This is a genomic window from uncultured Tateyamaria sp., assembly GCF_947503045.1.
In the GTDB taxonomy this organism is placed as follows: Bacteria; Pseudomonadota; Alphaproteobacteria; order Rhodobacterales; family Rhodobacteraceae; genus Tateyamaria.
In genome coordinates this window covers 583,049-693,938 of the sequence record NZ_CANNCF010000002.1, presented here as the reverse complement: position 1 = coordinate 693,938, position 110,890 = coordinate 583,049, and the positions used below count along the sequence as shown (strand labels likewise).

The following is a 110,890-nucleotide window of genomic DNA, read 5'->3' as shown; positions in this document are numbered from 1 at the left end:
GGCAGGGATATGGAAGATTTCCTTGCGCGCTTCGACTTCTTCGATCACCCCGGCCAGCTGCTTGCAGGGCACGGTGGTGACAAAGGAGACGTCGTTCGCGACAAGATCATCCGCGATCTTCTTGTCGATGTTCATGGGGGGGTTTCGCCTTTCTATGTGTGCCCGGGATCCGGGCCAGTGTCGCTGGTTAGGGTTTTGATCTGTGAACGTGGACGGCGCAGGGGGCATGGCGCACCACCCGTGCCGCGGTCGAGCCGAGGAAATAATCGCTGAGTCCGGGCTTGTGCGAGCCGATGACGATGCAGTCGACGTCGTGGGTTGCCGCGTAGTCGATGATGGCACGGGCCGAATGGCCTTCGACCAGCGCGCCGGTGACGTCCGGAAACGTGGCCAGCTTGGCCTCCATATCAACCCGCGCCTTTTCGAACCCGGCGGCCATTGTGTTTTCATCGAGATAGGCGCGCACGGTACCTTCGGGCGCCTCGTGGACGTGCAGGGCAACCACTTCGCCGCCCTCGTTGAGCAAGGTGCGGGCGATACCGAGGGTCTGCGCGGACACATCGTGATCAAGGGCCATTGCGACCAGAACTTTGTTATACATGGGTGTTCTCCATATTGTCTGGTTCCGGCCTCACGCCCATGGGTCCAGAACGATTTTCGGGGCGGCAACTGTGCCTGCGCGCAGGTCGGCAAAGGCCTGGGCTCCGTCGTCCAGCGGGCGATGCTGGACCCAGTCCAGAGGGCCAAGATGACCCTCAAAGATGGCCTGCGCCGTATCGCGGAAATCCTGCGCAGTATAGGTATAGGTGCCGATCAGCGTGATCTCTTGCAAGGTCATGCGCCGGATGTCGAGCCCGCCGGTGTCTTCGCCCAGTCCGACATGGGCAATCACCCCACCCGGTGCCGCGAGGGCCGAGGCGATGGCGCGGGTGGCAGCATAGCCCACGGCATCGATGACAACCGGAAACTGCCCGTCCGCCGTTTCGACGGCATTTTGGGCGCAGTGATCGATCAGGAATGCCCGTCGCGCCGCGTTGGGTTCTGCGATTGTAACATCCTGCACATCCATCGCCTTCAGCGCCAGGGCCGCCGCAAGCCCGATAGCCCCGCCGCCAATGACCAGCGCGCGGGAGTCCATGCCTGGGTGCAGTGCCCCCAACGCCAGTCGAGCAGCGTGCCAGCTGACGGCCAGCGGTTCGGCCAGTGCCGCAATGCTCAGCGGCACAGCATCCGGTACCTCGACCAGATTGCGGTCAGGCATGGCGATATACTGGGCAAAGGCCCCCTCGCGCGGTTGCATCGAGATGATCTGGCGGTTGGGGCACAGGTTTTCCCGGCCCGCAAGGCAAGCGGCGCAGGTCATGCAATGAACCAGCGGATTGACCGTGACCCGCGCACCGTCGCACGGCCCGCCGGTGATCACCCCTGCCGCCTCGTGGCCGAGGATCAGCGGCGCAGGCCTGCGCGCATCATGGCCCAGAAACGCATGCATGTCCGATCCGCAAATGCCGACCGCTTCCACCTTGATCAGGTGTTCGCCCGTCTGGGGCGTCGGGTCTGGCACATCGCGAATGCTGAGTGTCTCGACCCCTTCATAAACCAGTGCTTTCATTTTGCGGTGAACCCCCCGTCGACCATCAGGATCTGCCCCGTCACGTAGGCCGACGCATCCGAACACAGGAACAGGACCGGCCCGTCCATGTCCGCCAGCGTTCCGTTGCGGTTCAGACAGGTCTGTGCGGCATTGCGTGCGGCACGGTCCGGGTCGGAAAATACTGCTTGAGTTAATTCGGTCGGGAAAAAGCCCGGGCCGATGGCGTTGGCGGTGATCCCGTCACGCGACCAGGCCTCGGCCATGGCGCGGGTCAACTGGGCGATGCCGCCCTTGGTCGCGCCATAGGCGATCCCACCCGGAAAGGCCCGCGTGGTCTGGAGCGAGGCGAAATTCACGATCCGCCCCCAGCCCTTGGCCTTCATCGCAGGCACCAGGGCTTGTGCCAGGAAGAACGGGGCCGACAGGTTCAGCGCCAGCGTCTGGTCCCAGCCTTTGGGGGTCACATCATCGGCGGCCTCGCGCGTGTTGATGCCTGCCGCGTGGATCACGATGTCCGGCGCGCCGAACGGGGCCGAAATGGCGGCGATCGTTGCGGGCAATGCGTCGCGGTCTGCCACATCAGCAGTGACAGCTGCGGCATTCTCGCCGATCTCATCCGTAAGCGATTGCAGCGCCTCGGCCCGGCGGGCCACGCCGATCACCTTTGCCCCTGCCGCTGCCAGCACCATAGCTGCACGGCGACCAAGGCCGGAACTGGCCCCGGTCACACATGCCACGCGGCCTGTCAGATCAAACAGGTGGCGCGGGTCATCCATCGGCGGACAGGTCGAAGTTTTCGCTGGGGAAGTATTTGGCCAGACGCACATCCGCGGCGCGGGCGTGGCCCTCCATCCCTTCCAGCCGCGAAATACGTGCTGTTGCCTCGGCCACGGCCTTGGACCCGTCGCGGGTGGCGCGCTGCCATGTGACGATCTTCATGTATTTGTGCACGCTCAGGCCGCCGGTATAGGACGCAGCCCCCGATGTGGGCAGCACGTGGTTGGTGCCGGTCGCCTTGTCGCCATAGGACACAGTGGTTTCCTCGCCCAGGAACAAGGAGCCGTAGCAGGTCAGGTTGTTCAGCCACCAGTCGAGGTCGGCGGCTTGCACGGTCAAGTGCTCGGGCGCGTATTCATCCGAACAGGCGGCCATGTCGGCGCGGTCCTTGCACACGATGACTTCGGCATAGTCGCGCCATGCAGCAAAGGCATTCTCCCGGTTCAATTCAGGCAAATCGTCGATCAGGCCAGGGACCATGTCCATGACCTTGACGGCCAGATCGCGATCATCCGTGACCAGCCAGACGGGCGAGTTATAGCCATGCTCGGCCTGGCTCACGAGGTCGGTGGCGACGATGTGGGCGTCTGCATCCTTGTCGGCAAGGATCAGGCTGTCGGTCGGGCCCGCGATCATGTCGATGCCGACGCGGCCAAAGAGAATGCGCTTGGCTTCGGCGACAAACTGGTTGCCGGGGCCGACGAGGATGTTGGCGCGCGGCAGGCCGAACAAGCCGTAGGTCATGGCCGCGACACCCTGCACACCACCCATGGCAAGGATGTTGTGTGCGCCACAGATATGGGCCGCATAAACGATGGCCGGGGCGACGCCGACATCCGGGCGGGGCGGCGAACAGGCAGTGATGCTTTGGCAGCCCGCGACGCTTGCGGTTGTCACGGTCATGATGGCGCTGGCGATGTGGCTGTACCGCCCACCGGGCACATAGCAGCCCGCGGCGTCCACCGGGATCACCTTTTGACCGGCGATAAAACCGGGGGTGATTTCCATCTCCACATCCGTGGTTGTGCCCTTCTGCAACTCGGCAAAGCGGCGCACGTTGTCATGGGCAAAGCGGATGTCAGCCTTGAGCTTTTCCGGGACCAGCGCGCAGGCGGCGTCAATCTCGTCCTGGGTCATCAGGATGTTGCCCTCGTAGCGGTCGAACTTCTGCGCATATTCGCGCGCCTTCGCGTCGCCGCCCGCCTCGATGTCGGCAAGGATGGTCTTGACCGTTTCGTGGACTTCTGACGCATCCGACTTGGCGGTCAGCGTTGCTTTTTTCAGGTATTCACGTGTCATGATCTGAGGATCCTAGTCATAAGTGTCTGGCGGGCGCTTGGCCGCAGGTGCTGGCATCTGAATGGGTCGGCGCGCGGGTTTCGAACAGGCAATCGGCAAAAGCTAAATCACGTTACGCACGGTTCAGACCGCCCTTTGCGGCCGGGGTTCCGCTGGTGCGGGACCGCAGGCGAATGCATCGGTGTGCCCTGAACTCAGCACGATTCGTGGCTCACATTAGGCTCTTCTGGATGCAAAATGCAAGCGCTTACATTTTATGCGCGACATTTCCTTTTTTTGGAATATGATGTTCAGGAAACGTGAATATCTGAGCACTGGTGAACAATGTCCGACGGGAAAACCATTCCCACACTCGACGATGTGGCGCGCGCGGCTGGTGTCTCTACGGCCACCGTGTCGCGCTGCCTCAACACGCCGGACCGGGTGGTCGAAAAGACGCGCACCAAAGTTCTCGCCGTTGTCGAAGCCCTTGGATACACACCAAATTTCGGCGCCCGCGCGATGGCGGCGAAACGGACATACACCATTGGCGCGATCATCCCGACCATGGAAAACGCGATCTTTGCGCGCGGCTTGCAAGCCTTTCAGGAGGCGCTGCATGCGCGGGGCTACACCCTTCTCGTGTCCAGCACCGGCTATCAGGCTGAGGTCGAGGCCGAACAGATTCGCGCCCTCGTGGCGCGCGGCGCTGATGGCCTATTGTTGATTGGCCGTGCGCGTGATCCGTCGATCTATGCGTTTCTGCGCAACCGCTCGGTGGCGACGTTAATTGCATGGACGTTCGAGGCGGGCAGCCAACAGCCCGCCGTCGGTTTTGACAATCACGCGGCGATGAAGGCGTTGGCCAGCGCGGTCATAGACCAGGGCCATAGGCGGATCGGCCTGATATCGGGAACCCTGGACGGGAACGACCGCGCTACCGCGCGGCATGCCGGTATTCGGGATGCGCTGACGGAACATGGGCTGGATCCCGACGACTTACCGGTCATCGAAACGTCCTATGAGGTCGAAAATGGCGGGGCCGCCTTTGAGACGCTGATGCAGCGCACGCCTCGGCCCACTGCCATCATGTGCGGCAATGATGTGCTGGCTGTTGGTGCAATGAAGCGGGCGCGGGACATGGGGCTGCGCGTGCCCGAGGACGTGTCGATCACCGGGTTTGACGACATCGAACTGGCGCGGATCGTGACCCCGGAACTGACAACCATGCGCGTGCCACATCAGGAAATGGGACGCCGCGCCGCCGAAGAGCTGGTGAACTTGCTCGAAGGGACAAGCCCCGGTGCAGTCATCGAATTGGACTGCGCACTTAAATTGCGCGGCTCACTCGGCCCGCCCCCGTCCTGAACCCGCGTCAGGGGCTATTCGGGCGGCTTATCAGCCTCGTTCTTCTTGTCACGTTCCCGCCCGCTGGTCATCATGTCGCTGACACGAAACGCGGCCGGGGTGCCGATGCGGGTACGGGTGCGCAGCACGGGCGTGTTGCTCGAATTGCCACCCTTGCTTTCGCGGATCACGATGAAGATGCCGGATGCGATGATGATCGCAGCACCTATCCCGGTATAAAGATCGAGGCTTTCGCCAAAAAAGATGAAGCCATAAACCGTGGCCCACAGGATCTGCGAGTATTGCATCGGGGCTACGATGGCCGCCTCGCCCGTCTGATAGGCCGAGATGATGACGCGCCCACCCACCCAGGCAAAAACCGAAATAACGGCGAGATAGCCCAGATGCTCAATCGGCATCGGTTTGTAGACAAAGGGCAGCATCGCCCCCATCACAACGAAATTGGCCACCATCGGATAGAGCATCACGACGACGGGCCGTTCTTCTCCGCCGATCTTGCGCAACACAATCGAGGCAAAGGCCCCCGTGCACGCCGCCAGCAGGGCTGCCGCATGACCAAGGCCCAGTTCGGTGCCGCCGGGGCGCAGCACAACAATCACCCCGATCAAGCCAACCAACACCGCCAGCCAGCGTTGCAGCCGCACGGTTTCACCCAGGATCGGGATCGACAGCACGGTGATGATCAAAGGGGTGGCAAACAGGATCGCGTAGGTCTGTGTCAGCGGCAGGTTGGAAAACGCATAAAACGCGGCAAAGCCAGTGATCACCGCGGCCACCGTGCGCAGACCGATCCACCACGGGTGCACCGGCAGCAAGGTCGCGGCTGCGCGTTCGCGCATCAGGTTGATCGTGGCGAGCGGAAAGCTCAGCAAGACGCTGAAAAACACCAACTGGATTGGGGAATAGGTTGCACCAAGGGTTTTGATGAACACGTCATGGGTCGCGTACACCCCGAAGGCGATCAAGGACAGCAGCGCGCCTTTGACATTGGAAGACATCGTCGCCGACCTCGTTCATGGTTGCGCTGTTCTCATAACTTTTGCCATGCGGGAATGTCCATGCGCTTGGCCGGACATTCCGTTTTGTTTTCCCGTGCGTCGGGTTGCGGGCTTAAATGGCAAGCGCGCCGCGCCCAAAGATGAACTGCCAGCGGCTGCCATCGGACATGGTGACAAATCCGGACCCCGCGGTTTCAGACTGAAAGAACGCGGTGCCGACGCCGCGCAGGCCGGTGTTGCAGACCACCGGAAAACTGACCGTCGAGATGTCGGCGAACTTGTCATATGTGCCGGTGCAGACGGCATTGCCATTGGTCGCCTGAAAACTGCCGCCATACAGAAATGTGTTGGTGGCCGCGCCGCGAAAGACCATGCCATTTTCGCCAATGACGGTGACAGGATAGGCAGTGTCGCATGCGCTGATGGCCAGCAAACTGGTGCCAACAACGGCGGCGCGAATGGAAAATCTGTTCATCTTTAATACCTTACTCGTTTCAACTGCCTCCGATCTGGGGACCGGGCACAGGGCCGACAAGTACGGTATTCCCGCCCTTACATTCGGCGTCGGGCGTGCAGTTCAGCACCGCCCGCGCGCCGATGCAGTGCGTCAGAGGCTGGCGTCGAGGGCCGCGAGGATGACGTCGCCCATTTCGGACGTGGACAGCGGCGTGCCGCCTTCGGGACCCATCAGATCGCCTGTGCGTGCGCCGTCGGCCAGCACCTTTTCGATCGCCCCTTCAAGGCGCGCGGCCTCGTCGCCCTGATCAAAGGAATAGCGCAGCGCCATGGCAAAGCTGAGTATGCAGGCAATCGGGTTGGCCTTGCCCTGACCGGCAATGTCCGGGGCAGAGCCATGCACGGGTTCATACATCGCCCGCGCGCGACCGTTCTCCATCGGCGCACCAAGGCTGGCCGAGGGCAACATCCCAAGCGAGCCGGTCAGCATCGCGGCACAATCCGACAGGATGTCACCGAACAGGTTGTCCGTGACGATCACATCGAACTGCTTGGGCGCGCGCACCAGTTGCATCGCGCCGTTGTCGGCATACATGTGCGACAGCTCGACTTCGGGATAGTCCTTGCCCACGCGCGTGACGACCTCGCGCCACAGGATGCCGCTTTCCATCACGTTGGCCTTTTCCATGCTGCACAGCTTTTTGCTGCGCTTCATGGCCAGCTCGAACGCCGAGCGGGCGGCCCGTTCAATCTCGCCCTCGGTATAGCGTTGGGTGTTGATGCCCACGCGTTCGTTGCCTTCCTCGAAGATGCCGCGCGGTTCGCCGAAATAGACACCAGAAGTCAGCTCGCGCACGATCATGATGTCGAGACCCGCAACGATGTCTTTTTTCAGGGACGAGAAATCCGCCAGCGCGTCAAAGCATTGCGCCGGGCGCAGGTTGGAGAACAGGTCCATCTCTTTGCGCAGGCGCAACAGGCCGCGTTCAGGCTTCAGGCTGAAATCCAGATCATCGTATTTCGGACCACCCACGGCGCCCAGCAAAACGGCGTCCACCTCGAGGGCCTTGGCCATCGTGTCGTCATGCAGCGGCGTGCCGTGCGCGTCATAGGCCGCACCGCCCACCAGATCGGTGGAGATGTCAAAAGGCAGATCGCGCTTGGCACCGAACCAGTCAATCACGCGGACAACCTGATCCATGACTTCGGGGCCGATACCGTCACCGGGCAGGATCAAAAGCGAGGGGTTGGACATGTGTGAACTCCGTGAAATCGACGTTTGGCTTCGACTACGCGGGCTGGCGCGCAGGGTCAATAAGGCGGAGTTCAATAAGACAGGTCGACCCAGACGAGGTGATGGCGGCTGGCCGCTGCCACGGTGTTGGCCAGCGGGTCATCCGGTTCGGGCCACAGCACGCCGCTGTCAATCACCTGCCAATGGGTGGAGGGCAGCACGTAGTCCACGCGCAAGTTACCTGGCACCGGGTCATCCCAATCTGCCGTGTCGGTGCCGGATGCGCCTTGCGGAGCGACATCCTGCAGCATGGGTGAAGCGAGCAGGTTGGTGATCGCCGACTTGATCCCCGACCCATCCACGGGGTCGAGATTTGCATCGCCCGCTATCACGAACGCACCTTGAGGGGCCATGCCGACCGTCTCGTCCAGCACGTGAAGCCAGAGCATGATTTCGTCATGGTTGCGCTTGCCATTGCGGTCTTCGGGGCCATCAAAGACCGGAGGGCTGGCGTGAAAGGTCAGCACATCGAACCGGCCCGCAGGCCCGATGATCGGCACAATCCAATGGCCGGTGGTGGACAGGCGCTGGGCGGCCTGCGCCTCGGCACTTGGGAACGGTGCGCCATTGACCGTTGGCAGCAGGGCGTCGGGAATGTCTTGCCACAGCAGGGCCGACAGATCCTGCACATTGGCCGTGTCGATGGGCAAACGAGACAGGATCGCCATTCCGCCTTGCCCCGAGAACCGCCCATAACCCTGCGCATCACGCGGGCCACCCAACAACCCGTCGCCGTCCATGTCCAGACCAGTGGGCATGCCGGTGTTTGGGCGCAGCGCAAAAGCGTGGGGGTAGCCAGCCAACTCGGCTAGACGGGTCAACGCCTCGCCCGTCAGATCATAGTCAATGCCCTGCAAGGCCAGCACATCCGCATCTGCAGTGGCGATAACCTCCAGAACGGCGGTGATCTGTTCGTCTTCGCCACGGGCCAGATCCCGAAGGAACAGGCCGGGCCCGTCACGCTGAAGCTCAGTGTTGTAGGTGGCGACACGCAGGGTCTGCGCAAAAGCGCCCGTGCCTGCAATCAGGCACAGGCAAAAGGCAATCAGGCCACCTGCAAATCGGTGTCCGCTGTGGCGTAGGCGCGCTTGCGCTGGTCGCGGATCATCTCCGCGATCCGCTGCAATGCGATGCCGCGCATGATCATGCTGGCAGGAAGGAAGGCCCATGCGCTCATTGTCCAGATCAGGGTTTGCGGGTTCTCCAGCGAGATCGGGTTTATCAGATCAGCCGCCAGTTTGACCACCGCGGGGATAGCAAAGGGCAGCAAAAAGCCCAGCACGATGTTGATGCGGGCATCGCGGCTGAGACGCTGCAACACATCACCGCCCGTGGTCGGATCAAACAGGGGCAGGTTCACCCACACGTTGAACGCGCCTTTGCGCGATGGCCAACCCAGAATGCGGACCAGCACGAGGAAGGCCGCCATCGCCGTCAGCGAAGTGAGGTAGGACAGACCCGCCGCGGTGCGCACGGATTGAACGACGTCATAGTCGGCTCCGGCGGGCAGGGTCAGGACAACCATGCGGACGGGCGAATAGGGGAAATCGATGCTGTTGCCTACAATTGTGCCGACGGAGGTCAGCGCGTTTGTGGTCAGCGTGGGGTCGGTTTTGCCTTTGCAGATCAGGCTGAGAACGAGGACCGTCACGAACAGCGCGATGAACCGCAGGCGGTTGAACGGGGCCGCATCACGGAATTCGACAATGCTGGGACTGGCGGAATTGTATTCGACGAATGTCAGGAACGCCGCCAAAAGTGCAACCAATACAGTGGCTTGAGACGAGTCAATCGAGATGCCCGGCAGAATCAATGCCGGCAAGGCAATCATCAAAGCCATCATCACGCCGCGTATCGCGGCACCATACAGTCGTGCTATCACGTTTCGATCCCTTCAAACTGGCCAGCCGCGATACGTTGCCGCGTGCTTGTTCCAACTTGATCCCACCGGGTCTGGCGGGTTGCCTCATTGTTGCCCCATTTGTGCCTTGATTGACCCGGTCGCTCAAGTGTTGGGTTTACTGAAACGTAACTGCTGGGGCAATTTGAGGGAGGGGGTGGTGCCTTTGTGCATCATTTGTAAGGCGGCTTTTAGGCAAGGCCCAAGATGTTGTGTTTGGGCCTTGAAGGACGCATAGCGCCTTAACGTTTTCTACCGCAGGTTGGTTAACTGTGGCTCATACCCAGGGCCGGGCCTGCGCCGCCTGCGTCTCGAAACTCTGGATGCTATCGGCTTTGGCCATGGTCAGGCCAATATCGTCCAGCCCCTCGATCAGGCAGTGCTTTTTGAACGCATCCACCTCAAAGCTGAACACCTCTCCATCGGAGGTGGTCACTGTCTGCGCTGCAAGGTCGACGGTCATGCGGGCGTTGGCACCCTTCTCGGCATCTTTCATCAGCACGTCGACCGCTTCGGCGGGCAGGGCGATGGGCAGAATGCCGTTCTTGAAGCAGTTGTTGTAAAAGATGTCCGCAAAGGAGGTCGAGATCACGCAGCGGATGCCGAAATCCTTGATCGCCCAGGGCGCATGTTCGCGCGACGACCCGCAGCCGAAATTGTCGCCCGCCACGAGGATCTCTGCATTGCGATAGGCGTCCTGGTTCAGAACGAAGTCGGGGATTTCATTGCCCTGCCGGTCAAAGCGCATTTCGTCAAACAGGTTCACGCCAAGGCCGGACCGTTTGATCGTCTTCAGGAACTGCTTGGGGATGATCATATCAGTGTCGATATTGACCAGCGGCATGGGGGCCGCGATGCCCGTCAGTGTGGTGAACTTGTCCATTACATCATCTCCCGTACATCGGTGAGTTTGCCGGTGATGGCCGCCGCTGCCGCCATACCGGGCGACACCAGATGGGTGCGCCCTTTATATCCCTGCCGTCCTTCAAAGTTGCGGTTGGAGGTCGACACGCAGCGTTCCCCCTCGCTCAGCTGGTCGGGGTTCATTGCAAGGCACATGGAACAGCCTGCAAGGCGCCACTCGAACCCGGCTTCCTTGAAGATGTCGGCCAGCCCCTCTTCTTCGGCTTGCGCGCGCACGAGGCCCGAGCCGGGGACGATCATGGCGCGTTTGACCTTGATCTTTTTGCCTTTCAGGATCGCGGCCGCGGCGCGCAAATCTTCAATCCGGCCATTGGTGCAGGACCCGATAAAGACGGTGTCGATTTCGATGTCGCTCAGCGGTGTGCCCGGAGTCAGGCCCATATAGTCAAGGCTACGTTGTGCTGAGTCCACCTTGCCGCCGGTAAAGTCGCTGGCCGCAGGCACCTTGGCCGTGATGGGCAACACGTCCTCGGGCGAGGTGCCCCATGTGACGACGGGTGCGATGTCTTCACCGCGGATGGTGACCACCTTGTCCCAATGCGCGTCGTCGTCGGAATAGAGGGTCTTCCACCATGCAATCGCCGCTTCCCACTGTGCGCCCTTGGGGGCGTGGGGACGGCCCTTGCAGTATTCAAATGTCTTTTCATCCGGCGCGATCAGGCCCGCGCGTGCGCCGCCTTCGATGGCCATGTTGCAGACGGTCATGCGCCCTTCCATCGACAGATCACGGATCGCTTCGCCGCAATACTCGATGACATAGCCCGTGCCACCGGCGGTGCCGGTCTCACCAATCACCGACAGAGTGATGTCCTTGGCCGTGACGCCGAGGGCGAGCTTGCCGGTGATCTCGACCTTCATGTTCTTGCCCTTGCGCTGGATCAGCGTCTGGGTGGCCAGCACGTGTTCGACCTCGGACGTGCCGATGCCGTGCGCCAGCGCGCCGAATGCACCGTGGGTCGCGGTATGAGAATCGCCGCAGACCACGGTCATACCGGGCAGGGTCCAGCCCTGTTCGGGGCCGACGATGTGCACGATGCCCTGACGGACATCCGAGACCGGGTAATAGTGGATGCCGAAATCCTTGGCGTTCTTGTCGAGGGCTTCGACCTGAATGCGGCTGTCTTCGGTCATGGTGGCCGCGTTTGCGCGGTCCAGCGTTGTGGGCACATTGTGGTCCGGCACGGCGATGGTCTTGTCGGGTGCGCGCACGGTGCGGTTGGTCATGCGCAGCCCTTCAAAGGCCTGCGGGCTGGTCACCTCGTGGACCAGATGGCGGTCGATATAAAGAAGGCAGGTGCCGTCTTCGGCCTCGTGGGCGACATGGGCATCCCAGATTTTGTCATAAAGCGTCTTGGGGGACATATGGTCCTCTCCCTTTGATTGGCGGTGTTTGAATGGATGACGGGCGGGCGCGCCTATAGGCGTGCAAGCACCGTGTGTGTCGCCCCGAAAAAGCGTTCGCGCAAGCGCGCGCGGTCATCCATGTCAAAGAGGCGGTTCATATCCCCGCTGTTAACGGGATTCCGCTAACCAATCAAGCAAGCGCGTGCTGCCATAATGCACCTCACGCCAGTGGCGCTTGTGGGCGACGTGAGGCACGTGGCGCCGTGGGGTGTTTCGGGGTCACGTGGGGTGGCGTGCCGCCGTCTGATGGCAGAATGGACACAAACAGCGCCGCCCACCACATCACCCCCGTCACCAGCAGGCTGGGCAGGGCCGTCAGGATTGCGACGTTGCGGGACAAGGGCTCGGCCAGGTTCATGTTGATCACGGCCATGAATCCCAGCACCAGCGCCACAATGAAGACCGCCGACGCAGCACACATCGACCCAAATCCGCTGAGGAAACCGCTGGGCGCGCGCAGGAACCCAGGCTGCCAGTGCGGTTTGCACAGCACAAGCGCGACGCCCAGACCGATCAGGATCACCACAAGTGACCGCAGAAAGACACCGTTCAGCGCAAAGATCGGCATCGTGAACAGCGCCAAGCCTACAAGCAGCATCATGTAGCTGCCCTGAACACGCAGGGCCAAGCGGTACGTGGCGCGGATAAATCGGTGCATTGGCGTCTCGTCCTCATCAAGCGGGGGGTCCTGACTGGCAGCGAACTGGGCGTAAATTGTGGCTGGCTTGGGGTCATTTTCCGGTGTCCGGGACGCTCTTGCCTCTCGCCCCCGGCCCATGCGACCGTGCGCAAAACAGCGAGGCGCAATGGCCAACCACACAACGACGACGGGCAGCAACGAAATTGCGGATGCTTTGAATTCCGCAGCCGAGGCCGCGGTCACCGGGTCCACCGATGACGGCGTGACCCTTGTCCAATCCATCCTGGCGCTGTTCGCCACCTTGTGGTCCGAGGTCGAGGGCCTGCTGATGTCGCTGATCCGGCCATGGGTCGGGTATCAGCTGCTGATCGTGTTGCTGGTCTTTGTGCTGGCCCACCTGATGCGACGCTGGCTGGGGCCACCGATCCGGGCGTGGATGGGCACGCGTGAAGGCTGGCCAAAATGGCGCATGCGGGTTCTGGTTGTCGTGCATCAGCGCCTGCGGGCGATCTTTTTCGTTATCCTGATCTGGATCGTGGTGCTGATCATGCGCGAGGTCACGTGGCCCTCGCGGTCCTATATTGTGGCCCTCGTGGCCACGCTGGGCTTTGCCTGGTTGTCGGTTGTGTTCGCAACCCGGCTGATCCGATCGATGTTCCTGCGGCGCATGGTGCGGTTTGGGGCGATTGCCTATGTCACGCTCTATATTCTTGGCGTTCTGGACCATGCCGCCGAAATCCTTGATGCGGCGGCGATCTCTCTGGGTGGTATGCGCCTGTCGCTGTTGCTGGTTGTGCAGGGCATCGTGGTCATCGGTGTGCTGTTGACGCTGGCGCGGTTTGTGACATCGACCACTTCGGCGCGGGTCGCCACCAACGAAGACATCTCTCCGTCCATGCGGGTGTTGATCGTGAAGGTCGTTCAGATCGTGTTTTACACACTGGCTTTCTTTGTCGGGGTGCGAGCGCTGGGCATTGATCTGACCGGGCTTGCCGTCCTGTCGGGCGCCATCGGTGTCGGCCTCGGCTTTGGCCTGCAGAAGGTGGTGTCCAACCTCGTGTCGGGTGTGATCATCCTGCTGGACAAGTCGATCAAGCCCGGTGACGTGATTTCGCTGGGCGACACGTTTGGCTGGATCCAGACACTGGGCGCGCGCTATGCCTCGGTGGTCACGCGGGATGGCCGCGAATACCTGATCCCGAACGAGGACCTGATCACCGGACAGGTGGTGAACTGGTCGCATTCGGATGAATTCGTGCGGCTCGATATCTATTTCGGCACCGCCTATGACGACGACCCGCACACTGTGCGCAAACTGGCGATCGAGGCTGCGGGCGGGGTCGAACGGGTGCTGACCAGCCGACCCCCCGTCTGCCATATCGTCGGATTTGGCGACAGTTCGGTGGACTATATCCTGCGCTTCTGGATCACGGACCCGACCGGCGGGCTGACCAATATCCGCGGGCGGGTCTATCTGGCGCTGTGGGACACGTTCAAGGAAAACAACATCTCGATCCCGTTCCCGCAGCGCGAAGTGCGCGTGCTGAACAAGGATGTTCCGAACACTGCACTCGACTAGATCACGCTGCCACCCAAACAGGCAGGCAGGGCGACACAACGCCACCCGGTGCGGCATTCATTGAAATGTCACCTCTGCGTTGTTACCATAAAGGTGTCCCAGCGCCGGGGACGTGGTCGGCGCACTGAAAAGGAGGACGATGTCCTGTCAATTTCTGCAGAAGCGGTGCGCGCCGCTGATGGGGCTGCGGCCATGATCGCCACAGCCAAAACGCAAGCCACAAGCGAATTGCTCCTGGCGGCTGTTCTTTCCTCTCTCTCCGATGACAAGGCCGAAGACGTTGTGCAGATCGATCTGCGCGGCAAGACCGAGATTGGTGACTACATGGTCATCTGCTCGGGCCGTTCGACACGTCAGGTGTCAGCCATGTCGGAAAAGCTGGTCGAACGGTTGAAAGGTGAATTCGGCGTCAATGCCCGGACCGAAGGCAAGGGCACGGGCGACTGGGTGCTGATCGATACGGGCGATGTGATCGTCCATATCTTCCGTCCCGAAGTGCGCGAGTTCTATCAGTTGGAGAAGATGTGGCAGCCCACGGCTGCCAACTGATCGCACTCTGATGCGTGTTCATATCTGTGCTGTGGGCCGCCTGCGCGGCGGGCCCGAGGCCGAGTTGATTTCAGACTACACCACCCGCTTTGACAGAACGGGCCGGGCACTGGGCCTTGGCCCGCTTTCCATCATCGAGGTCGAGGACCGCAAGGGCGGCGGCATGGGGGCAGAAGCCGACCTGCTGCGCCGCGCCTTGCCCAAGGGGACGGTGATCTGTTGTCTGGACGAACGCGGACGGGTCGAGACTTCGCCTGCCTTTGCCAAGCGGCTGGCGTCGTGGCGCGACACGGGACGCAGCGATGTGGCCTTTGTCATCGGCGGGGCGGACGGGATCGACCCGGGCCTGCGGGCCGAAGCGGACCATTTGCTGTCCTTCGGGGCGATGGTCTGGCCGCACATGTTGGTGCGGGTGATGCTGAGCGAACAGCTTTATCGCGCTGCATCGATTCTGGCCGGATCGCCCTATCACCGCGCGTGATTCAGAGGCCGCCTTGCGGCGACGTCATGTTTTAGGGGGCTTTGCCCCCGTCCCTCGGACTCCCCCATGGTATTTCCGGTCAGAAGAAACACTCTTCTGTTCGATCTTCTCTGATTTGGAAAAATCCCGGGGGTGAGGCGCGCAGCGCCGAGGGGGCTGGCCCCCGTCCGCAACCGCAATCAGCGCAGATCGACGATTGTCGTGCCTGCGTTCCAGCCTGCAGGCAGATCGCGCGCCTGCACTTGCACCTGCGTGGTGCCGGAGGGGATCTTCACCCCATCAAGACTACGGGTGAAGGGTTGTTCGTTTTCGTGGGGGTGGAACAGCACCCGCATGCCCAGCTCGTTTCCGTCCATGTCCAGCACACGCCAGCCATCGGCATAGTGATCCCATCCGGTGTCGGGGTGCAGGATCGTCACATCGAACCGGTAGGTTTCCGGCGCCGTGCGCGTGACGGTGACGTTTTCGATCACCGGCTCCTCGGCGAGGACGGGGGTGGCGACAAGCAGGGCGGCAAGAACAAGGTGTTTCATGGGCGCATCATAGATCAGGCTGCGGGTTGTTGTCCCATCACGTCTGTGTGCCCAGCAGAATGGTGCGCGACTTGGATGCAAATTCGCGCCGCCAGATGACCCCAAGCGTGAACAAAGTGGCCGCAACCAGTGGCACGGGTCCGGCCAACCAGGCGGCACAGGTCAGCCCGAAATAGACAGAGCGCAGGCCCCGGTTGAACGACCGGGCAGCGGCGATGTTCACCTCTGCCGCCTGCATCGCGCGGGGTTCGCACAGTGGGTCCGTGACCTCGTTGGGCACCGCCGCCATCACAACTGCCGCATAGCCAAACAGCCGGTTGGCCCAGACGAATTTCAGAAAGGCATTGGACAGGAACAGCGCCAACACAACAAGTTTGACTTCCCAGACAAAGGCAGGTGCGTCCATGAGGGTCAGCTCATTTGCGATGCTTGTCACCCGCTCGGCATTGCCGATCACGGCAAGCGTCCCGCCAATGGCAATCACCGAGGTCGAGGCGAAAAAGGCGGTGCCCTGCCGCAGGCTTGCCACCACCTGTGCGTCGAAAATGCGCGGTTCCCGAGTGATCATCTGGCGCATCCACTCGCGCCGGTATCCTGCCATGATCTGCGAGGTGGACGGGTGCCGCGCGGTGGCATGTTCGATCCGCCAGCCAATCAGTAGCCACATGACCACCAAAAGCCCGAGGGCGACTCCATCCAGCGAGGAAAACAGCGAAATACGTTCAAGCCAAGTCATGGCTGCGCTCTTACACCGCAACAAATCAGATTGCATCCTGTCAAAATTGGTCATATTATTTTACCAATCCTGAAGGAGGCGCCCATGGAAATGCCCGTTCCCGATCCGGCGATACTCGCCCGCAAAGCCCGCGTGGTCGAAAGACTGCGCGAGGTGTTGCCCCGCGATGCGGTGATCGACGACCCCATGGAAACCCGCGCCTATGAGTGCGACGCGCTGACCGCCTATCGCTGTCCGCCGATGGTAGCAGTGCTGCCGTCCACCACCGCCGAAGTGTCTGATGTTTTGCGCATTTGTCACGAGATCGGGGTGCCCGTGGTGCCGCGCGGGTCGGGCACGTCGCTGGCCGGGGGCGCGTTGCCCACAGCCGATTGTGTGATCCTTGGTGTGGCGCGCATGAACGAGGTTCTCGAAACCGATTATGACAACCGCTGCGTCCGCGTGCAGACGGGCCGGACCAACCTGTCTGTCACGGGTGCCGTCGAATCGGATGGGTTTTTCTATGCCCCAGATCCCTCAAGCCAGCTTGCCTGTGCCATTGCGGGCAATATCGCAATGAATTCGGGCGGGGCGCATTGCCTGAAATACGGCGTGACCACCAACAACCTGATGGGCGTGACCCTTGTGCAGATGGACGGCACCGTGGTCGAGATTGGCGGCGCACATCTCGATTCCGGCGGGCTGGACCTCTTGGGTCTGATTTGCGGTTCCGAAGGTCAGTTGGGCGTGGTGACCGAGGCCACATTGCGCATTCTGCACAAACCCGAGGGTGCGCGGCCCGTGCTCATGGGCTTTGACAGTGCCGAAATTGCCGGGGCTTGCGTGGGTGATATCATCAAGGCAGGCGTTCTGCCTGTCGCGATCGAGTTCATGGACCGCATGCTGATCGAGGTTTGCGAGGATTTCGCCAAGGCGGATTACCCGCTGTGCGAGGCGCTGCTGATCGTCGAGGTCGAAGGATCGGAGGCCGAGATCAACGACCAGCTCGCCCTGATCACCGAGATCGCGAAACGCCACAATCCGGTTGCCCTGCGCGAAAGCGCCAGCGCTGAGGAATCCGCCCGTATCTGGGCAGGGCGCAAGGCGGCGTTTTCGGCCATAGGCCGAGTGAGTGACTACATGTGTCTGGACGGGACGATTCCGGTGTCCGAGCTGCCGTATGTGTTGCGCCGCATCGGCGAGATGTCCAAGGAATATGGCCTGCCCGTGGGCAATGTCTTTCACGCAGGCGACGGCAACATGCACCCGCTGATCTGCTACGATGCGAACAAGCCCGGCGATCTGGAAATCTGTGAAGAATTCGGCGCCGAGGTGCTGAAACTCTGTGTCGAAGTCGGAGGGTGCCTCACCGGTGAACACGGCGTGGGCATCGAAAAGCGTGATCTGATGACCCATCAATATGCCCCGAACGATCTGGAGGCGCAGATGGTGATCAAGGACGTGTTTGACGCCAAATGGCTGCTGAACCCCGCCAAAGTGTTCCCGCTGGCGGTGTCCGAGGCCCGCCGTGGCACAGCAATTGCCGCCGAATAGGGGGCCAGCCCCCTCGGCCTTCGGCCTCACCCCCGGGATTTTTTGGAATCAGAGAAGATGACCACATTGAAAACGGAATCAGACGTGGCAGAGGCAGTGCTGGCGGCAAAGGGCCCCTTGGCCGTGCGCGGCGGCGGCACGCGCAGTGTGGGGCGGCCTGTGGTCGGGGATGTGCTGGATGTGTCCGGTCTGTCGGGCGTCACGCTGTATGAACCGGGCGCGCTGACCATAGTGGCACAGGCGGGCACGCCCGTGACCGAGATCGAAATGACTCTGGCGAAGGAAAACCAGCGTCTGGCCTTTGAACCCTATGATCTAAAAGGTCTTTTGGGCACCAAGGGCAAGTCAACCATTGGCGGGGTCATCGCCACCAATGCAAGCGGGCCGCGCCGCATACAGGCGGGGGCGGCGCGGGATTTTGCGCTGGGTGTGCGGTTTGTCGACGGGGCCGGGAATATCATCAAGAACGGTGGCCGCGTCATGAAGAATGTGACGGGCTATGATCTGGTCAAGCTGATGGCCGGATCCTGGGGCACGCTTGGCGTATTGACCGAAGTGAGCCTTAAAGTACTGCCCGCTGTTGAGGCGACAACCACGCTGGTCATCACGGATCGCGACCCCGGGCAGGCGGTGGCGGCGATGAGTGCGGCGCTCGGTTCCCCTTTCGAGGTGTCCGGGGCGGCGTGGATCGACGGCGCTGTTTGGTTGCGGCTCGAAGGGTTTGCGAGCTCGGTCGATTACCGCGCCAAGGCGCTGGGCGACCTGTTGATCCGCCACGGGGACATCACCCACGATGACGGCGCAGACTGGGGCCGGGTGCGCGATGGCGCCCCGATGACGGCGAGCAGCACGGTCTGGCGCATTTCCGTCAAACCCAGCGACGGGCCAGCCGTGATCGCGGCCCTGCCCGAGGGCAGTCAGGCGATGATGGACTGGGGCGGTGGTCTGGTCTGGGCCGGGTGCGACACGGCGGATGCAGCGACACATGCCGCGGTCCAGTCCCGCGTCGCGGCCCTTGGCGGCCATGCGACCCTGATCAAGGCGCCCGAGGCCCTGCGCGCCGCCGTTCCGGTGTTCCAGCCCGAAGCGGCAGGGGTTGCGGCGCTGAGTGCCGCGCTGCGGGCGCGCTTTGATCCGCGCGGTATCCTCAATCCGGGTCTGATGGCGGCATGATGCTGCTGGTCCTTTTCACAATGGCCTTTGTGCTGGGACCGGGCCTGTTCCTGATCCTGTTGCATTATGACTTCGGGCGGGGGCCACTGGCGTTGGTCGCTTCACTGTTGGTCGTGGCCAGCTTTGTGCTGCGCAGCGAGGCGGGGCTGACCCTCGCCCTTGAGCCGGTGCCGGTGTTTCTAAGCATCGCCGCGATTTGGATCGCATGGGTCCTCGTGCTGGTTCTGGTCGTGCGCGCATGGCGCAGCGCCCACCCAACGGCTGCCGCACAGCGTTGGAGTCGGGCAATCGGTGCAATGGGCACAACCGTGCCGTGGTTCGGCTTTGCCGCCGCTCAAATGATGGTGAAATAGATGCAGACGACCTTTACCCCCGAGCAGCTCAAGGACCCCGCGATCGAGCGCAGCAATGAAATCCTGCGCAACTGTGTGCATTGCGGCTTCTGCACGGCAACTTGCCCGACATATCAAGTGCTTGGAGACGAGCTGGATTCTCCGCGCGGGCGCATTTACCTGATCAAGGACATGCTGGAAAACGACCGTAAACCGGATAAAAAGGTGGTCAAGCATATCGACCGCTGCCTCAGCTGTCTGGCCTGCATGACAACCTGTCCGTCCGGTGTGCATTACATGCATCTGGTGGACCATGCCCGCGAATATATCGAAGACAATTACAAACGGCCTCTAGTGGATCGCTGGTTGCGCTGGGTGCTGGCGCAGATCCTGCCCTATCCGATGCGCTTTCGCGTCGCCTTGCTGGGCGCCAAAATTGGGCGGCCCTTCGCAGCGCTGATGCCGGATGCGCGGTTGCGCGCGATGCTGGAGATGGCCCCCAAACACATCCCGCCTGTGTCCCGCAACGATGATCCGCAAAGCTTTGCACCCAAGGCAGAGAAAAAGATGCGCGTGGCGCTGATGACGGGCTGTGCGCAAAAGGCGCTGAATACGGACATCAATGACGCCACCATTCGCCTGCTGACCCGGCTCGGGTGCGAGGTGGTTGTGGCCGAGGGTGCTGGCTGTTGCGGGGCGCTGACCCATCACATGGGCAAGACGGCGGAAAGCCACGGCACCGCAGCCAGGAATATCACCGCGTGGGCGCGCGAAATGGATGGCGACGGGCTGGATGCCATTGTGATCAACACGTCCGGCTGCGGCACGACGGTCAAGGATTACGGCCACATGTTCCGCAATGAACCGCTGGCGGCGGATGCGGCCCGCGTGTCTGCTATCGCAATGGACGTCAGTGAGGTGCTGATGAAACTCAACCTGCCCGGGGGCGCGCCGCAGGACATGACCATAGCCTACCATGCGGCCTGTTCGCTGCAACACGGGCAGCAGATCAAGACCTATCCCAAGGACCTGCTGAAAAAGGCGGGCTACACCGTGGTCGAACCCTCCGACAGCCATCTATGTTGCGGATCGGCAGGCACCTACAACCTGATGCAGCCCGAGATTTCCGGGCAGCTGAAAGAACGCAAAGTGCGCACGCTGATGGCCAAGAATCCGGACATCATTGCGGCTGGCAACATCGGCTGCATGATGCAGATCGGGTCAGCCGCCGGGGTGCCGGTGGTGCACACGGTCGAACTGCTGGATTGGGCCAGCGGCGGGCCGCGCCCTCCGGCTCTGGATCGCAGCAATTCGGATGTGCCAATTTTGCGTTAATTCCGCTGCATGCCCTAATTCTGCCCGGTTTGCCGCCTATTACCCGCGTATAACACCCGAGTACGAAGTAGGTATTTTATGCGCCGATGGATGGCCCTTTCGATCATGACCCTGGTCGTGACGACAACCGCGTTGGCGCAGGATTCGCAACTACGCAGGTTGTCCACGGGCGATGACGCCAAAGAGTGGGAAGCGGTCGGGCGGTTGAACATTGGCGGCACCGGATTCTGCACGGGTGCGCTGATTGCCCCGAACATGGTGCTGACAGCGGCGCATTGCCTCTTTGACAAGCAAACGGGCGTGCGGATTGATCACGGCGAGGTTGAATTTCTGGCCGGTTGGCGCAACGGGCGCGCATCGGCGTACCGATCGATCAAGCAAGCCGTGGTGCACCCGGACTATATCTACGCTCCCAACGTCAACAGCGGCGGCGTGGGCAACGATCTGGCCCTGCTTCAGCTTGATCGCCCGATCCGCAATGGCAAAATCGAACCTTTCATGACCGAGGCCAAACCCGAGCGCGGGGACAAGGTGGCCGTGGTCAGCTATGGGACGGGCCGCTCCGAAGAGCCCTCTCTGCAAGAGCTGTGCAGCGTACTGGCCTTGCAGCAGGGCATGCTGGTGACCTCGTGCACGGTTGATTCGGGCAGCTCGGGTGCTCCTATTTTCATGGTCCAGGACGGAAAGGTGCAGATCGTGTCGATCGTGTCCGCCAAGGCCGAGGTCGAAGGGCAGGCCGTGTCGCTGGGGACCTCGCTCGGGGCGCCCCTGGCACAGTTGCAGGCCGAAATGGTGGCCCAGCAGGACCAGCTTGACCGACGCCTTGGGGCAGGCGTGCGTCAGGACACCGGCGCAAAGTTCTTGAAACCATGAGATGGCTAGCGATCCTTTTCTGCCTGATGATGGGCAGCTCCGGGGCGGCCCAGACCACATCCTTGCGCACGCTGGATACCGACTATTCCGCCGCCAGCTGGAAGGCTGTGGGCCGCATCGACTTTGGACACGGTGCGTTCTGTTCCGGCACGCTGATCGCACCGGACCTTGTGCTGACGGCCGCGCACTGCCTGTACCAGCCCGGGTCAAACCGGCTGTGGCCGACAAATGTGATCCGGTTCCGCGCGGGCCTGCGGGACGGCGCTGCAGCGGCAACACGGGTGGCCAAGGCTGCCGCGGCCCATTCAAAATTCGATCCCGTCGGCCCGCTGACGGCCATCAATGTGGCGCATGATGTGGCTCTGATCCAATTGGGTGAACCGATCTCGACCTTTGATGTGCCGCCTTTCTACATCCACAACGACCGCATTGCGCCGGGCCCGGTCAGCGTCGTGTCCTATGGCCGCGACCGGGCGGACGCGCAATCGCGGCAAAAGCAGTGCCAGATGCTGGTGCAGCTGGGTGATGCGATGGTGTTTGACTGCGATGTGACCTTTGGCTCGTCCGGGTCGCCTGTGTTTTCGCATCTCAACGGGCGCGGACGGATCATGGCGGTGATTTCCGGCATGATGGAGATTGACGGGCAGAAACGCTCGGTCGGGATGGCACTGCCCGAACGCGTGACCGAGCTGAAATCCCAACTGCGCCTGCAGGTCGCGCCACCAACCGCGCGGGTCAAGCGCATCACCGTGGGTGGTGGCACGCGCACCGGCACCGGTGCCAAATTTGTCCGCCCCTAGGGGTCTTGAACGCGCAAAAATCCTTACCACATATTCCTCATCGGATGCTCGAACGGGGTCCGACCATAGCAACCCTGCGGGTCTGTCCAAAATGGAAGGCCCGCCTGTCATCGCTCAAGTGAGGATAACAATGCGTACATATGATTTTGCACCGCTTTACCGCGCAACCGTTGGTTTTGACCAGATTGCGGACCTGATGGACCGGGTCGTCGCATCCGAGACAAACGCCAACACCTACCCGCCCTACAACATCGAAAAGACCGACGATGATACCTATCGTATCTCGGTTGCCGTGGCCGGATTTTCCGACGCGGACCTGAATGTCGAGGTCAAGGAAAAGAACCTGATCGTCTCGGCCAAGAAAGTGGATGAGGACAAGAAAACCTATCTGCACCGCGGCATCGCGACCCGCGCGTTCGAGCGCCGGTTCCATCTGGCCGACCACATCGTGGTGACCGGAGCCTCCCATGTGGATGGCATGCTGCACATCGATCTGGTCAAGGAAGTGCCAGAAGCGCTGAAACCGCGCCGGATCGAGATCGCGGGTCAGAAAAAAGCGATTGAAACGGACGTCGTGGACGCCAAAGCCGTCAACTGATCCATCTGAACCAAACGGAGCCGGACGCGCTGACGCGCGCCCGGCACATCATGTTTCAGGGGGCTTTGCCCCCGTCCTTCGGACTCCCCCATGGTATTTCTTGTCAGAAGAAGCACAGGGTCCGAAAACTTCTCTGATTTGGAAAAATCCCGGGGGTGTGGCGCGCAGCGCCGAGGGGGCTGGCCCCCTGATCTGGCTGCGTCCTGCTTACCCAACAGCCACCCGTGGTCGCCCCGCTGCTTCGACCGTCAGCGTCGCCTCGACAAACACCTCGCGCGCTTCGGCCTGTGCTGTGCGGATGTCGCGACTGACCCGAATGTCGATCTCTTCGGCGCCCGCGGCCTGTGCGGCTGTCAACGCCGTGTTGCGCAGCGCTTCTTCGAGCCGCGCGAGGGCCGGGTCCGCACTTGCGAAATCCTCTGGACCGCTGTCCAGGTGCACCCGGAACCGCCCTTCACTGGGTGAAGTCACGGTGCCGCTGTGGCGCATTGTAACGCGACCCACCACCGCGCCAATTGCATTGGCCACGCCCGCGTCCTCGGGCAGGATCATCTCCGTGCCCAGCATCTCGCCCACAGCCGGATAGTACGTTGCCGCCGAGGCCCCAAGGCCAACTACGGGCACGGCAAGGCCGCTGTTGATGCGCAACGCGCCGGTGTGCCCCCCCAGACCCTTTTGCACCAGAACATGCGTCGCGAGCCCCTCGTCCAGCCCATCCTCGGCCAATGCGGCCTGCAAGAGGGCAATCCCGGTCTGGTGGCCTAACCGGTCCACGATCATCTGCGCCATCTGTGCGGGATCACTGGCCAGCACTTCACCCGCCCCTGTGCGCCGGCGTCCAAAAAGCAGGCAGGCCATGCGCGCGGCCTCGGCATTCCATGCGTCAAGCTGCCCAAGCACATGGCAGGCGTCGGACGGCGTCAGCGCCGAAACCTGCACCAGCCCCCGCGTCACAAGGCGCTTGAGCGCGCCCAGCTCCATCCGCGTGCGCAATGCAGCACCAAGCGGCTGCACCTGACCGCCGATCCGGGCCAGCAAATCAGTCTCGCGTGGACCCAGCCCACCGGCATGCACCCCTTTGACCGCGCGCACAAAGCGGCCATCGTGATCCCCGGGTGTTGTGCTGCGCAACTGGGCCTCCAAGGCAGGCAGCACCACATCCGGCGCCTCGACAGCCAGCAGGGACACCGGGACCACGCGGCGCGGGCCAAGGGTCACGCCGCCGCGCAGGCCCTCGCTGACGAAGTGGACTTCGCTGTCACCCCCAAGGCCCGTCGTGCGCATCGCAACCGCCTCGACCATCGTGCGGTGGGTGCCAACGCGCGCACCGTCAGGGTCAATGGCGGGCCGCCCGCCTTTCAGCATCGCCACATCCGTGGTTGTGCCACCGATGTCACTCACCAGCGCGGTGTCCGCGCCTGTCAGCCAGCGCGCGCCCACGATCGAGGCGGCAGGCCCGCTCAGGATAGTCTCGATTGGACGCATGCGGGCCTGCGCTGAGGACATCAGCGCCCCGTCGCCGCGCACCACCATCATGGGTGCCTCGACCCCGATGGCGCGCAATTCGGCCTCGGCCCGCCCGATCAGCGCGTCGATCATGCCAATCAGACGCGCATTCAGAACCGCCGTCAGTGCCCGTTTCGGCCCGCCCAGCTTGGCCGAAAGCTGATGACTTGCGGACACAGGCACGCCGGTCACCTCGCGTACCAGTTCGGCCACACGCTGTTCATGAGCCGGGTTGCGGGTCGCGAACTGGGCAGCCACGGCAAACCCGCTGACATCTGCCATATGCGTCTCTAAAAAGGCCAAAAGTGCCGGTTCATCCAGCGCCACCGCCTCCGAACCATCGTGATGATGCCCGCCGGCAAGCACGCAGACCGGATCGCCCGCGAGGCCCTCGGCTAGCCCCTGCGTCTCAAGGTCCTTTGCGCGAAAGCCGACATAGATCAGCGCCACGCGCCCGCCCTGGCCCTCGACCAGCGCGTTGGTGGCGAGGGTCGTGGACAGCGACGCCATGCCAACCTCCGAGGCCGCAATGCCCGACGTCGCCAGCACCGCGCGCACCGCCTCGCCGACACCGATGGCCAGATCGTGGCGCGTTGTCAGGGCCTTGGCGCGGGCCAGCACCACCTCTTCGTCGCGCAACAACACCGCGTCGGTGTAGGTTCCGCCGGTATCGACGCCCAACAAAATCGCCATGTTCGCCCCCTACGTCTCGCCTCTCAACCGGGCCACGGCCCAGCGTGCCGCATCTGCAACCGCCTCATCCGCGTCATTGAACAGGCCTTGCGCCAGCTGAATCAGACCCGTATCGCCCGAATTCCCGATGGCATAAAGCACATTACGTACAAACCGGTCCCGCCCGATCCGTTTGACCGGCGAGCCGGAAAAGCGGGCGCGAAAGGCGGCATCATCGAGCTGTACCAATTCGGCCAATGGCGGGGCACCAACAGCCCCGAGGTAACGCAGATCGGACGCGGCCACGGCGAACTTGTTCCACGGACAGACGGCCAGACAATCGTCACAGCCATAGATGCGATTGCCGAGTGCCGCGCGCAGGTCGACATCCACCGGGCCCTTGTGTTCGATGGTCAGGTAGGAAATGCAGCGCCGCGCATCGAGGCGATAGGGGGCGGGAAAAGCATCCGTCGGGCACACGTCCAGACAGGCGCGGCAGGACCCGCAATGATCCGGTTCGGCAGCATCTGCCTCCAACTCCAACGTCGTAAAAACAGAGCCTAAAAAGGCCCAATTGCCCCATTCCCGGCTCACCAGATTGGTATGTTTGCCCTGCCAGCCCAGACCCGCCGCCTGGCCCAACGCTTTCTCCGGCACGGGTGCGGTGTCGACAAACACCTTCACTTCGCCACCGGCCTCCTCGATGAGCCAACGGGCCAATCGCTTCAGCCGCTTTTTCACGATGTCATGGTAATCGCGCCCCTGGGCATAGACCGACACGGCCCCCAGATCAGGGCGCTGTAACACGGCCAGCGGGTCATGCTCCGGCGCATAGCTTTCGGCCAGCATCAAAACCGATCGGGCCTCGGGCCACAACGCTGAGGGATCAGCGCGCCAATGCATCCGATCGGCCATCCAACCCATCTGCCCGTGATACCCGGCCGCGACAAAGGCGTCCAAGCGCGCGGCCACCTGCGGCACTGCATCCGGACGACAGATGCGGGCCATCACAAACCCCTCTGCCAGAGCCTGCGCGACGACACGCTCTTTCAGGGTCTGACTTCTCTGTTTCAAAAAAATCCCGGGGGTCCGGGGGCAGGCCCCCGGTCCGTCATCCGCCTCTAGAAATCCAGATCATTGTAGTGCTTCGGCGGCGGGAACCCCGACACCTGGTCGGCAAGGATCGAACGGAAGGCCGGGCGGGACTTGATCTTGGCGTACCAGTCCTTGACCACCTCGCAGCGGTTCCAGTCCACGTCCGAGATATAATCCAGCGACGACAGATGCGCGGCGGCGGCAAAATCTGCCAGCGTCATCACGTCGCCCGCCAGCCAGCGGCGATGATCCAGCAGCCACGCCATGTAGTCGAGGTGATACTTGATCGCCTTGGCGCCATCCTTGACGTTGCGACTGTCCGGAAATCCCTGCCCCATCACCTTCTTGTTGACCCGCTCATAAAGCAGCTTCGAGGTCACCTCGTTGTGAAACTTGTCATCGAACCAACCGACCAGTCGGCGGACTTCCAGCCGTTCTTCGGGGCCTTTCGGCATCAGGGACGGCTCGGGGCGGGTTTCCTCAATGTATTCGCAGATGGCGGCACTTTCGCTCATCATCACACCGTCAAGGCGCAGCACGGGCACTTTGGCGGCGGGGTTGCGACGCAGGAAATCGGGCTCGGCCTCCCAGTAGCGCTCTTCGACCAGTTCCACCTCGATCTTCTTTTCGGCCAGAGACAGGCGCACCTTGCGGCAGAACGGAGACAGAGGAACGTGAAACAGTCGGGCCATGATCAATCCGAGGCAAGTATTGGTCTGGCATCCATGCACCTAAGGCGCAACATTTTCAACTCTGGAAACAACGGGCACGGCCATCCGCGCGGATCGTGGCCGCTCCGTCCAGGATCTGACTGGCCCGTTTTCGCACGTAATTCGAGGGTTTTCCGGCCGACCGCCCCTTGGGATCCGGCAGGATCGCGGCAAGGCGGGCCGCCTGCACGTTGCTAAGCGACGCGGCATCCACACCGAAATAGTGTTGCGCGGCGGCCTCGATGCCAAACACGCCCTCATCGAATTCGGCCACGTTCAGATAGACTTCAAGAATGCGTTTCTTGGACCACAAGGCCTCGACCAGCGGGGTCATGCCGGCCTCCATCACTTTGCGCAGCCACGACCGGCCATGCCAGAGATAGACGTTCTTGACGACCTGCTGGCTGATGGTGGAGGCACCACGCCCGCCACCCTCGTCAATGGCATTGCGGATAGCGGTGACATCGAGCCCCCAATGCAGGCAGAAATTGGCATCCTCGGCGGCCACAGCCGCGCGCGGCATGATCGGGGCAATCTGTTCGATATCAACCCAAGTCCTCTCGACCCCGCCCAAACGGCGCGATTCCTGCAGCATGTAAAAGGTCGTCGGCGGGTTCAGCAGCCCCCACAACAGGGTCACGGCCACAGCCAGCAGAAACACCACAGCCACGAGCCGCAGCGTCCAGCGCATAAGCCAGCGTTTCAGGTTCAGGGGCCGCTTCTTTGCGGTTTTCTTTTTTGAGGCACTGCTCTTTTTGGCCATGACGCAGCTATAACTCTGCACGCGGCCCAAGGGAATCCTCAAAAACCGGTCCGTTTGGCCCGTTCACCGTCAAAAGGAACAGGCACGCCCGATCGGCGACCCGAAACCTAACAGATGTCGGAAAAATGGTGAGCCGTGCAGGGTTCGAACCTGCGACCCGCTGATTAAAAGTCAGCTGCTCTACCAACTGAGCTAACGGCCCCACTAGGCGGCCTATCTAGAAAGGGCGGGCAGCCGGGTCAAGCCGATTCTCGGCTGTTTTTCTGCGACATACTGGATTCCCCAAAGGCACGGCGTTATATGCGCGCCATGCATGAACCTGTGACCTCCGGTTGGCCCTTCATGAAGATGCACGGGCTGGGCAATGACTTTGTCGTTGTGGACGCGCGCACGCGGCCCGTGACGCTGTCCGAAAACCTGGTGCAGGCATTGGCGGATCGGCATCGCGGGGTGGGGTTTGATCAGCTGGCCGTCATCACCGAAGGCGACGATCTGACGATCACATTCTACAACGCCGATGGGTCCCATTCGTCGGCCTGCGGCAACGCCACACGCTGTATTGCGGCGCGCGAAATGGGGCTGAACGGGGCGGACGCCCTCAGCATCGCCATCACCGGGCGGGGCACCCTGCAGGCTGTGCGCAGCGCGGACGGGGTCACGGCCGTCAACATGGGCCACCCGCTGCTCGACTGGCAGGGCATCCCACTGGCCCGCGATGTGGACACGCTGGCCCTGCCCATCGACGGTACACCTGTGGGCACCGGCATGGGCAATCCGCACTGCACCTTCTTTGTCGAGGATGTCGCTTCCATCGATCTGGCCGCGCGCGGGCCCGAGATCGAACACCACCCGCTGTTTCCCGAACGCACCAATGTGCAATTTGCCCAACTGCTTGGGCCCGACCACATCCGTATGCGCGTCTGGGAGCGGGGCACAGGCATCACACTGGCCTCCGGCTCGTCTTCCTGCGCCGTGGCTGTCGCCGCAGCGCGCAAGGGTCTGACAGGGCGCACAGTCCGTATCGATCTTGATGGCGGCACGCTCGACATCGACTGGCGCGAGGACGGCGTCTGGATGTCCGGTCCCACGGCCCATGTTTTTGACGGCGTCCTGACCCCCAGCTTTCTGCAGTCGCTATGAGCGCACCCGTCTTTTCCAACCACGGCTGCCGCCTCAACGCCTACGAGACCAAGGCGATGGAGGAACTGGCCGCAGGCGCCGGGCTTGGCAACGCCGTGGTGGTCAACACCTGTGCCGTGACGGCCGAGGCGGTGCGCAAGGCCCGCCAGGACATCCGCAAGCTGCGCCGCACCCATCCTGATGCCCGCCTGATCGTCACGGGCTGCGCGGCCCAGACCGAACCCGACACATTTGCCGCCATGGACGAGGTGGACGTGGTTATCGGCAACACCGAAAAGATGCAGGCCAGCACTTGGGAGGGCCTTGCAGGCGATTTCGGCACCGAGCCGGTGCAGGTCGACGACATCATGTCTGTCACCGAAACCGCAGGGCACCTGATCGACGGTTTCGGCACCCGCAGCCGGGCTTACGTGCAGGTCCAGAATGGTTGCGATCACCGCTGCACCTTCTGCATCATTCCCTTCGGGCGGGGCAATTCCCGCTCGGTCCCGGCGGGCGTTGTGGTGGACCAGATCAAACGGCTGGTGGATCGCGGCTTTAACGAGGTGGTGCTGACCGGGGTCGATCTGACCTCATGGGGCGCCGATCTGCCCTCTGAACCGCGCCTCGGCGATCTGGTGACGCGCATCCTCAAACTGGTGCCTGACCTGCCGCGCCTGCGGATCAGCTCGATCGATTCGATCGAGGTGGACGAGGCGCTTATGGGCGCCATTACGACCGAACAGCGCCTCATGCCGCACCTCCACCTGTCGCTGCAACACGGGGACAACCTGATCCTCAAACGGATGAAGCGGCGGCACGGGCGCGATGACGCCATCCGCTTTGCGCAAGAAGCGCGGCGCCTGCGGCCCGATATGACTTTTGGCGCAGACATCATCGCAGGCTTCCCCACCGAGACCGAGGCGCATTTCGAGCAGTCCCTCGCGCTGGTCAAGGACTGCGACCTGACCTGGCTGCATGTGTTCCCCTACTCCCCCCGTCCGGGCACGCCAGCGGCGCGCATGCCGCAGGTGAACGGCACAGCGATCAAGGAACGGGCCGCACGGCTGCGCGCAGCCGGGGCCGCACAGGTGGCATCGCACCTGAACGCACAAGTGGGCAAAACCCACCGCGTGCTGATGGAAAACCCGACCATGGGCCGCACCGAACAGTTCACCGAAGTGCACTTTGATCAGCCACAGCCTGAGGGCCAGATCGTGACCGCGCAGATCACATCCCACACTGACACCCAGCTCACCGCCTGAGCCCGGGCGCACCACAGGTACGCCTTACCCCCTGCTTCTCTGTTTCAAAAAAATCCCGGGGACGCGCGCATGTGCGGGGGCAGAGCCCCTCTGACACCAGCCACCCATTCCAACCGGCACGTAAGGCGCAGGTGTCCTGCGCCCGGTCCAAAAGAAAAAGCCCCACCAAAAGGCAGGGCTTCATCCCGATCCACAAACAGATCGCTTACTTCTTGTAGCGCGCCTTGACCGGCGCCCAGATGCGCTTGTTGGTCAGGTACAGCAGCACCGACAGGATGGTCAGGAACACCACGCCGACAAAACCAGCCTGCTTGCGAGCGACCAGCTTGGGCTCGGCGGTCCACATCAGAAAGGCCGACACGTCTTCGGACAGATGGTGCAGGTCGGTGGCATGGCCATCGGCAAACTCGAGATCATCGCCATAAAGGGGCGGGGCCATCGCGATCCAGCCACCGGGGAAGATGGTGTTTTCGTAAAGAACCGCACCGGCTTCTTCCTTTTCCTCGCCGGTATACCCGGTGAGCAGGGCAGTGATATATTCCGGACCACCAATACCGTTCATCAACTGGTTGATGCCCAGACCGTAGGGACCGTGGAACCCGGCACGGGCCTTGGCCATCAGGCTCAGATCCGGCGCGTTTTCCAGATTGGAGGCGGGAAAGTGATCGCTTGGCGTGGCCGTGCGGAAATCGTCCAGCTCGGGGTCAAAGACCTCGTAGAACTCCGCATAGGCACGCACCTGATCCTCGGGCAGTGCAGGGCCACCCTCGTCACCCAGCGTGCGCAGGGGAACGAATTTCAGACCGTGACAGGCGGCACAGATCTCGGTGTAGATCTGCAACCCACGCTGCAACTGGTTCTGATCATAGGACCCGAACGGACCGTCAAAGGAAAAGTCGACGTTTTCCACGTGACCGGTGGCTTCGCCGGCGGCGAAGGCGCTGGTGGCCAGCATGACCGCCGCCACCGCACTTGCTGCAAGTGTCTTGAACATGTGCAGTCTCTCCTTATTCCGCTGGCTGTGTCGATGGGGCCTTGCCCGCATCGCCACCACCATAATGTGCGGCAAAGTCTTCTTCGATGGTCGCAGGCTGCGCTTCCGGTTTCTCGATCACGCCAAGCAGCGGCAGGATCACGAGGAAGTAGGCAAACCAGTAGGCAGAGGCGATCAGCGAAATCGTGTTGAACGGCTCTTCGGCAGGCATCGCGCCAACCCACATCAGGACAAAGAAGTCCACGACCAGCAGCCAGAACCACCATTTCAGCATGGGGCGATAGCGGCCCGAACGGACGGACGATGTGTCAAGCCACGGCGCCAGCGCCATCGCCACAATCGCCCCGAACATCGCAACCACACCAAAGAACTTGGCGTCCACGATGCCCCCGGTCAGGAACCCGGCAATCTGCACAACCCAGACCTCATCCGTGAAGGCACGCAGGATCGCGTAGAACGGCAGGAAGTACCATTCCGGAACAATGTGCGCAGGTGTGGCAAGCGCGTTGGCCTCGATGTAGTTGTCCGGGTGGCCCAGATAGTTCGGCATGTAGCCGACAATCGCAAAGAACACGACCAGGATCACGGCCAGCGCAAACAGGTCCTTGATCACGAAATAGGGCCAGAAAGGCAGCGTGTCTTTCTCTGCCTCTTCCTTCGATCCACGGCGCACCTCAACCCCGGTGGGGTTGTTGTTGCCGGTGGTGTGGAAGGCCCAGATATGCAGGACGACAAGACCCGCAATGACGAAAGGCAGCAGGTAATGCAGGCTGAAGAAGCGGTTCAGCGTGGCGTTGTCCACGGCAGGCCCGCCCAGCAACCAGGTCTGCAGCGCCTCACCCACAAAGGGGATCGCGCCGAACAGGCCGGTGATCACGGTGGCGCCCCAGAACGACATCTGACCCCATGGCAGCACGTAGCCCATAAAGGCGGTGCCCATCATCAGCACGTAAATCAGCATGCCGATGATCCATGTGATCTCGCGTGGGGCCTTGTAGGACCCGTAATAGAGACCGCGGAAGATGTGCGCATACACAGCGACAAAGAACAGCGAGGCGCCGTTCATGTGCAGGTAGCGCAGCATGGCGCCGCCATTCACGTTGCGCATGATGTGCTCAACCGAAGAGAAGGCGTAATCTACATGTGGCGTGTAGTGCATCACCAGAACGATGCCGGTGATGATCTGCAGCGCCAGACAGAAGGTCAGAACGATACCCCAGATCCACATCCAGTTCAGGTTTTTCGGCGTCGGGATCATCAGCGTGTCATAAAGCAGGCCAACAATCGGCAACCGCTTGGCCAGACCTTTTTCCCAAGGGGCCTTCGGTTCGTAATGGTCGTGAGGAATTCCACCCATGGTCGTTTTCTCCCTTAACCGAGTTTGATCGTGGTTTCGTCCACGAATTCAGCGACAGGCACTGGCAGGTTGCGCGGCGCGGGCCCGCGGCGAATGCGGCCCGATGTGTCATAGTGCGACCCGTGGCAGGGGCAGAACCAGCCGCCAAAATCGCCCGCATCACCCAGTGGCACGCAGCCAAGGTGCGTACAGACGCCGATCATCACCAGCCACTCACCGGATTCGTCGAGCGAACGGTTTTCGTCCGAAGCGTCCGCGCCGTTGGGTGCGTTGGCGTTTTCCGATCCCTGATCCGGCAGGTCTTCGAGTGCGACGTCGCGCGCGGCGGCAATCTCTTCTTCGGTCCGGCGGCGGATGAACACGGGCTTGCCCAGCCATTTGACGGTCAGTTGTGTACCCGGTTCAACGCTGCTGACGTCAACCCGGATCGAGGACAGGGCCAGCACGTCCGCAGACGGGTTCATCTGATTGACCAGTGGCCAGACTGCGGCACCAGCCACAACAACACCTGCACCGCCTGTGGCGTAGTACAGGAAATCGCGGCGGTCGCCGTCGTGTTCTTCTTCTGCGTGGGACACGGGGACTTCTCCAGTTTCCAAGCGACCCCGAAGGGCCAATGACATAGGCGGGTCACGCGCGCGGCGTCACCAATGTTGACGTGCTATCTAGCGCCGTCCGGACCCCGCGTCCAGCGTGCAATCTGCCACACGTGGTCGCAGGGGGGTTGATTAACCCCTTGTTAAGACTCGAAAGACCGCGCGCTGCGTTAACCACGGGAACGGTGCACAACCGGTGCACAGGGTGTGCACAGGTCGTGCACGCATCGAATACACGCCATTTGCCTTGTTTTTATGGCATTAACCTATCGATTCGCCGCATTGGCGGATTTTGGGTCGCAAGTGTTGCGCCGCGCCGCCCGTTCAGGGGGCGGTGGCCGTCATCGAGGCGCGCGCGGCAAAGCCTTCGTACCACCCCGCCAGCGCCTCGCGCCCCTGTCGCCAGTTGCGCGCCTCGTGCCGGAAATCAAGGTATCCCAGCGCGCAGCCGACCGCGATATGGCCGGCCCCCACAGGCCCCGACAGATGGCTCATCCAGCGGGTGTTGAGCGCGTCCAATCCGCGCTCGACCTTGGCCCATTGCGCCTCGATCCACGCTTGAGACACCTGCGCTTCATCACGCAGCCGGATCTCGTAGACCATCGACACAGCGCTATCCATCATCCCGTCGCCCGTGGCCTCCAGCGTCAGCGTCTCCCACCGCCGACTGCCGGTCGGGTACATGCCGCCCTTGTAGAGGTCATCCAGATAGGCCGTGATCACCCGACTATCGTACAGCGTCACGCCCTCGGGCCGCTCCAGCGCAGGCAGGCGCGCCAGCGGGTTGGCGGCCATCAGGCTGGTGTCGGAGTCCAGCGCGGTGGAGTGTACCGTGGCCAGTTCAACAGCCTCTGCCTTGCCCAATTCATGAAGCAAAACAACGACTTTGCGCACAAAGGGCGAGGCGGGTGAGTGATAAAGCTTCATGGTGATTTCCTTTCAGGTTTATGTCATGGCGCGGCACGCAGCACCCCTCATTTTGCCCCACGCATCAGCGCAGCCAGAATGCGGGTCTCCATGCCCATGCCATAGGCGTCCATGTGATCAGCGGCCCGCAGGCGCACGGTGTCGGGCTTATTCTGGTTCAGCTTCCATGTGCCGTCCACGCCTTCGATCTTCATCCGGCAGGGCACGATCTGGCGCATCATCTTGTCCAGCACCTCGGGCGTCATCTTGTCGGTTTTCCACGGGCGTTTGGGCTCCAGCTGATCCTCGAAATGCTTGGACTGACGGTCCAGCAGATCGCGCATCTCGCCCTGATCACGCAGCTCAAGAGTGCCGGTCAGATGCACGGCCACATAGTTCCACGTGGGCACTTGATCGGGCACCTCGTACCAGTCGGGCGACACGTACCCATCCGCCCCGCTCACCGCGATGCGGGCCTGCAACGGCTCTTTCAACGCCCGCGCAATCGGATTCGAGCGCACCAGATGAAGGTTCAGCCAGCCACCGTCCTCATCGATCAGAAACGGCACATGCGCCATCACCGGCCCCGCCGCGCCATTCACCGCCAGAATGCCGAACGCGCGCGCACGGGCAAAGGCGAGGTTCGCCTGATCCGTTTCTGTGTGAAATACCGGGTTGGGGTGCATCTTGAGGTCCAATCTACGTCGCGTCCCTCTTGCCTTGGCAGGTCCAAGTTGGCAACCTGATCCTGTTCTTAGGGCGGGGCGAAATTCCCCACCGGCGGTATATGGGCGGTTGATCCATGAGCCCGCGAGCGCACGCGCCCTTCTCGCGAAGGACGTTTGGTCAAGCAGATCAGGTGAGATGCCTGAGCCGACGGTCACAGTCCGGATGAAAGAGAACGTGCAGGGCCCCGCCAGCGATGGCGCGTCGCTGTGCGCAATCGCCTTGGGTGTGAAGTGTCTGAACCTAAAGGAGATTTGCTATGACACACACCCGCTTCGCATTCGTAAAAGCCTGCTGGCACGCGGATATTGTGGATCGTGCCTATGACGGCTTCACCGAATTGATCCTGCCGGGGCAGGTCGACGCCTATGACGTGCCCGGCGCTTTCGAGATGCCGCTGATGGCCCAGACCCTGGCCGAGTCGGGGCGCTACGACGCCGTCATCTGTGCCGCCCTTGTGGTGGACGGCGGTATCTACCGCCACGACTTTGTCGCCGCCGCAGTGGTGGACGGGCTGATGCAGGTGGGCCTGAAAACCGGGGTGCCGGTGCTGTCCGTCTCACTGACCCCGCACCAGTTTCAGGACACCGATCATCACAAGAGCATCTACGCCGACCACTTCGTGATCAAGGGGCGCGAGGCGGCGCAGGCGGCCTTGGGCATTCTGGACGCGCGGCGCGCGGTGCGCTCAGCGGCCTAGATAGGCGCGCAGAGCGGGGGGCGGGTTGTCCATGATCTCTGAGACCGGGCGAGGCGCTTCGACCTGCCCTGCATCAACAAAGATCACCTGATCCGCCGCCCGCTCTGCGTCTTCGGGCGCATGGGTGATCATCAGCACCGTGGCACCGGTATCACGCGCTACGGTGCTGGTCAGATCCAGCATCTCGCCGCGCAAGGCGGGCCCAAGGGCGGCAAAGGGTTCGTCCAGCAATAACAGGGGCTTGCCCTGCACCAGAACCCGAGCAAGAGCCGCGCGGCTTTGCTGGCCGCCCGATACGTCACCGGGTTTGCGATCTCCGAACGCGGCCAGCCCGACGCTGTCCAACGCGGCCGCAACCTTGCCCTGTTCGTCATTGTTCAGCCGCAGGGACGGGCGCAGGCCCAGCCCCACATTCTGCGCCAGCGTCATGTGCGGAAACAGGTTGCCGTCCTGAAACAGCATCGCGATCCCGCGCTGATCGGGGGCAGCGGTGCTGACGTCCTGGCCATCCACCATGATGCTGCCCGTGCTTGGGATATAGCCTCCGAGCGCATTGAGCAGCGTCGACTTCCCCGCACCCGATGGCCCGATGACCGCAACCCGCTGGCCCTTGGCCACGTCAAATGTCGCGTGCAACTCGAACACGCCTTGGGCGATCTGCAGATCTCTAACCGTCAACATGTCGTCGCCCCCACGCATCGCACGCCCAGAACATCCCGAGCGCGAGGCCCAGCAGCAACAGCGCCGCCCCCGCTGCCGCGTCCGTGCGGTAACTGCCCATCAGCCGGTACATCTGCAAGGGCAGCGTCGCGCGGTCACCATCGGCAAACAGCGCCACAACCCCCAGATCACCCACCGACAAGGCCGCCGCCAGCCCGGCAGCAAAGCCCAAGGGCGCGCGCACCCGCGGCAGCACCACGATCTGCCACAGGGCAAGGCCCGACAGGCCAAGGCTCGCGCTCAGCCGACCGTAGTCGGTGATCACCTGCCGCATCGCAGGCATCAGGATGCGCACCGCAAAGGGCAGTGCCATCATCGCATTGACCAGCGCCGTGACCACCAGCGCAAGTTGCACGGGGGAGGCAAAGGGGTTGATCAGGATAAACCACCCGGTGCCGATCATCAGGGGCGAGGCGGCAAGTCCGATGAGGGTCAGTGCCTCGGCCCCGCCGCGCTGCGTCTGCGCCAGCCAGATCGAGATCGGCAGCGCCAGCATGACCAGCACGCAGGTGCACAGAGTCGCCACCCACAGCGACGTCCATGCCGCGTGCCAGACCAGCACGGGCATCTGGGCAAGGCCCATCACGCCCGAAACAGCAATTGCCCCCAACGGCACCAGCAGAAACAGGGACGCCAACCCGATCCAGAGCGTATCCAGCGCGCGCAAGCCCGCCCCTTGCGCATCCCAGCGCTGCACGGGTCGGTCGCGTCCCATCTGCACCGCGATCGGGGGCAGAATCCACAGGGCCAGCACTGCCGCCGACCCGGCCACGACCAGTTGCAACAGGCTCAATACCGCAGCCCGGCCTAGGTCGAATTCAAAGCGAAAGGCCTGGTAGATCGCCAGTTCAATCGTGGTCGCACGCGGGCCACCGCCCAGAGTCAGGGCGACCGCGAAACTGGTGAGGCATATGACAAAGATCAGCGCGAAAGCCCCCGGCACCACCTGCCGCAGCACGGGCCATTCCAGCGTCCGAAATGTGACGGAAGGGGGCAGACCCAACTGACCGGCCAGACGGAATTGCTCGGCCGGGATTGATTGCCAACCCTGCAGGATCAGGCGTGTGGCCAGCGGCATGTTGAAAAAGACGTGGGCGAGGACAACGCCGGTCAGCCCGTAGATCGACAGGGGCGGCAGGCCCAGCAGGCCAAGGCCCTGACTGACCCACCCGGCGCGGCCAAACACAACCAAAAGGCCCATGACAGCCACGATGACAGGCAGGATAAAGGGTGCGCCCAGCAGTGTGACGAGCAACTGGCGCCCCGCAAACCGCCGCCGCGCCAAAGCACGGGCGACGGGGATGGCAAAGACGACGCTGAACAGCGCGGACAGGAACGATTGCCAGACCGTAAACCGCAGCGCCGCCCAATCGGCCACGCCAAAGCTGACGGGCCATTGCGCGCGCGAGGCCACGGCGGCCAGCGCGAGCAGGATCAGTGAAAACACTGCGCCCGCCGCGACCGGCCCCGTGACCCTGCAGGTGTTTATTGGCTGAGTGTGGCGCGCCATGTCTCGATGGCCTCCGCCTGAACCTCTGCCGCTTCGGTCTCGGAATAGAACAGTACCTTTTCAGGTAGCGGCAGTTGCGCCCAGCCTTCGGGCCATTGCGCCTCGGGCAGGGCCGAGGGCAGGGACCAGTTCGCGGTCGGGATCAGCGTCTGGAAATCCGTGCTCATCACGTAATCCATAAAGGCATCTGCCAGTTCAGGCTGATCCGTTGCGGCGACCTTGCCCACGGTTTCGGCCATGAAATAGTGCCCCTCGGGGAAGATCGCAGCTTTCTTGGTAAAGTCCTCTTCGGCGAACATGTGATAGGCAGGGGAGGTGGTGTAGCTCAGCACCATATCGGCCTCACCATCGGTGAAAAGGCCATAGCTCGCGGACCAGTCCTTGGTCACAGTCAGGATCTTTGGGGCGAGTTTAGCCCAGGCCGCGTCCGCCTCGTCGCCGTAGACCGCCTGCACCCAAAGCACGAGTGCAAGGCCCGAGATCGAGGTGCGCGGGTCCTGAATGACGATCTTGATGTCATCATCCATGGCCAGCAGGTCGGCAAAGCTGGTAGGGGCCGCGTCGATGCGGGTTTCGTCATAGATAAAGGCGGTGTGCCCGTAGTTGAACGGCAGGAACGTGTCGTCATCCCATGCGATGGGCAGGGTCAGGGCGCTGTTGTCCTGCCCGTGCGGGGCAAAGAGGCCTGTGGCCCGCGCCTTGGCGGTGACATCGGTGGTCAACCCGATCACCACGTCGGCCTTGGTCCGCTCACCTTCGAGCAGCAGGCGGGGCATCAGATCGCCGGTGGAAAACTGCAGATCGCAGTCGCAGATTTCCTCGAAACCCGCTTCGATCTTGGGACCGGGGCCCCATTCGGACGTAAAGTAGTCGCCCGCATAGACGGTCAGAACGGGCGTTTCGGCCCATGCCGCGGTGGCGCAAAGCGCGGCGGCGGTTGTCATCAGATACTTCATCGCATCCTCCAAATAAGAGAAGGCGGCGGGATAAGGGTGTTGGGATGATCCAAACCTTCCCTCCGCCGGTGTTAACCGGTTCAGGTTCAACGGGTTCGCATCATTGCATCTCAGCTGTTTCCAGCACCCCGAGGTACGGCAGAACCTAGGGCGCGGGCGCAGCGCGGACAAGTGGAAATTGCACGCCGTCGGACCGGGCCGTTTTGCCTTTGGTCAGGGGATCAATGCAAAACACCCGCCGGGTGCTCCGGCGGGTGTTCTGAAATCAAGTGAAGTGCTTGATCAGGATGTGCGGCGGCGCCGTGCCAAAGCACCCAGTCCGATCAGGCCAGCGGCCAGCAAGGGCAGGCTCGCGGGCAGCGGAACGGCAGAAATTTGACCGGTAAAGATCAGATCCTGACCGACATCATTCAGTCCGCATCCGGCACCGCTCAAGTTTTCGCAGTCATGATTGGCAAAACCGGTGCGATTGGTTGACCCAGCGCCAAACAGGAACCAGCGGAATGTGACATCGCTGTTGAGCGTGCCAAGCGACGACAGGTCGACGGTAAAGTCAGTCACCTGACCGGCAGAGAATGCATCAGAATCGATATCAGTCGCAAAACCGTCCAGGCTGGAGCGCAGAACAAATCCGGACGTGCCAGACTGGTTTTCGAGTGAAAAGCTGACGTCGTTCAGGCTGAACGCGGACCCGGTCGTTCCGATGGTCGCCTCGTAGTATTTCCCCGTGTCGAGGGTGAGCCCCCAGCCGGTGTGATAAAAGTGGTTGGTGAACACGCTCGGACCACCGGTCACGCCGACAGCCGTCAGGTCAGTTGCAGTCCATCCCGCTTGGGTCGTCGATGCAACACTCGCTTGTCCAGCGGTTAAGAAGCTGAGTTCGTATTCGACAACTGACGCCGAAGCTGAGGCACCGACCATCGACGCAATAGAAACAATGATAGCCGCACCAAATGATTGTAGTTTTTTCATTAATAATTTCCCTTTTCCCTACGCAGCGGACGTTAATCATTTGTGTATGATCTGTCTACTTATTCATGACTTTCGGGAGTGTTCAGGCACCTGCGGCAGCAGCTTAATTGCCGGGCAAACATCTTTCCTCTCTCGATCATTCCCGATAACACCACCGTCGCAACAGGAGACAGTGAATGCTCAACACCTTCGGACATCTCTTTCGCGTCACCACATGGGGCGAAAGCCACGGGCCCGCCTTGGGTGCGACGGTGGATGGCTGCCCTCCGGGTGTGGCCGTGGACGAGGGCATGCTTCAGCACTGGCTCGACAAGCGTAAACCGGGGCAGAACAAGTACACCACGCAGCGCCGCGAGGCGGATGCCGTGCGCATCCTGTCGGGTGTGTTCGAAGGGGTGACCACCGGCACGCCGATCCAGCTTATGATCGAGAATACGGATCAGCGGTCCAAGGATTACGGCGACATCGCCGAGAAATTCCGCCCCGGCCATGCTGACATCACCTATTGGCAGAAATACGGCATTCGGGATTATCGCGGCGGGGGGCGGTCTTCGGCGCGCGAAACGGCCGCCCGTGTGGCAGCAGGCGGGTTGGCCCGCGCGGCCCTTGCCAAGCTGGTGCCGGAGATCGAGATCAAGGGCTACATGACCCGCATGGGCGCGCACGAGATCGACCGCGCCGCCTTTGACTGGGACCAGATCGACCAGAACCCGTTTTGGGTTCCCGACGCGGGCGCAGCCGAGACATGGGCCGACTATCTGGACGGATTGCGCAAATCAGGCAGCAGCGTCGGCGCCGTGATCGAAGTGGTTGCACGTAATGTGCCTGTGGGCCTTGGCGCGCCGATCTATGCCAAGCTGGATACGGATCTGGCGGCGGGCATGATGTCCATCAACGCTGTCAAAGGGGTCGAGATCGGCGAAGGTATGTCTGCGGCGATGTTGACGGGCGAGTTGAACGCGGACGAGATCACCATGGGCTCGGACGGGCCGGAATACACGTCCAACCACGCGGGCGGTATCCTTGGCGGCATCTCGACCGGGCAGGACATCGTGGTCCGCTTTGCCGTCAAGCCGACCTCAAGCATCCTGCAAACGCGGCGGACCATCACCAAGTCCGGCGAAGAGACCGAGATCATCACCAAAGGTCGTCACGATCCCTGCGTCGGCATTCGCGCAGTACCGGTGGGCGAGGCGATGATGGCGTGCGTGATCCTCGATCACCTGCTGCTGGATCGCGGTCAGACCGGCGGCGTGCGCGGACCCATCGGCTAGGCCAGCATTACCCCGACCGAGCGCACCGCGTTGCGCAGCGTTTTACTGTCGATCCGGGCGCGAGCCATGGTGCGCAGCCCCACATATTGGGAAATAAGCATATCGGCCAATGCGCTGCGTTCGCTGTCGGGCAAGTCGCGATGGCGGGGCGAGGCGTTCAATGCGTCGTCCATGGCATCCCGCATCGCGCCCAGCCCTTGGGACACAACGGCGGCAATTTCGTCGTCATACATGCTGGGTCCGGCGGCCGCGGTACACAGCAAACATCCGCGGCGGTCCCCCTCCGTCACGGCGCGGTAAGAATTGGTAAACACTGTCAGAATACGATCAGCACCGTTCGGGATCGAAGAATCAAGCATCAGCGCAACCGCCGACGCCACTGCTTTTCCCTCGTAATGTTCGAGGACTTTCAGAAAAAGTGTCTTCTTGTCGGTAAACGCTTTGTAAAGACTTCCGCGCGTCAGACCCATGCCATCCAGCAGATCGGGCAGGGACGCACCCTCGTATCCATGGGTCCAAAAGACCTGCATTGCCTTTTCGATGGCTTGATCGGTGTCAAAGGTACGGGGTCGGCCCATGATGATGTCTCCACTTGCTTGCCCTCTCATATAGTATTTGGAACTGCATAGTCCATAACTCACAAAAGCGTGTATTGTACCGCTTGGTTCCAAACGGTAGATGATGTCCATCGAAACACAAAACCACAAAGGGACCTTCACAATGTTCAAGACGCTCAAAACACTTCTGGCCGTCACACTCGCCGGCATCATCTCGTTCTCTGCCATCAGCGCCGAAGCTGGCCCCGTGGCATCCGGCACGTTCACAGGCGCCTCTGATCACATCACCACGGGCGGTGTCGAAGTGGTCAAGAATGACGACGGCAGCCACACCATCATCCTTGCCGATGACTTCAGCCTTGATGGCGCACCCGATCCCCGCGTCGGGCTGGGCAAAGACGGCTTTTACGACGGCAACACCGACTCCGGTAATCTTCAGGCGCTGACAGGCGGCCAGTCCTTTGTCATCCCGGCCGGTGTGGACGTATCGTCCTTTAACGAAGTCTACATTTGGTGCGAGAAGTTCAGCGTGCCGCTGGGTGTCGCCAAATTGAACTGACGCCTTGCCAAGGCAGTCATAACATTCCATGGGTCGGGGGACATGCTAGCGCCCTCGACCCAGAACAAACCCGGCACCGCCATCGCCCTCAAGCTGATGGCGGTGTTTTTGTTCATGGTAATGGCCGCCATGATCAAGGAGGCGACGCAATCCGTGCCTGCCGGGCAGGCCGTGTTCTTCCGTTCCCTCTTTGCCATGCCGATTATCTTGGGCTGGATCTGGCAACGTGGCGACCTGCGCGAAGCCCTGATTCCCGTGAACCTGATGGGCCATATCTGGCGCGGCCTGTTTGGCACAACGGCGATGGCGCTGACCTTTGCCGGTCTTGGGCTGCTGCCCCTGCCCGAAGTGACAGCCATCGGCTATGCGACCCCTATGTTCACGGTGATCCTTGCCGCGGTGATGCTGGGTGAAACCGTGCGCCTGTTTCGCATCAGCGCCGTTGCGCTGGGCCTTGTCGGTGTGATGATCGTGATCTGGCCGCGTCTGAGCGTGGATGCCGAAACGCTGGGCGCTGCTGGGACAGCCGGTGCGTTGATGGTGTTGGGGGCCTCGATCCTGCGCGCGCTGGTGCAGATCCATATCCGCACCCTGGTGAAGACCGAACATACAGCCGCCATCGTGTTCTACTTTTCGCTGACGGCGACGCTGCTTAGCCTGCTGAGCCTGCCCTTTGGCTGGATCGTTCCCTCGACCACGGACGTCATTCTGCTGGTCTGTGCCGGTCTGGTGGGCGGGGTCGCGCAGATCCTAGTCACGTCCAGCTACCGCTTTGCCGGAGCATCGATGCTGGCCCCCTTCGACTATGCGTCACTGATCTTTGCGGCGATCATCGGCTACTTCATCTTTGCCGAGGTGCCGACCTTGAACATGGTGGCCGGTGCCGCCCTCGTCGTGCTGGGCGGTGTGCTGATCATCTGGCGTGAGCGCCAACTGGGGCTGGAGCGGCGCAAGGCCCGGTCCGTGACGGACCCGAAGGGTTAGGGGCGATGACAGGCCGACGCCTCGATCACCAGACCATCGGGGCCAAAGCGCAGGGTTTCGGCGGCCAGAACATCGTGCTGGTTGCGGTAAGTGATCACCAGCATACCGTGCCCGTGCAGCACGTCGACCACCACGAATGACAGGCCGGGTTGCGCGGCGAGGGCCTTGGCCCAATAGGCGCGCAAGGCCGCTTTGCCGTTCAACTCTCCGGTGCCGACCAGTCGCATCGCTTTATGCGAGCAAAAGGTGACGCCGTCGGAATAGTGGGCGAGGATGCGGTCAAGGTCGTGGGAGTTCCATGCGGCCTCCCACGCCTCGGCAAAGGCGTCAAAGTCCACGGGGCCTAGCTGCGCACCAGCTGTTCATAGCTTTCGGCAATCTCGCGGGTGATCGATCCGACCTCGAAATTGTAGTCGGCAATCTGGCCCACGGGGGTCACTTCGGCGGCGGTGCCGGTCAGCCAGCACTGCTCGAACCCTTCCAGTTCTTCGGGCATGATGACCCGCTCGTGCACCTTGATCTGCCGATCTTTAAGCATGCCGATGACGGTCTGGCGTGTGAGGCCATTCAGGAACACGTCGGCCTTGGGGGTATGCACCTCGCCGTCCTTAACGAAAAAGATGTTGGCGCCGGTGCATTCAGCCACATAGCCGCGATAATCCATGAACAGCGCGTCCGAACAGCCTTTGGCCTCGGCGGCGTGTTTGGAGGTGGTGCAGATCATGTAAAGGCCTGCGGCCTTGGCGTGCACGGGGATGGTTTCCGGGCTGGGGCGCTTCCACTTGGCGATGTCGATCTTGGCGCCCTTCATCTTGGCGTCGCCATAGTAGCTGCCCCATTCCCAGGCCGCGATGGCCAGATGGACCGGGTTGCGGGCAGAGGAGACACCCATGTCTTCGCCCGCACCGCGCCAGGCAACGGCGCGCACATAGGCGTCCGTGAGGCCCTGGGCAGTCAGCACCTCCTGCTTGGCGGCTTCGATCTCGTCCACGGTATAGGGGATCTGGAAGTCCAGTTCTCCGGCCGAAAAGTGCAGACGCTCGGAGTGTTTGCGGCTGAGGAAGATTTTGCCGTTATAGGCCCGCTCGCCCTCAAACACGGAACTGGCATAGTGCATGGCATGGCTGAGGATGTGGACATTGGCACTGCGCCAATCGACCATCTGGCCGTCCATCCAGATTTTCCCGTCACGATCATCATATGCTGCCATGTCAGCCTCCTGTTTCCGAAAATTGCGCAAATAAGTCCGAAACGGACACAAAGTTGCGCAAAACCTGCGATTCGATATCGCTTCGCTCTTGGAATGTCAACAAGGCTGACTTAAACTGCCCGCAAAACGATCACAAAACCAATGGGGACAGAATGGCCGACGGACGCCCAAGTGCCGCGATCAGCGGGGAAAACCTGCTGTTCCTGACGGACGAACAATTGCGTCAGGGGATCGAGGCGATGTTCTTTGCCTATCGGGGTTTTACCGCCGATCCTGATCGCATTCTTGCCGACATGGCCTATGGGCGCGCCCATCACCGCGCCATCCACTTCATCAACCGCGCGCCGGGCACGACGGTCAACAATCTGCTCAACATTCTGGGGGTCACGAAACAGTCACTGAACCGGGTGCTGCGCACGCTGATTTCAGATGGACTGGTGGAAAGCCGGGTGGGCCGCGTCGACAAGCGCGAGCGGCACTTGTACCTCACGGATGAGGGCCGCACCCTCGAAGGGCGCCTGTCGGATGCGCAACGCGCCCGGATGCGCGCGGCCTTCCGCGATGCGGGCCCCGAAGCTGTGGCGGGTTTCCGTCAGGTGCTGGAGGCGATGATGGACAGCGAAATGCAACGCGCCTACACACGTCTGAAGGAGAGCGGCGCATGACCACATTTGATGCCCATCTGCTGATCGTGGATGACGACGAACGTATCAGGACACTTTTGCAGAAGTTCCTGATGCGGAACGGGTTTCTGGTGACCTCTGCGCGCAGCGCTGAACATGCGCGCCGCATTTTGGCGGGTCTCGATTTCGATATGATCGTGCTGGATGTGATGATGCCGGGCGAGGACGGGCTGAGCCTGTGTCGTGCCCTGCGCGAGACCCATGCCACGCCCATCCTGCTGCTGACCGCCAAGGGCGATACCGAAAACCGGATCGAAGGGCTGGAGGCGGGTGCCGACGACTACCTGCCCAAACCGTTCGAGCCGAAGGAACTCTTGTTGCGCATCAACGCGATTCTGCGCCGCGTGCCCGAGATTGACGAGGCCGAGGCCACGCCCAAGATCCTGTCCCTCGGCCCAATCCGCTATGACATGGAGCGCGGCGAGTTGTGGCAGGGCCCGGACCTCATTCGGCTCACTGCCACCGAGATGCAATTGATGAAGATTTTCTCGGCCACGCCGGGCGAGGCCATCACCCGCGCCAAGCTGGTCGAGGATCTGGGCCGCGATCGTGGTCAGGCGCAGGAACGCGCAGTGGACGTGCAGATCACCCGGCTCAGGCGCAAGATCGAGGCCGACCCCAAGCAACCTCGCTATCTGCAAACGGTACGCGGTGCCGGGTACATGCTGGCACCCGACTGAGATGTCGAGTTTGCATATTTTTGGAACAATGAAGCGATGACCACTGCGCTTCTTACCCACGCCGATGGTCTGTTGCACGTCAACCCGCCGGGCATGCCAGAACAGGTGGCGCGGTTGGCCTATATCCAGCGTGCGCTTGCGGATTTGGACCTTTTGCGCGTCGACCCACCCCTGGCAGAGGATGCGTCCATCGCTCTTTGCCATCCGCAGAACTACATTGACACTGTGCGCTCCAAGATACCTGCGGACGGCTATGCCGGGCTTGACCGGGAAACCGATGCTGAAACCTTCCTGTGCCCGACCTCTGAAAACGCGATCTGGCGTGCGGCAGGTGGGGCGGTCAAGGCGGTGGACATGGTTCTGGATGGTGCCGCCCGGAACGCCTTTGTCGCGATGCGCCCGCCGGGGCACCATGCCGAACAAGATCTGCCCATGGGGTTTTGCATCTTTGGCAATGTGGCCATAGCGGCCAAACATGCGCTTGAGGTGCGCGGCTTGTCCCGTGTCGCGGTTGTCGATTTCGACGTACATCACGGCAATGGAACGCAGGCCCTGTTGCAGGATGATCCGCGTGCGCTGGTCATCACGTCCCAGCAGATGCCGCTGTGGCCCGGGACGGGCGCGGCGTCGGACCGTGGCCCGCACGGCACAGTGCTCAATATCCCGCTTGCCCCCCATACTGACGGCCATCACGCCATCGCCGAATATGAGCGGCTGGTTGTGCCTGCGCTGATCAAACACCACCCCGAACTGATCCTGATCTCGGCTGGTTTTGACGCCCATCAGGACGACCCGCTCGCACAGCTCAACTGGACGGCAGACACCTATGCAGACCTCACCGACCTGATCACACAAACTGCACAAACCCTGTGCGAGGGCCGGGTGGTATCAGTTTTGGAAGGCGGCTATGATCTGGATGCGCTCGCCTCATGTGCCCGCGCCCATGTTCAATCGCTGATAAAGGCCGCCACATGACTGATCGCCCCGTAGACGAAATGAGCTTTGAAGAGGCGATGGCCGAACTGGAACAGGTGTTGGGCCAGCTGGAACGGGGTGACGTGGCGCTGGATGCTTCGATCACACTTTATGAACGCGGGGCGGCGCTCAAGGCGCGCTGCGAGACCAAGCTGAAAGAGGCCGAGGAAAAGGTGGCTGCCATCACGCTGGATGGCGACGGCAATCCCACGGGTCTCAAGCCGGTCAGCGACCTCTGAACGTGTTCCACGACCGTCTGAAAGAAGCAGGCCGTGCCATTCAGGCGCAGTTTGATGCCGTTCTTGGCGACATGGGCGATCTGCCCGTGATCCATGCGATGGCGCATGCGACCCTTGGCGGCAAACGCCTGCGCGGGTTCATGGTGCTGGAAAGCGCGCGGCTGCATGGGATCGACCCGGATCGGGCGATCTGGCCAGCGTGCGGAATCGAGGCGTTGCATGCCTATTCGCTGGTCCATGACGATCTGCCGTGCATGGATGATGACGACCTGCGCCGGGGTGCGCCCACCGTCCATGTCAAATGGGATGAAGCGACGGCCGTACTGGCGGGTGACGCTCTGCAGACGTTGGCCTTTGAACTGGTGACGGCGCCACAAGTGGGCAGTGGTGAGGTGCGCGCTGATCTCGCGCTGTCTCTGGCCCGCGCTTCGGGCGCGCAAGGCATGGTGATGGGTCAGGCCCTTGATATTGCGGCCGAGACGGCCACCACCCCGCTGACTTTGAGTGAAATCACCGCCCTGCAACGCGGCAAGACCGGGGCGCTGATTGAATGGGCCGCCGCCGCCGGTGCGCGCATGGCTGAAGCCGACCTTGTCCCTTTGCAGGCCTATGCCCGCGCGCTGGGACTCGCCTTTCAGATCGCTGACGATGTGCTCGATGTGACCAGTGATGCGGCCACGCTCGGCAAGGCCACGGGCAAGGATGCGGACGCAGGCAAGGCCACGTTTGTCTCCCTTCTGGGGTTGGACGAGGCGATACGCCGCGCCGATGCGCTGGTGACTGAGGCCTGTGATGCATTAAGTGTGTATCAGGGAAAAGCAGACATATTGCGGGATGCCGCCCGCTTTGTCGTGACCCGCAAGACGTGAAAGACGGATATGACTGACGCCCCAAAGACCCCGCTGTTGGATACGGTTCAGCGCCCTGCCGACCTTAAACGGTTCTCGGATACGCAACTGCGCCAGATCGCAGATGAGGTGCGGGCCGAGACGGTCTCGGCGGTGTCGGTCACCGGTGGGCATCTGGGCGCGGGTCTGGGTGTGGTGGAACTGACCGTCGCCTTGCACGCGGTGTTTGACACGCCCCGGGACAAGCTGATCTGGGACGTAGGCCACCAATGCTATCCGCATAAGATCCTCACCGAACGGCGCGACCGTATCCGCACCCTGCGGATGAAGGATGGCCTGAGCGGATTCACCAAGCGATCCGAGTCGCCCTATGACCCGTTTGGAGCGGCCCATTCCTCGACCTCGATCAGTGCCGCCCTCGGTTTTGCCGTGGCGCGTGATCTGGGCGGCACGCCGCCCGAGGGCACCGGCGATGCGATTGCGGTGATTGGCGACGGGTCGATGAGTGCGGGCATGGCCTATGAGGCGATGAACAACGCAGGCCACCTCGGCAAGCGCCTGATAGTGATCCTCAACGACAACGAGATGTCGATTGCGCCGCCCGTGGGCGCGATGTCATCGTACCTGTCGCGCCTTTATGCGCAGAACCCGTTCCACGATCTCAAGGCGGCAGCCAAAGGTGCCGTCAGCATGCTGCCCGAACCGTTCCGCGAGGGTGCGAAACGGGCCAAGGAGATGCTCAAGGGCATGGCCGTGGGCGGTACATTGTTCGAGGAATTGGGCTTCAGCTATCTCGGTCCCATAGACGGGCATGATATGGACCAGCTGCTGCCGGTTCTGCGCACCGTCAAGACACGCGCGACCGGGCCGATCCTGATCCACGTGCTGACCAAAAAGGGCAAAGGCTACGCGCCTGCTGAAACTGCCCGCGACAAGGGTCACGCGACGGCAAAATTCGACGTGGTGACCGGCGCGCAAAAGAAATCACCCAGCAACGCGCCCAGCTATACTTCGGTGTTCGCGCAACACCTGATCAAAGAGGCGCAGGCCGATGACAAGGTATGTGCAGTGACTGCGGCGATGCCGGATGGCACGGGCCTCAACCTCTTTGCCGAACGCTATCCCAGCCGCTGTTTCGACGTGGGTATCGCCGAACAGCACGGGGTCACCTTTTCCGCGGCCTTGGCGGCTGGCGGGATGAAACCGTTCTGCGCAATCTATTCGACCTTTTTACAGCGCGGCTACGACCAGGTGGTGCATGATGTGGCGATCCAGCGTTTGCCCGTCCGATTCGCCATAGATCGGGCAGGCCTCGTCGGGGCCGATGGTGCGACCCATGCAGGTGCGTTCGACGTCGCCTACCTTGCCAACCTGCCGGGCTTTGTAGTGATGGCTGCGGCGGACGAAGCCGAATTGGCGCATATGGTTGCGACGGCTGCGGCCCATGACGATGGCCCCATCGCATTCCGTTTTCCGCGTGGCGAGGGGACGGGGGTCGAGATGCCCGAACGCGGCACGCCGCTTGAGATCGGCAAGGGCCGCATGATCCGCGAAGGCACAGGGGTTGCCCTGCTCAGCTTTGGCACGCGGCTTGCCGAAGTCGAAAAAGCCGCCGAAAATCTGGGCGCCAAGGGGATCACGCCGACTGTGGCCGATGCGCGCTTTGCCAAGCCGCTGGACCGCGATCTGATCCTCGATCTGGCCGAACGGCATGACGCCCTGATCACCATCGAGGAAGGGGCCGTGGGCGGCTTTGGCAGCCATGTGGCGCAGCTCTTGGCAGAGGAGGGCGTGTTTGATCGCGGCCTCAGATACCGCTCTATGGTGTTTCCCGACACATTTATCGATCAGGCGAGCCCCGCGGATATGTATGCCGTTGCAGGCATGAACGCCGAACAGATTGAAGCCAAAGTGCTGAGTGTGCTCGGCGTGGCGTCATTGGGCGAGGCACGCGCCTGAGGCTTGCACGACCGGCGCGCTTGCGCCAACCTGCGGGGATGAGCATCCACAGCCGTCCTGTTCTGTACTACCGCTGGACCGTGTTTCTTTTGGCTGCGGGCTATTGCCTCTACCAGATGCTGTTCGGGTCTTGGACTGGCCCCGGCGGCCCGTTCCGCTACCTCACCATCTGGGCACTGTTCCTGTCGTTTTATGCGGCCAGCCGGATGCTGGCCCGGACCGAGCGGCGGATCACCCGCGCACACGAGGTGACCGCCATGTCAACCGCTGTGCTGAACGTGATGGTCGTGTTTCTCTATTGGCGGCTCTATCTGACGGACCCCGCCTTGGTGAACAATGGTGGTCCGATCATCTGGTGGCTGGAATACTACCTGCACGGGTTGGGCCCCGCGCTGCAGATCATTGACGCGTTGTTCATCGGGGCAGTGTTTCGCCGTGTCTGGCGGGCGATTTTTCCCCTGATGGCGATCATCGGCGCCTATGTGGCATGGGCCGAGTTGTTTGTGCAGCGTTTCAACGAACGCCCGGTCGGATCGGTCACCAGCGGGTTGCCGTATCCGTTCCTGAACAACCTCGAACTGCCCGAACGGGCTATGTTTTATGTGGTCAATGCGGGCACAGCGCTTGGCCTGCTGGTTGTGTTTGGTCTGCTTGGCGCCGTGATCTACCGGGCCACAGGGCAACGGCAATCTGCCTGATACGCTCGCGTTCCGGTCCTAGCCTGTTTCCTGCGCCAAAAGTGCAGCCAACCCTTCCCGATACGTGGGATAGAGCAGGTCCACCCCCAATTCGTCCCTGATCCGGTCGTTTTTGACCCGTTTGCTTTCGGCATAGAAACTGCGTGCCATGGGTGTCATGTCGGCGGTTTCAAAATCCACCGCTGGAGGCAGCGGCAGGCCAAGCAGGTCGGCAGCATGACCTATCACGTCCTGCGGCGGCGCGGGGTCGTTGTCGCACACGTTATAGATCGCGCCCGGATTGGGCCGAGCAATCGACGCAGCAACCACCTGTGCGATGTCATCGACATGGATGCGGGAAAACACCTGACCCTTCTTGATGATCCGGCGCGCCGTGCCGCCGCGCACCTTGGCAAACGGGCCACGGCCGTGGCCGTAGATTCCTGCGAGGCGAAAGATGTGCAGGGGCAGGTCTGGGATCGCAGCCCATGCGGCTTCGGCCTCGACCCGCCATTGCCCGCGTCTGGTCGCCGGGGTCAGGGCTGCAGTTTCGTCCACCCACCCCCCCCGGTGATCGCCGTAAACGCCGGTCGTCGACAGATACCCGGCCCATTCGAATCCACCGGCATGATCCGCAATCAGATCGCCGACCTCGCGCAAGACAGGATCACCATCGGCGTCCGGTCCGGCCGAGATCAGCAGGTGCGTGGCCTGCGCCAGCGCTTCCTTCATATCGCTGCCGGGAAAGATCAGCGGCTCGACCCCAGTGGCCGCCAGGGCCTCAGCCTTGTCAGCGCTGCGCGTGGTGCCGATGATGCGCCAGCCTTGCGGCAACAGCAGCTTGCTCAGCGCGCGGGCCGAAAATCCATGTCCGAAGGAAAGCAATGTCTTAGTCATGCCCAATAGGTGACAATTGCGCGCGCGCGCGGCAAGCCCCTTGCCAATCCGTGCGCCACTTTACCTAAATGCGGGATGAGCGAAACGCCCGACCTCGACCGCGCCTATGCGCTGGAAACGCCCGCGGATTCCGTGCAGCTTTATGCCGACTGGGCGGAGAGTTACGATCACAGCTTTGCCCAAGCCAGCGGCTATATCCTGCATCTCGAAGTCGCGCGCCATTTTGCGCTGATGGGTGGGTTTGGCCCCGTTCTGGACGTCGGCGCCGGGACAGGATTGTGCGGGCAGGCGCTGGCCGCGCGCGGGATCGGCCCCGTGGATGGCACCGACATCTCGCCCCAGATGCTGGCCGAGGCCCGCACGAAGGGCACCTATCGCCACCTGTTCGAGGGCAACCTGCTGGAGGGTCTGACCATTCCAGTCGCGCTTTATCAGGGCGCTGTCAGTTCAGGGACCTTCACCCATGGTCATGTGGGCCCCGCAGGTATCGACACCGTGCTGGATATGGTGCGGCCCGGTGGCTGGATCGTGTTGTCAGTAAACGCCCAGCATTTTCAGGCCGCAGGCTTTGCCGCCAAGATGGACGAAAGTGCAGGGCGCATCACCGATCTCAGCCAGACCGAAGTGGCCATCTATGCGCCCGACTCCACTGGTCCCCATGCGCAGGACACCGCGCTGCTTTTGGCGTTCCGCAAGGCCTAGGTGTACATCTGCGTCTTGCGCGCCCGGGCCTCTTCGGTCGCTTGGCCAGTGCCGTCGTGATAGCTGCCAAACCAGCGATCCCACGGCATTTCCACGGTGCCGTAATTGCACTCGAAATAGCGGTGATGCAGCTGGTGAAAGAAAACGCCCATACGCATCTGCTTGTTGTCCTTGACCACCAGATCCTCGAAACCCGAATGCGAGAACACGGGGTGCGTGGACTGCACATAGCCGTGGAACATCACGTGCAATGGGTGGGTGGGCACTACCAGATGGATCGCGAAATTTGTATAGAACAACAGATGCTCGACCGGGTGCATGGCGATGCCGGACCATGGACCGATATTGACGTTACGGTGATGCAGGCTGTGCGCAAGCTTGTAGAGCGGCGGCCAATGCAGGGCCCGGTGAATCCAGTAGAAATGAAAGCTCGACCAGATCGGGATCAGCACGAAGGCGGCGACAAACCAGACCGGGTTGTCCGGAAACAGCAGCACGGGCGCATAGCCGTTGGCCATCATCCAGAACACACCGATCTGGGCAAGGGTCCAGAGGGTGATGCCGCTGGCGATGTGCCAGAACATGTTGTCCAGCACCTGATTGTTGAAGGTGAAGCTGCCATTCCTGCGGTTCTGATCCCGTGGATCGAACTTGGTCGCATCGCCCTGACCTTTCTTGGTGATCAACCAGTGGTGCAGCGCCCCTGCGATCAGGCATTGCGGCACCAGATTGGCGAGCCACACCCTGATCATCCAACCGGGCTGAACGGTCTGCATCGCCTCGAGCGGCGGTAGTATCAGGAAATACGCACCGAAGGCCAGCAGCAGGCACAGTGTTGTGGTCGAGATTTCGAACCAGAAGGCCGCATACCATTTGAGGATCGCGACCGGCCTTGGCGGCCACAGGAACAGCGGGTTCTGGGCGATGGGCGTCGGCGGGCGGTGGTTCCAGCGCCCGGCTTCCTTGGCTTCGGCGTCAGCTGGCATAGTTCGACCCCTCCTCATCCAGAATGGATTTCAACTCGGCCAGGTGCCGTTCGTCCTGTTCCGGATAGTCCTCGATTTCCTGAGCGGTCTTTTCCGCTATGTCATCCGGGATCACCCGCAAGGGTTTGCCGGTCTGCAGGGCCAGAACGTATGTCTGGCAGGCCCGTTCGAAATAGAACATCCGGTTGAACGTGTCGGCCACCGTGTCGCCCAGCACCATGATGCCGTGATTGCCCATGACCATCACCTTTTTCTTCGGGTCATCGAACAGTTTCGCGCAGCGTTCGCCCTCTTCCTCAAAGGCCAGACCGCCATAGCTGTCATCCACCACAACCCGGTTGAAGAACATGCAGCCGTTCTGGTCCACAGGCGGCAGGGTGCTGTCCGCGAGCGCGGCGAGGGCAGTTGCGTACGGCGAATGCACATGCATCGCACAGCGCGCGTGGGCGCAGAATTTGTGCATTCCCCCGTGTAGCCCCCACGCGGTTGGGTCAGGTGCGTCGGGCCCTTCCATGCTGGTGGGATCATTGGCATCGACCACGATCAGGTCGGACGCCTTGATGCGGGAAAAGTGCATCTGGTTGGGGTTCATCAGGAACCGGGTGCCGTCCTCATTGATCGACAGGGAAAAGTGGTTCGCCACCGCCTCGTGCATGTTCAGGCGCACGGTCCAGCGGAACGCCGCGGCAAGGTCCACCCGCTCCTGCCAGTGGTCCATGTTCGGGCGGAGGTCGGTGACGGTCATGGTGCGGGCTCCCTTTGTGTTGGGGCAAAGGGTGCAGGACACCCCCGGTCGCGATCAACCCCAAAGGATGTTCTGATTGCGACATCGGAGAGGGGCGGGTGTATTGCATTTCCGGCATTGGGTCGGGACAACCTTATCAGACGTAGGGTCAACAAGGTTTTCGCGGTACCGTGATTTGTGCCCGGATCGGAATCAAGCCGAAGGCGCTGATCCATCGCCAGTCCGCCCGACCGGGCTGGCGATTTGGCTGGTCTTGGTGCGACAGGCCAGCCGAGAGATATCCTCGATCCATAAACCGCCCGGGAAACAGCGTATCTTCGCCATCCCGCGGACTGGCAATGGATCGGCTCCCGCACCCATCCCTGTATCAATGACAAATTTCACACTCGCGCTCAGTCACTCTTTGCCCGCGAGGGCACCCAAGCATAGCCATTCTCGCACAGGATATAGGCCTCGCGCAGGCCGTGCGGCTTGTCCGTCGGTTCTTGCAGGATCGTGCCACCATGGGCCTCGGTACGCGCCACGGCCTCTTCGGGGTCCGTGTCATAAAGCCGGATTTCGATGCCTCCGCCGCGCGGCGGGTTTTCGGGCAGCAGGCTCAGCAGCGGGTTCGAATGATAGGTGCCATCGCTGTGCAGTTGAAACACCTGATCCCCGTAAGACATGATCGCGAAATCGGCCGTGGGCTGATGCGCGGTCATTCCGAACACGCCCTGCAAAAAGGCGACCTCGGCCCCGACATCCCGCACCAGCAGGTTAAGGCCAATGCCACGCAACCCCCGCCCGAATTCGTCCGCGTCTATGCTGTCATAATCCATGCAATCAGCCTCGCGTTGCCTATCCGCAAGGTCAACCGAAATGGGCAAAGAAATGAAGCTTTGACGACATCACGTCAGGCCCCCTTGCGCCTGACGTGAATTCTTGATCCAACGGGACATGGAACATGACCTTTCCCAAACCCCCTTTCCTAGCTGGCCAGACGTTGCCTCTGACCTTGTAGACGTGGCCGCAGGACGCAGTCCGGCTGACACTGTGATCCGTGGTGGCATCTGGGTGAACGTCCACACCCGCGAGGCGCTGCCGGGCCATGACATTGCCATCCGGCACGGGCGCATTGCCTGTGTTGTGCCGGACGCCAGCTATTGCACCGGACCTGAGACGCAATTGATCGAGGCCAATGGGCGCTACATGGTGCCGGGCCTCTGTGACGGTCACATGCATATAGAATCGGGCATGCTTACCCCGGCCGAATTCGCCGCCGCCGTTATCCCCCATGGCACGACATCCATGTTTACCGACCCCCATGAGATCGCCAATGTGCTGGGTCTCAAGGGTGTGCGGTTGATGCATGACGAGGCGCTGATGCAACCCGTGAACATCTGGACGCAGATGCCGTCCTGCGCGCCCTCGGCGCCGGGGATGGAGACGACCGGATACGAGATTTCAGCCGAGGATGTGGCTGAAGCCATGGCTTGGCCCGGTATCATCGGTCTTGGCGAAATGATGAATTTTCCCGGAATGGCGGCGGGCGACCCGCAAATGCTGGCCGAAGTCGCCGCGACCCAACGCGCTGGCAAGACGGTGGGCGGGCACTATGCCTCGCCCGATCTCGGCCCCGGCTTTGCTGCCTATGTGGCCGGTGGGCCAGCGGATGATCACGAGGGCACGGTCGAGGCAGACGCCATTGCGCGAATGCGTCAGGGCATGCGGTCGATGATCCGACTGGGCTCGGCCTGGTATGACGTGGAAACGCAGATCACGGCGATCACGGAAAAGGGCCTCGATCCGCGCAACATGATCCTGTGCACGGACGATTGCCATTCGGGCACATTGGTGAACGAGGGGCACATGAACCGCGTGGTGCGTCATGCCATCGCTTGCGGGTGTGATCCGTTGATCGCGCTGCAGATGGCGACGATCAACACGGCCACCCATTTCGGGCTGGAGCGCGAGATCGGTTCGCTGACCCCGGGGCGTCGGGCGGATGTGATCCTGACCTCTGATCTGGCAACTCTGCCAATTGAGCAAGTGATTGCGCGCGGCAAGACCGTCGCCATGGACGGCGCCTTGACCGTGACCTGCCCGCATCTCGATTGGCCTGAGACTGCGCGCCAGACAGTGCACATGGGCGCGGACAAGACGGCAGCAGATTTCGAAATCAAAGCGCCCGAAGGGCGAAACTCTGTCACCGCCAACGTGATCGGTGTTGTCGAAAACCAAGCCCCGACCAGGGCATTGAAACGCGACATGCCGGTCAGTGATGGCAAGGTTGAACCCCACGGCGACACCTGCCAGATCGCACTGGTCGAACGGCACCGCGCGACCGGTGGCGTGACCAATGCACTGGTGGCGGGGTTCAACTATCAGGGTCAGATGGCCATGGCTTCGACCGTGGCCCATGACAGCCATCACATGATTGTCGTCGGCACGGATCGTGACCAGATGGCGCTGGCCGCCAACCGACTGGCCGAAGTGGGTGGCGGCATTACGATCTGGCGTAATGGAGAAGAGCTTGCACTGGTCGAATTGCCCATTGCGGGTCTGATGTCCGACAGCCCGGCCCGCGAGGTCGCAGCATCGGCCGACAAAATGGTGCAGGCCATGGTCGACTGCGGCTGCACACTGAACAACGCCTACATGCAACATTCGCTTCTGGCGCTGGTTGTCATCCCCGAATTGCGCATCTCTGACCTTGGTTTGGTCGATGTGCGCAGCTTTGAATTCATTCCAATACTTGAGCCAACAACATGAAAACGCTTTCTCCGGGCACACATGCCCATACCGAATTCCACGATGCCAGGGCCGCGGTCGCGCATCTCAAGGTACTTTATGATCAGGCGGTCAAGTTCCTGTGCGACCAGTTCATGGACGCCATGCAGGACGGCCCGCCCGAGGGGCGCATCCGCGCCTTTTATCCCGAGATCCGCTTCACCACGACGACCTATTCCCGGGTCGACACACGGCTGAGCTTTGGCCATGTGCCCAATCCGGGCACCTATGCCACTACGGTGACGCGCCCCGATCTGTTCGAGAACTACCTGGTCCAGCAGATTGGCCTGTTGATCACCAACCACGACCAACCGGTCGAAATAGGCTATTCCAACACGCCGATGCCTGTGCATTTCGCTGTGGCCAATGACCCGGACATTTCGGTGCCGCAACAGGGGGCAGCCTCGTTTTCCATGCGCGATGTGTTTGACGTGCCGGACCTGTCCAACACCAACGACGATATCGTCAACGGAACCTACGAGCCTGTGGACGGGATCGCCCCGCTGGCCCCCTTTACCGCGCAGCGCATCGACTATTCGCTGGCCCGACTGGCACACTACACGGCGACTGCGCCGCATCACTTCCAGAATCACGTGCTGTTTACCAACTACCAGTTCTATGTCTCGGAGTTCGAGGCCTATGCCCGCACCCAACTGGACGATCCGGACAGCGGGTATACGTCGTTTGTCTCGACCGGGAACGAGGAAATCACCAGCGGGGATCAGCCCCTTGCAGACAGCCCCAAGACACCGCAAATGCCGACCTATCACCTCAAGCGGGCGGACGGGTCGGGCATCACGCTGGTCAATATCGGGGTCGGTCCGTCCAACGCCAAAACTGCCACGGACCACATTGCGGTTCTGCGCCCACATGCATGGCTGATGGTTGGTCACTGCGCGGGACTGCGCAACTCTCAGGCGCTGGGCGATTTCGTGCTGGCCCACGGCTATCTGCGCGAGGATCACGTGCTGGACAACGACCTGCCGCCATGGGTGCCGATCCCGGCGCTAGCCGAAATTCAGATCGCGCTGGAAGAAGCCGTGGCCAGAGTGACCGAGCTCAAGGGTTATGACCTCAAGCGCATCATGCGCACCGGCACCGTCGCCACCCATGACGACCGCAACTGGGAACTGCGCGACCAGCACGGCCCGGTGCAGCGCCTGTCCCAATCGCGCGCCATCGCGCTGGATATGGAAAGCGCCACCATCGCCGCCAACGGCTATCGATTCCGGGTGCCCTATGGGACGCTTTTGTGCGTTTCGGACAAGCCGCTGCACGGCGAATTGAAGCTTCCGGGCATGGCCTCGAATTTCTACAAAGAGCAGGTTGCACGGCATTTGATGATCGGAATCCGGGCGATGGAGCAGTTGCGCGAAATGCCTCTGGAACGCATTCATAGCCGCAAATTGCGCGCCTTTGACGAGACGGCCTTCCTGTAAAGCACTTTGCGTTCTGCATGAATCACAAGGCGCTGCCTGTCCCTTTGGTCGAACGCGCCTTGCGATTTCGGGTCTCGGATCAAACGCAAAGTGCCGAAATGGGCTGAAAACCGCAAAAAACAGCGGTTTTTCCCTTGCAAGAGGCCACTATTCGTTGTGTTTTCCCACAACATACCGTTACAAAACGGGTAGGAGGCCCTAATTCTCGGGCAGACGAAGGAGACCAGAAAATGGCAAAACCAATGACCAAAACCCAACTCGTCGCCGCACTGGCCGATGATATGGGCACTGACAAGAAATCTGCAGGCGCAGCGCTGGACGCAATCTGCGGCCTGATCACCAAGGAAGTATCCGGCGGCGGTGCCGTCACGCTTCCCGGTGTTGGCAAGATCTATTGCCGCGAGCGCCCCGAGCGCATGGTGCGCAACCCTGCCACCGGTGAGCAGTTCAAGAAAGACGCAGACAAGGTCGTCAAGATGACCATCGCCAAGGCGCTGAAAGACAGCGTGAACGGCTAAGTCTGCAGTAAGACCAATGCAAAGGGTCGCCTTGAGGCGGCCCTTTTTCTTTGCGCGTGGGGCATAGTCCCAGGATCAGCCGTCATAGACCGTGGCCGCATCCCCCAGGTAATTGTCCCACGCAAACCAGTACGAGATGTGCCCCGCCACCCGCGGCAATCGCGACCCATCCGGGCCGATCAGGGCGCTTTCGGTCACGCGCCATTCGGCCCCGTCCTGATCCTTGATCCGACCTGCGGTTGGCGTAAACTTGCGCGTACCACGTTCATAGGCCCGTACACTCCGCGTCTCGGCATCACCAACCAGCAATAGCGGTGTGTCGGTGATCGCGTCATTGATCAGGGGCGTCTTGGCAAATGCGTCCAGCGGCCAGGCTCGCGCCGCCCCGAATTGCCGGATGGCAAAGACATAGTCTTTTTGCGCGTGGTCCTGCTGGTCCACCTGCGCCGGGAACATCAAATCCGGTGAGCCGAAGTAGTCGTTGTAGACCACACCCGACCCATAGTTGCGCCGATGCCCGGTGTTCAGCGACAGCACCCGCGTTGTGGGATTTGAGGCCTTCCAGCTGTCCCAAGTGGTGATGACCACGGGGCGTTGTTTCAGCGCGATCCCACTGTCGACCAGTGGTCCGATCACGGGCCTGCCGGTGTACTGGTTCCACAGCGAATTGGTGCCCCGGTCAAACATCAGCTTGTTGGAGCGATAGAGAAACCCGGACGAGCCAAAGATCAGCGGTTTGCTTTGCCCTGCAAGCTGCGTTTCAAACAGGATGCCCGACCCGCACAAGGTACAATAGGCCAGCGCGACCGGGACACCGCCGATCACCTCGTTGAACATCTCGTGCCAGCCCATGATGCGCAGCGGATAGGCCCGTGCGTCCCCATTTATCGTCACGCCAAAGACCAGATCGTCGCCGCGCAGATACTCTGCCGCCTCTGCCGCGATCAGGTCCGGGTTGTCGAGAGAAGGGATACCGTCCTTGACCACGCCGCCCCAGGTGACCTCCTCCAGCCGGATGCGGGTGCGGTCAGGGGTGATGTGTTCGGGGCGCAGGAACTGGTCAAACTCCGGGTCCAGCCGCAGGTACATCTCGCGCGCAAAGGCAGGGTAGGAGGAATGGGGAGCAATCTGTGGGCGCGCCTCTTGCCAGAGCATCCAGTCAAACCAGTCGGTGCCGTGATCCTCACCGGTCAGATTGGCCAGCACTTCGGCAATCCGCTTGGAACGCGCCCGCGAGAACCTGAGCGACAGCAGCAAACCAGCCACCATGTCGGGATCGCCACGTGCCTCGATATAGGACATCGCGGCGCGGAATTCCGACGAGGTTCCAAAGACGGCGGCGCGCTGCGCCTCTTCGGGTGTGAGGTCCTGCCCCATGGCCGCGTGGGGCAGCGCTGCACCGGACAGAGCGAGGCCAGCGAACCTGCGACGACTGAGTTTCATGGGACACCTCCGCATTGCTTGCGCGCAATGTGCACGTCATGTCGATCACGTGCACCCAAAAGGGTTGTGATCGTGGCGGCTTGCATCCACCGGCCATATCTCAGAATGTCCGCGCAAAGGGGCAGAACCATGGATTTTCGCGCATTGTTGATGGGGCTGGCTTTTGCCCTTATCTGGTCCTCGGCCTTTACGTCGGCGCGGATCATCGTGGCGGATGCCTCGCCGCTGGCGTCACTTGCGTTGCGGTTTTTCCTGTCCGGTCTGATTGGCGTCGCCATTGCGCGGATGCTGGGCCAGTCCTGGCGTCTGACACGGGATCAATGGCGTGCCACGATTGTATTCGGTATCTGCCAGAACGCGATGTATCTCGGCCTCAATTTCTACGCGATGCAAACGGTCGAGGCGTCCCTGGCCTCGATCATCGCATCCCTTATGCCGCTGATGGTCGCCTTTGCCGGGTGGGTCGTGTTCCGCGACCGCTTGCCCGCCCTTGGCATAGTCGGTCTGATCCTTGGCATCGGCGGTGTTGCCCTGATCATGTCCGCGCGGATGGAGGCCGGGGTCGATATGTACGGTGTCGCCTTGTGTTTGATAGGCGCGATGGCGTTGACGGTGGCGACCCTGTCGATGCGCGCCATGTCTGCCGGAGGGAACCTGATGATGGTCGTGGGCCTGCAGATGTTTGTAGGCTCCGCCGTGCTTGCCATTGCCTCGGCACTCACCGAAACGATCCGGGTGGATGTGACGCCGGAACTGATGGCTGCCTTCGCATATACCGTGCTCGTGCCGGGTCTGCTGGCCACATGGATCTGGTTTGCACTGGTGGCGCGGATCGGGGCGACCAAGGCGGCCACCTTTCACTTTCTCAACCCGTTCTTTGGTGTGGCGATTGCGGCCCTTCTGCTGGGCGAGAGGTTGGGCACCCGTGATGTGATCGGTGTTGCCATCATCGCGGCCGGAATTCTTGCGGTGCAATTGTCACGACAGCGCAAAACCTGACGGCGGCCTCTTGCGCTACAGGGTCGCCCCAATATTCTGCCCGTAAAATGTGATTTTGATTGAAAGCGCCGTCATGCACCGCCGTTCCTTTTTATTGTCTTCCGCTGCCGCATGTGTCCCGTCACTCGCATTCGCCTACCCGGCCGAGGTGTTTTCCCCCGCCGTCTGGCGCGACCTGCGCCAATCGGACCGCGTGGTCATCCTGAACTACCGCGCAAGCTGGTCGCTGACCTGTCAGATCAAGGCTGACCTCATCGCTGAGGCGATTGCTGAAAACCCGGCCTATGGGCAGCTGACTTTTGTGGATGTGGACTGGGATACGTTTGGTCAGTCGCAACTGACCGAACGGCTCAAGGTCACGCGCCGCTCGACCTTGCTGGTGATGAAGAACGGAAAAGAGATCGCCCGACTTGAGAATGCGCCCTATGCCCGTCAGGTCCGCGCCCTGCTGGACACGGCACTTGCCGCATGATGGCCTCGGGTGATCGCGCAAATCGGGCTGCGCGGCAACTTGGTTAAGCGCCGGGCAATAAATACGCGATACAGCAGCATGAGGCCTGCACTGGCGTGAACGTGCGTGCCTCATGTCGACACCCACGGAACGCGGCGGCGAGGACCGGATGAAGCTACTATTTGTGCACCAGAACATGCCCGGCCAGTACCGCGAGTTGGTGCAATGGCTGGCCGCGCAAGGCGGGCACGAGATCGTGTTTCTGACGCAGCGATTGAAAGCGCCAAAGATCGAAGGGGTGCGCACTGTCGTCTACAAACCGCACCACAAGGCGACTGACAACGCCTATGGTCTCTCCAAAACGTGGGAAACCGCGGCTGGCAACGGATTTGGCGCGGTCACGGCCTTGGCCAAGCTTATGGCCGATGGATTTACCCCGGACATCGTCATCGGCCATGTCGGTTGGGGCGAGATGAGCTTTTTCCGTGAGGTGCTGCCTGACACGCCGATGATCGGGTTTTTCGAGTATTTCTATTCCGTGCGCGGCGGTCCCGTCGGGTTCGACCCGGACGAAGCGGTCAGCGATCACGCGCCCTACATCATGCACGGCAACAATGTCGTGCCGCTCGTCAATATTGAGGCTGTCGATCTGGGGCACAGCCCGACTTTCTGGCAACGGGATCGCTTTCCCGCCAGTTTTCACGACAAGATCTACGTTTGTCATGATGGCATCCGCACCGACAAGTTACGGCCTGATCCAAAGGCCAGTGTGACTCTGGGCCGGATCGGGCGTCCGCTGACGGCGAGGGACGAAATCGTGACCTACATGGCCCGCAATCTGGAAACCACACGCGGGTTTCACCAGTTCATGCGCGCCCTTCCTGCCATTCAAAAGGCCCGGCCTGACGCCCGCATTCTGGTCATCGGTGGCAACGAGGCCTCTTACGGCGGCAAATCCAAGCACCCCGGCGGTCTGCGCGGCGAGATGGAGGCCGAGGTCGGGCATTTGCTCGATTGGGACCGGCTGCATTTCCTAGGGCAGGTGCCGTACAAGAACTATCAGCAGATCATCCAGATCAGCTCTTGCCACATCTATCTCACCAAACCGTTTGTATTGTCGTGGTCGCTGCTCGAGGCGATGTCGATGCAGGCCACGATTGTCGCCAGCGACGTGGCCCCCGTGCGCGAGGCGATGACCCATGGCGAAACCGGCCTGCTGGTCGATTTCTTTGATGCGGATGCGCTGGCGGCACAGGTGATTGACGTCCTTGCCCGTCCTGCCGAGTTTGCCCATCTGGGTCCCGCAGCCCGCGATCATGTCGTCGCCCATTACGATTTTCTGGATGTGTGCCTGCCCGAACATATCCGCCAGATCAACGCGCTGGTGCCCGAAGACCTTCGGATCGCGGTGCCTTAGGCCGTGGATATCGTTGTCCTTGGGGCGGGCGGCAAGTTGGGGCAACTGTTGCGCCCCCTGTTTCCGCGCCCCGCGCGCTGGGTGAACCGGACAGAGGTCGACATCCGCGACCGCGACGCCCTGCGCGCATGTCTGAGCGGCGCGGATGCGGTGATCTGCATGGCCGGTATCACGAACACCAATGCTGAGCCGATGGACGGGAACACCGACCTCGCCTTGCGCACGCTTGATGCGGCGCGCGACGTCGGCGCCGGGCATGTCCTTCTGTTTTCGAGCGCTGCTGTATATGGGCGCCAGCCCGGGTCGTTGTCAGAGGATGGCACGGTTGCGCCCTTGTCCGATTACGGCGCCACCAAACTCGCGATGGAGCATGCCGCAGCCGCCCATGCCCATCCAAACACATCGCTGCGACTGGGCAACGTGGCGGGGGCGGATGCTATTCTCGGCGACTGGCGTCCGGGCTTTGCGCTTGATCAACTGCCCGATGGGACCACCCCGCAGCGCAGTTACATCGGACCGCACGCATTGGCGCGGACTCTCGCGACGCTTGCCGGTGCCACGTCCCTGCCGCCTGTGCTGAATGTCGCCGCGCCGGGCTGTGTGCAGATGGGAGAGGTGCTGGACCGGGCAGGGCTTGCCTGGACACCTCGGCCTGCGACGCCCAGCACGATACCAATTGTTAACCTTGATACCACTCGGCTGCAGGGATTCACCAAAATTAAGCCTTGGGAGGGTACGCCAGAAGGCATCGTTGAGGACTGGCAAAACAGGCTGATTTGAATGACTTGGTACAAGCGAACTCTGGACGTGGTTTTCGCGGCTGCGCTGATGGTGCTGTTGGCACCGGTGATGGCCTATATCGCCTGGTTGATCTGGCGCACGCAGGACGGTCCGGTGTTTTACGTGGCCGAGCGGATGAAAACGCCGACCCAAAGTTTTGGCTTGTGGAAGTTTCGCACCATGCGCGGTGCGCCATCTGACACCGGCGTATCCGGCGGACACAAAAGGGCGCGGATCACACCACTCGGGGCACGCCTGCGCGCCACGCGTCTCGATGAATTGCCGCAGCTGTGGAATATTCTCAAGGGCGACATTAGTTTTGTCGGACCCCGTCCGCCGTTGCGCGAATATGTCGAACGGTTTCCTGATCTTTACGCACGGGTTCTCAGGTCGCGTCCCGGCGTGACCGGGCTTGCCACTCTGCGGTTTCACAAACACGAAGCGCACCTTTTGTCCCGCTGCCGCACCGCCGAGGAAACGGATGCCGTCTACGCGCGTATCTGCGTCCCGCGCAAAGCCCGGATCGATCTGATCTATCAACGCCACCAGACAATTGCCTATGACTTCCGGTTGGGGCTGGAAACTGCGGCGATGGTGTTTGGCGGCGCGGGCAGAGCGCGCCCGTCGCGCGGCCACAATCGCCCAGTTGCACGACAAATGGCGGCCAGTTTAACGCGACCTTAAACCTCCGTGCGCAATGGTCAGAATGCGATTCAGACAAACGGTTTCGCGCACTGAAAACACGGCATTGATGCCGCATCACTTGGCCCAACGGTCATGATGCTCCGCAGAAGAGGGCGCGATGACAGGTCTGCCAAAATCTTCGTCCCGTTCCCATCTGTCGTCGATGGCTGCTCACACGTTGGCAGTTCCCGCAGCGGCGTTTCTAACCATCAGCTTATACTCAGGCAGCGCGACAGAGTTGGGGCTTTCGCTGGCGTATCTTCCGCTCCTCATATGCGCGGCAGGGATCTTGTCACATCTGCTTGGCAAGTTTTGTGACTTGCTTGGCTGGGCAGATGGTTCGTCAACGTTCCAGACATGCATTTTGTCCTTCGCACTGACCTTTGCATCCGTTGCTGTCCTGGCCTTGGGTGGCGTACATATCCCGATCGATTTTCTGATCATTTTCGGCATGTCTCTCTTTGTCTGCGCCAGCATTTTGTGTTCAGCCCTTTCGCTCGGAACAGACGCCCATGACCCCAAAGAGAATGCGTGGTCGGCTGGCTCCGCACACAAAAAACCCATTCACCTGCAGACACCACCAAAACTGGATCCGGTCAGCAAGATGCGGCCAGACGGTGATAGTATAACGTTGGATACCAGCGGTCTTTTGGGTCGGGACGAGATCAAGACGTGCCAGGGCCTCGCCGCAAAAGCCTATGCAGATCGGGTCGTTTTGATCTCCGGCGCAGGCGGGTCAATCGGGTCAGAGTTGGTGCGGCAGGTGCTGGCCTGCCGACCGCGCAAGATCGTGCTTTATGAACTCAATGAAACCGCACTCTACCAGATACACCAATCGATGCTTCTTGCCGCTGCAGGCACAAATATCGAAATTGTGCCATTGCTTGGTTCGGTCGCGGATGAGCACAAGGTGCGGCGAACATTGCACGCGCATCAGGTTCAGGTGGTCCTTCATGCCGCGGCTTACAAACATGTGCCGCTGGTGGAGCTGAACCCCCTTGCCGGACTGTCCAACAACGTTCTGGCCACTCAGACATTGGTGACAGAGGCGGTGGCGGCCGGTGTGGAACGCTTTGTGCTGATATCCTCGGACAAGGCTGTGCGGCCGATCAACGTCATGGGCGCGTCCAAGCGGCTTTGCGAATTGATCGTGCAAGACATCGCGCGCCGGTTGGAGGGAAAGGGCGGCCCTGTCTTTGCGATTGTCAGATTCGGTAACGTTCTGGGGTCTTCCGGCTCTGTCCTGCCCCTATTTCAGGATCAGGTCCGCAAAGGCGGTCCCGTGACCGTAACGCATCCAGACGTGTGCCGTTTTTTCATGACAGTGCAGGAGGCGGTCAACCTTGTTCTGCACGCCGGATCCCTTGCGCGCGGCGGCGAAGTCTTTGTTCTTGATATGGGACGCCCCGTGCGGATTGAAACGCTTGCGCGCCAGGTCATTCACAGTGCCGGTTTGAGTGTGCGCGACGCTGACAATCCGACGGGTGACGTTGAAATCAAGTTCATCGGTCTGCGTTGCGGAGAAAAGATGCGCGAGGAACTGACCCTGAACGGAAGGCGTTCCCCGACACCGCACCCCAGGATTTTCACAGCCATCGAGGACGGGTTGAGCGAGTTTGAGGTGGCCGCCGCATTGCGGGCGCTGCGCCAGGCGCTGGCGGATGATGACGAGGCTGATGCGCGGGCCAATGCGTGCCGGTGGGTGCAGGGCTTTGGCGACTTGGCTGATGGATCGGCAAGAAAGACATCGCGGCCATTTATGCGCCAAGATACAAAAGGTCTCTTGGTCAAGACCGACCACTCAAGTCGGGTGGAAGCGGGTCGCCAGTGACAGCATTGCCCCGACACAAAGCGCACGAAACCGGACATTGGCGAACCGTGTTCGCTCTTTTGCGATGCCTTGTTTTCGTTGTGGCGATCAACTGTATTGGTATCATGGCAAATGCCCAACCGCAGACCGATGCGTCGAGGGATGTCACCACATCAGCGCCCACGTTGAATTTTTACGGTGTGCCCGGCCTGATCGACATGCCGGGAGGTGAGGCGCTCCCCGACGGTCAGGTCGCGATCGGGGTTTCCAGTTTTGCCGGGCAAACGCGAACGAATTTCACCTTTCAGTTTTCCCCCCGGATATCTGTGACATTCCGTTATGTCGGCATTCAGGATTGGAATTCAGACGGATTTGGGACTTATCGCGACCGCAGCTTTGACTTTCGCTATCTCTTGATCAGGGAGGGGCGCATAGCGCCTGCACTCACCATCGGTCTGCAGGACTTTGCCGGGACCGGTATCTATGCCGGTGAATACGTTGTCGCAACAAAGACGTTCAAACGGCCCCTCCGTCTGCGTGGGCAAGTGAAAGTGACCGCAGGACTTGGCTGGGGACGGCTCGGGTCGGTTGGGTCCGTGGGATCGCCGTTTGGCGCGGCGCGCCCGCAATTCGAGCCCGGTGACCCGGGCGGTGAACCAGCAACGGATCAATGGTTTCGAGGTCCGGTATCGCCCTTCGGAGGCGTTGAATGGCAGGTCAATGAACGATTTGGCCTAAAGGTGGAATATGCCACCGATGCCTATCTGCCGGAAACATCGCGCCGCGTTTTTGCGCGGTCCTCACGCTTTAACTTCGGGCTCGAATATCAGGCCCGCAAGAATGTTCGGCTCGGTGCCTATTGGATTTACGGCTCCGAAATTGGCGTGAACTTACAACTGCAATTCAACCCAAAAACACCGGCGACCCCGTACCGGTTGGCAGGTCCGCGCCCGATTATCGTGCGCCCGGACCGGCTGGCCAATCCGGCCGCATATGATGGTGGCTGGATTGCTGCGCAAAATGCACCGGTTGTCATTCGCGATGCAATCGGACCCGAGCTTGCGACGGATGGAATCAAGCTGCACAGCATCTCGTTCAGCGCAACCCGCGCAGAGGCCCGTGTGTCCAGCGAACGGTTCGACAATTTTGCTATTGTGACTGGGCGCACCGCGCGCACCATGGCGCGGATTCTGCCGCCATCAGTCGAGACGTTTGATATCGTTCTGATCAACAATGATCTGGCTCTTTCAAAGGTGACATTATCGCGCCGCGATCTCGAAACGCTTGAGTTCCAACCAAATGCCAGCCAATTGCTGTTGTCGCGCACTGTGATCTCGGACGCACCTCTGCGACCGACAGGCGTGACCTCTCAGGTCGATAGTCTGTATCCGCATTTCAGCTGGGCTGTCGGACCCTACATTCGACCAAGTTTCTTTGACCCAGACGAACCGGTCCGCGCGGATGTCGGCATTTCTGCGATCGCACGTTTTCGGTTTGCGCCGGGTTGGCAGGTGCTGGGCGAACTGCGCCACCGGGTTGCGGGCACGATCGAGAACGGGTCCAGAGTGTCTGACTCGGTCTTGCCGCGCGTGCGCACCGACGCGTTGCTTTATGTGCGGGCTGCTGACACGACACTCGAACGATTGGTGTTGTCCAAGCAATGGAAGCCGGGCAAAAACACCTATGCCCGCATCAGTGTCGGTTATCTCGAACAGATGTTCGGCGGCGTATCTGCCGAGCTGTTGTGGAAACCTGCCACCCGTCCTCTCGCGGTCGGGGTTGAGTTAAATTACGTCAAGCAGCGCGACTTTGATCAACGGTTTGGCTTTCGCGACTACGAGGTCGCGACGGGCCATTTGTCCGCCTATTACGATCTCGGGAACGGGTATCACGGGCAACTTGATGTGGGGCGCTATCTTGCAGGGGACGTTGGCGTGACGGTGTCATTGGAGCGGCAGTTTGCCAATGGGTGGCGTATTGGTGGCTTCTTCACGCTGACGGATGTCTCTTCGCAAGAGTTTGGCGAGGGGTCGTTTGACAAGGGGATCACCGTTTCGATCCCGCTCAGTTGGTTCAGTGGCCGACCGTCTCGCCAGTCGATAAGTTCGACCATTCGGCCGGTGCAGCGCGATGGCGGTGCGCGATTGAATGTGTCGGACCGTCTCTACGACCAGATACGCAACGGACATTTGACGGATCTGAACAATAACTGGGGGAGGGTATGGCAATGATCCGGGCGGTGTGGATGACAGTTTTGGCCGCTGTTTTTGGCGTTGCTGCCTGCACGGATGGTCGCGATGCGGATTTTTCCCGGTCAACCGAGTCTCCCAGTATTGTTGATCGATTGTCCGGCCGCCATGCCAAACCCGAGACGCCGCCTGCTTTGACTCCAGAGCTGATAGCGGGGCTGACGTCGCCGGCCCTTGAAGTCACGCTCGAGCGATCCGGGACGCGTGCAATCCTGTCGCCCTATTCCGACCGCCCGGATCACGGGCAAGGGATCGTGCGCGTGTGGCGTAGTTCCGATGACTCGCAAATTGTGCTGAGGGACGGAGTATTGATCTCGACGCGGGGGTTGGGCAACGATTTGGGATCGACGCAGGCTCAGAACATGCTCGCTGCAATTCGCGCGCGGGCACCGAAACCCTTTCGGCACGAACTCTATGTTGTGACTGGCGTGAACGGAACGCAGCGCATCGATCTGGCCTGCGAAATGCGGATGGTTGGTGTCGAGCAGATCGAGATCGCGAAACAGCTGATCGATACAGCACGTTTGCGTGCCAATTGTCGGCATGGCGCGGAGTTGATCACCTATGATTTCTGGGTTGACCCCGGCGGCACAACGATCTGGCAGTCGCGGCAGTGGGCTGGACCGTCCTTGGGGTATATCCATACGCGACTTTTGAAAAGCTAGGGGCAAACCGCCCCAATACGCGTTAACCAGTTGTTCAGACTTTTGGCCCGTCAGATTGCGTTTTCATCAAATCTGACATAAATATTCCTTTGTAATTCAAAGGAGCCAAAAGCATGAAAAAGACACTGCATACTGTTTCCGTCGCTGCTTTGGCAGCCGCATTTTCGACCGCCGCATTCGCGCAGGAAATCCCGTTGAACATCTTCGTCACCGGCAGCACCGGCGGTGAATTGACACAAGGTCAGACGAGCGGATCGTTGAGTGCGACGACTTCGACAACCGCGTCCATGGCGAGTGCTGCCACAAAAATGGTTGTTTCGACGGCGTCCAGCACATCGACCAACTGAATTCTGGTTTTAGTACGCAATTGGTATTTTAGCGGCCTGCCTTTGAGCAGGCCTTTTTTCTTTGATGGCAACGGACAGTAATAGTCGACCCGGCCCGAAAGGTTCGGGCGCCGTCGTCAGAGTCTGACGATGTGCTTCGAAAAAGCGCCAAGGCTATAAACGACCCGGAACCCGAATCCAGTTCAAAACCAGTCAACCGATTGCAAAGCAGCTTTGGTGAACGGACAGCGCAAGCGTCGTCACCCGGACATGATGCCTACCGCGCCGACAACGCATCCGTTACCGCGCGCCGGATCTCTGCGGACATCGGCGACGTTCGTGACCCCCATGTGGCGATCACATCCCCGTCAGAGGCGAACAGTATTTTGTTGAAATTCCATCGCGGCACAAACCCGGTTTCGGCCTTTACCGCACGGTAGAGCGGATGCGCGCCTACCCCCTTTATCCGGGTGATGTCGGTCATCGGCAGGTCCAGTCCAAACGTCATCTCGCAGAACTCTTTGACCTCGGCAGCGCTGCCCAATTCCTGGCGAAAATCATCCGAGGGTACGGCCAGCACGATCAGTCCATCTGCGCGATATGTGTCGAAAAGTGCCTGCAATTCCTCGTACTGGCCGGTGTATGCGCATTGAGATGCCGTGTTGACGACCAGCACGGGGCGCCCATTCCAATCGGACACGTTCAAATGCCCACCATCAATGGAGGGAAAGGACACATCCGGAAGGTCGGCAGATGCAATCCCGGCCATGCAGATGGCCAGCAAGGCAGCGGCGTGTCGAAGCATCGGAACCTCTTTTGTAAAACTTACCCTTTGATCTAGTTCAGAGCGGCCCCCTGTCACCCTCTTTCATTTGTCGACAAATGCACCAAATATGGATCAGACCCCGAACAGTTCACGGGAAAGGCGAACATGACCCAATACACCAAGAACCCAGACGTCATCGCGACATTGTCGCCCGAAGAATTCTATGTGACCCAGCAAAGCGGGACGGAGCGCCCCGGCACGGGCAAGTTGCTCAACAACAAGGAGCCCGGGATTTATGTGGACATCGTCTCGGGAGAGCCGCTATTCGCCTCGTCCGACAAATACGAATCCGGGTGCGGCTGGCCGTCGTTTACAAAGCCGATTGAACCGGCCCATGTCGAAGAATTGCGGGATGCATCGCTGGGCATGATCCGCACCGAGGTCCGCTCGAAACATGGAGACAGCCATCTGGGCCACGTGTTCGAGGATGGGCCGCGCGACCGTGGAGGCTTGCGCTATTGCATCAATTCGGCATCGCTGCGGTTTGTTCACCGCGACGATATGGAGGCCGAAGGCTATGGCAATTATCTGGATCAGGTGGAGGATGTAGCATGAATGACGCGCGCGCAGTGCTGGCGGGTGGATGTTTCTGGGGTATGCAGGACTTGATCCGCAAGAAACCCGGGATCAAGGCGACCCGCGTTGGATACACCGGTGGAGACGTGCCGAATGCTACCTATCGCAACCATGGCACGCATGCCGAGGGGATAGAGATCATCTATGATCCGGCCGTGACCTCGTTTCGCGAGCTGCTGGAGTTCTTCTTTCAGATCCACGACCCGACGACGCCCAATCAGCAGGGCAACGACCGGGGTCCCAGCTATCGCTCGGCGATCTACTATGTGGATGACGAGCAGAAACAGATTGCGCTGGATACCATCGCGGATGTGGATGCCTCCGGTCTGTGGCCGGGCAAGGTCGTGACCGAAGTGGAGCCTGCGGGCGATTTCTGGGAAGCGGAGCCGGAGCATCAGGATTATCTTGAGCGGATTCCGAACGGCTATACCTGCCATTTCGTGCGCCCCGGCTGGGTCCTGCCCCGGCGCGCCGCAGAATAGAAAACACGGGCAAAGCGCCCGTGTCCCAGCGTGGGACACTTTTCAAGTGCCCCACACTAAACGATTTTTCGGGTTAACAGAGTATTAAACGCTCATGCAGACGTATTTCATCTCGAGATAATCCTCGATCCCGTGATGCGATCCTTCGCGGCCCAGGCCGGACTGTTTGACCCCGCCAAAAGGTGCCACCTCGGTAGAGATCAGGCCGGTGTTCACGCCCACGATGCCGTATTCCAGCGCTTCGGCGACCTTGTACACGCGGGACAGATCCTTGGCGTAGAAATAGGAGGCGAGGCCAAAGATCGTGTCATTGGCCATGGCGATCACGTCATCCTCGTTCTCGAATTTGAACAGTGGCGCGAGCGGGCCAAAGGTTTCTTCCTGCGCCACGGCCATATCTTGCGTCACGCCGGTGACGATGGTGGGGGGCAGGAAGTTGCCGTCAAGCCCGTCTGCTCCGGGGCCCATCAGCACCTTGGCCCCTTTTGAGGTCGCGTCCTGAATGTGCTCGATCACCTTGGCCCCGGCGTCGGGGTTGATGAGCGGGCCAAGGTCCACGCCTGCCTCAAGACCGTCGCCAACTTTCATCTGGCCCACACGTTTGGCCAGCTTTTCGGCAAATGCGTCATAGACGCCGGCCTGCACGTAAATCCGGTTGGCGCAAACACAGGTCTGGCCATTGTTGCGGAACTTGCACAGGATCGCGCCTTCGACTGCCGCATCAAGATCGGCGTCGTCAAAAACGATGAACGGCGCGTTGCCGCCCAGCTCCATCGAGCATTTCATGACCTGATCGGCGGCCTGTTTCATCAGGATGCGGCCCACCTCGGTTGACCCTGTAAAGGTCAGTTTGCGCACGGCGGGGTTTTCGCAGAATTCCTTGCCGATGGCGGAGGACGAGGAGGATGGCACAACGCTGAACACGCCTGCGGGGATACCCGCCCGTTCGGCGAGCACGCCCATGACGATGGCCGACAGCGGCGTTTCCTTGGCCGGACGCGCGACGAAAGAACAGCCTGCAGCGAGTGCCGGGCCTGCCTTGCGGGTGATCATCGCGTTGGGAAAGTTCCATGGTGTGATCGAGGCGGCGACCCCGACGGGCTGTTTCATCACCATGATCCGCTTGTCGCGCTGGTGGCCCGGGATCGTTTCGCCATAGATGCGCTTGGCCTCTTCGCCAAAGAATTCGATGAAAGAGGCGCCATAGCCCACCTCGCCCTTGGCCTCGGCCAGCGGTTTGCCCTGTTCAGCGGTGAGGATGGTGCCCAGATCGTCCTGGTTGGCCATCATCAAATCGAACCACTTGCGCATGACGGCGGCGCGTTCCTTGCCGGTCCACTTGGCCCATTCCTTTTGGGCGGCTTCGGCGGCGGCGATGGCCTCGGCCACCTGCGCGCGGCTGAGGTCGGCCACTTCGGCGATCACATCGCCGCGGGCGGGGTTGGTCACATCAAAGGTGCCGTTTTCGCCGTCGATCCACGCGCCGTTCACAAAGCCACGCGTTTCCAGCAGGGTCGGGTCCTTCAGCAGGGATTTCAGGTCAGTCGTTTGGTCAAGCATGATCGCCTCCGTTCGAGTCTGGTGCATCTCTTTCAACACGGGCTAGGATTGTCCAGTTCCAAAGCCGGGAGAGACCATGCCAGATCTGGACGATGCATATGCCAATAGCGCCTATATTGAAGGCGCTGACGCCTATCTTACACGTTGGTCGGCTGCCGCTGCGCAGTTTCGTGACAGCCTTGGCGCGCGGGCGGAATTGGACCTGCCCTATGGTCCGTCCGACCGTATGGCGCTGGACCGGTTTTTGCCCGAAGGCACGGCCAAGGGCACTTTGGTCTTTGTCCATGGCGGCTATTGGCTGAAGTTTGATCGTTCGTTCTGGTCCCATTTTGCCGCTGGTGCGCTGGCGCGGGGCTGGGCGGTGGTCATGCCGTCTTATGATCTGTGCCCGACCGTGCGGATCGCCGGGATCACGCAGCAAATTGCCCAGGCGGTGATGCAGGTGGCAGAGGACTCGAGCGGCCTGATCAGCCTTGCCGGGCATTCCGCAGGCGGGCACCTTGTTGCGCGGATGCTGGCGCCGGGCATGTTGCCCGACGCCTTGCGCGACAGGTTGAGCCATGTGGTTCCGATTTCACCTGTGTCCGATCTGGAACCGCTGTTGCGCACCAGCATGAACGCCAATTTCGGGATGGATGCGGCCATGGCACGAGCCGAAAGCCCGATCCATCAGCCCGCACCCGAGGTGCCTGTTACCGTGTGGGTGGGCGGCGCTGAGCGTCCTGCGTTCCTTGAACAAGCGCGTGCCTTGGCAGAGGCGTTGACCTGCGATCATGTCGTTGTGCCGGGTGAGCATCATTTCAACGTGATCGATGCGTTGTGCGATCCGGGCAGTGACCTGATACGCCGCTTGACGACGCCGCGCTGATCGGCAACATCTCGTCCCGGGCCGCAGGCGATGGCGTCGCTTGCAAAATCAGCGCCCAGACGTCCTGCACGCCGGGACCTTTCTGAAAAGGAGGGTCAGGCATGACCACTCGCCCCGCATTCTTTCGCTTTCACAATGGTGAAAAAGCGCCCCTGCCGTTTGAGGCTGCCGAATATGACGCCCGTATCGCCGAATTGCGCGACCGGATGGAGGCGTCAGGCGCCACCGCTGCCGTTCTCACCTCGATGCACAATGTCGCCTATTACTCGGGTTTTCTCTATTGCGCGTTTGGTCGCCCTTATGCCTGCGTCGTGACCGAAGACGCCTGCGTGACGATCAGCGCTGGCATTGATGCCGGCCAGCCGTGGCGCCGCTGTCACGGTGACAACATCACCTATACCGACTGGCAGCGCGACAATTTCTGGCGTGCGGTGCGCGAGGTAACGGGTGAGGGGGCGGTGATCGGCGTTGAATCCGATCATTTGACGCTGTTGCAGCAGGGCAAGCTGGAGGATTTCCTGAAACCTGTCGCCACGGTGGATCTGTATGACACCACGATGCGTCAACGTATGCACAAGTCCGAGGCCGAGATCGCCCTGATCCGTCATGGCGCGCAGGTGGCCGATGTGGGTGGCTATGCCATTCGCGATGCGATCAAGGTTGGTGTGCGCGAGATTGACGTGGCCATGGCGGGCCGTGACGCGATGGAGATGGAGATCGCCAAGCGTTTTCCTGATGCTGAATATCGCGACACGTGGGTGTGGTTTCAGTCGGGTCTGAACACTGACGGAGCGCATAATCCTGTGACCGCGCGGGCGTTGGAACGGGGCGATATCCTGTCGCTGAACACCTTTCCGATGATTTCGGGCTATTACACGGCGCTGGAACGCACGCTGTTTGTTGTGACCGTGGATGCGGCGTCGCTGACGCTGTGGGAGGCGAATGTGGGTGCGCATGAGCTGGGCATGTCCCTGCTGAAGCCCGGCGTGAGTTGCGCCGATGTCACCCACGGCGTCAACGCGTTCTTTGCCGAGCGGGACCTTTTGCAATATCGCAGCTTTGGTTACGGCCATTCATTCGGCGTGCTGTCGCATTATTACGGGCGCGAGGCGGGGCTGGAGTTGCGCGAGGATATCGACACGGTGTTGGAGCCCGGGATGGTCATCTCGATGGAGCCGATGCTGACCATTCCGGACGGTCAACCGGGTGCGGGCGGGTACCGCGAGCACGACATTCTCGTGATCACTGAGGATGGCGCGGAAAACATCACCGGGTTTCCTTACGGGCCTGAGCACAACGTGGTTGGTTAAAGGAAAGGGCCGCCATTGCGGCGGCCCTTTTGAGACTTCAGGGCATGTCCTTGCGGTCGCCCACATAGTCTTCGAGCAGTTTTTCGTTGCGCGCCTCTTCGATTCGGTTGATCCGGTCGATACGCTGCTGGTTGTCGAACCGGTATTTGACAAAATTCACGAGGCTGAGCGTCAGCATCAAGATACCGATGCCCCAAAAGCCCTTGGTCGATAGCGGGACGTCAGTCGACAGGTACAGCGACAGTCCCAGCAGGGCGTAGGCCGCAGCCACCCCGGCCAGATTGAACATCATGATCAGCGTGTTGTCGGGTTTCTCATTCAGCATTTCCATATCTCCTTAAATCGTTCTTTTGGCCCGGCTTATTTGCTCAGGCGATCCAATACTTCGCGTGCCGTGACCTTGGTTGCGTTACCAAATCCGGCGCCGGCCATCCTGTCTTCCAGGTTGCTGTGATCAAGGCCTGCGTTGATGTCCGCCAGGATCTGGGCCTGTTCCAGAGGGTCGTCCTTGCCCATCACGCGGTTGATCAGATCCTGCGCCTCGTCTGCTGCGGATATCCCTTGCAGTGTCGAGTGCAAACCGGCCTGCATCTTCTGTTCGCGGCGGATCGCCTTGGCCTGTAATGCGCCCTGTTTCAGGTCGATGACCCGGCGATGACCCTTTTCGACCGAAGCCCGCAGACGCGTGGCCTGACTTTCGAGGCGGTCGATTGTGTTCTGGCGGATCAGGCTTTCGTTTTCCATTTCTGCAATCGCAGTGGCGGCCTCGTTCGCCAATTCGTCACGGCCAGCGGCCAAAGCTTCTTTGGCGCGTTCCGTCAAAGACGCGATGCGTCCTTGCAGCATGTCCAGTAGTTTCTGTTCGGACCGGGTCCGTTGGATCAGGCTGGCCAGCGTGGCCTTGGCGGCCTGCACCTGCGCTTCGGTTTCGCGGATTTTCTGGTCGATCAGCTCGATCGCATAGACATCGCGCAAATGGTCTTCGGCGCGGGCATTGGCGCCAGCAAAAAGCGTTCGGAATGTAGATAACACAATTTCTCTCCTTCATGAACATCGTTCACGAATGGAGTTAGGTGACGTGTGAACGTCGTTCAAGATGCTTTGTGAACATTGTTCAAATTTATTTGTTCCCGGTTGCAGACTGCAGGATCAACGCAATCATTCTGTGGATCTGGTCTTGGGGTACGCCGCTAATGCGGTTCTCAAGCCCGAGCATCACAATGCCATGTACTGACGAAAACAGGGCCCGAGTCATCAATCCGACGTCTTGAGGCTCCATATCTGGAAAGCATTCTTGGACCGGCCCGTCGATGTGGCTGAACAAGCGCCCCAACTCGGCCAGATACCATTCCGGCACTTCCATATCGGTGGACATTCTCAACTCAAACAGTGCGCGCCAGAGGTTGGGGTGGTGTGTTGCGTAATCCAGATAGGCATAGGACATCACGATCAGCCGATCGGTCGCGGAAAGGTCACTTTTGTCGGCGAGCGCGGCTGCGACCTGTCTGCCCAAATTGCCAAATGTGCGCCCGTTGACCGCGATGATGAGCTCTTCGAGATCGCCAAACACGTTGTAGATCGCGCCCACCGAACACTCTGCTGCCTTGGCCAAAGACCGGGCCTTGACCGCAGCTAGACCGTCGGCTTCGATCTGGCCTTCGGCGATGTTCACCAGTGTTTCGCGCAAAGCGTTGCGTCGGTCTTTGGACTTGTTGGCCATGGTGCGCCCCTGAATGAACCCTGTTCATGTGTTACCGGGGTGACGCGGGCACGAACAGCCCTGCTTGGCGCTTTCTTTCCCTGAACGGTTTTGCCAAAGTCAGTGAGAATAGTTTGGTTTTGCTGATGTAAATCCAAGTAACATTGACTATATTGGTGTCAACACATTGATAGATGGGAGAAATAGATGGCAAATTTCGAAAGCCAGGTGAAAGAATCTCAGGCCCAGGTGGCTGAAGCGCAGTCCAAGATTGCAGAGCTGACCAGCCGGATCGAGGTCGCGCGCGCAAAGATGAAGTCTGGTGACGACATTGCCCTAGATATCGAAAACGCCACCCTTGATGAGGTGCATGCCCACACCGACGTGATGAATGCCAACATCGCCGAGTTGATCATGGGGCTGGATGATGTGACCTCTGCCTTCTCGAAGGACTTTGACGAGATGCGCAACAAGACGGGTATGGAAAGCCTGATTGGCATCTTTTCCCGCGCCAAAGCGGAATCCATGCGTCAGGAACGTGTGCGCAGCGCATCCATCGACGACAAGCTGCAGGACCTCATTTCGAAATCCGATGTCATCGTGCAGCTGCTCGAAGGGCAGCTTGCCATGCTTGAGGAACAGAAGGTCAAGGTTGAGGGTAATCTGACCGAAACGCTCGACGAACGTGAAATGACGGTTGGTGAACTGTCAGCCCTGCAATCCGACATTCAGGCGATGGACCCGCAGATCATCACGCTGGAGAACAAGATCGCCTCGGAAACCGACGCCGCCAAGCGCACGGCGCTTGAGACGGAGCTGGCTGATCTCAACAGCAAATACAATCAGATGGTGCAGGACGAACAGGTCAAGGTTGCCAAATCCCAGACGTTGGAGCGCTATATCGAAAAGGGCAAAACCTGGATCGATTCACTGCAGAACCAGGCGGCGACGCAGATGGTGCTGATCAACAAGCTGCAGACCGACACCAAGCAGCGCGTGGTGCTCTATGATGCGCTGACCAAGTCGTTGAAGACGGCGCAGCAGCAGGACGTGGCCCACCGTATCAACGAAATTGGCGTGAAGACCGACCAGGAGGCGCAGACCGCCATGGCCGGGATTGGTGCCGCCACCAACAAGAAGATGGCCGACATGCTGGAGGCGCACGAGGATCACATGGTGTTCGCCCGTGACGTGCTGGAACAGAAGGCGAAGGCGGACGAACGCTTTGCCCGCCGGTTTGCGCAGATCGTGGAGAAGCACGACAGCAATGCGTATGGGGGTTAAGCGATGAAACTCGGTCTCGCAGCCATCGCAGTGTCCATCCTTAGCCTCATTGCTACGATTGCCTTTGGTGCGCCGCTTTGGGTGAACGCGGTCGGGTTCTTTTGCGGGATTGCGGGGCTGTATCTGCTCAGCCGGGGGCGCAAAAACGGGTGAAGATGCTAAGTAAATATGAGGGGCGGGAACTGACCCGGAAACGGATTGGAGCGATTGCGGTCGCGGTTATCGCAGTCCAAGCAATCTTTCTTTTGTATGGGATTTTTCTGTCAGAGAACAAAGCATCATTGATTGATCCAGTGACGACCTGGGAAGAAGGCTTGGCCATCGCCTTTGCTATAGCTTGGGCGCTTGGAGTGTTTCCGCTGTCTTACTTTGTTTTTGGCTGGATTGGTGTCGGTATGCGGATCACGTTTGAGTCCATGATATTGACAGCGAAGTTCGAATCTCAGCCGCTGGAGTATCGCGGAATGGCGCGCTATCCGGTAGTGTTTGACTGGCTGTTCCCGGGCCTCAAATGACCAACATAGAAATCATCGGTCTCACTGACCTGTTCGCCTCGCGCCGCTATTTCAAAAAGTTCGAGACGATCACCTCACATCTGGGCCGCGTCGCTGGCGTGATGGAGGCCGAGGGTGATCTCAATCGGGACGAGGTCAACATCCTCACCCGATACATCACCGAGCTGACTTTCACCTTTCGCGCGCTCAGCCAGAAATACCTGCTGGTCGGGCGCGATACGGGCCGCTTTTTCGGCAGCCTTGCGATCGATGCGATTGAATCCGGGTTCCCGGCGGCCGAAGAGATTATCACCATGGCCTCTGATGCCCAGCAGGCCGAGCGCCATCTGGCGGGCATGCCCTCTGCCGAAGAGCTGAAAAAGCAGATGGTTGAGGTCATCGTGGGCGAGCGCACACCGCCGACCAAGTTGCAATTCGCGCTGTCCCAGCGGCTCTATTACGAAGAGTTGCTGCGCGGGCAGTTGTTCTGGCCCCGTAATGATCCGCAGATCGTCTGGACGGGCAACAAAAGCGAACAGCGCCGCACCTTCCGCATCCATTGGGCGGTCTATGACAGCCAGGTGAACCTGCCGATCATCTACATGATGGAGGTTGAGGATACAGGATCGACGGCCCTGCCCAAGGACCAGCGTCGTTGGCCCGAAGCGCAGGCACATCTGATGGCGCAGGCACTCGGTGGATTGAAGCTTGTCACCATCGCCAAGGGGTTCGACGAGGATTTCGATGACCTGCATCCGAAACGTCTGCGCCGGTTCCATGTCGGCCCGATGTATTCTTCGGCCTTCACCAAGCAATCCGGCCCTATCAGTCAGGTGCTTGAGGCCGCGCGTGCGCCCGAGGGGCAGGATTGGGCGCTGGTCTGGACCGAAGAGGATCTGCACTCCGAACGCGTGATGACCGAACGCGCGGGCTGGTTTTCAACCGTGGAGCGCGAAGTGTTCGCGCTTGATCCCTTTGCCGGGCGCGGGGCCGAAACCGGAACCACGCGGATGGAGCGATCCATCGTGCTGCCCCAGCGCCCGTTTCAGGCCCTGCAGGAACTGAACCCGCCCGGGTTCGGGTCGGTGCGCAAGTTCGTGGTCAGCCCGGCGGGCCGGGTATTGAGGTACTGATGGCGCGTAAGGCAGCAAAGGGCGGCTTTCTCGCCTATCTCAAACGGCGCAGGCAGGATCACTATGCCTACGGCACCGTTTGGTTGGCCATGGCCCTGATCTGGCTGTTGTTTCCGGGCCTGGTCGAACGGGGTGAGCGCTACAGCTCCTCGGTCAGATTCATTGTCGTGGCGGGACTGCCGATGTGGATCGCCATCAATTACATCGTCTATCGCGGCTGGTTGGGTGGCCGGAAAGGAAAAAAGAAATGAGCCAGACATCCGACCAGATGGAACTTCGCGAATCCGAAATCGTGGCGCACTACCCGATGGCGCTGGCCATGTTGCAGGGGTTCGATCACGCTCCGCGCATCGGCAAGGGTGCTGAGGCGCCGCAGGCCGAACGTTCAAGCGGGATTGGGACGCGTCGTCGGTTCCGCACCACCACGCCCGGTCTGGTCACGCGGCGCACCACGCCTACTGGCGCTGTGCAACTGCTTGCCACTATCGAGGGGGCCGATGACGATGATGCGCTGATGTCGCCGGTGCAGGCGACCGCGCTCAACGCGCTGCGCCGGGCCATTTCGATTGCGCTGGCGGTGGCCGAAAACTATGCGGGCGTGTCGGGTCTGGGTGACCTCAAGCGCGCCAACCTCGAAGGGGCGTTGCCTGCCGCGCGCAAAACCGAGTTCGCCGAGTTGCTGGGCGCCGAGGCCCTGATCACGCTTTATGTTTTTGGCAATGCCACGGCCTACCTGCTGTCCGCGCACCAGACCGAAGTCACCGTCGAAGTCGGTGAGGTCGAAGAGGTGCTGACCGACAATGGCCAGACCGCCCTGCACGGCGCCCTTTGGGAGCTTGATCAGGACATTGCCGCCCATGCTGCAGATGACACCCATCTGGTCGCCACGATCACTGCCTATGCCGAGGCACTGATGGAAAAGGTTGCCTTGCGCGCCGCCAATGCCCCGCGTCTTGCGCCGTTTGCCCAAGCCAGTTGGCGCGTCGAGGCCGATGATTTCACGGTGCAGGGGTTCAGCCCGGCGCATAAGGCGAAATCCTCTACACTCACCATGACCTTCAAGAAACCGCATGAGGTCGTGGGCAACCACATTGCCAAATATCAGGCGATGAAGCTGGCCAAGATGCTGATGGCCTATGATTTCGATCGTCGCCTGAACCCCTTTGCCGAACTCGGCGGGTTCATCTTTACCTTCATGGGCGACGGCAAGCCCGGGACCGGCAAGACGACTCTGATCCAGATGATGGCCGGGCTGCTCAATGACTACTGTCAGGTGGCGGGCTATCCGTTTCGCTATCAGAACCTTTCCACCGACAATATCGACAGCTATCAGGGCAAGTCGGGCCAGAACGCCAAGGCGTTCATCAACAATGTGCTTGATCCTGCGGCCATCGGATTTGGCACCATCGACGATATCGACCAGCTTGCGGGCAAGCGTGGGGATCGCCAGTCGAGTGCGGGGCAGTTGGAGATCACCGCCGTGCTGATGGAGAGCTTTGCCGGGGCCAACACGGTGGTGCGGGGCAATTGCAGTTTCGGCATGTTCTCGAACTATCCAGAGAATGTGGACGATGCGCTGCGCCAGCGGGCCGGCGCGCGCTTTCTGGTGGACGGGCCGCAGACGCGCGAGGATTACATCGACATCCTGTATCTGCTGATGGGCAAGAACCACGAAATCCCCGTCGGCCAGCACGAGGTGTTTTCCGCGCAAGAGATCAAGAAGGCGGTCGCTGCGAGTTTCGAAAGCCACTCCCGCCCGCATGAGGAAGGGCTGATGGAGGTGTTTGACCGGGTGCATTCCGACATCGGCACGCTGGATACCATCGCCAAGCTCGGTGCCTATCTCAAAGCGATTCAAGAGGCGGATGACCGGTTTACGGGCCGCGCGATCAAGAACATCACCGACGCGGTCAAGGTCCGCGCGATGGATTTTGAATTGCCTGATGAGTGGATGGAGAACCCGGAGCTGTTCCTGTTCAAGGATTACGACGCCAAGAAGGCGATGATTTCCGAACTGCGCGTGCCGATCACGGTCGAAATGGTCGTGCAGGAGATCAATCGCTATGCGGACAGTGAATTCCGCTATGCGGACAAGTCGGACGAAGTCGCGATTGACGCCATGGTGCGCGATTTCGGACGGCAGGAAGCGGCCAAGAAACGCTGGCTGGAGGGCAAAGGGTGACCCAGGCTCCCAACATCTGGAACACGGGCCTGCCGCTGGTGATCCTCGGCGTGTTGGGCTGGGTGGTGCCACGAATGCTGGTGCCCGAAGACACCCGCTCGCACAAGCGCGTGGCGCTGGGGGTGCTGGCGGCTGTGGTGGCGCTGATCGCCATTGCTGCATTGGTTTTGGTCGCCTTTGACATCCCATCCTATCGCACGGCGCTGGCGATGGGTGGTGCGGTGCTGACGGGTGAAATCGCCCTGCGCGGCTCGGCCCTGTTTGCAATCGCATGGGCGCCGATGCTGCTGCTTGCGTGGTTCAACATGGCGCAACGGGTCGAGGCGTTGCGCGGCGAGGATATGGCGCGGGGGGACGGGGCGTGAGTACAGCGATCACGATCACCATTGCGCGTGATGCGCGTCACGGCCTGACATCGCAGGTGCGCCCATGATCGTTCTTTTGGTCATCGTGGTTCTGGCGGTTGTATCGGGCCTGCTCATGCCTTTGCGCTGGGGCCTGTGGGGGTTTCTGGGCTGCACGGCCCTGTTGTTCGCTTTGCAGGCGGGGATCAGCACTGCGCTTGGCTTTGACGGCACGTCGGTTGTGGAAAGCCTGCTGCTTTTTAACAACTCGTGGGTGGCATATATCGGTTTTAACCTGCAGATCACCTATCGCGCCTTTGCGCTGCCGCTGTTGGTGCTGGCGGCCTTGGTGATCTATCGCCAGAAGGGGGCCGCCCAATGATCCGCCTGATCCAACGCGGCCTGATGTATGGCAACCTGTTTCATGTGGCCTCCCCTGCGCTGGTCGAGCGCTATAACCGTGCGCTCAAGCATCTGACGGGGCAGACCACGACCCTCACTGATTTTTACATCGACATCTCCGGTTTTTCGCCCGAGGTGGGCGATGACCTTGATGATCCGCTTTATCTCAATCACAACGGGGTCAATCGGCAGTTCATTCTGCTGAGCACCGAGCAGCGGCACTGCCCGCTGCTGGACGCGAAATTCTCGACCTCGCACGGCATCCTGAAACGGTTTATCGCCGAAAACGAAGCGGCCCTGTTTGCCCTGACTGCGCGGGACGCGGTGGCGGGGGAGTTGGTGAATTCGGTCTACGACATCTCGTCGCCCAAGCGCCTGTTCGACATCCGCGCCATCACGGTCGAGGCGGACACAACGCGCGGCACGGTGCGCAATGCAGGCGCGCTGGCAGAGAAGGTCGATACATTTCTCACCGAAGAAGATGCGTGGTTCGACGACGTTCTGATCGCCGACATGATCACGCTGGCGGGCGAGACGGGCGATGTTACGCGCAACCCGGTGCACCTGAAACCGCTGAAGGTCGAGCAGGGCAATTTCTGGACGTCGCATTTTGGTGGTTTGTATATCTTTCCGACGCTGGATCATCCGGCGACCATCGCCGCCCATGACAAGCCCGAGGATGTGCCGACAAAATACAGCTTTGATCTGGGTGACCGGAATCAGATTGCGAAGTTCCTTGAATACAACGATCTGACCGAATCCATCGTCAAGGCGCGCGGCATCGATGGTGCGGCGATCCTGCGTCAAAAGATGGATTTCATCCTCGTCTCTGCGGTGACCGAGGCGGGCGTCGATCTGGATGGGACAACGCGGCGGGATATGCGAATGCTGGCGCGGCGGCACTCTGACCTTCTGCCGGACGAATTCCATGCGCTTGGCGATCTGGTCAACTGGGCCGAGAATGGGGGCAAGTGGCCGCGCATCACCTCTGATCATCCCGCCTATTTCTACACGCTGCGCGCGGCCGCCACGCCCGAGGCTGATCTGGTCAACATGCTGCTCTCTGAACTCAGCCCGCATGATGTGCGCCAGTTGTTCATCTGTCACAAGCAAGCGTTTTATGGCGCCTATGCGACATGGCCGGACGCCAAAAAGGAATATGTCGCCCGCTACCTCGAAGCCGAGTACAAGGCGGACAAAGCCGGGGCGCGCGCTGCCCTGTTCGGGCATGATGCCCCGATGGAGACCCCGAAACCCGAACCCCTCGACCTGATTGCGCGTGTCGGTCCGTGGGGCGCTGTCAGGAGGTAAGCCATGGCCCTTGTACGACTGCTTTTTATCGCTTTTGTGGTGCTCAGCATTGTCTACCTGTCCCTGTCGCTCTATTCCCGCGCCAAGGCGCGCGACCGGCTGGAGGCGGAATGGGACGCGGGCGAGTTCGACATCCCGCGCGATGCCTATGTGCGGGCGGGGCTTGTGGCCTATGACGGCTCTTTGCGTCGCAAGCTGATCCTGGGCGTCTATGTTGTGCCCATGTCGCTTGTCGGCCTCATTGTTTATCTCGTGAATTTTGCCTGAAGGGGACTCCCATGCGCTATATCGGCTGGACTATTCTGATCGCTTTCTGGGTCTTTCTGGCGGCGTCGCTGCACTACACCCTGCCGCAACGCGACATCGTGCGCATCGTGCGGGTGTTTGAGGAGCGTCAGGACCTCAACGACTGGACCCGCATGTTCTGGTCGCGCCCGGACGATCAATCCGACGGGCTGATCAACCGTGACGTCCAGTTCATTCAGACCGTGCAGGCCAATGGCCGTCCCATGGTGTATCGCAATGAAGACACCGGGTGGAGCTGGCCGCCCTATTTCAAGTTCGACACCTCCAACCTGTTCACCGAAGCGGCAGATGCCGTGTCGACCCGCGCGGCCCCTGAATGGGTTGTGCTGACCCATTACGGGTGGCGCAATGAGTTCCTCACGATCTTTCCCAATGCGATCTCGCTCCGCCCGGTGGAGGGGCCGGATGCCTCCAAGGGTATCCCGTGGATCAACATCACCGTCCTGACCCTGCTGGCCGCGTTTTTCTACGCGATCTGGGTGCGCTGGCGGCGGTTCCGCAAGGCCCGGATCGATCCCAAGCTCGAAGAGATGCAGGACAGTTGGGAGGCCGCCGGTGACGCCGTGCAGGAACGGCGCGGGCGTATCCGCCGGTGGCTGGACACCTGGAAGGCCAAGTGATCAGGGCAGCGGATCGGTGCGGTAAAGCCGCACGCGCAATCCGCCATGCGCGATGCTGGGCCCGTCCGGTAGAAACGGCAGGCCGGTGGTCTTGGCAAGGCTCCCTTCGGAGGTGACGATACCGACCCGCCAGCCTGAAAACCGCTCCAGCAGGACCTGCCCAAGGCGGCCATAGACGGGATAGAGCGCCTTTTTGTCGCCGATCCGCGCGCCATAAGGTGGGTTGATGATGACGAGGCCCGGCGGCCCTTCGGGCGGAGTCGCTTCGCCCGAATTGGCAACTGTGAATGTCACCAGATCGTCCACACCAGCGCGGGCCGCATTGGTCTGCGCCATGTCAATGACGCCCGCGTCGCGGTCCGATCCAAAGAATTTGACCTGTGCCCTGCGCAACCGGTCAGAGCGGCGCAGCGCCTCGGCGTTGGGGTTGTAGGTGGTGAGGTGTTCAAATCCAAAGGCGCGCGAGCGACCGGGTTGCAGACCGCACGCAATCTCTGCCGCTTCGATCACGAAAGTGCCTGATCCACACATCGGGTCAAACATGGGCGCACTGCCGTCGAAACCGCATTGGCGCAGGAACATCGCCGCCAGCGTTTCGCGCATCGGGGCCTTGCCGACGGCGGGTTTGTGGCCGCGTTTGTGCAAGGGGTCACCCGAGGTGTCGACGCTGACGGTCACGCGGTTGTCGTCGATCCGCACCTTGAGGATCACCGGCGCATCGGCGGCGATGGTCAGGCCCGCCTCTTCGCGCAAGGCGGCCTCGATCCGCTGGGTGGCGGCACCCGCGTGGTAGATTTTGGATTTGCGCGATGTTGCCACGTCCACGCGCACGGGCACATCCGCGCGCAGCACGTCACCCCATGGAAACTTGCGCGCACGCTTGTCGAGTTGGGCGAGGTGGAAAGCCATGAATTCGCCGATGCGCACCAGAACCCGCGTTGCCCCGCGCAGCTCCAGATTGGCGCGCCACACTTCGGACCAGTCGCCCGCGATGCTGACGCCGCCCGGTTCCACGCCTGTGACATCAAAGCCAAGGCCGCGCGCCTCTTCGGTCAGCATCGCTTCGAGGCCCGGCAGGGTGATGGCAAAGAGGGTCAGGGGGGTGTCACTCATGTCAGCCTGCATAGGCGGTTGGTGCAGGGTGTTCGAGTGTTATTTGCGCCGCGCGAATGGGCCGCTAGTCGGCAAAGAGATAGTCGACTTCGGCAATCTCGCGCGCCTTGTCTTCGGGAACGGTCAGGAACTGGGCCAGCGCGCGGGCGTTCTTGTCGAGGTCGGCTGACTCTTGCAGCCGGTTGAAGTTCTCGAAATCCGCATCGCGGATGCGGTCAGATTCAAAGACCATGTCATTGCGGATCGTCGGCAACAGCCGCTCGATGGTTTCCGGGCCGGTCTGCTCGCCCGCCAGACCCACGCGCATTGCGTGACCCACCAGATAGTCGTCGGTAAAGTTGCACTGGATTTCCAGCATACGCGTGATCGAACGGTCGCCTGCAAAATCCTCGAGCAGGTCGAGGTTGCCGGGGTCCATGCACACGATCAGCCGGTCGGTTTCATAGTAGTCGAACAGCATCCGCATCAGTGCACGGCGGTGGCGCGTGCGCTTTTCCAGAGTGGTCTGGATGCCGCCCAGGTCGGGCAGGGGCGAGTGTTCTTCGTTGAACAGGTATTCGATGGCAGGCACGTTGGTCATCTGCCTGATCCGTTCGAGCATCCGCTTGGCCACGTGCCATTTCTTGCAGATGATGATCAGCAGTTCGCGGTTGCGGCCCAGCGTGCTTTCGGTTTCCCAGAACCGGGTTGCAAAGCGGCGTCCGATCCGGCCCCGCCCGGACAGGAATTTGAACAGGCTCGCCCCTTCGTTGGAAATCTGGAACGGCACGTTTTGTGCAGCGTAAAGCAACCCAAGGCGGCGTTTGAGGTCGATCGCCTCTGGGCTGATCTTGCGGGCGAATAGGAAATCCTGACTGAGCAGCAGGTCATAGTGGTCGTCGTAGAACGTCACCGGCATCCCGTAGTCGCTGAACAACAGAAAGGTCAGCGTGCGCGAGCGGATTTCATCCTCGGGCACTACATGGCGCACGACGGTCTGAAAAAACGTCTCATCCGGGATCCATGTGGTGCGGAAAAACCGCATCACGTCGCGGCGTTCACGGGTAAAATTCAGCACCCATTCGATCGTGCGCCGCCGCAAACACCACCACTGGCTGCCGATCTGCACATCTATGTCCGCTGGCACCTCGCGGGTCAGGCCAAGGCGCTGTTGCACGTGGTAGCTGGTGTAAAACAGACGTTTCTGAGTGCGCTCGTTGAAGAAGTGCCGGTAAATCAGCCGCTCTTCCTTCATCCCGGTCTTGATCCAGTCACTTTCGAAATAGTCATAGCTTTCAATGAAGTCGGCGTCGTTTTCGTCCAAAAAGTTGTGGATGTATTCGGCCGTCTTGATCGCCATGCAATCGCCGGACAGCATGTAGAAATGCGTGGCGCGCGGGAATGCCTCGACCGCGGATTCAACGGCATACAGCGTGGCCTGCACAAGGCTCCACTCGCCCCAGCCGCAGCGGATACGGCGATGGGCAAAGGTGACATTGGGGTTGTCCTTGAGGGCAGTGGTGATCTGCTTGAAATGCGCCGCCTCGGCCCGCCCGTCAAAGTGGATGGACATGTAGTCGCCAGCCGCCGTCAGCCGTTCTGCCTGTTTGATAACGGCATCCGGGTCTTTATGGCACAGGAGGATGTAGGCGATTTTAGCCATGTCTCGAACGTTAACTGCCTCTTTACCTAGGATTGTTTACGTAGATAAAGGTAAGGAGTGATTGAATAAACAGGATTTCTTTGGTTTTTTAGTTACAAATAAGGCTGTAGAGAAATACGGCACATAAAAGGGACAGGCAGGATGGGATTTCCAGGCACCTGGATGACGGAAAGTGAGAGCGTGGTGTACCGTGTTGTGCCCAAATGCGCCTGCTCGACCATCGGCCAGATCATGTACTATTCCGACCATGGTGCGTTCTTTGACGGCGACATTCACGATGCCAAGGGTGGCATGCACAAATGGGCGCTCGAAGACAGCCAGCCGTCGATCACCAGCAATGTGCAGACGCACAGCTCTTATGCTTTTACCTGCGTGCGCAACCCTTACACCCGCGTTCTGAGCTCGTTTTTCGACAAGATTTGCGGCATTCAGCGCAATGGCAAACGCTATCGCGGCAACCTTGTCCCGACCTTGATCCAGAAATACGGCATCGACGTGGGCGGCCCGGACGGCAAGCAGGAGTTTGATCAGGTCAAATCCTTTCGCCGGTTCTTGCTGTTTGCCCGCGACACCATCCGCTGGCGTCGCCCGATGGAGCCTGACATTCACTGGTCTGCCATGTCCGGCCACGTGTCGACCTTCATCGTGAACGGCGGCACCTATGACAAGATCATTTGGACCGAAAAGTTCAACGAGGGCATGGAAGACGTCATGCAATCGATCAAGACGCCCCATGCCGTGAACATCACTGAAATCCCCCGTTTCAACGAAAGCGAAGGGCACGGCCCCAAGCGCGCGCACCCGGTTGAGGACTATTTCGACGACCTGTCGATGCATCTGGTCCGCGAAATCTACAAACGGGACTTCGACCTGTTCAAGTATGACTTTGAAAACCCAGGCAACAAGATGCCCATTGCCGAGATTGATCTGGACGAGGTCCACAAGAAACTCGGCGATTGATCAGTCGTGCACTGGGTGGCCTTACTGGGCCGACCCCACAACCTCTGCAATCCGCGCAGCAATGGCCGCACTGCCCTTGGGAGAGGGGTGGATGCGATCCACGTCGTGAAAGCTGAGATCGCCGAAGGGCACGAGATCGGCCACCGAGACAAAGGTGACCCCATCGTCCCGTGCCGCCATCCGGGCCAATCGCGCCTCGTAGGCATTGCCCCAGTCCCGGCAGTGATCAATGATCGAGGGCTGGCCCGGCGTGCGCAGATAACCCACATAGACCACCCGCGCCCCATCCGCGCGGGCACGTTTGACCGCATTGGCCACAGTGCCGGACGATCCGTCTGCCGAGATCAACCGATCCAGTTGTGCTGCACATTTCCCGCATCCGCAGCCCAGCCACAGGTCATTGCCGCCGCCATTCATCACCACCCAGTCCCATGGGCCGGGCACGTATTGCGCGCCGATCCGGACGCCGAGGCTGCCGCTGATGGGCAGGGCATAATGATAGCGCGCACCAACCACCGAGCGGTCGATCACTTCGGCGCCCAGCCGTTTTTCAAGGACAGCGACCACGGATCGGTCAGAGCCCGCATTCCACGCCAGCATGCTGTCGCCTGTTGCGATGATTTGCGCCGCCCCGGAGGAAGGCACCATTTCGCCACAGCCGAACAGGGCAATCAACGCCAATACACTCAACCAAACCCGCATTCAGACTGCCCTTTGAAATCTGCGTCCTCGATAGCATTGCGCAAGACCACTTAGAAATAGTGAAACGGACCACGCACTTGCGTCGCCTCATTCCACGCCCTACATCCCATCCCCATGGCGCAAGGTAAATCAGACCCCAACTACAAGATCGCGGCCGAGAACCGGCGCGCGCGCTTTGACTATGCCATCGAGGATGACGTCGAATGCGGAATTATCCTTGAGGGCTCCGAGGTCAAGTCCCTGCGTCTGGGTGGCGCCAATATCGCCGAAAGCTATGCCGCCGTCGAAGATGGCGAGCTGTGGTTGGTGAACTCCTACATAGCCCCTTATTTGCAGGCCAAATCCTTCAAGCACGAAGAGCGCCGCCGCCGCAAATTGCTGGTCAGCCGCAAAGAGTTGAGCAACCTGTGGAACCAGACCCAGCGCAAGGGGATGACCCTTGTGCCGCTGGTTTTGTATTTCAACCACAAGGGCATGGCGAAGCTGAAAATCGGCATCGCCAAGGGCAAAAAGCTGCATGACAAGCGCGACACCTCGGCCAAGCGCGACTGGGGCCGTCAGAAACAGCGCCTTTTGAAACAGGGATAGGCGTCGCTTCGGCTTGCCAGCGCAGGCATTGGGCGCTACCCAAGGGCGATTTTTGCAGCCTCCGGAGCATGCCGATGTCCGACGATCCCAAAACGCTAGTATCGACCGAGTGGCTGGCCGCTCATCTCAAGGATCCTGACCTGCGTGTTCTGGATGCGTCCTGGTATCTGCCCGATGCTGGCCGCGACGCAAAGGCCGAATACGAGGCCGCCCACATTCCCGGCGCTCGGTTCTTTGACATCACGGAAATCAGCGACGCCCGCTCGGACCTGCCCCACATGGCCCCACCTGCGGAAAAGTTCATGAGCCGCATGCGCAGCATGGGTGTCGGTGATGGCCACCAGATCGTGGTTTATGACGGTGCAGGCCTGCTGAGCGCGGCCCGTGTGTGGTGGCTGTTCCGGCTGATGGGGCACCGCGATGTGGCTGTGCTGGATGGTGGTCTGCCCAAATGGCAGGCCGAAGGGCGCCCGCTGGAGGACATGGCCCCCATCATCAAGGACCGGCACCTGACCGTGCGCTTTCAGAACCACCTTGTGCGCGACGTCACGCAGGTTTCGCAGGCGTCGAAACTGGGCACCACGCAGATCGTAGACGCCCGCGCTGCCACCCGGTTTCGTGGCGACGCGCCTGAACCCCGCGAAGGGCTGCGCGCAGGTCACATTCCGGGCTCGCGCAACGTGCCCTATACAAGCCTCTTGAACGACGACAAGACGATGAAAACGCCCGCCGAAACCCGCGCGGTGTTTGAGGCCGCTGGCGTCGATGTGGATCAGCCGATGATAACCACCTGCGGGTCAGGCATCACGGCTGCGATCCTCGCTCTTGCCCTTGAACGGCAGGGCCATGACAGCTGGTCGCTTTATGATGGGTCATGGGCCGAATGGGGCATGTTCCCCACCGTGCCCGTCGCCACAGGAGACGCATGATGTTTGAAAAACTGCAGGCGCAGAAACCCGACAGCATCCTGATGCTGATGCAGATGTACCGCGAAGACCCGCGCACGGACAAAGTCGACCTGGGCGTTGGTGTCTACAAGGATGCAACAGGTGCCACGCCGATCATGCGCGCAATCAAGACGGCAGAGCAGCAGTTGTGGCAGGCCGAAACAAGCAAGTCCTATGTCGGCCTTGTCGGCGATCCGGCCTTTTCGGATGCGATGGTCAAGCTGGTGCTCGGCGATGCGGTGGCGCGTGACAAGGTGTCGGCGGCGGCCACACCAGGGGGCACGGGCGCGGTGCGGCAGGCGTTTGAGCTGATCCAGCTCGCCCGGCCTGATGCGCGTATTTTCGTGTCGAACCCGACCTGGCCAAACCATTTGTCGATCCTTGATCACCTCGGCATCGAAAAGGCGGCCTACCGCTATTTCGACGAGGCGACGCGTGGTGTCGATTTTGACGGCATGATCGCTGATCTCAAGACGGCGCGGGCCGGGGATGTGGTGTTGCTGCATGGCTGCTGTCACAATCCGACTGGCGCCAACCTGACCATGCCGCAATGGCAAGAGGTGATCGCGGTGCTGCAGGACACCGGTGCCGTGCCGATGATCGACATTGCCTATCAGGGCTTTGGCGACGGGCTGGATGCGGATGCCGCCGCGACCCGTGCGGTGGCGGCTGCGATGCCAGAATGCCTGATTGCGGCGAGCTGTTCCAAGAACTTTGGCATCTACCGCGAACGGACCGGCATCCTGATGCTTGTTGCGAATGGTACGGACAAGGGCATCGCCCAAGGCACGCTGGCTTATCTCAACCGTCAGAACTATTCCTTTCCGCCGGATCACGGGGCCCGTCTGGTCACGATGATCCTCAATGATGACGCCTTGCGCGCGGACTGGATGGCCGAGTTGGAAGAGGTGCGCCTGTCGATGCTGGGTCTGCGCGAGCAACTGGCGCAGGAATTGCAGCAGCGTTCCGGATCGGACCGCTTTGGCTTTCTCGCGCAGCACCGGGGTATGTTTTCACGCATCGGCGCGACACCGGAACAGGTTCAGGCGATGCGTGAGAGTCACAGTGTCTACATGGTGGGCGACAGCCGCATGAATATCGCGGGCCTCAATGCACAGTCCGTGCCGATCCTTGCCGAGGCGATCATCGCGGCGGGTGTCTGAACCCTAGCTGTGATAACGGACCAATGAAAAAAGGCCGGGCATCGCTGCCCGGCCTTTCTGATTTTCTGAGGACCCGACTTAGCCCTTCGAGAACTCGGGATAGGCTTCCATGCCCAGTTCGGCCATGTCGAGGCCGTTGATTTCGTCCTCTTCGCTGACACGGATACCAATGACGGCCTTGAGGATGGACCACACGATCAGCGAGGCGACAAAGGTGAACACACCATAAGCCACGATGCCAAGCAGTTGCGTTGTGAGCGAGGCGTCGGAATTGTAGAAGACCACGGCGATTGTGCCCCAGATACCTGCACAGAGGTGAACAGGGATCGCACCAACCACGTCATCCAGCTTGAACTTGTCGAGCATCGGGATGGCCAGAACAACGATGATACCACCCACTGCACCGATCCAAAGCGCCCCGAACAGTGTCGGCGCAAGTGGTTCTGCGGTAATCGACACGAGGCCCGCCAGCGCGCCGTTCAGCACCATGGTCAGGTCAGGTTTTTTGTACAGGATCTGGCTGAGAACCAGCGCCGTCACGGCACCGGCTGCGGCGGCCATGTTGGTGTTGGCAAAGATGCGCGAGACGTCAGACACATCGCCCACTGTACCCATCGCAAGCTGCGAGCCACCGTTAAAGCCAAACCAACCCAGCCACAGGATGAACGTCCCCAAAGTGGCGAGGGCCAGGTTCGAGCCGGGCATCGGGTTCACGCGGCCGTCCTTGTACTTGCCCAAGCGTGGACCCAGCACAATGATACCGGCCAAAGCGGCCCAGCCACCCACGGAGTGCACAACGGTCGATCCGGCAAAGTCCTGGAAGCCAGCGGCGTCCAACCAACCTGCGCCCCATTTCCACGAACCAGAGATCGGGTACATGAAGCCCGTCAGCACAATGACGAAGATCAGGAAGGGCCAAAGCTTGATGCGTTCAGCCACGGCACCCGACACGATGGATGCGGTTGCAGCAACGAACACCAGCTGGAAGAAGAAATCCGAACCGACCGACGCATAGTCAAGAGCCGCATCCGCCGCCGAAACGCCCACGGCATCCAGCACGGTTTGCCCACCGAGCGCGAAGTAGCCGTTGAAATCGCCCGGATACATCGTGTTGAAGCCGACCAGCCAGTACATGATGGCCGCAATCGAAAACAGCGCGATGTTCTTGGTCATCTGCATCGTGACGTTCTTGGAGCGGACAAGACCGCCTTCGAGCATTGCAAAGCCTGCGGCCATGAAGAAAACGAGGAAACCTGCCATGCAGAACAGCAGGGTCGTCATGATGTACGGGCCGATCTCGTCAAAGCCCGGAGCGGCAGCATCCTGTGCCAGCGCCAGCGTCGGCAAGGCCGTGAGGCCGGCGCCAACGAGGAGAGATTTCTTGAGTTTCATTGTCCGTTTTTCCCTATGTTGGTGCGCTTAGATGGCGTCTTCGTTGGTTTCGCCGGTGCGCACACGCACGGCCTGTTCCACGTCGAGGACAAAAATCTTGCCGTCGCCGATTTTGCCCGTCTGGGCGGTTTTGGTGATGGTCTGGACGATCTGATCAGCCATGGCCTCTGCCACAACGATCTCGATCTTGACCTTGGGTACGAAATTCACTGCGTATTCTGCGCCGCGATAGATTTCCGTGTGCCCCGATTGAGAGCCGAAGCCCTTGATTTCCGTGACCATCATGCCGCGCACACCAGCTTCGGTCAGCGCTTCGCGAACCTCTTCCAGCTTGAACGGCTTGATCGTTGCAATGATGAGTTTCACCACGTGTCCCCTTCGATTGGCAGGTCGCCCTGCAGTACGCGGGCAAAAGAGTGTATTCACATCGCGTCGCAAAGATTTGGCGGGTGAATTAGGGGGACGCTTCGGAGGCATGTGCATAAAAAATGCGCAAACCCATTGATCCGCACAAAAAATACGCAAACAAGAATCGTGATGAGCTTTTGTCTGGGCGTGGCAATGCCCGTCAAAGTCGATATGGTGGCATGAAACAAAAGGCCGGGCAGGGGTCGACAGATGCGTGATTCAAAAAAGGGCAAACGGCCTTTGGTGGCGGACCGTCGCTATGGCAAAAAGCCCAAGAAACCGACGACCAAAAAGGCAGCACCGGTGCGCCGCAAGCGCAGTCCGCGCAAAAAGCCGACGGGCAATATCCTCACCCGCCTGTTTCGCTGGGTCCTGCGCCTGATCTGGAAAATCACATGGCGCGTGTCGCTGGCGGCTTGCGCCGTTCTGGCCATGTTTGTCGGCTATTACTGGACCACCCTGCCGGATGTGAACACTTTGCTGGATGGTCGCGCCCGCGGGTCGGTGACGTTGCTGGACCGCGATGAACAGATTTTCGCCCGTCGGGGCGATCAGTTTGGCGGAGCGGTGACCGCACAGTCGGTGGCGCCTGCCCTGAGAGACGCGGTTGTCGCGACCGAGGACAAGCGGTTCTACCGCCATTTCGGCCTCAGCCCCCGCGGCATCGCCAGTGCCGTGCGCATCAACCTGAGCGAAGGGCGCGGGCCGCTGTCTGGCCATGGCGGGTCGACCATCACGCAACAGACCGCCAAGCTGCTGTGTCTGGGCGAGGAATATGTCGCCGCCGACTGGGAGAATGAGGCGGAATATGTCGCCGATTGCCGTCGCACCTCGATCCAGCGCAAGGCCAAGGAAGCGATCTATGCCCTCGCGATGGAGGCGAAGTATTCCAAGGATGAAATCCTGTCGATCTACCTCAACCGCGCCTATATGGGCGGCGGGGCCTATGGGGCCGAAGCGGCAGCACAACGGTACTTCGGTGTTCCTGCCTCTGATGTGAACCCGTCGCAGGCGGCGATGATTGCAGGTCTGCTGACGGCGCCGTCGCGTTTGGCGCCGACGTCTGATCTTGATCGCTCGCATGCGCGGGCTGCCACCATCCTGCGCCTGATGGGCGAACAGGGCTATTTGTCATCAGCCGAGGTCGCGCAGTGGCAAAAGAACCCCTCGGGCCTAGCCCCGGCGGCGCGGCGCAATGCAGGCGGATATTTTGCCGATTGGGTGATGTCCACGGGCCCGGAATTTTTTACCCGCAACACCGCCGAAGACGTGATCATCCGCACCACGCTTGATCAGCGCCTGCAACGCGCTGCCGAAGAGGCGGTAAATTTCGTCTTTGAGAACAAGGTGCGTGAAGGATCAAAAGCGCAGGCCGCCGTCGTGGTGATGAGTGCTGATGGTGCGGTGCGTGCCATGGTGGGCGGGCGCGAAACGCGTGCCTCCGGTGTGTTCAACCGCGCCATTCAGGCCGAACGTCAGACGGGGTCTGCCTTTAAACCCTTTGTCTATGCCGCCGCCCTCGAACTGGGCCATTCGCCCTTGTCGACGGTCGATGATGCGCCGATGACGATAGACATCCCCGGTTCCGGCCCGTGGTCACCGCGCAATTACACCAATAACTATCGTGGGCGTGTGACCCTGGTTGAGGCCTTGCAGGATTCGCTGAATATCCCGGCGGTCAAAGTGTCTGAATCCGTGGGGCGCGATCTGGTGCGCCGCGTGGCCAGCGATTTCGGCATCGAAAGCGATCTGGCCGCTGGCCCCGCACTGGCGCTTGGCGCATCGGAAAGCACGCTGCTGGATATGACAGGGGCCTATGCGGGTATTCTGAATGGCGGCTCGTCTGTGACGCCCTATGGTCTGGTCGATTTGCGTCTCCAGGGGGATGACGCGCCCCTGATGGGCACCGGCGGCGGTATCCGCGAGCGGGTGATTGGCGACAAGGCCGCTGCGGAGTTGATCTGGATGATGGAGAAGGTCGTGAGCCAGGGCACGGGCCGTCGCGCCCAGTTTGGCGGGCGCGAGATTGCGGGCAAGACAGGCACCACCCAAGCCGCCCGTGATGCGTGGTTCATTGGCTTTACCGCCGATTACGTGGCCGGTGTCTGGATGGGCTATGACGACAACACGCCGCTCACCGGGGTGACAGGCGGTGGTCTGCCGGCCGAGATCTGGCGCGAGGCAATGTCGCGCGTGCACGAAGGGCTGCCCGCCCGCGGCCTGCCGATGCGCGCGCCCGACGGGTTTCAGGTGCAGCAACCCCAGCAAGCGCCCGCACAGCCGCGACAACGCGAGGTGCCACGCACAACCGAAGGTCTGATCGAAATGCTGGTGCGTGAAATTCTGGGTGGCGGCAACCGCTAGGCCACCGCGCCTACCCGGCGGAGCCCAGATCGCGGATCATCGCGTCGATGTTTCCGCCATTGCGGTCGATCAGTGCGCCCACCTCGGCCCGTTCGGTCAAAAGCAGGTTGATACCTTCGATGAACATGTTGAAGAACAGATCCCGCCCGGACCGGTCTGACACATGGAAGGTGACGGTAAACGGGGACTCGCCCTGCAGGAAGGCGGTGGTGTCGACCTCGTACCAGTTCTTGACCTGGCGCACCGCCTTGACCTCAAGCCGTCCACCAATGAATTCGCGGAACCGCTTGCCGTATTTGCGCGCCACATAGCCCTGGAACGCATTGGAAAAGGCACGTTTCTGCGCGTTCGAGGCGCTGCGCCCATCCGCACCCATCGCGTAGGCGGCGATGTAAGACGTGTCGCTGTAGCGCTGAAAGATACGCTCGAATTCGGAAATCATCGCGTTTTCGTTCTTGCCCGAGGCAATGACCGCGTTGATGTCGCCGACGACGGTGTCGATCAAACGCTCGGCACTTGCTTTGTTCAATGCCCATGCGGGCAGGGCCGGGGCCACTACTGCTACACCTGTCAGCGCCAGAAAATCACGTCGTTGCATATCAAAATCCCTCGGTATCCAATTCAAACGGGTCAATGGTGGTGGTTGATTCCGTATCGCCCAGCTTGAACCGGCGGTTTTGCAGATAGATCAACCGGGCCTGCGCATAGCTGTCCGCACTCTCATAGAGGATCGAATCCACTGTGTCGGCAAAACGCCCCCGATAACCCAGCCCGGATGCGGCAGAGGCGGCGGTGCCATAATACTCCTCGGGGCTTTCGAGAATATAGCTGAGCGGGTTGGTAAACAAATCGACAAACCGCCCAGTAGCGCTGCGCGTGGTCGACGGGCCAAGCACTGGCAGCTCAAGATAGACCCCCTCGCCCGCGCCCCAGACATAAAGCGTTTCACCGAAATCCGTGTCGTGATCGGCCATCTTGAATTCGGTGGCCGGATCGAAAAAGCCGAGCAATCCAAAGGTCGAATTGATGGTAAAGCGCAAGGTGGCATTGCCAAATCCGCGCAAATCACCCTGCAGCAGGCTGTTCACCATGACCGAAGGCTTGCCCAGATTGGTGGCAAAGTTGCCGATCGTGTCTTCGATCTCGTCCGGCAGGACCGATGAATAGCCGACAGCCGCCGGGCGCACGATGGCGCGGTCCAGACCACGGTTAAAGGCATGCACCTTGCGGTTCTGCGTCTCGTAAGGGTCGTTGATCCCTGCAGGCGTCACGGCCGTCTGGTTGGTTCCCGCGCAGGCCCCCACAAAACAAATAACAAGCACAAGTGCGGCAGCACGGTGCAGGCGGGTAAATAAAGACAATTAAAATCTCCGGCGTGTTCGTAACGATTACCTAGTGTTTCTGTGCAAAATGCACAGGGCACGCAATGTCGATTTATCCGGATGTGGCTGTTGCGTGACACAAGGTAGGGTCAACAGCCGGGGTTCGCCCAGAGTTGTTCCAAGGGCGAGCGAAAAGGTGCTGATGCGACATGATCTGACACAGCGCGGGCGGGCAGAACTGCGCGCCACCCGTCGCAAAAGCCGTGCGCTGTATTGGGTTGTCGGCCTGTTCAGCCTGTTTGCGAATCTGCTGATGCTGACCGGGCCGATGTACATGTTGCAGGTCTATGACCGCGTGTTGGGCAGCAAAAGCGAGGAAACGCTGATCGCCCTGTCGCTGCTGGCTGTGTTTCTCTACGGCGTGATGGGGCTGCTCGATTTCGTGCGCGGGCGCATCATGGCGCGGGTCGGGGCCCGGTTTCAGATCGCCCTTGATCGCCGTGTGTTTGATGCGGTAGTGCGCAAGTCCGCCGTCGCGCCGGACGCGCGCGCACAATCCGGACTGGCCGATCTAGAGGCGATCCAGCGGCTGATGACCTCGCCTGTGCTGATGGCGATGTTCGATCTGCCTTGGACACCGATTTTTCTCGCCGCGATCTTCATTTTTCACCCCATGCTGGGTTGGTTGGCGGTCGGCGGCGGTGCCGTTCTGATCCTGATTGCAGGTCTCAACCAGTTCCTGTCGCGCTTGCCGCAACTGCGCGCCGGGCAGGCAGGCCAAACCGCGGGTCAGATGTCGGACCAGCTGCGCATTGAGGCCGAGATGGTGCAGGCGATGGGCATGCGCGACGCTGGTTTTGACCGCTGGCAGCAGGCGCGGGGACAGGCGCTTGAGGAACAGATACGGGCGGCGGATATCGGCGGTGGGTTTACGTCACTGACCAAGACGCTGCGGCTGTTCTTGCAAAGTGCGATGCTGGGTCTGGGTGCCTTTCTGGTGCTGCGCGGGGAAATGACACCCGGCGCGATGATTGCGGGCTCGATTTTACTGGGCCGCGCCTTGGCCCCGATTGAAGTGATGTTGGGCCAATGGCCCGTGGTGCAGCGCGGCCTGAAAGGGTGGGACGCGCTATCCACCTTGCTGGGCGAAGTGTTGCCTGAGCCGCCGCGCACCGCCTTGCCCGTACCTGCTGCGCATCTTGTGGCCCGGGGGCTGAGCGTTGTGCCGCCGGGCGATCGGACGCCAGCGCTGCGCAACCTGTCTTTCGCCTTGCCGCCCGGGCAGGCGCTGGGTGTGATCGGCCCGTCAGGCGCGGGGAAATCAACGCTGGCCCGATGTCTGACGGGGGTCTGGCCTCCGGCTGCCGGATCGATCCGTCTGGATGGCGCCGCACTGGATCAGTTTGCGCCGGGCGTGCTGGGCCGTCACATCGGATACCTCCCCCAACGGGTGCAGTTGTTTGACGGAACGATTGCCGAAAATATCGCCCGGCTGTCCTTGCAACCCGACGCGGCCAAAGTGGTGGCTGCAGCGCAAAAGGCGGATGCGCATACCATGATCCTTGAACTGCCCGAGGGCTATGACACCCGCATTGATGCCGCTCAACAGCGTCTGTCGGGTGGGCAAATTCAACGCATAGGTCTGGCACGCGCGCTTTATGGCGATCCGGTTCTGCTGGTGTTGGATGAGCCGAATTCGAACCTCGACAATGAGGGCACGCAAGCGCTCAACACTGCCATTCGTGCGGCCAAGGGCGATGGGCGCTCTGTCATGATCATGGCGCATCGCCCGGCTGCTATACAGGAATGCGACCTGTTGCTGGTGCTGGAGGGCGGGGCCTGCACGGCCTTTGGGCCCAAGGATGACATCCTCAAATCCATGATCAAGAACCACCATGATATCCAGCGTGCGCCGATCCGCGCCGGGGGGGTGGCATGACCCAAAACAGATGGTCCGCCACACTGCCCGTTGGTGTGGGCCTGCTGGCCTTGCTGGTCCTGTTGGGCGGGTTTGTGGCCTGGGCCACGCTGACCCAGATCGCCGGAGCCATCATCGCGCCGGGCCGGATTGAAGTGGATCAGAACCGCCAGATCGTGCAGCACCCGCAAGGCGGAGTTGTCGCCGAAATCGCCGTCAAGGAAGGCGACGCGGTACAGGCGGGGGACCTGCTGATCCGCCTGGATGTGGCGCAGATGCAATCCACCCTCGCCATTGTCGAAGGGCAGTTGTTCGAATTCATGGCCCGCCGGGGCCGACTGGCGGCCGAGCGGGATGGCCTTGATACGGTGCGTTTCGATGCGGAACTGACCCAAGAGGCCCAGGCCCGCGCCGAGGTGCGCGAATTGATGGACGGGCAGCGTGCGCTGTTTGGCGCGCGGCGCGATTCCGTGGCGCGTCAAAGCCAGCAGCTGGCCAAGCGTGCAGATCAGACCCGCAACCAGATCGTCGGGATCAATGCGCAAGAGGCGTCGCTGATGCGTCAGCGCAGCCTGATCGAACAGGAACTGGTTGCCCAGCAAAGCCTGCTGGAGCGTGGGCTGACTCAGGCCTCGGGCGTGCTGGCGCTGCAACGGCAGGCGGCGGCGCTGGACGGGCAATTGGGTGAGCTATCCGCATCGCGCGCGCAGGCCGAACAACGCATCACCGAAATCGAGATCGAGGTGCTGCGTCTGACCTCGACCCGGCGCGAAGAGGCGATCACCCAACTGCGCGACCTGCGAGCCCGCGAGCTGGAGCTGATCCAGGAACGCATGGCCCTGTCTGCGCAGATCGACCTGATGGAGATTCGCGCACCCGTGTCCGGCATCGTCTACAATATGCGCGTCCAATCCATGCGTTCGGTTGTGCGCGGTGCGGATCCAGTGCTGTTTCTGATTCCGCAGGACCGTCCACTGGTGATCGCGGCACGGGTCGATCCGCTCCATATCGATCAGATCGTGGCAGGTCAGATGGTCAACCTGCGCTTTTCCGCGCTGGATCAGCGCACGACTCCGGAATTGGTCGGGCAGGTGGCGCTGGTGTCTGCCGATGCGTTCGAGGATGAGGCGCTTGGCGCCAATTATTACCGGGCGGAAATCGTGTTGAACCCCGGCGAATTGGCCAAGCTGGCCGAGGGGCAGGTACTGATCCCCGGCATGCCGGTCGAGGCGTTTATTCGCACCGCGGATCGCTCGCCGCTGGCCTACCTGATCCGGCCCATGGCGGATTATTTCAACCGGGCGTTTCGCGAATCCTGATCTTGGGTCTTTTACGTTGCGGAGCTAGGGTCTAGCGTCCGCATCAGAACCAGACCCTGAAAGGATCACACGATGTCCATCGCCTCCCGTCTTGCCGAGCTTGGTGTCGACCTGCCCGACGCTCCGGCCCCCGCCGCCAATTACGTGCCCTTCGTCCAGATCGGCGACATCGTCTACGTCTCCGGCCAGATATCGAATGGCCCTGATGGCCTGATCACCGGCAAATTGGGCGCGGACATGGATGTCCCTGCAGGCGCGGCAGCGGCCAAGTCCTGCGCCATCAGCCTGCTGGCACAGGTCAAGGCGGCCTGCGGCGGCGACATCGACCGGCTGGTGCGGGTGGTCAAACTGACCGGGTTCGTCAATTCGACGGCTGATTTCACCGAACAGCCCAAGGTCATCAACGGCGCGTCCGATTTTCTGGTCGAGGCCCTCGGTGACGCCGGGCGGCACAGCCGGTCAGCCGTGTCAGCCGCGTCACTGCCGCTGGGTGTCGCCGTCGAAATCGAAGGCATCTTTCAGGTCAAATGACACCCCGGCTTGATCCCGCCTTTCTTGCAGCACCTTTAGCGCATCGCGCGCTGCATGACGTCGCCGACGGTCGCCCGGAAAACAGCCGGGCCGCCATCACGGCCGCCATATCCCACGGCTATGGCATCGAGATCGACGTGCAGTTGACGGCGGACAACGTGGCCGTGGTCTTTCACGACTACGCGCTTGAGCGGTTGGCCGAAGGGTCCGGGCCGGTGCGGGCGCGTGCCGCATCCGAGCTTGGCGCGATTCCGTTGCGCGGTGGATCAGAGGGGATACCTGATTTGCCCGAAGTGCTGGCGCTGGTGGCAGGGCGCGTGCCCCTGCTGATCGAGATCAAGGATCAGGACGGAGCCATGGGGGATCAGATCGGCCCGCTTGAGGCGGCGACCGCTGCGGCACTTGATGGCTATACCGGCCCGGTCGCGATCATGTCGTTCAACCCGCATGCGGTCGCGCGCATGGCGGAACTGTGCCCCGATATCCCGCGCGGGTTGGTGACCAGCGCCTATGATCCAACCAGTTGGCCCTTGTCCAAGGCGACCTGCGACAGGCTGCGCGAGATTCCCGATTTTGACCGGGTCGGTGCCAGTTTTATCAGCCACGAGGCCGCAGACTTGCCGCGCCGGCGGGTGTCGGACCTCAAGGCGCAGGGCGCAAACATCCTGTGTTGGACAATCCGCTCGCCCGAGGCCGAGGCAGAGGCGCGCAAGATCGCTCAGAATGTGACCTTTGAAGGGTATCTCGCCGCCCATCCTGGTTGAACCCGCGCCCGACCACCACACATTGACGGCCAAAGCCCAAAAGGAATGCGCGTGTCCGAGCAAGAGATCGAAATCCGTGTACTGCCGAGCCTCGATGCGATTGATGCCGTAACATGGGATGCCTGCGCCTGTCCGGAGGCGGCGAATGGCGCGCGACCGAACGATCCGTTCACAACGCACCGGTTCCTGAAGGCGCTGCAGGACAGCAATTCAGTTGGGCCGGGCACGGGTTGGCAGCCGCAATATCTGCAAGCGGTGATGCAGGGGCAGACCATCGGGGTCGCGCCGATGTATGCCAAGGGCCATAGCCAGGGCGAATATATCTTTGATCACAACTGGGCCCATGCCTATGAACGCTCGGGCGGGCGCTACTATCCGAAACTCCAGATCGCGGTGCCGCACACCCCCGCCACGGGGCGGCGGTTTCTGACCCATCCGGATTTCGCCGAGACCGGGTTTTCGGCGTTGGTGCAGGGCGCGGTGCAACTGGCAGACACCAATAACCTCAGCTCACTGCACGTGACATTCTGCACCGAGGACGAGCGGGAAACCGGGGCCGCGCTGGGCCTGATGGCGCGCACCACGCAGCAGTTTCACTGGCTCAATGACAGCTACGCAGATTTCGACGCTTTCCTCGCCAGCCTCAGCAGCCGCAAGCGCAAGAACATCCGCAAGGAACGCAGGCAGGCGCAAGAGTTTGGCGGCACGATCCAGACTTTTTCTGGCGATGATCTGAAACCCGAGCATTGGGATGCGTTCTGGGAATTCTATCAGGACACCGGCGCGCGCAAATGGGGCACGCCCTACCTCACCCGCCGGTTCTTTGACATCGCCCAAGAGACATTGCGCAATGACATGGCGCTGGTTCTGGCTGAGCGGGATGGACGTTATGTGGCGGGCGCGTTGAACTTTATCGGGGCACAGACGTTATACGGTCGATATTGGGGTTGTGTGGAGCATCACCCGTTCCTGCATTTCGAGTTGTGCTATTATCAGGCCATCGATATCGCCATCGCCCGAGGGCTGGCGCGGGTCGAGGCCGGGGCACAGGGCGAACACAAGCTGGCGCGGGGGTATCTACCGACACAGACCCACTCCCTGCACTGGGTGAATGACGCAGGTTTTGCGGATGCCATTGCCAACTACCTTCAGGCCGAACGTGAGGCGGTCGAGGAAGAGATCGAAATTCTCACGGAGTACGGGCCCTTCAAACGGGTCAAGATTGAGGAACAGGAATGACAGAACGCCTAAGCGAAGAGACGCGGGACACCCTGCTGGATCCGCTGCTGAAAACCGGGTGGGAGGTCGTGCAGGGGCGCGACGCCATCCACAAGACCTTTCGCTTCGACAACTTTGTCGATGCTTTTGGCTGGATGACCCGTGTCGCCATCTGGGCCGAAAAGTGGGATCACCATCCCGAATGGTCCAATGTCTACAAGACGGTGGAGGTGACGCTGACCACGCATGATGTGGGCGGCGTCAGTCCGCTGGACATCAAGCTGGCGCGTAAAATGGACGGGCTGGCGGGCTAGGCCATGGAGTACATTCAAAACATCATGTCCACCGAAGTGTGGAACGGGAAAACTGTCGGCGATTTTCTGTCGGTGGAGTTTCTGGCGTCCTTTTTCGGTTCCGTTCTGGCGGCCATCACGATCCTCGTCATCGGCTGGATCATTGCGGCGTGGCTGGGCCGTCGCGTCCGCAAGCTGGGTCTGGCGCACAAGCATCTGGACGACACGCTGTTCAACTTTCTGGGATCGATCGTGCGCTACACGATCCTTGCCTTCACGATCCTGATTGTCCTCAACACCTTTGGCGTGCGCACCACATCCGTTGTTGCCGCTGTCGGTGCTGCTGGTCTGGCCATCGGTCTGGCCTTGCAAGGCACCTTGTCCAATGTGGCTGCGGGCGTGATGCTGATCCTGTTTCGGCCCCTCAAGATCGGCGATTTCGTCGAAGTGGCAGGCAAGATGGGCACGGTCAAGGACGTGACCCTCAATTTCACGGAACTGGCCAATGTCAGCAATGTGCAGGTGATCATCCCGAACGCCGAGGTTTGGGGCAATGTGATCGACAACTATTCGGCCTATCCAACCCGGCGGGTCGAATGGACCTTTGGCGTTGGGTACGGGGCCAATCTGAAACAGGCCGAGGCGGTTATTCTGGACACGATCATGGCGGATGAACGATCGCACAGCTCGCCTGAGCCCTTCATTCAGGTCAACAACCTCAATGACAGTTCGGTCGATTTTCTGGTCCGGGTCTGGTGCAAGAGTGGCGACTATTTCCAGTATCAGGCGGATATGAAGCGTCGGGTGAAAGAGGCGTTGGATGAGGCCTCGGTCCCTATCCCGTTCCCGACGCGCACCATCATTCAAGCCGCGGAGTGACCCAAAGGAAAAAGGCCCCCGAAACCGGGGGCCTTTTGCATCATGTTTGATTTGGCTCGGGCTTACATGGAAGCAAGCAATCCTTCACCGCCCGAGACATCGCAGACGCCGGGATTTTCCTCTTCCTGGATCAGCGTCACCGTGCCGTCCTCAACCACCATCGCATAGCGTTGGGAGCGGTTGATCAGACCGGCGGGCGGGGCAGTAAAATCGCGCCCCATCGCCTTGGTAAAGGACGCATCGGCATCCCCTAGCATGGTAATTCCGGCCGCTGCGGCCCCGGTGGAGTCGCCCCATGCCTTCAGCACGAAGGGGTCGTTGACCGACAGGCAGATGATCTCGTCCACACCCTTGGCCGCGAACTGATCCTTGGTCCGGATAAAGCTGGGCACGTGGGCAGTGCTGCACACGCCCGTATAGGCGCCGGGCAGGGCAAAGATCACGACTTTGCGCCCTTTTGTCTTTTCGCTGAGCTGGACTGTCGCCGGGCCCTCTTCGCTCATATAGACCAGAGTTGCGTCCGGAAGTGTGTCGCCTTGGGAAATCGCCATGTGTGGCCCCTTTCTTGGAATTGCATGCACCTTGGGGTGCGATATAGGCTGACCGTCGGCAAAGGGCGAGAACAAAGGTTAAAATGATGGACCACGTGGTTGTGATCGGGGCAGGGCAGGCGGGCGCATCCTGCGTTGCCAAGTTGCGCAATGGCGGGTTCGAAGGCGACATCACCCTGATCGGGGCCGAGCCTGTTCCGCCCTATCAGCGCCCGCCCCTGTCCAAGGCCTACCTGATGGGCGACATGCCGCTTGAGCGGTTGTTTCTGCGTCCGGAGGCGTTTTACGCCGATCAGCGCATTGATCTGCGCCTTGGCGCTGAGGTGTCGGCCATCGACACAGAGGCGCGGACCGTGACCGCCGGTGATGACGCGCTGACCTACTCCGATCTGGTGTTGGCCACGGGATCGGTGCCGCGCCGATTGCCTGCCGCCATCGGTGGCGATTTCGACGGCGTTTTTGTCGTGCGTGATCTGGGGGACGTCGATGCGATGTCCCCGCGTTTCGTCGAAGGCGCGCGTGTGCTGATCGTGGGGGGCGGGTATATCGGGCTTGAGGCGGCCTCGGTTGCGTCGAAACTGGGACTGAAAGTGGTTCTGGTCGAGATGGCGGAACGTATCCTGCAACGTGTCGCCGCACCAGAGACCAGCGATTTTTTCCGCGCCCTGCATGCAAGCCACGGTGTGGATATCCGCGAGGGCGTGGGCCTTGATCATCTGACAGGGGAGGGCGCTGTTTCGGGTGCGGTTCTGTCGGATGGCAGTGCGCTGGAAGTAGATTTCGTCATTGTCGGTGTCGGCATTGCGCCGGGCACCGCGCTGGCTGAGGCCGCCGGGATCACCATCGACAACGGGATTGCGACTGATGCGCAGGGCCGCACCTCAGCACCGCATGTCTGGGCGGCGGGGGATTGTGCGTCCTTTCCCTATCGTGACGGGCGCATTCGGCTTGAAAGTGTGCCCAATGCCATCGATCAAGCCGAATGCGTGGCCGAAAACATTATGGGGGCACAGCGCGACTATGTCGCCCGCCCGTGGTTCTGGTCCGATCAATACGATGTCAAATTGCAGATTGCAGGGCTGAACACCGGCTATACAGATGTGGTGAGCCGCGATGGCGGTGCGGCCAAGTCGTTCTGGTATTACAAGGATGATACGCTGCTGGCGGTCGACGCTGCCAACGATCCGCGCGGTTATATGATCGGCAAACGGCTGATCGAGGCAGGCAAGAGCCCGCCGCCCAGCGTCATCGCCGACCCGGCCAGCGACCTCAAGGCGCTGCTGAAGTGAGGATCATCGCCGGGCGCTGGCGCGGTGTACCCCTTGCCGGTGTGGGCAAGGGCGATCCGGGTGCGCATCTGCGCCCCACGCCGGACCGCGTGCGCGAGTCGTTGTTTTCGATGCTCAACAGTCGCGGTGTGATCGAAGGCGCGCATGTCATTGATCTGTTTGCAGGCACCGGTGCGCTGGGTCTTGAGGCGCTGTCGCGTGGGGCGGCGCATGCCGTGTTTGTTGAAAACGGGCGCGTGGGGCAGCGCCTGATTGCGGACAACATCGCCAAGCTGGATGCGGGTGATGAGGCGCAACTGCTGCGCAGTGACGCAACGCGCGGCATGACTTGGTCCGGTGCGCCCTTTGATCTGGTGTTCATGGACCCGCCTTATGGCAAGGGTCTGGGGGAACGTGCGCTGGATGCCGTGCGCGACTTTCTTGAACCCGGTGCACTGGTCGTTTGGGAGGAAAGTGCGGGCATGATTGCGCCCGACGGCTTTGCGCCCGTGGATCAGCGCAAGTTCGGAACGTCCCACATCACGCTGATCGAACGGGTCTAGCTGCCCCGATAGGTTGAATAGCCAAAGGGCGAGAGCAGCAGCGGCACATGGTAATGCGCGCCCTCGTCCGTGATTCCGAAGCGGATGGGTATCTGGTCGAGGAATTTGACGTCATCATTGTTTAGCCCGTGTTCGTCCAGATAGTCGCCGCAGAAGAAGATCAGCTCATACTGGCCCGCCTTCATTTTGCCCTCGGGCAGGATCGGTGCGTCGGTGCGCCCGTCTGCGTTGGTCTCTGCCTCAGCGATTTTGCGGTGCGAATTGCCCGACACCCGATAGAGCGCGATCTTGATACCCGCGCCGGGCATGCCGCGCGCCGTGTCCAGCACATGGGTGGTCAGATATCCTGTGGCCATTGCATCCCGCCTCATCATCGCTCAGATTGTGGGCATCTCACTCCGTTTCCGAAGGGAAGTCCATGGCCGACCAGAGCCGCCGTTACCCACGCGATTTTCAGGGGCATGGGGCTGACCGGCCGGATGCAGCCTGGCCCGGAGGTGCGCGGATCGCTGTTTCTTTCGTCTTGAACTACGAAGAGGGTGGCGAAAACTGCCTGTTGCACGGCGATGCGGCGTCCGAGGCGTTCCTGTCCGAAATCGTGGGCGCAGCCCCGTGGCCGGGGCAGCGGCATTGGAACATGGAAAGCATTTATGACTACGGCGCGCGGGCCGGGTTTTGGCGATTGCACCGCCTGTTCACCGAAACACGCGTGCCGGTCACCGTCTATGGTGTTGCCACGGCCCTTGCCCGCAGTCCCGCACAGGTCGAGGCGATGCAGGGCGCGGGCTGGGAAATCGCCAGCCACGGGCTGAAGTGGATCGACTACAAGGATCACTCCCCCGAGGATGAAGCCGCCGACATGGACGCAGCTATCAAGCTGCATACCGAGGTCACCGGCAACCGCCCCAAGGGCTGGTACACGGGCCGCTGTTCGGTGAACACGGTGGCGCTCGCCTCGGAACGTGGTTTTGACTGGATCAGCGACACCTATGACGATGATCTGCCCTATTGGACCCGTATCGCGGATAAAGATCAGCTGATCATTCCCTATACGCTCGATTGCAACGACATGCGTTTTGCCACGCCGCAGGGGTTCAATTCGGGCGACCAGTTCTTTGCCTACCTGCGCGACAGTTTCGACGCACTCTATGCCGAAGGTGTGGCGGGGAAGTCCGCGATGATGAGCATCGGGTTGCACTGCCGCCTGATCGGCCGGCCGGGTCGGGTGCAGGCGCTGCGCAAGTTCATTGACTATGTGCAAGGGCATGAGGGTGTGTGGTGCGCACGTCGGGCTGACATCGCCACGCATTGGGCACAGGCGCATCCGCCGCAAGCCACAAGGGGTTGGCATCTGATGGACAAGGCCAGCTTTGTAGATGCTTTTGGCGGTATCTTTGAACATTCGCCGTGGATCGCCGAAGGGGCGTGGGCGCTGGAACTTGGTCCAGCCCATGACACGCCCCAAGGGTTGCACAGCGCGCTTTGCCGTGTGTTTCGCGCGGCATCGGATGACCAGCGCATGGAGGTGCTGCGCGCCCACCCCGATCTTGCAGGCAAACTGGCCGCGGCCAAGCGGCTGACGGCGGAAAGCACTTCTGAACAGGCGAGTGCGGGACTGGATGCGCTGACGGACGCCGAGCGCGAACAGTTCGACTCGCAAAATAGCGCTTATGTGGCCATGCACGGCTTTCCTTTCATCATCGCCGTCAAGGACCACGACAAGGCGGGCATCCTGCGCGCCTTTGAACGGCGGATCGCCAATGACACCGCAACCGAATTTGCAGAGGCCTGCCGTCAGGTCGAACGCATCGCGCGGCTGCGACTGGAGGCCCTATGACCACCTATGCCTTCCCCCCCGGTGGCCATCCGGATCAAAGCACATCGCCAGTGGGCACAGCCATCTTCACCGATGCTTACGCGGTCATCCCCGCCATCACGCAGCGCGATATCGTCACCTCGTTCCTGCCCGGATGGGATGGCACGCGGGCGTGGATTCTGGCGCGTCCCCTTTCGGGATTTGCCGAAACCTTTGCCCAATACGCGATCGAGTTGTCCCCCGAGGGCGGCAGCAACAATCCTGAACCGGACATGGACGCGCAGGCGATCCTGTTCGTGGCCCATGGTACGGCGCATCTGACATTGGGGACCGAGTTGCACGTGCTGCAGCCGGGTGGGTACGCCTATATCCCGCCGGGCGCGCGCTGGACCCTTTGGAACCGGGATCAGACGAATTGCGGCGTACACTGGATCCGCAAGAAATTCGTGCCCGGTGACGGGCTGAGCCCGCCCGAGCCGGTGGTGACCCACGACACGGATATACACGCGGTGCCCATGCCCGGAACCGATGGCGCATGGGCCACGCAGCGTTTTGTCGATCCGCTGGATTTGCGCTATGACTGTCACGTCAATCTGGTCAATTTCCTGCCCGGCGCGCGCATTCCTTTTGCCGAAACCCACGTGATGGAGCATGGGATCTACGTGCTGCAAGGCACTGCAGAGTACCTACTGAACACCGATTGGGTCAGCGTCGGCCCCGGCGATTTCATGTGGTTGCGCGCGTTCTGCCCGCAGGCCTGTATCGCGACGGGGACCGAGCCGTTCCGATATCTGCTCTACAAGGATGTGAACCGGCATGTTCCGCTCTGACATTCGCTGCCAGCCGCTGAGCGCAGAGGCGTTTGCGCGCTTTGGTGATGTGTTGGACTGTTCCGGCGACCCGGACAGGATGATCAACGCGGGGATGTGCGGGCGCTTTCATGACCGCGCACGGATGGAATTTGGTGACGGGCGCGCAGGCCTCAGCCTGTTTCACGCCACCCCGCGCGCGCTGCCCTACACCCTTGATCTGCTGGAGCGTCATCCCGAGGGCAGTCAGGCCTTTATCCCGATGTCAGAACATCCGTTTCTGGTCACCGTCGCCCCGGATCAGGACGGGGTGCCCGGCGTGCCGCTGGCCTTTCTGACAGCCCCGGGTCAGGGCATCAATCTGCACCGTGGTACATGGCACGGCGTGCTCACCCCGCTGCACTTGCCCGGAATGTTTGCAGTTGTGGACCGGATCGGGTCGGGGGCAAACCTGCAGGAGTTTTCCCTTGATCCGCCATACCGTGTGGTTCACTAGATTTGTCACAGCCGCGAAAAAGACGGCGACAAATAGGGACAACGACAATGACTGACATGACTGACGGGATGTACTCAGACCCGAATGAAACCCCGCCTCTGGCCGAGGCGGTGCCTCTGGGCTTGCAACACGTGCTCGCGATGTTTGCCTCGAACGTGACGCCTTCGATTATCGTGGCGGGGGCGGCCGGGCTGGCCTTTGGCGGGCCAGAACAGGTCTATCTGATCCAGATGGCGATGCTGTTTGCCGGGGTTGCGACCCTGTTTCAGACCATTGGCCTTGGGCCAATCGGGGCGCGTCTGCCCATCATGCAGGGTACCAGTTTTGCCTTTGTGGGGGTGCTGGCCGGGATCGCAGCCACCCAAGGGCTGAGCGTCGCGCTCACCGCGTGCCTGATCGGCGGGGTGATCCACTTTTTCCTCGGCTCGGTCATTCAGCATCTGCGGTTTCTGTTTCCGCCGCTGATCACCGGCCTCGTGATCCTTGCCATCGGTCTGTACCTGATCCCGGTGGCGATCAAATATGCCGCCGGCGGGGCCGCGCCCTTTCAGATGGAGGCCGAAAGCTTTGGCTCTCTGATGCATTGGAGCGTGGCGCTGAGCGTGGTGATTGTCGCCCTTGTGCTCAAGTTCTTCACCAAGGGCATCATCTCGAACGCGGCGATCCTGATCGGCCTTGTTGTCGGCTATCTGCTCGCCATTGTCTTTGGCATGGTGAATTTTAGTGCCGTGGGCAATGCGGCCCTGTTTGTCACGCCTCAGCCGCTGCCGTACGGGTTCGAATTCAGCCTCGGCGCGGTCATCGCGGTCACGCTGGTCAGCATCGTGTCGGCGATTGAGACGGTCGGTGACGCGTCGGCCACGACCAAGGCAGGCGCCGGGCGCGAAGCAACGGACAAGGAGATCGCCGGCGCGACCTATGCGGACGGATTGGGCACTGCCGTGGCTGCCGTCTTCGGTGGGTTGCCCAACACGTCGTTCAGCCAGAACGTGGGCATTGTCGGTATGACCGGCATCATGTCGCGCCACGTGGTCACCATCGGTGCGCTGTTCCTGATCCTGTGTGGGTTGATCCCCAAGGTCGGCGCGATCATCGCCTCGATGCCCTTGCCGGTTCTGGGCGGCGGTGTGATCGTGATGTTCGGCATGGTGGCCGCCGCTGGCCTCAACGTGCTCAGCGAGGTCAATATGAACCGGCGTAACATGGTGATCATCGCCGTG

At 61.1% G+C, this 110,890-nt stretch carries 120 protein-coding genes, 1 tRNA gene and 2 riboswitches (2 of these 123 cut by a window edge); of the genes, 70 read left to right on the top strand and 51 right to left on the bottom strand.

What is annotated here, in order from left to right; genetic code table 11:
• The 5 genes in view from comD to hisD are tightly spaced (at most 52 nt apart) and all read right to left on the bottom strand, a layout consistent with a single transcriptional unit that may run on beyond the window.
• Positions 1–135, bottom strand: partial view of a sulfopyruvate decarboxylase subunit alpha gene (gene comD / locus Q1A89_RS11830; protein ID WP_299727978.1) — the start only. It extends 372 nt beyond the left edge of the window; 135 of the gene's 507 nt are visible here — the first part of the coding sequence; the start codon lies at positions 133–135; the stop codon falls past the left edge of the window.
• A gap of 52 nt (positions 136–187) precedes the next feature.
• Positions 188–601, bottom strand: coding sequence for a universal stress protein (locus Q1A89_RS11825; RefSeq protein WP_299727975.1), 414 nt, complete (start codon positions 599–601; stop codon positions 188–190).
• Between the two features lie 30 nt (positions 602–631).
• Entirely contained in the window at positions 632–1,612 is a 981-nt protein-coding gene (locus Q1A89_RS11820; protein ID WP_299727972.1) for an alcohol dehydrogenase catalytic domain-containing protein, read from the bottom strand.
• Positions 1,609–2,370, bottom strand: coding sequence for an SDR family oxidoreductase (locus Q1A89_RS11815; protein WP_299727969.1), 762 nt, complete (start codon positions 2,368–2,370; stop codon positions 1,609–1,611). Before Q1A89_RS11815 ends, Q1A89_RS11820 begins: the two co-directional genes overlap by 4 nt.
• Entirely contained in the window at positions 2,363–3,670 is a 1,308-nt protein-coding gene (hisD, locus tag Q1A89_RS11810; protein WP_299727966.1) for a histidinol dehydrogenase, read from the bottom strand. Before hisD ends, Q1A89_RS11815 begins: the two co-directional genes overlap by 8 nt.
• A 324-nt stretch (positions 3,671–3,994) precedes the next feature.
• Here hisD and Q1A89_RS11805 point away from each other — a divergent pair, with 324 nt between their 5' ends.
• Entirely contained in the window at positions 3,995–5,017 is a 1,023-nt protein-coding gene (locus Q1A89_RS11805; protein ID WP_299727963.1) for a LacI family DNA-binding transcriptional regulator, read from the top strand.
• A 14-nt stretch (positions 5,018–5,031) separates the two neighbouring features.
• Here Q1A89_RS11805 and Q1A89_RS11800 read toward each other — a convergent pair whose 3' ends face one another.
• The 8 genes from Q1A89_RS11800 to Q1A89_RS11765 form a co-directional block, all read right to left on the bottom strand.
• Entirely contained in the window at positions 5,032–6,015 is a 984-nt protein-coding gene (locus tag Q1A89_RS11800) for a DMT family transporter (RefSeq protein ID WP_299727960.1), read from the bottom strand.
• 112 nt (positions 6,016–6,127) lie between these two features.
• Complete coding sequence (locus Q1A89_RS11795) at positions 6,128–6,490, bottom strand: hypothetical protein (RefSeq protein WP_299727958.1); 363 nt, start codon at positions 6,488–6,490, stop codon at positions 6,128–6,130.
• Positions 6,491–6,622: 132 nt separating this feature from the next.
• Entirely contained in the window at positions 6,623–7,726 is a 1,104-nt protein-coding gene (leuB, locus tag Q1A89_RS11790) for a 3-isopropylmalate dehydrogenase (RefSeq protein ID WP_299727956.1), read from the bottom strand.
• 71 nt (positions 7,727–7,797) lie between these two features.
• On the bottom strand, positions 7,798–8,760 hold the full coding sequence (locus tag Q1A89_RS11785; RefSeq protein ID WP_299729155.1) for an endonuclease/exonuclease/phosphatase family protein: 963 nt from the start codon (positions 8,758–8,760) through the stop codon (positions 7,798–7,800).
• Positions 8,761–8,810: 50 nt separating this feature from the next.
• Positions 8,811–9,647: a hypothetical protein gene (locus Q1A89_RS11780; RefSeq protein WP_299727954.1), complete on the bottom strand. Its 837-nt coding sequence runs from the start codon at positions 9,645–9,647 to the stop codon at positions 8,811–8,813.
• Positions 9,648–9,942: 295 nt separating this feature from the next.
• A complete protein-coding gene (leuD, locus tag Q1A89_RS11775; RefSeq protein WP_299727952.1) occupies positions 9,943–10,548 on the bottom strand; it encodes a 3-isopropylmalate dehydratase small subunit in 606 nt (201 codons plus the stop codon).
• Positions 10,548–11,951 carry a 3-isopropylmalate dehydratase large subunit gene (leuC, locus tag Q1A89_RS11770; protein WP_299727950.1) on the bottom strand — a complete coding sequence of 468 codons (1,404 nt, stop codon included), beginning with the start codon at positions 11,949–11,951 and terminating at the stop codon, positions 10,548–10,550. The genes leuD and leuC overlap by 1 nt, the downstream gene beginning before the upstream one ends.
• A 202-nt stretch (positions 11,952–12,153) precedes the next feature.
• Positions 12,154–12,651: a hypothetical protein gene (locus Q1A89_RS11765; RefSeq protein WP_299727948.1), complete on the bottom strand. Its 498-nt coding sequence runs from the start codon at positions 12,649–12,651 to the stop codon at positions 12,154–12,156.
• 148 nt (positions 12,652–12,799) lie between these two features.
• Between Q1A89_RS11765 and Q1A89_RS11760 the strand changes: the two genes are divergently transcribed.
• The 3 genes from Q1A89_RS11760 to rlmH all read left to right on the top strand — a co-directional run bounded on the left by Q1A89_RS11760 (position 12,800) and on the right by rlmH (position 15,242).
• Positions 12,800–14,212, top strand: a complete 1,413-nt coding sequence (locus tag Q1A89_RS11760) for a mechanosensitive ion channel domain-containing protein (protein WP_299727946.1) — start codon at positions 12,800–12,802, stop codon at positions 14,210–14,212.
• Positions 14,213–14,404: 192 nt separating this feature from the next.
• Positions 14,405–14,761 carry a ribosome silencing factor gene (gene rsfS / locus Q1A89_RS11755; protein ID WP_299729152.1) on the top strand — a complete coding sequence of 119 codons (357 nt, stop codon included), beginning with the start codon at positions 14,405–14,407 and terminating at the stop codon, positions 14,759–14,761.
• 10 nt (positions 14,762–14,771) lie between these two features.
• On the top strand, positions 14,772–15,242 hold the full coding sequence (rlmH, locus tag Q1A89_RS11750; RefSeq protein ID WP_299727942.1) for a 23S rRNA (pseudouridine(1915)-N(3))-methyltransferase RlmH: 471 nt from the start codon (positions 14,772–14,774) through the stop codon (positions 15,240–15,242).
• Between the two features lie 179 nt (positions 15,243–15,421).
• On the opposite strand, the gene Q1A89_RS11745 is transcribed toward rlmH, so the two are convergent.
• Both Q1A89_RS11745 and Q1A89_RS11740 read right to left on the bottom strand, forming a co-directional pair.
• Complete coding sequence (locus Q1A89_RS11745) at positions 15,422–15,775, bottom strand: hypothetical protein (protein WP_299727939.1); 354 nt, start codon at positions 15,773–15,775, stop codon at positions 15,422–15,424.
• A 37-nt stretch (positions 15,776–15,812) separates the two neighbouring features.
• Positions 15,813–16,511, bottom strand: a complete 699-nt coding sequence (locus tag Q1A89_RS11740) for a DUF599 domain-containing protein (RefSeq protein WP_299727936.1) — start codon at positions 16,509–16,511, stop codon at positions 15,813–15,815.
• A gap of 84 nt (positions 16,512–16,595) precedes the next feature.
• Here Q1A89_RS11740 and Q1A89_RS11735 point away from each other — a divergent pair, with 84 nt between their 5' ends.
• The 7 genes from Q1A89_RS11735 to Q1A89_RS11705 all read left to right on the top strand — a co-directional run bounded on the left by Q1A89_RS11735 (position 16,596) and on the right by Q1A89_RS11705 (position 23,155).
• Complete coding sequence (locus tag Q1A89_RS11735) at positions 16,596–18,044, top strand: FAD-linked oxidase C-terminal domain-containing protein (RefSeq protein WP_299727933.1); 1,449 nt, start codon at positions 16,596–16,598, stop codon at positions 18,042–18,044.
• Positions 18,045–18,101: 57 nt separating this feature from the next.
• Positions 18,102–19,217, top strand: coding sequence for a glycolate oxidase subunit GlcE (gene glcE / locus Q1A89_RS11730; RefSeq protein WP_299727930.1), 1,116 nt, complete (start codon positions 18,102–18,104; stop codon positions 19,215–19,217).
• The gene (locus Q1A89_RS11725; protein WP_299727928.1) at positions 19,214–19,570 is read left to right on the top strand and encodes a hypothetical protein; all 357 of its coding nucleotides are present in this window, start codon (positions 19,214–19,216) and stop codon (positions 19,568–19,570) included. The genes glcE and Q1A89_RS11725 overlap by 4 nt, the downstream gene beginning before the upstream one ends.
• Positions 19,571–20,884 carry a glycolate oxidase subunit GlcF gene (glcF, locus tag Q1A89_RS11720; protein ID WP_299727926.1) on the top strand — a complete coding sequence of 438 codons (1,314 nt, stop codon included), beginning with the start codon at positions 19,571–19,573 and terminating at the stop codon, positions 20,882–20,884.
• A 105-nt stretch (positions 20,885–20,989) separates the two neighbouring features.
• Positions 20,990–21,757 carry a trypsin-like serine protease gene (locus Q1A89_RS11715; protein ID WP_299727923.1) on the top strand — a complete coding sequence of 256 codons (768 nt, stop codon included), beginning with the start codon at positions 20,990–20,992 and terminating at the stop codon, positions 21,755–21,757.
• A gap of 26 nt (positions 21,758–21,783) precedes the next feature.
• Complete coding sequence (locus tag Q1A89_RS11710) at positions 21,784–22,557, top strand: trypsin-like peptidase domain-containing protein (protein WP_299727920.1); 774 nt, start codon at positions 21,784–21,786, stop codon at positions 22,555–22,557.
• Between the two features lie 130 nt (positions 22,558–22,687).
• Positions 22,688–23,155, top strand: a complete 468-nt coding sequence (locus Q1A89_RS11705) for an Hsp20 family protein (protein ID WP_299727917.1) — start codon at positions 22,688–22,690, stop codon at positions 23,153–23,155.
• A 207-nt stretch (positions 23,156–23,362) separates the two neighbouring features.
• Here Q1A89_RS11705 and Q1A89_RS11700 read toward each other — a convergent pair whose 3' ends face one another.
• The 5 genes from Q1A89_RS11700 to Q1A89_RS11680 form a co-directional block, all read right to left on the bottom strand.
• Entirely contained in the window at positions 23,363–25,354 is a 1,992-nt protein-coding gene (locus Q1A89_RS11700; protein ID WP_299727914.1) for a hydantoinase/oxoprolinase family protein, read from the bottom strand.
• Positions 25,355–25,363: 9 nt separating this feature from the next.
• Entirely contained in the window at positions 25,364–26,407 is a 1,044-nt protein-coding gene (gene queG / locus Q1A89_RS11695; protein ID WP_299727911.1) for a tRNA epoxyqueuosine(34) reductase QueG, read from the bottom strand.
• Positions 26,408–26,454: 47 nt separating this feature from the next.
• A complete protein-coding gene (locus Q1A89_RS11690) occupies positions 26,455–27,120 on the bottom strand; it encodes a glutathione S-transferase family protein (RefSeq protein ID WP_299727908.1) in 666 nt (221 codons plus the stop codon).
• Positions 27,121–27,175: 55 nt separating this feature from the next.
• Positions 27,176–27,901 carry a monofunctional biosynthetic peptidoglycan transglycosylase gene (mtgA, locus tag Q1A89_RS11685; RefSeq protein ID WP_299727905.1) on the bottom strand — a complete coding sequence of 242 codons (726 nt, stop codon included), beginning with the start codon at positions 27,899–27,901 and terminating at the stop codon, positions 27,176–27,178.
• Between the two features lie 126 nt (positions 27,902–28,027).
• Positions 28,028–28,103: transfer RNA gene (locus tag Q1A89_RS11680), tRNA-Lys, on the bottom strand.
• A gap of 98 nt (positions 28,104–28,201) precedes the next feature.
• On the opposite strand from Q1A89_RS11680, the gene dapF reads away from it, so the two are divergent.
• Both dapF and mtaB read left to right on the top strand, forming a co-directional pair.
• Positions 28,202–29,041, top strand: coding sequence for a diaminopimelate epimerase (dapF, locus tag Q1A89_RS11675; RefSeq protein WP_299727902.1), 840 nt, complete (start codon positions 28,202–28,204; stop codon positions 29,039–29,041).
• Positions 29,038–30,285, top strand: coding sequence for a tRNA (N(6)-L-threonylcarbamoyladenosine(37)-C(2))-methylthiotransferase MtaB (mtaB, locus tag Q1A89_RS11670; protein ID WP_299727899.1), 1,248 nt, complete (start codon positions 29,038–29,040; stop codon positions 30,283–30,285). Before dapF ends, mtaB begins: the two co-directional genes overlap by 4 nt.
• Positions 30,286–30,490: 205 nt before the next feature.
• Here mtaB and Q1A89_RS11665 read toward each other — a convergent pair whose 3' ends face one another.
• The 5 genes from Q1A89_RS11665 to Q1A89_RS11645 form a co-directional block, all read right to left on the bottom strand.
• The gene (locus tag Q1A89_RS11665; protein ID WP_299727896.1) at positions 30,491–31,279 is read right to left on the bottom strand and encodes a cytochrome c1; all 789 of its coding nucleotides are present in this window, start codon (positions 31,277–31,279) and stop codon (positions 30,491–30,493) included.
• Between the two features lie 13 nt (positions 31,280–31,292).
• Entirely contained in the window at positions 31,293–32,636 is a 1,344-nt protein-coding gene (petB, locus tag Q1A89_RS11660) for a cytochrome b (RefSeq protein WP_299727893.1), read from the bottom strand.
• A gap of 14 nt (positions 32,637–32,650) precedes the next feature.
• Positions 32,651–33,214, bottom strand: a complete 564-nt coding sequence (gene petA, locus Q1A89_RS11655) for a ubiquinol-cytochrome c reductase iron-sulfur subunit (RefSeq protein ID WP_299727890.1) — start codon at positions 33,212–33,214, stop codon at positions 32,651–32,653.
• Between the two features lie 342 nt (positions 33,215–33,556).
• Positions 33,557–34,159 (bottom strand): glutathione S-transferase, encoded by a 603-nt coding sequence (locus tag Q1A89_RS11650; RefSeq protein ID WP_299727888.1) that lies wholly within the window; start codon positions 34,157–34,159, stop codon positions 33,557–33,559.
• A gap of 47 nt (positions 34,160–34,206) precedes the next feature.
• Positions 34,207–34,824, bottom strand: coding sequence for an FMN-binding negative transcriptional regulator (locus Q1A89_RS11645; RefSeq protein ID WP_299729149.1), 618 nt, complete (start codon positions 34,822–34,824; stop codon positions 34,207–34,209).
• 60 nt (positions 34,825–34,884) lie between these two features.
• Positions 34,885–35,045, top strand: a riboswitch (FMN riboswitch).
• Between the two features lie 78 nt (positions 35,046–35,123).
• Here Q1A89_RS11645 and Q1A89_RS11640 point away from each other — a divergent pair.
• Positions 35,124–35,564: a 6,7-dimethyl-8-ribityllumazine synthase gene (locus Q1A89_RS11640; RefSeq protein ID WP_299727886.1), complete on the top strand. Its 441-nt coding sequence runs from the start codon at positions 35,124–35,126 to the stop codon at positions 35,562–35,564.
• Here Q1A89_RS11640 and Q1A89_RS11635 read toward each other — a convergent pair.
• The 4 genes from Q1A89_RS11635 to Q1A89_RS11620 form a co-directional block, all read right to left on the bottom strand.
• On the bottom strand, positions 35,553–36,245 hold the full coding sequence (locus Q1A89_RS11635) for an ATP-binding cassette domain-containing protein (protein WP_299727883.1): 693 nt from the start codon (positions 36,243–36,245) through the stop codon (positions 35,553–35,555). The genes Q1A89_RS11640 and Q1A89_RS11635 overlap by 12 nt on opposite strands.
• Entirely contained in the window at positions 36,232–37,794 is a 1,563-nt protein-coding gene (locus tag Q1A89_RS11630) for a thiamine/thiamine pyrophosphate ABC transporter permease ThiP (RefSeq protein ID WP_299727880.1), read from the bottom strand. The genes Q1A89_RS11635 and Q1A89_RS11630 overlap by 14 nt, the downstream gene beginning before the upstream one ends.
• On the bottom strand, positions 37,770–38,750 hold the full coding sequence (locus tag Q1A89_RS11625) for a thiamine ABC transporter substrate binding subunit (protein WP_299727877.1): 981 nt from the start codon (positions 38,748–38,750) through the stop codon (positions 37,770–37,772). Before Q1A89_RS11625 ends, Q1A89_RS11630 begins: the two co-directional genes overlap by 25 nt.
• Positions 38,751–38,790: 40 nt before the next feature.
• A riboswitch (TPP riboswitch) is annotated at positions 38,791–38,891 on the bottom strand.
• Between the two features lie 141 nt (positions 38,892–39,032).
• Positions 39,033–39,722, bottom strand: coding sequence for a VPLPA-CTERM sorting domain-containing protein (locus Q1A89_RS11620; RefSeq protein ID WP_299727874.1), 690 nt, complete (start codon positions 39,720–39,722; stop codon positions 39,033–39,035).
• 176 nt (positions 39,723–39,898) lie between these two features.
• Between Q1A89_RS11620 and aroC the strand changes: the two genes are divergently transcribed.
• Complete coding sequence (aroC, locus tag Q1A89_RS11615) at positions 39,899–40,996, top strand: chorismate synthase (RefSeq protein ID WP_299727871.1); 1,098 nt, start codon at positions 39,899–39,901, stop codon at positions 40,994–40,996.
• On the opposite strand, the gene Q1A89_RS11610 is transcribed toward aroC, so the two are convergent.
• Positions 40,993–41,574, bottom strand: coding sequence for a TetR/AcrR family transcriptional regulator (locus tag Q1A89_RS11610; protein ID WP_299727868.1), 582 nt, complete (start codon positions 41,572–41,574; stop codon positions 40,993–40,995). The genes aroC and Q1A89_RS11610 overlap by 4 nt on opposite strands.
• Positions 41,575–41,716: 142 nt before the next feature.
• On the opposite strand from Q1A89_RS11610, the gene Q1A89_RS11605 reads away from it, so the two are divergent.
• Complete coding sequence (locus tag Q1A89_RS11605; RefSeq protein WP_299727865.1) at positions 41,717–42,112, top strand: DM13 domain-containing protein; 396 nt, start codon at positions 41,717–41,719, stop codon at positions 42,110–42,112.
• A 42-nt stretch (positions 42,113–42,154) separates the two neighbouring features.
• Positions 42,155–43,096 carry a DMT family transporter gene (locus tag Q1A89_RS11600; protein ID WP_299727862.1) on the top strand — a complete coding sequence of 314 codons (942 nt, stop codon included), beginning with the start codon at positions 42,155–42,157 and terminating at the stop codon, positions 43,094–43,096.
• Here Q1A89_RS11600 and Q1A89_RS11595 read toward each other — a convergent pair.
• Entirely contained in the window at positions 43,093–43,434 is a 342-nt protein-coding gene (locus tag Q1A89_RS11595; RefSeq protein WP_299727859.1) for a nuclear transport factor 2 family protein, read from the bottom strand. The two genes, Q1A89_RS11600 and Q1A89_RS11595, sit on opposite strands and share 4 nt — an antisense overlap.
• A gap of 5 nt (positions 43,435–43,439) precedes the next feature.
• Positions 43,440–44,306, bottom strand: coding sequence for a branched-chain amino acid aminotransferase (locus Q1A89_RS11590; RefSeq protein ID WP_299727857.1), 867 nt, complete (start codon positions 44,304–44,306; stop codon positions 43,440–43,442).
• Between the two features lie 152 nt (positions 44,307–44,458).
• Between Q1A89_RS11590 and Q1A89_RS11585 the strand changes: the two genes are divergently transcribed.
• Genes Q1A89_RS11585 through Q1A89_RS11555 form a run of 7 tightly spaced genes read left to right on the top strand, consistent with a single transcriptional unit; the run spans position 44,459 to position 50,388 of the window.
• On the top strand, positions 44,459–44,971 hold the full coding sequence (locus Q1A89_RS11585; RefSeq protein WP_299727855.1) for a MarR family transcriptional regulator: 513 nt from the start codon (positions 44,459–44,461) through the stop codon (positions 44,969–44,971).
• Entirely contained in the window at positions 44,968–45,669 is a 702-nt protein-coding gene (locus Q1A89_RS11580; RefSeq protein ID WP_299727851.1) for a response regulator, read from the top strand. Before Q1A89_RS11585 ends, Q1A89_RS11580 begins: the two co-directional genes overlap by 4 nt.
• Positions 45,670–45,705: 36 nt before the next feature.
• The gene (locus Q1A89_RS11575) at positions 45,706–46,644 is read left to right on the top strand and encodes a histone deacetylase family protein (protein ID WP_299727848.1); all 939 of its coding nucleotides are present in this window, start codon (positions 45,706–45,708) and stop codon (positions 46,642–46,644) included.
• Complete coding sequence (locus tag Q1A89_RS11570; protein ID WP_108836683.1) at positions 46,641–46,883, top strand: exodeoxyribonuclease VII small subunit; 243 nt, start codon at positions 46,641–46,643, stop codon at positions 46,881–46,883. The genes Q1A89_RS11575 and Q1A89_RS11570 overlap by 4 nt, the downstream gene beginning before the upstream one ends.
• A gap of 2 nt (positions 46,884–46,885) precedes the next feature.
• Positions 46,886–47,752, top strand: coding sequence for a polyprenyl synthetase family protein (locus tag Q1A89_RS11565; protein ID WP_299727842.1), 867 nt, complete (start codon positions 46,886–46,888; stop codon positions 47,750–47,752).
• Positions 47,753–47,761: 9 nt separating this feature from the next.
• Positions 47,762–49,690, top strand: coding sequence for a 1-deoxy-D-xylulose-5-phosphate synthase (dxs, locus tag Q1A89_RS11560; RefSeq protein ID WP_299727839.1), 1,929 nt, complete (start codon positions 47,762–47,764; stop codon positions 49,688–49,690).
• Between the two features lie 38 nt (positions 49,691–49,728).
• Entirely contained in the window at positions 49,729–50,388 is a 660-nt protein-coding gene (locus tag Q1A89_RS11555; RefSeq protein WP_299727837.1) for a hypothetical protein, read from the top strand.
• Positions 50,389–50,406: 18 nt separating this feature from the next.
• Here the strand turns inward: Q1A89_RS11555 and Q1A89_RS11550 are convergent, their stop codons facing one another.
• Positions 50,407–51,264 (bottom strand): SDR family oxidoreductase, encoded by an 858-nt coding sequence (locus Q1A89_RS11550; protein WP_299727834.1) that lies wholly within the window; start codon positions 51,262–51,264, stop codon positions 50,407–50,409.
• Between the two features lie 75 nt (positions 51,265–51,339).
• Between Q1A89_RS11550 and Q1A89_RS11545 the strand changes: the two genes are divergently transcribed.
• Positions 51,340–51,966 (top strand): class I SAM-dependent methyltransferase, encoded by a 627-nt coding sequence (locus Q1A89_RS11545; protein ID WP_299727831.1) that lies wholly within the window; start codon positions 51,340–51,342, stop codon positions 51,964–51,966.
• Here the strand turns inward: Q1A89_RS11545 and Q1A89_RS11540 are convergent.
• From Q1A89_RS11540 to Q1A89_RS11530, 3 genes are all read right to left on the bottom strand, one after another.
• A complete protein-coding gene (locus Q1A89_RS11540) occupies positions 51,963–52,952 on the bottom strand; it encodes a sterol desaturase family protein (protein ID WP_299727829.1) in 990 nt (329 codons plus the stop codon). The genes Q1A89_RS11545 and Q1A89_RS11540 overlap by 4 nt on opposite strands.
• The gene (locus Q1A89_RS11535) at positions 52,942–53,697 is read right to left on the bottom strand and encodes a class II aldolase and adducin N-terminal domain-containing protein (protein ID WP_299727826.1); all 756 of its coding nucleotides are present in this window, start codon (positions 53,695–53,697) and stop codon (positions 52,942–52,944) included. Before Q1A89_RS11535 ends, Q1A89_RS11540 begins: the two co-directional genes overlap by 11 nt.
• A gap of 392 nt (positions 53,698–54,089) precedes the next feature.
• Positions 54,090–54,515, bottom strand: a complete 426-nt coding sequence (locus tag Q1A89_RS11530; RefSeq protein WP_299727824.1) for a VOC family protein — start codon at positions 54,513–54,515, stop codon at positions 54,090–54,092.
• 118 nt (positions 54,516–54,633) lie between these two features.
• On the opposite strand from Q1A89_RS11530, the gene ade reads away from it, so the two are divergent.
• From ade to Q1A89_RS11515, 3 genes are all read left to right on the top strand, one after another.
• Complete coding sequence (gene ade / locus Q1A89_RS11525; protein WP_299727821.1) at positions 54,634–56,448, top strand: adenine deaminase; 1,815 nt, start codon at positions 54,634–54,636, stop codon at positions 56,446–56,448.
• On the top strand, positions 56,445–57,905 hold the full coding sequence (locus Q1A89_RS11520) for an AMP nucleosidase (protein WP_299727819.1): 1,461 nt from the start codon (positions 56,445–56,447) through the stop codon (positions 57,903–57,905). Before ade ends, Q1A89_RS11520 begins: the two co-directional genes overlap by 4 nt.
• Positions 57,906–58,135: 230 nt before the next feature.
• Positions 58,136–58,423, top strand: coding sequence for an HU family DNA-binding protein (locus tag Q1A89_RS11515; RefSeq protein WP_299727816.1), 288 nt, complete (start codon positions 58,136–58,138; stop codon positions 58,421–58,423).
• Positions 58,424–58,498: 75 nt separating this feature from the next.
• Here Q1A89_RS11515 and Q1A89_RS11510 read toward each other — a convergent pair whose 3' ends face one another.
• On the bottom strand, positions 58,499–59,866 hold the full coding sequence (locus Q1A89_RS11510) for a DUF3179 domain-containing protein (RefSeq protein WP_299727813.1): 1,368 nt from the start codon (positions 59,864–59,866) through the stop codon (positions 58,499–58,501).
• A gap of 129 nt (positions 59,867–59,995) precedes the next feature.
• Between Q1A89_RS11510 and Q1A89_RS11505 the strand changes: the two genes are divergently transcribed.
• From Q1A89_RS11505 to Q1A89_RS11465, 9 genes are all read left to right on the top strand, one after another.
• The gene (locus tag Q1A89_RS11505) at positions 59,996–60,865 is read left to right on the top strand and encodes a DMT family transporter (RefSeq protein WP_299727810.1); all 870 of its coding nucleotides are present in this window, start codon (positions 59,996–59,998) and stop codon (positions 60,863–60,865) included.
• Positions 60,866–60,959: 94 nt separating this feature from the next.
• Complete coding sequence (locus tag Q1A89_RS11500; RefSeq protein ID WP_299727807.1) at positions 60,960–61,337, top strand: thioredoxin family protein; 378 nt, start codon at positions 60,960–60,962, stop codon at positions 61,335–61,337.
• A gap of 148 nt (positions 61,338–61,485) precedes the next feature.
• Positions 61,486–62,733 (top strand): glycosyltransferase family 4 protein, encoded by a 1,248-nt coding sequence (locus tag Q1A89_RS11495; RefSeq protein ID WP_299729146.1) that lies wholly within the window; start codon positions 61,486–61,488, stop codon positions 62,731–62,733.
• A 3-nt stretch (positions 62,734–62,736) separates the two neighbouring features.
• Entirely contained in the window at positions 62,737–63,513 is a 777-nt protein-coding gene (locus tag Q1A89_RS11490) for an NAD-dependent epimerase/dehydratase family protein (RefSeq protein ID WP_299727804.1), read from the top strand.
• On the top strand, positions 63,514–64,197 hold the full coding sequence (locus Q1A89_RS11485; protein WP_299727802.1) for a sugar transferase: 684 nt from the start codon (positions 63,514–63,516) through the stop codon (positions 64,195–64,197).
• 364 nt (positions 64,198–64,561) lie between these two features.
• Positions 64,562–66,028 carry a UDP-N-acetylglucosamine 4,6-dehydratase family protein gene (locus Q1A89_RS11480; protein ID WP_299727799.1) on the top strand — a complete coding sequence of 489 codons (1,467 nt, stop codon included), beginning with the start codon at positions 64,562–64,564 and terminating at the stop codon, positions 66,026–66,028.
• A gap of 104 nt (positions 66,029–66,132) precedes the next feature.
• On the top strand, positions 66,133–68,238 hold the full coding sequence (locus Q1A89_RS11475) for a YjbH domain-containing protein (protein WP_299727796.1): 2,106 nt from the start codon (positions 66,133–66,135) through the stop codon (positions 68,236–68,238).
• Positions 68,235–68,921 carry a YjbF family lipoprotein gene (locus Q1A89_RS11470; protein ID WP_299727793.1) on the top strand — a complete coding sequence of 229 codons (687 nt, stop codon included), beginning with the start codon at positions 68,235–68,237 and terminating at the stop codon, positions 68,919–68,921. Before Q1A89_RS11475 ends, Q1A89_RS11470 begins: the two co-directional genes overlap by 4 nt.
• A gap of 113 nt (positions 68,922–69,034) precedes the next feature.
• Entirely contained in the window at positions 69,035–69,268 is a 234-nt protein-coding gene (locus Q1A89_RS11465) for a hypothetical protein (protein WP_299727790.1), read from the top strand.
• 256 nt (positions 69,269–69,524) lie between these two features.
• Here the strand turns inward: Q1A89_RS11465 and Q1A89_RS11460 are convergent, their stop codons facing one another.
• Positions 69,525–70,016, bottom strand: a complete 492-nt coding sequence (locus tag Q1A89_RS11460; protein ID WP_299729143.1) for a glutathione peroxidase — start codon at positions 70,014–70,016, stop codon at positions 69,525–69,527.
• A gap of 162 nt (positions 70,017–70,178) precedes the next feature.
• Here Q1A89_RS11460 and msrB point away from each other — a divergent pair, with 162 nt between their 5' ends.
• Positions 70,179–70,628, top strand: coding sequence for a peptide-methionine (R)-S-oxide reductase MsrB (gene msrB, locus Q1A89_RS11455; protein WP_299727787.1), 450 nt, complete (start codon positions 70,179–70,181; stop codon positions 70,626–70,628).
• Positions 70,625–71,131 (top strand): peptide-methionine (S)-S-oxide reductase MsrA, encoded by a 507-nt coding sequence (msrA, locus tag Q1A89_RS11450; RefSeq protein ID WP_299727784.1) that lies wholly within the window; start codon positions 70,625–70,627, stop codon positions 71,129–71,131. Before msrB ends, msrA begins: the two co-directional genes overlap by 4 nt.
• Positions 71,132–71,215: 84 nt before the next feature.
• Here msrA and Q1A89_RS11445 read toward each other — a convergent pair whose 3' ends face one another.
• Positions 71,216–72,691, bottom strand: a complete 1,476-nt coding sequence (locus Q1A89_RS11445) for an NAD-dependent succinate-semialdehyde dehydrogenase (RefSeq protein WP_299727781.1) — start codon at positions 72,689–72,691, stop codon at positions 71,216–71,218.
• A gap of 76 nt (positions 72,692–72,767) precedes the next feature.
• Here Q1A89_RS11445 and Q1A89_RS11440 point away from each other — a divergent pair, with 76 nt between their 5' ends.
• Entirely contained in the window at positions 72,768–73,559 is a 792-nt protein-coding gene (locus Q1A89_RS11440; RefSeq protein WP_299727778.1) for an alpha/beta hydrolase, read from the top strand.
• Positions 73,560–73,660: 101 nt separating this feature from the next.
• A complete protein-coding gene (locus tag Q1A89_RS11435; RefSeq protein ID WP_299727775.1) occupies positions 73,661–74,869 on the top strand; it encodes an aminopeptidase P family protein in 1,209 nt (402 codons plus the stop codon).
• A gap of 37 nt (positions 74,870–74,906) precedes the next feature.
• On the opposite strand, the gene Q1A89_RS11430 is transcribed toward Q1A89_RS11435, so the two are convergent.
• The 3 genes from Q1A89_RS11430 to Q1A89_RS11420 all read right to left on the bottom strand — a co-directional run bounded on the left by Q1A89_RS11430 (position 74,907) and on the right by Q1A89_RS11420 (position 76,589).
• Positions 74,907–75,194, bottom strand: a complete 288-nt coding sequence (locus Q1A89_RS11430; RefSeq protein ID WP_299727772.1) for a hypothetical protein — start codon at positions 75,192–75,194, stop codon at positions 74,907–74,909.
• Between the two features lie 35 nt (positions 75,195–75,229).
• On the bottom strand, positions 75,230–75,901 hold the full coding sequence (locus tag Q1A89_RS11425) for a PspA/IM30 family protein (RefSeq protein WP_299727769.1): 672 nt from the start codon (positions 75,899–75,901) through the stop codon (positions 75,230–75,232).
• 88 nt (positions 75,902–75,989) lie between these two features.
• Positions 75,990–76,589 (bottom strand): TetR/AcrR family transcriptional regulator, encoded by a 600-nt coding sequence (locus Q1A89_RS11420; protein ID WP_299727766.1) that lies wholly within the window; start codon positions 76,587–76,589, stop codon positions 75,990–75,992.
• 186 nt (positions 76,590–76,775) lie between these two features.
• Here Q1A89_RS11420 and Q1A89_RS11415 point away from each other — a divergent pair, with 186 nt between their 5' ends.
• From Q1A89_RS11415 to Q1A89_RS11365, 11 genes are all read left to right on the top strand, one after another.
• Positions 76,776–77,852, top strand: coding sequence for a hypothetical protein (locus tag Q1A89_RS11415; protein ID WP_299727764.1), 1,077 nt, complete (start codon positions 76,776–76,778; stop codon positions 77,850–77,852).
• A 3-nt stretch (positions 77,853–77,855) separates the two neighbouring features.
• Positions 77,856–78,005 (top strand): hypothetical protein, encoded by a 150-nt coding sequence (locus tag Q1A89_RS11410; protein ID WP_299727762.1) that lies wholly within the window; start codon positions 77,856–77,858, stop codon positions 78,003–78,005.
• A gap of 2 nt (positions 78,006–78,007) precedes the next feature.
• A complete protein-coding gene (locus tag Q1A89_RS11405) occupies positions 78,008–78,367 on the top strand; it encodes a hypothetical protein (protein WP_299727760.1) in 360 nt (119 codons plus the stop codon).
• Positions 78,364–79,479, top strand: coding sequence for a hypothetical protein (locus tag Q1A89_RS11400; protein ID WP_299727758.1), 1,116 nt, complete (start codon positions 78,364–78,366; stop codon positions 79,477–79,479). The genes Q1A89_RS11405 and Q1A89_RS11400 overlap by 4 nt, the downstream gene beginning before the upstream one ends.
• On the top strand, positions 79,479–79,730 hold the full coding sequence (locus Q1A89_RS11395; RefSeq protein ID WP_299727756.1) for a hypothetical protein: 252 nt from the start codon (positions 79,479–79,481) through the stop codon (positions 79,728–79,730). Before Q1A89_RS11400 ends, Q1A89_RS11395 begins: the two co-directional genes overlap by 1 nt.
• The gene (locus Q1A89_RS11390; protein WP_299727755.1) at positions 79,727–81,661 is read left to right on the top strand and encodes an ATP-binding protein; all 1,935 of its coding nucleotides are present in this window, start codon (positions 79,727–79,729) and stop codon (positions 81,659–81,661) included. Before Q1A89_RS11395 ends, Q1A89_RS11390 begins: the two co-directional genes overlap by 4 nt.
• Positions 81,658–82,026 (top strand): hypothetical protein, encoded by a 369-nt coding sequence (locus Q1A89_RS11385; RefSeq protein WP_299727753.1) that lies wholly within the window; start codon positions 81,658–81,660, stop codon positions 82,024–82,026. Before Q1A89_RS11390 ends, Q1A89_RS11385 begins: the two co-directional genes overlap by 4 nt.
• 64 nt (positions 82,027–82,090) lie before the next feature.
• A complete protein-coding gene (locus Q1A89_RS11380) occupies positions 82,091–82,387 on the top strand; it encodes a hypothetical protein (RefSeq protein ID WP_299727751.1) in 297 nt (98 codons plus the stop codon).
• Entirely contained in the window at positions 82,384–83,718 is a 1,335-nt protein-coding gene (locus Q1A89_RS11375; protein ID WP_299727749.1) for a DUF6638 family protein, read from the top strand. The genes Q1A89_RS11380 and Q1A89_RS11375 overlap by 4 nt, the downstream gene beginning before the upstream one ends.
• Positions 83,719–83,721: 3 nt before the next feature.
• The gene (locus Q1A89_RS11370; RefSeq protein WP_299727747.1) at positions 83,722–83,985 is read left to right on the top strand and encodes a hypothetical protein; all 264 of its coding nucleotides are present in this window, start codon (positions 83,722–83,724) and stop codon (positions 83,983–83,985) included.
• A gap of 11 nt (positions 83,986–83,996) precedes the next feature.
• Complete coding sequence (locus Q1A89_RS11365; protein ID WP_299727745.1) at positions 83,997–84,644, top strand: DUF1523 family protein; 648 nt, start codon at positions 83,997–83,999, stop codon at positions 84,642–84,644.
• Here the strand turns inward: Q1A89_RS11365 and Q1A89_RS11360 are convergent, their stop codons facing one another.
• Complete coding sequence (locus Q1A89_RS11360; RefSeq protein WP_299729140.1) at positions 84,645–85,703, bottom strand: class I SAM-dependent RNA methyltransferase; 1,059 nt, start codon at positions 85,701–85,703, stop codon at positions 84,645–84,647.
• Positions 85,704–85,821: 118 nt separating this feature from the next.
• A complete protein-coding gene (locus tag Q1A89_RS11355; RefSeq protein ID WP_299727742.1) occupies positions 85,822–87,399 on the bottom strand; it encodes a DUF5928 domain-containing protein in 1,578 nt (525 codons plus the stop codon).
• A 141-nt stretch (positions 87,400–87,540) separates the two neighbouring features.
• Here Q1A89_RS11355 and Q1A89_RS11350 point away from each other — a divergent pair, with 141 nt between their 5' ends.
• Positions 87,541–88,359 carry a sulfotransferase family protein gene (locus Q1A89_RS11350; RefSeq protein ID WP_299727740.1) on the top strand — a complete coding sequence of 273 codons (819 nt, stop codon included), beginning with the start codon at positions 87,541–87,543 and terminating at the stop codon, positions 88,357–88,359.
• 21 nt (positions 88,360–88,380) lie between these two features.
• Here the strand turns inward: Q1A89_RS11350 and Q1A89_RS11345 are convergent, their stop codons facing one another.
• The gene (locus Q1A89_RS11345; RefSeq protein WP_299727739.1) at positions 88,381–89,061 is read right to left on the bottom strand and encodes an SGNH/GDSL hydrolase family protein; all 681 of its coding nucleotides are present in this window, start codon (positions 89,059–89,061) and stop codon (positions 88,381–88,383) included.
• A 114-nt stretch (positions 89,062–89,175) separates the two neighbouring features.
• Here Q1A89_RS11345 and smpB point away from each other — a divergent pair, with 114 nt between their 5' ends.
• The 3 genes from smpB to Q1A89_RS11330 all read left to right on the top strand — a co-directional run bounded on the left by smpB (position 89,176) and on the right by Q1A89_RS11330 (position 91,759).
• Positions 89,176–89,649 (top strand): SsrA-binding protein SmpB, encoded by a 474-nt coding sequence (gene smpB / locus Q1A89_RS11340; RefSeq protein ID WP_299727737.1) that lies wholly within the window; start codon positions 89,176–89,178, stop codon positions 89,647–89,649.
• Positions 89,650–89,723: 74 nt separating this feature from the next.
• Positions 89,724–90,578, top strand: a complete 855-nt coding sequence (gene sseA / locus Q1A89_RS11335; protein WP_299727735.1) for a 3-mercaptopyruvate sulfurtransferase — start codon at positions 89,724–89,726, stop codon at positions 90,576–90,578.
• Entirely contained in the window at positions 90,578–91,759 is a 1,182-nt protein-coding gene (locus Q1A89_RS11330; RefSeq protein WP_299729137.1) for an amino acid aminotransferase, read from the top strand. Before sseA ends, Q1A89_RS11330 begins: the two co-directional genes overlap by 1 nt.
• A gap of 78 nt (positions 91,760–91,837) precedes the next feature.
• Here the strand turns inward: Q1A89_RS11330 and Q1A89_RS11325 are convergent, their stop codons facing one another.
• Both Q1A89_RS11325 and Q1A89_RS11320 read right to left on the bottom strand, forming a co-directional pair.
• Positions 91,838–93,151 (bottom strand): ammonium transporter, encoded by a 1,314-nt coding sequence (locus Q1A89_RS11325; RefSeq protein WP_299727734.1) that lies wholly within the window; start codon positions 93,149–93,151, stop codon positions 91,838–91,840.
• Positions 93,152–93,178: 27 nt separating this feature from the next.
• Complete coding sequence (locus Q1A89_RS11320) at positions 93,179–93,517, bottom strand: P-II family nitrogen regulator (RefSeq protein ID WP_299727733.1); 339 nt, start codon at positions 93,515–93,517, stop codon at positions 93,179–93,181.
• A 252-nt stretch (positions 93,518–93,769) separates the two neighbouring features.
• Here Q1A89_RS11320 and Q1A89_RS11315 point away from each other — a divergent pair, with 252 nt between their 5' ends.
• Positions 93,770–95,923 (top strand): transglycosylase domain-containing protein, encoded by a 2,154-nt coding sequence (locus Q1A89_RS11315; RefSeq protein ID WP_299727732.1) that lies wholly within the window; start codon positions 93,770–93,772, stop codon positions 95,921–95,923.
• A gap of 10 nt (positions 95,924–95,933) precedes the next feature.
• Here Q1A89_RS11315 and Q1A89_RS11310 read toward each other — a convergent pair whose 3' ends face one another.
• Both Q1A89_RS11310 and Q1A89_RS11305 read right to left on the bottom strand, forming a co-directional pair.
• Positions 95,934–96,521, bottom strand: coding sequence for an ABC transporter substrate-binding protein (locus tag Q1A89_RS11310; protein ID WP_299727731.1), 588 nt, complete (start codon positions 96,519–96,521; stop codon positions 95,934–95,936).
• A gap of 1 nt (position 96,522) precedes the next feature.
• On the bottom strand, positions 96,523–97,284 hold the full coding sequence (locus tag Q1A89_RS11305; protein ID WP_299727729.1) for a VacJ family lipoprotein: 762 nt from the start codon (positions 97,282–97,284) through the stop codon (positions 96,523–96,525).
• A gap of 163 nt (positions 97,285–97,447) precedes the next feature.
• Here Q1A89_RS11305 and Q1A89_RS11300 point away from each other — a divergent pair, with 163 nt between their 5' ends.
• From Q1A89_RS11300 to Q1A89_RS11270, 7 genes are all read left to right on the top strand, one after another.
• Positions 97,448–99,184, top strand: coding sequence for a type I secretion system permease/ATPase (locus Q1A89_RS11300; RefSeq protein ID WP_299727727.1), 1,737 nt, complete (start codon positions 97,448–97,450; stop codon positions 99,182–99,184).
• Complete coding sequence (locus tag Q1A89_RS11295; protein ID WP_299727724.1) at positions 99,181–100,482, top strand: HlyD family type I secretion periplasmic adaptor subunit; 1,302 nt, start codon at positions 99,181–99,183, stop codon at positions 100,480–100,482. Before Q1A89_RS11300 ends, Q1A89_RS11295 begins: the two co-directional genes overlap by 4 nt.
• Before the next feature lie 72 nt (positions 100,483–100,554).
• Positions 100,555–101,013 (top strand): RidA family protein, encoded by a 459-nt coding sequence (locus tag Q1A89_RS11290; RefSeq protein WP_299727721.1) that lies wholly within the window; start codon positions 100,555–100,557, stop codon positions 101,011–101,013.
• Positions 101,010–101,777 carry a glycerophosphodiester phosphodiesterase family protein gene (locus tag Q1A89_RS11285; RefSeq protein ID WP_299727718.1) on the top strand — a complete coding sequence of 256 codons (768 nt, stop codon included), beginning with the start codon at positions 101,010–101,012 and terminating at the stop codon, positions 101,775–101,777. Before Q1A89_RS11290 ends, Q1A89_RS11285 begins: the two co-directional genes overlap by 4 nt.
• Positions 101,778–101,828: 51 nt before the next feature.
• Positions 101,829–103,016: a GNAT family N-acetyltransferase gene (locus Q1A89_RS11280; RefSeq protein WP_299727715.1), complete on the top strand. Its 1,188-nt coding sequence runs from the start codon at positions 101,829–101,831 to the stop codon at positions 103,014–103,016.
• The gene (locus tag Q1A89_RS11275) at positions 103,013–103,309 is read left to right on the top strand and encodes a 4a-hydroxytetrahydrobiopterin dehydratase (protein ID WP_299727712.1); all 297 of its coding nucleotides are present in this window, start codon (positions 103,013–103,015) and stop codon (positions 103,307–103,309) included. The genes Q1A89_RS11280 and Q1A89_RS11275 overlap by 4 nt, the downstream gene beginning before the upstream one ends.
• Positions 103,310–103,312: 3 nt before the next feature.
• A complete protein-coding gene (locus tag Q1A89_RS11270; protein WP_299727709.1) occupies positions 103,313–104,167 on the top strand; it encodes a mechanosensitive ion channel domain-containing protein in 855 nt (284 codons plus the stop codon).
• A 62-nt stretch (positions 104,168–104,229) separates the two neighbouring features.
• On the opposite strand, the gene Q1A89_RS11265 is transcribed toward Q1A89_RS11270, so the two are convergent.
• Entirely contained in the window at positions 104,230–104,718 is a 489-nt protein-coding gene (locus tag Q1A89_RS11265; protein ID WP_299727706.1) for a peroxiredoxin, read from the bottom strand.
• Between the two features lie 86 nt (positions 104,719–104,804).
• Between Q1A89_RS11265 and Q1A89_RS11260 the strand changes: the two genes are divergently transcribed.
• Together Q1A89_RS11260 and rsmD are read left to right on the top strand one after the other, a co-directional pair.
• Positions 104,805–106,007 carry an FAD-dependent oxidoreductase gene (locus Q1A89_RS11260; RefSeq protein WP_299729134.1) on the top strand — a complete coding sequence of 401 codons (1,203 nt, stop codon included), beginning with the start codon at positions 104,805–104,807 and terminating at the stop codon, positions 106,005–106,007.
• A complete protein-coding gene (gene rsmD / locus Q1A89_RS11255) occupies positions 106,004–106,549 on the top strand; it encodes a 16S rRNA (guanine(966)-N(2))-methyltransferase RsmD (RefSeq protein WP_299727703.1) in 546 nt (181 codons plus the stop codon). The genes Q1A89_RS11260 and rsmD overlap by 4 nt, the downstream gene beginning before the upstream one ends.
• Here the strand turns inward: rsmD and uraH are convergent.
• Complete coding sequence (gene uraH / locus Q1A89_RS11250; RefSeq protein ID WP_299727701.1) at positions 106,546–106,905, bottom strand: hydroxyisourate hydrolase; 360 nt, start codon at positions 106,903–106,905, stop codon at positions 106,546–106,548. The genes rsmD and uraH overlap by 4 nt on opposite strands.
• Before the next feature lie 62 nt (positions 106,906–106,967).
• On the opposite strand from uraH, the gene puuE reads away from it, so the two are divergent.
• The 4 genes in view from puuE to Q1A89_RS11230 are tightly spaced (at most 47 nt apart) and all read left to right on the top strand, a layout consistent with a single transcriptional unit that may run on beyond the window.
• Complete coding sequence (gene puuE / locus Q1A89_RS11245) at positions 106,968–108,386, top strand: allantoinase PuuE (protein ID WP_299727699.1); 1,419 nt, start codon at positions 106,968–106,970, stop codon at positions 108,384–108,386.
• Complete coding sequence (locus tag Q1A89_RS11240; protein WP_299727697.1) at positions 108,383–109,195, top strand: bifunctional allantoicase/(S)-ureidoglycine aminohydrolase; 813 nt, start codon at positions 108,383–108,385, stop codon at positions 109,193–109,195. Before puuE ends, Q1A89_RS11240 begins: the two co-directional genes overlap by 4 nt.
• Positions 109,182–109,670: an ureidoglycolate lyase gene (locus Q1A89_RS11235; protein ID WP_299727695.1), complete on the top strand. Its 489-nt coding sequence runs from the start codon at positions 109,182–109,184 to the stop codon at positions 109,668–109,670. Before Q1A89_RS11240 ends, Q1A89_RS11235 begins: the two co-directional genes overlap by 14 nt.
• Positions 109,671–109,717: 47 nt before the next feature.
• Positions 109,718–110,890, top strand: the 5' portion of a protein-coding gene (locus tag Q1A89_RS11230) for a nucleobase:cation symporter-2 family protein (protein ID WP_299727693.1). Its footprint extends 147 nt past the window's final position; 1,173 of the gene's 1,320 nt are visible here — the first part of the coding sequence; it begins with the start codon at positions 109,718–109,720; the stop codon falls past the right edge of the window.

Bases quoted from the DNA above. Each gene is read 5' to 3' on its own strand.
- Q1A89_RS11825 (WP_299727975.1), bottom strand. From the start codon at position 601: ATGTATAACAAAGTTCTGGTCGCAATGGCCCTTGATCACGATGTGTCC.
- Q1A89_RS11820 (WP_299727972.1), bottom strand. From the start codon at position 1,612: ATGAAAGCACTGGTTTATGAAGGGGTCGAGACACTCAGCATTCGCGAT.
- Q1A89_RS11815 (WP_299727969.1), bottom strand. From the start codon at position 2,370: ATGGATGACCCGCGCCACCTGTTTGATCTGACAGGCCGCGTGGCATGT.
- hisD (WP_299727966.1), bottom strand. From the start codon at position 3,670: ATGACACGTGAATACCTGAAAAAAGCAACGCTGACCGCCAAGTCGGAT.
- Q1A89_RS11805 (WP_299727963.1), top strand. From the start codon at position 3,995: ATGTCCGACGGGAAAACCATTCCCACACTCGACGATGTGGCGCGCGCG.
- Q1A89_RS11800 (WP_299727960.1), bottom strand. From the start codon at position 6,015: ATGTCTTCCAATGTCAAAGGCGCGCTGCTGTCCTTGATCGCCTTCGGG.
- Q1A89_RS11795 (WP_299727958.1), bottom strand. From the start codon at position 6,490: ATGAACAGATTTTCCATTCGCGCCGCCGTTGTTGGCACCAGTTTGCTG.
- leuB (WP_299727956.1), bottom strand. From the start codon at position 7,726: ATGTCCAACCCCTCGCTTTTGATCCTGCCCGGTGACGGTATCGGCCCC.
- leuD (WP_299727952.1), bottom strand. From the start codon at position 10,548: ATGGACAAGTTCACCACACTGACGGGCATCGCGGCCCCCATGCCGCTG.
- leuC (WP_299727950.1), bottom strand. From the start codon at position 11,951: ATGTCCCCCAAGACGCTTTATGACAAAATCTGGGATGCCCATGTCGCC.
- Q1A89_RS11765 (WP_299727948.1), bottom strand. From the start codon at position 12,651: ATGCACCGATTTATCCGCGCCACGTACCGCTTGGCCCTGCGTGTTCAG.
- Q1A89_RS11760 (WP_299727946.1), top strand. From the start codon at position 12,800: ATGGCCAACCACACAACGACGACGGGCAGCAACGAAATTGCGGATGCT.
- rsfS (WP_299729152.1), top strand. From the start codon at position 14,405: ATGATCGCCACAGCCAAAACGCAAGCCACAAGCGAATTGCTCCTGGCG.
- rlmH (WP_299727942.1), top strand. From the start codon at position 14,772: ATGCGTGTTCATATCTGTGCTGTGGGCCGCCTGCGCGGCGGGCCCGAG.
- Q1A89_RS11745 (WP_299727939.1), bottom strand. From the start codon at position 15,775: ATGAAACACCTTGTTCTTGCCGCCCTGCTTGTCGCCACCCCCGTCCTC.
- Q1A89_RS11740 (WP_299727936.1), bottom strand. From the start codon at position 16,511: ATGACTTGGCTTGAACGTATTTCGCTGTTTTCCTCGCTGGATGGAGTC.
- Q1A89_RS11735 (WP_299727933.1), top strand. From the start codon at position 16,596: ATGGAAATGCCCGTTCCCGATCCGGCGATACTCGCCCGCAAAGCCCGC.
- glcE (WP_299727930.1), top strand. From the start codon at position 18,102: ATGACCACATTGAAAACGGAATCAGACGTGGCAGAGGCAGTGCTGGCG.
- Q1A89_RS11725 (WP_299727928.1), top strand. From the start codon at position 19,214: ATGATGCTGCTGGTCCTTTTCACAATGGCCTTTGTGCTGGGACCGGGC.
- glcF (WP_299727926.1), top strand. From the start codon at position 19,571: ATGCAGACGACCTTTACCCCCGAGCAGCTCAAGGACCCCGCGATCGAG.
- Q1A89_RS11715 (WP_299727923.1), top strand. From the start codon at position 20,990: ATGACCCTGGTCGTGACGACAACCGCGTTGGCGCAGGATTCGCAACTA.
- Q1A89_RS11710 (WP_299727920.1), top strand. From the start codon at position 21,784: ATGATGGGCAGCTCCGGGGCGGCCCAGACCACATCCTTGCGCACGCTG.
- Q1A89_RS11705 (WP_299727917.1), top strand. From the start codon at position 22,688: ATGCGTACATATGATTTTGCACCGCTTTACCGCGCAACCGTTGGTTTT.
- Q1A89_RS11700 (WP_299727914.1), bottom strand. From the start codon at position 25,354: ATGGCGATTTTGTTGGGCGTCGATACCGGCGGAACCTACACCGACGCG.
- Q1A89_RS11690 (WP_299727908.1), bottom strand. From the start codon at position 27,120: ATGGCCCGACTGTTTCACGTTCCTCTGTCTCCGTTCTGCCGCAAGGTG.
- mtgA (WP_299727905.1), bottom strand. From the start codon at position 27,901: ATGGCCAAAAAGAGCAGTGCCTCAAAAAAGAAAACCGCAAAGAAGCGG.
- dapF (WP_299727902.1), top strand. From the start codon at position 28,202: ATGCGCGCCATGCATGAACCTGTGACCTCCGGTTGGCCCTTCATGAAG.
- mtaB (WP_299727899.1), top strand. From the start codon at position 29,038: ATGAGCGCACCCGTCTTTTCCAACCACGGCTGCCGCCTCAACGCCTAC.
- Q1A89_RS11665 (WP_299727896.1), bottom strand. From the start codon at position 31,279: ATGTTCAAGACACTTGCAGCAAGTGCGGTGGCGGCGGTCATGCTGGCC.
- petB (WP_299727893.1), bottom strand. From the start codon at position 32,636: ATGGGTGGAATTCCTCACGACCATTACGAACCGAAGGCCCCTTGGGAA.
- Q1A89_RS11650 (WP_299727888.1), bottom strand. From the start codon at position 34,159: ATGAAGCTTTATCACTCACCCGCCTCGCCCTTTGTGCGCAAAGTCGTT.
- Q1A89_RS11645 (WP_299729149.1), bottom strand. From the start codon at position 34,824: ATGCACCCCAACCCGGTATTTCACACAGAAACGGATCAGGCGAACCTC.
- Q1A89_RS11640 (WP_299727886.1), top strand. From the start codon at position 35,124: ATGACACACACCCGCTTCGCATTCGTAAAAGCCTGCTGGCACGCGGAT.
- Q1A89_RS11635 (WP_299727883.1), bottom strand. From the start codon at position 36,245: ATGTTGACGGTTAGAGATCTGCAGATCGCCCAAGGCGTGTTCGAGTTG.
- Q1A89_RS11630 (WP_299727880.1), bottom strand. From the start codon at position 37,794: ATGGCGCGCCACACTCAGCCAATAAACACCTGCAGGGTCACGGGGCCG.
- Q1A89_RS11625 (WP_299727877.1), bottom strand. From the start codon at position 38,750: ATGAAGTATCTGATGACAACCGCCGCCGCGCTTTGCGCCACCGCGGCA.
- Q1A89_RS11620 (WP_299727874.1), bottom strand. From the start codon at position 39,722: ATGAAAAAACTACAATCATTTGGTGCGGCTATCATTGTTTCTATTGCG.
- aroC (WP_299727871.1), top strand. From the start codon at position 39,899: ATGCTCAACACCTTCGGACATCTCTTTCGCGTCACCACATGGGGCGAA.
- Q1A89_RS11610 (WP_299727868.1), bottom strand. From the start codon at position 41,574: ATGGGCCGACCCCGTACCTTTGACACCGATCAAGCCATCGAAAAGGCA.
- Q1A89_RS11605 (WP_299727865.1), top strand. From the start codon at position 41,717: ATGTTCAAGACGCTCAAAACACTTCTGGCCGTCACACTCGCCGGCATC.
- Q1A89_RS11600 (WP_299727862.1), top strand. From the start codon at position 42,155: ATGCTAGCGCCCTCGACCCAGAACAAACCCGGCACCGCCATCGCCCTC.
- Q1A89_RS11590 (WP_299727857.1), bottom strand. From the start codon at position 44,306: ATGGCAGCATATGATGATCGTGACGGGAAAATCTGGATGGACGGCCAG.
- Q1A89_RS11585 (WP_299727855.1), top strand. From the start codon at position 44,459: ATGGCCGACGGACGCCCAAGTGCCGCGATCAGCGGGGAAAACCTGCTG.
- Q1A89_RS11580 (WP_299727851.1), top strand. From the start codon at position 44,968: ATGACCACATTTGATGCCCATCTGCTGATCGTGGATGACGACGAACGT.
- Q1A89_RS11575 (WP_299727848.1), top strand. From the start codon at position 45,706: ATGACCACTGCGCTTCTTACCCACGCCGATGGTCTGTTGCACGTCAAC.
- Q1A89_RS11570 (WP_108836683.1), top strand. From the start codon at position 46,641: ATGACTGATCGCCCCGTAGACGAAATGAGCTTTGAAGAGGCGATGGCC.
- dxs (WP_299727839.1), top strand. From the start codon at position 47,762: ATGACTGACGCCCCAAAGACCCCGCTGTTGGATACGGTTCAGCGCCCT.
- Q1A89_RS11555 (WP_299727837.1), top strand. From the start codon at position 49,729: ATGAGCATCCACAGCCGTCCTGTTCTGTACTACCGCTGGACCGTGTTT.
- Q1A89_RS11550 (WP_299727834.1), bottom strand. From the start codon at position 51,264: ATGACTAAGACATTGCTTTCCTTCGGACATGGATTTTCGGCCCGCGCG.
- Q1A89_RS11545 (WP_299727831.1), top strand. From the start codon at position 51,340: ATGAGCGAAACGCCCGACCTCGACCGCGCCTATGCGCTGGAAACGCCC.
- Q1A89_RS11540 (WP_299727829.1), bottom strand. From the start codon at position 52,952: ATGCCAGCTGACGCCGAAGCCAAGGAAGCCGGGCGCTGGAACCACCGC.
- Q1A89_RS11535 (WP_299727826.1), bottom strand. From the start codon at position 53,697: ATGACCGTCACCGACCTCCGCCCGAACATGGACCACTGGCAGGAGCGG.
- Q1A89_RS11530 (WP_299727824.1), bottom strand. From the start codon at position 54,515: ATGGATTATGACAGCATAGACGCGGACGAATTCGGGCGGGGGTTGCGT.
- ade (WP_299727821.1), top strand. From the start codon at position 54,634: ATGGAACATGACCTTTCCCAAACCCCCTTTCCTAGCTGGCCAGACGTT.
- Q1A89_RS11520 (WP_299727819.1), top strand. From the start codon at position 56,445: ATGAAAACGCTTTCTCCGGGCACACATGCCCATACCGAATTCCACGAT.
- Q1A89_RS11515 (WP_299727816.1), top strand. From the start codon at position 58,136: ATGGCAAAACCAATGACCAAAACCCAACTCGTCGCCGCACTGGCCGAT.
- Q1A89_RS11510 (WP_299727813.1), bottom strand. From the start codon at position 59,866: ATGAAACTCAGTCGTCGCAGGTTCGCTGGCCTCGCTCTGTCCGGTGCA.
- Q1A89_RS11505 (WP_299727810.1), top strand. From the start codon at position 59,996: ATGGATTTTCGCGCATTGTTGATGGGGCTGGCTTTTGCCCTTATCTGG.
- Q1A89_RS11495 (WP_299729146.1), top strand. From the start codon at position 61,486: ATGAAGCTACTATTTGTGCACCAGAACATGCCCGGCCAGTACCGCGAG.
- Q1A89_RS11485 (WP_299727802.1), top strand. From the start codon at position 63,514: ATGACTTGGTACAAGCGAACTCTGGACGTGGTTTTCGCGGCTGCGCTG.
- Q1A89_RS11475 (WP_299727796.1), top strand. From the start codon at position 66,133: ATGGCAAATGCCCAACCGCAGACCGATGCGTCGAGGGATGTCACCACA.
- Q1A89_RS11470 (WP_299727793.1), top strand. From the start codon at position 68,235: ATGATCCGGGCGGTGTGGATGACAGTTTTGGCCGCTGTTTTTGGCGTT.
- Q1A89_RS11465 (WP_299727790.1), top strand. From the start codon at position 69,035: ATGAAAAAGACACTGCATACTGTTTCCGTCGCTGCTTTGGCAGCCGCA.
- Q1A89_RS11460 (WP_299729143.1), bottom strand. From the start codon at position 70,016: ATGGCCGGGATTGCATCTGCCGACCTTCCGGATGTGTCCTTTCCCTCC.
- msrB (WP_299727787.1), top strand. From the start codon at position 70,179: ATGACCCAATACACCAAGAACCCAGACGTCATCGCGACATTGTCGCCC.
- msrA (WP_299727784.1), top strand. From the start codon at position 70,625: ATGAATGACGCGCGCGCAGTGCTGGCGGGTGGATGTTTCTGGGGTATG.
- Q1A89_RS11445 (WP_299727781.1), bottom strand. From the start codon at position 72,691: ATGCTTGACCAAACGACTGACCTGAAATCCCTGCTGAAGGACCCGACC.
- Q1A89_RS11440 (WP_299727778.1), top strand. From the start codon at position 72,768: ATGCCAGATCTGGACGATGCATATGCCAATAGCGCCTATATTGAAGGC.
- Q1A89_RS11435 (WP_299727775.1), top strand. From the start codon at position 73,661: ATGACCACTCGCCCCGCATTCTTTCGCTTTCACAATGGTGAAAAAGCG.
- Q1A89_RS11430 (WP_299727772.1), bottom strand. From the start codon at position 75,194: ATGCTGAATGAGAAACCCGACAACACGCTGATCATGATGTTCAATCTG.
- Q1A89_RS11420 (WP_299727766.1), bottom strand. From the start codon at position 76,589: ATGGCCAACAAGTCCAAAGACCGACGCAACGCTTTGCGCGAAACACTG.
- Q1A89_RS11415 (WP_299727764.1), top strand. From the start codon at position 76,776: ATGGCAAATTTCGAAAGCCAGGTGAAAGAATCTCAGGCCCAGGTGGCT.
- Q1A89_RS11410 (WP_299727762.1), top strand. From the start codon at position 77,856: ATGAAACTCGGTCTCGCAGCCATCGCAGTGTCCATCCTTAGCCTCATT.
- Q1A89_RS11405 (WP_299727760.1), top strand. From the start codon at position 78,008: ATGCTAAGTAAATATGAGGGGCGGGAACTGACCCGGAAACGGATTGGA.
- Q1A89_RS11400 (WP_299727758.1), top strand. From the start codon at position 78,364: ATGACCAACATAGAAATCATCGGTCTCACTGACCTGTTCGCCTCGCGC.
- Q1A89_RS11395 (WP_299727756.1), top strand. From the start codon at position 79,479: ATGGCGCGTAAGGCAGCAAAGGGCGGCTTTCTCGCCTATCTCAAACGG.
- Q1A89_RS11390 (WP_299727755.1), top strand. From the start codon at position 79,727: ATGAGCCAGACATCCGACCAGATGGAACTTCGCGAATCCGAAATCGTG.
- Q1A89_RS11380 (WP_299727751.1), top strand. From the start codon at position 82,091: ATGATCGTTCTTTTGGTCATCGTGGTTCTGGCGGTTGTATCGGGCCTG.
- Q1A89_RS11375 (WP_299727749.1), top strand. From the start codon at position 82,384: ATGATCCGCCTGATCCAACGCGGCCTGATGTATGGCAACCTGTTTCAT.
- Q1A89_RS11370 (WP_299727747.1), top strand. From the start codon at position 83,722: ATGGCCCTTGTACGACTGCTTTTTATCGCTTTTGTGGTGCTCAGCATT.
- Q1A89_RS11365 (WP_299727745.1), top strand. From the start codon at position 83,997: ATGCGCTATATCGGCTGGACTATTCTGATCGCTTTCTGGGTCTTTCTG.
- Q1A89_RS11360 (WP_299729140.1), bottom strand. From the start codon at position 85,703: ATGCTGACCGAAGAGGCGCGCGGCCTTGGCTTTGATGTCACAGGCGTG.
- Q1A89_RS11355 (WP_299727742.1), bottom strand. From the start codon at position 87,399: ATGGCTAAAATCGCCTACATCCTCCTGTGCCATAAAGACCCGGATGCC.
- Q1A89_RS11350 (WP_299727740.1), top strand. From the start codon at position 87,541: ATGGGATTTCCAGGCACCTGGATGACGGAAAGTGAGAGCGTGGTGTAC.
- Q1A89_RS11345 (WP_299727739.1), bottom strand. From the start codon at position 89,061: ATGCGGGTTTGGTTGAGTGTATTGGCGTTGATTGCCCTGTTCGGCTGT.
- smpB (WP_299727737.1), top strand. From the start codon at position 89,176: ATGGCGCAAGGTAAATCAGACCCCAACTACAAGATCGCGGCCGAGAAC.
- sseA (WP_299727735.1), top strand. From the start codon at position 89,724: ATGTCCGACGATCCCAAAACGCTAGTATCGACCGAGTGGCTGGCCGCT.
- Q1A89_RS11330 (WP_299729137.1), top strand. From the start codon at position 90,578: ATGTTTGAAAAACTGCAGGCGCAGAAACCCGACAGCATCCTGATGCTG.
- Q1A89_RS11325 (WP_299727734.1), bottom strand. From the start codon at position 93,151: ATGAAACTCAAGAAATCTCTCCTCGTTGGCGCCGGCCTCACGGCCTTG.
- Q1A89_RS11315 (WP_299727732.1), top strand. From the start codon at position 93,770: ATGCGTGATTCAAAAAAGGGCAAACGGCCTTTGGTGGCGGACCGTCGC.
- Q1A89_RS11310 (WP_299727731.1), bottom strand. From the start codon at position 96,521: ATGCAACGACGTGATTTTCTGGCGCTGACAGGTGTAGCAGTAGTGGCC.
- Q1A89_RS11300 (WP_299727727.1), top strand. From the start codon at position 97,448: ATGCGACATGATCTGACACAGCGCGGGCGGGCAGAACTGCGCGCCACC.
- Q1A89_RS11295 (WP_299727724.1), top strand. From the start codon at position 99,181: ATGACCCAAAACAGATGGTCCGCCACACTGCCCGTTGGTGTGGGCCTG.
- Q1A89_RS11290 (WP_299727721.1), top strand. From the start codon at position 100,555: ATGTCCATCGCCTCCCGTCTTGCCGAGCTTGGTGTCGACCTGCCCGAC.
- Q1A89_RS11285 (WP_299727718.1), top strand. From the start codon at position 101,010: ATGACACCCCGGCTTGATCCCGCCTTTCTTGCAGCACCTTTAGCGCAT.
- Q1A89_RS11275 (WP_299727712.1), top strand. From the start codon at position 103,013: ATGACAGAACGCCTAAGCGAAGAGACGCGGGACACCCTGCTGGATCCG.
- Q1A89_RS11270 (WP_299727709.1), top strand. From the start codon at position 103,313: ATGGAGTACATTCAAAACATCATGTCCACCGAAGTGTGGAACGGGAAA.
- Q1A89_RS11265 (WP_299727706.1), bottom strand. From the start codon at position 104,718: ATGGCGATTTCCCAAGGCGACACACTTCCGGACGCAACTCTGGTCTAT.
- Q1A89_RS11260 (WP_299729134.1), top strand. From the start codon at position 104,805: ATGGACCACGTGGTTGTGATCGGGGCAGGGCAGGCGGGCGCATCCTGC.
- uraH (WP_299727701.1), bottom strand. From the start codon at position 106,905: ATGGCCACAGGATATCTGACCACCCATGTGCTGGACACGGCGCGCGGC.
- puuE (WP_299727699.1), top strand. From the start codon at position 106,968: ATGGCCGACCAGAGCCGCCGTTACCCACGCGATTTTCAGGGGCATGGG.
- Q1A89_RS11240 (WP_299727697.1), top strand. From the start codon at position 108,383: ATGACCACCTATGCCTTCCCCCCCGGTGGCCATCCGGATCAAAGCACA.
- Q1A89_RS11235 (WP_299727695.1), top strand. From the start codon at position 109,182: ATGTTCCGCTCTGACATTCGCTGCCAGCCGCTGAGCGCAGAGGCGTTT.